Genomic DNA, 112341 nt, shown 5'->3' with positions numbered 1-112341 from the left:
TTGGGTTGCGTTAAACGTGGTTAATGAGCGGCTGACACCAGCAGCTAGCCGCAACATTCCCTAACAAATCCTAAAGATACGTTGCCTCAGCGAACGCTGCGATAAACGCAACGGCAACACCCGTTAAGGTTGTGTGAAGCTGGTCTCACCAACTTGAATGGGACAGTTCAAAATGAGCTACATGCCGAATGTGATCGCCTTCCGCCCCCGGTCCGCCACGGAATCGCTGCGCCGTCCCCGCATCCTGATCCGCGCCGCGCGCGAAGGTCAGTCGGGCTGGCGCCGGGACCGCGACCTCAGGCGCCTGTTGCGGCTTGACCACACGCCCGCGCCGGGCGCCGCCCTGCCCCGCCTGCGCGCCGAGGAAGCCTTGCAGAATGATGCTCGGCTGCAACGGGCTGCCGATTACGACATGCACCGCCATGTCCTGCTGATGATCGCCATCCTGGCCGAGATGCGGGCGGCGGTCGCGGACGCCCCCGTTCCCGTGCGGGCGGGGGCGCGCATCGGCGCCGCGATGCTGGCGCAGGTGGGACTGGCGATCAGCGCCCCCGGAACAGCGAGCCCAGCACACCCCTGACGATCGCCTGGCCGGATTTCGTGCCAAGCTGCCGAGCGAGGCTTTTGCCGAAAGCCTCGACCATCGTGTCGCTGCGGGATGACCGGCCGCGCTCGGGCCGCGCCTCGTCCCGCGGCTGGTATCGCCGGGCGTTGCGGTATTCGCCGCGCGTCATGTCGAACAGGTCGTCGGTGTCCTTGGCCCTGGCCGTCACCTTTGCCGCCTCTTCTGCACGGCGGGACAGCAGTTCATGGGCCGACTCTCGGTCCATGCTGCGGCCATATTTCAGCGCCATGGGTGACGCGTTCATCACCTGCGCGCGCTCGGCGTCGCTTGCGGGGCCGATGCGGCTGAAGGGCGGGCGGATCAGCGTGCGCTGCACCATGCCCGGCACGCCCTTGGCTTCCAGAAGCGAGGTCACGGCCTCGCCCGTGCCGACATGCTGGATCGCGTCGGCAGTGTCGAAATCGGGATTGGCGCGATAGTTGTCGGCCGCCATCCGCAGCGCCTTCTGGTCCTTGGCAGTGAAGGCGCGCAGCGCGTGCTGGATGCGGTTGCCAAGCTGGCCCAGGACGCCTTCGGGAATGTCGGCCGGGTTCTGGCTGATGAACCAGAGGCTGACCCCCTTGGACCGGATCAGCCGCGCGACCTGTTCCACCTTCTCGACCAAGGCCTTTGGCGCGCCGTCGAACAGCAGATGCGCCTCGTCGAAAAAGAAGGCGACGCGCGGGCGGTCGGGGTCGCCCACCTCGGGCAGTTGCTCGAACAGTTCGGACAGCAGCCACAGAAGAAAGGTCGCGTAGAGCCGGGGCGATTGCATCAGCTTGTCGGCTGCCAGGATGTTGATCATCCCCCTGCCCGAAGCGTCCTGCCGGATGATGTCCGACAGTTCCAACGCCGGTTCGCCGAACAGGCTGTCGCCGCCCTGGTTTTCCAGCACCAGCAGCGCCCGCTGGATCGCGCCCACGCTGGCCGCGCTGACATTTCCGTAGCGCAGCGACAGATCGGCCGCATTCTGGCCCACCCAGACCAGCATCGCCTGCAGATCCTTCAGATCCAGCAGGGCAAGGCCTTCCTCGTCCGCGACCCGGAAGGCGATGTTCATCACCCCTTCCTGCGCATCTGTCAGGTCCAGCAGCCGCGACAGCAATAGCGGCCCCATCTCGGCGGGGGTGGTGCGGACCGGATGGCCCTTCTGGCCCCTGACGTCCCAGAAGGTGACCGGGAAGGCCTGGTAGTCCAGCGAAAGGCCGATCTGCCCTGCCCGCTCGGAGAACGGCTTGTGCAGCGGCCCCTCGGCCCCGCCTGGCTGCGACAGGCCCGCAAGATCGCCCTTCACATCGGCCAGGAAGACCGGCACCCCGGCCAGCGACAGGCTTTCCGCCAGGGTCTGCAAGGTGACCGTCTTGCCGGTTCCGGTGGCACCGGCGATCAGGCCGTGCCGGTTGGCGTATTTCAGAAGCAGCGATTGCGGGCTGCCATAGGCGGGACCGCCGCCGCCCAGGAAGATCGTGTTCGCCCCGTCGTCCACAACGCCCGCCATGCCGCCCCCTGCCCCTGTTGCGCGCCGACCCGTTGCGGCGTCCGCACCAACAATACAATGTTAAGTCCTTCATGCCAGTATGGGATCCGTTCGGCATCATGGTCGTCGATGCGCGAACCTTCCTCCCTGTTGAAACTGCCGCGCCTTCGGGCGCGGTTCTTTTTTGTGACAAGCCTATCCATCTGGACAGTTGACGGATCACGGGGCCGCAACTAGCGTGCAGATCAATGATGACCGGCCAGTCCGGCAGGGAGAGGTTCGGCGTCGGGGTCGTGGTTCGTTCCACGACCCTTTGAAATTCCCGCTGGCCCGTGTGACACAGGCGTTTCAGCCCTGCGACAGGCAGAAGCCCGCCGGTCGCATCCGGGGTCAAGCCATGGTGAACGCAGCCTTTCCGATGCGGCCTGACAAACGAAATCGGACATGCTACGCCCGCTCAACGCATTGAGCAAAGGGACGAAACAACCATGCCAATCAAACCCTCGCAGGCCCTTCTGGCGGCGCTTGTCCTTATCGCGGCCCCGGCCTTCGCGCAGGACAGCACGCCCCCCGCAACCGAAACCCCGGCTGAGGCACCGGCAGCAGCACCGGCAGCGGAAGCACCCGCCGCCGAAACTCCGGCAGCCCCGGCAGCGGATGCGGCACCCGCCGGCGCGCCTGCCGCCCCCGCCGAGGGTGCAGCCGCTGGCGCTGCGCCTGCCGCTGGCGCTGCGCCTGCCGCTGGCGCAGCCCCTGCCGCTGGCGCTGCGCCTGCCGCCAACGGCGAACCGCAGGTCGGGCAGTATTACGTCAAGGAAACGCACCAGGACTGGACCACCCGCTGCCTCAGGGCCGACCAGGGCAAGGATCCGTGCGAGCTGTACCAGCTGCTCGAAGACAGCGAAGGCAATTCGGTGGCCGAGATGACGCTGATCCCGCTGCGCAACAGCGAGGAGATCGCCGCGGGGGCGACGCTGGTGGCGCCGCTGGAAACCGACCTGGTGCAGGGCCTGGGTTTCGCCGTGGGAACCGCCGAGCCGCGCGGCTATCCCTTCAACTTCTGCGCGCCCGTGGGCTGCGTATCCCGCATGGGCTTCACCCAGGCGGAACTGGACGGGCTGAAGCGCGGCGCAAACGCGACCGTGACGCTGCTGCCCTTTGGCGGCGACCGCGAAAACCCCGTGCGCCTGACGCTGTCGCTGGCGGGCTTCACCGCCGCCTTTGACGCCCTGACCGCCTATGCCGCGGAACCCGCGCCAGCAGCGGAGGCGCCCGCCGATGCACCGGCTGCAGAGGCCCCTGCCGAGGCGCCGGCGAACTGATCCTTCGACCACGATCATGAACCGCGCCCCCTTCGGGCGCGGTTTTTCCATGCGTCACACGCGCCGCAACGCGATCACGGCGTTCAGCCCGCCAAAGGCGAAGGCATTGGACAGCACTGCATCGACCCGCGCATCGCGCGCCTCGTTCGGCACCACGTCCAGGGCGCATTCCGGATCCGCTTCCTGATAGCCGATCGTCGGCGCGATCACCCCGTCGCGCAGCGCCATGATGCAGGCAAGCAGTTCCACCGCGCCGGTGCCGCCGATGATGTGGCCGTGCATCGCCTTGGTCGACGACATCATCAGCCGGTCGGCGTGGTGCCCGAAGGCATGGGCAACGGCGGCGCATTCGGTCTTGTCGTTGGCCGCCGTGCCGGTGCCGTGGGCGTTGATATAGCCCACGTCCTCGGGGTTCAGGCCGGCATCCTGCAAGGTCGCGGTGATCGCGCGTTCAGCCCCCTGGGCCGAGGGCATGACGATGTCCTGCGCGTCCGAGGACATGGCAAAGCCCACCACCTCGGCCAGGATGTCGGCACCGCGGGCATGGGCGTGTTCGTAATCCTCGAAGACGAAGACGCCCGCGCCCTCGCCCTGGACCATGCCGTTGCGGTTGGCCGAGAACGGGCGGCAGGCGTCCTTGGACATGACGCGCAAGCCTTCCCAGGCCTTGACGCCGCCAAAGCACAGCATCGCCTCGGACCCGCCGGTCAGCATGACCTGCGCGCCGCCCGACCGGATCATCTGGAAGGCCAGGCCCATCGCGTGGTTGGAACTGGCGCAGGCGGTGGCAACCGTGAAGGCAGGGCCGCGCAGCCCAAACTCCATGCTGACATGGCTGGCGGCGGCATTGTTCATCAGCTTCGGCACGACGAAGGGATGGACGCGGTTCTTCCCTTCCTCGTAGACGGTGCGGTAATTCTCGTCCCAGGTGTTCAGCCCGCCGCCCGCCGTGCCCAGCACGACCCCGGACCGCAGGCCAAGCGCGCCCTGGAAATCCAGCCCCGCCTGCGCGACGGCCTGCTTGGCGGCCAGCAGCGCGAACTGGGTGAACTTGTCGTAAAGCAGGATTTGCTGGCGGTTGAAGTAATCCTCGGCCTGCCATGGATGGACCTGCGCGCCGATCTGGATCGACAGCCGCTCGACATCGCGGAACTCCAGCGGGCCGATCCCGCAGCGGCCCTCGCGAAAGGCGGCAAGGGTCGTGGGCACGTCATGGCCCAGGGCGTTGATGGTGCCTGCCCCGGTGATGACGACCCGCCGCAGCCCGTCCGGTCGGGTGGGACTGGGGCGCGACACTGCGGCGGGGACGTCCGCCTTCTTTCCCGTCTTCTTCGGACTCATGCGGCCTTCTGCGCCACCAGCCGTTCGACCGCGGCCATGATCGTGCCCATGTTCGAGATGTCGAAGTCAGACTTGTCCGGTTCATTGGCGTTGAACGGGATCGAGATGTCGAATTCCTCCTCGATGGCGAAGATCGATTCGACCAGGCCAAGGCTGTCGATGCCCAAGTCCTGAGGGGTGGAATGGTCGGTGATCTGGTCGGGTTCCAGCATGGCCTGTTCGGCGATGATGGCCCGGATGCGGTTCCTGATCTGGTCGGTCATGAAGCCTCCTGCCTTAGCCCTTGTCCAACAATCGTGTAACGGTTTCCTGAAGCCGCGCCAGTTGCTCGGCATGGCGCGGCAGGCGGCGGACGGCCTTCTGGATTTCCATCTGGGTTTCCATCTTGACCGCCGGGTTGCCCAGGACCACGCGGCCCGCCGGAACGCGGGTGAAGATCTTGCTTGCCCCGCCCGCGATCACGTCGTCGCCCACGTCGATATTGTCGTTCACGCCGACCTTGCCGGCCAGAACAACGCGGTTGCCGATCCGCGCCGACCCCGCGACGCCCACCTGCGAACACAGCAGGCAATCGTCGCCCACGGTGACGTTGTGGCCCAGCATCACAAGGTTGTCGATCTTGGTGCCGTTGCCGACGCGGGTTGCGCGGATCGTGCCGCGGTCGATGGTGGCATTGGCGCCGATTTCCACGTCATCGCCGATCTCGACCCCGCCCAGGGAATGGATGCGGGTCCAGTGCTGCTGCTTGATCCCCGCGCGCGTGCCCAGGGTGCGGCGGATCTCCTCGATCCCCGATTCCTCGGGAGTAACGAAGGAAAAGCCGTCGCCGCCGATGACCGCGTTCGACTGCACGACCAGCCGGTCGCCCGCGGTCACGCCATGCGCGATCCGCACGCCCGCGTTCAACAGCACGTCGTTCCCCAAGCGCGATCCGCGACCGATCGAAACATGTGGGCCGATCCGGGCGCCGCGGCCGATCCGCACATCCGCGCCGATCACCACGAAAGGCCCGATCGCGGCACCCTCCCCGATCTGCGCCGAGGGATCGATGACCGCTGTCGGATGGATGCCGGGGGCGATGTCGGGACCTGGATCGAAGGCGCGCGTCAGGCCCGCCATCAGCAGGCGCGGGCGCGGCGCGAAGATCGCGGCCTTCAGGCCATAGGCCTCGGGGTCCATGCCCTCGGCCAGGATCGCAATGCTGCCGGGCTTCAGCGCATCCGCATATTTCGGCGCCATGGCCATGGCGATGACCCCGCCCTCGGGACCGACCGGGCCGGTGGCCTGGGGTTCGGACGCGCCCGTGACGGGCAGGTCCAGATCCCCCCAGGCCTTCGCCTCGAGCGCCTGCGCCAATTGTCCGATGGTGATAGCCATGATCGCCCCCTTGTCGGAAAGGGGCTTAGACTTTTCGAGCCTATGAATCCAGCCCGGCCTTCTGGATCGCGTCATACAAGGGCGCGTCGCGGCCATAGACATCCTCGAACCGGCGGATGGTGCCATCGGCATCGGGAAAGGCCGTGAAATAGACCAGGTGAACCGGAACCGCCGGCGTCAGCTTCAGCCAGACCTCGTCGTCGCGGGACAGGGCGCGCTGGAACATGGCCTGCGGATCAGGGGTCTGCCGGGACAGCAGCGCATGGGCCAGATCGAACGGATCGCCGATGCGGATGCAGCCGTGGGAATAGGCGCGCGACGCCCGCTGGAACAGGTGCTTCGTGGGCGTGTCGTGCAGATAGATGTTCCAGGGGTTCGGGAAGATGAACTTTACCAGCCCCAAGGCATTGTCGTCACTGGGTTTCTGCCGCATCCGATAGGGGAAGTTCGCTGCCGTGTAGCGCCCGAAGTCGATCCGGTCGCGGGCGACCACCCGGCCGTTGCCGTCCACCACGTCCAGGTGGGACACGGCGTTGCGGTTGGCCTGCAGCTTGGGCAGGTATTCCTTGACCGTGATCGACCGGGGCACGTTCCACCGCGGGTTCACCACCACATGTTCCATCTGGTCCGAGAATTCGGGCGTCTGGCGGTCGTGGTCGGTGCTGCCGACAACGGTGCGGGTGCGGAAGGTCTCGGCCCCGTTCTCCATGATGCGGGCGGTATATTCGGGGATGTTCACCCAGACGTGACGGCTGTCCAGATCCTCGGACCCCATCCACCGCATCCGCTCAAGCGCCACGACGATCGCGCGATTGCGCCCGTCCTGCGGCACATCCCCGTTCAGATGCGCAATGGTCTTGGGCCCCGCCACCCCGTCCGAGGGAAGGCCCACCGCCGCCTGATAGCGCGCCACCGCATCGGCCAGGGCGGCGTCGTAGACCTGCGGATCGCTGGCCGGCGCGGCAAAGCCCGCAGCCTCCAGTCGCGCTCGGATGGGGACGATGCCCGCACCGCGGGCGCCCGGCCGCCACAGCGCCTCGGGGGCACGGGGCAGATCGGCGGGGATGGCCAAGGCCTGGCCGCCGGTCAGGGCCCGTTGCAGGGCCAGATAGGCCGGATGGCGCGGTTGCAGGTCCAGCAGGAACTGGCGCGGGTCGGGGGATTGGACAAAGTCCCGGATCAGCCGGTCGATGGGCGGGCGCTTCACCTCTCGCTTGATGAGGGGGTCGACGGAACCCGGACGAATCATCCCGCCCGTCATGTCGCGCATGTACCGGACAAGGACACGCGCCTGCGCGACCTCGGACCTCGCATCCGCGGCATCGGCGGGTCGCGCATCCAGGGCATAGCGGCTTGCGGGAATGCCGTGCTGGGGCGCGGTGGCCGTGGCGTCGATCAAGGCGCTGCGCAATTTCACGGCATTCTCGCCGGTGAAGATCGGCCGCAAGCCGTTCGCCCCGTAATAGGCTGCAAGCTCGGGCAGGCCGGCTGCGGCTTCTGCCAGGGCCAGTTCCTCGGGGCTGAAATCCAGCCGTGGTGCCACGGCAACACCCAAGGCCGGGGCCAGTCCAAGCCGAGGCTGCGCAACCGCCGATTGTCCGCCCAAGATCAACGTAATAGCCGCGATGACTGTCCAGCCGCGCATTCCAGTTCCTTCCAACGTCTGCCCCGGATTCTGCCAGTTTGCCGGGTCCGGCACCAGCAATTGCAGGCAGGGAAACGGGCACCTGGGCCGGATGGTTGCAGCCGCGCCACAGCCACGAGACCGATCGGCCACAGCGACTAAGTATCGGCAGAATTTCGCCTAATTTCCGCCGATACTGGGCTGGGCGGCAGGAATCTCTTTCCCGACCGCACGGGCTTTTGACATATTGTTAGGCAACCGGGGATAACCTCGGTGGCGTCGCACGGGATGCGGCGGAAAAAAGACGAAGCGGGACAGGCGATCTGACATGACATTCGACCTTCTTTCACGTCGCGGCATCCTGGGTGTGTTCGCGGCTACAACCGTGGCGGCAGCACCCGTAATGGGCAACGCCTTCGGACTGTTGCGCGGCGCGGGCGACATGCGCCGCATCCGCATGTATTCGGGCCGCACCGGCGAAAGCCTGGACACGGTCTATTGGGTGGATGGCAAGTACATCCGCGAAGCCCTGAACGAGATCAACATCTTCATGCGCGACTGGCGCTCGGGCGAGGCGATCGGGATCGACCCGCGCACGGTTGACGTGGCCGCTGCCTCGCACCGGTTGCTGCAGACCAATGAACCCTACATGATGCTGTCGGGCTATCGCTCGCCGCGCACCAACGCGATGCTGCGCCGCAGTTCCGGCGGGGTCGCGCGCAACTCGCTGCACATGGTGGGCAAGGCGGCAGACCTGCGGCTGAAGTCGCGTTCCGTGGGCCAGATGTACAATGCCGCGATGTCCTGCCGTGCAGGCGGCGTCGGCAAGTATTCCCGGTCGAACTTCGTCCACATGGATTGCGGGCCGATCCGCACCTGGGGCGCCTGACGCGCCCCGCGCCGCTTTCAGACCGCTTGCCTGCAACGTCGCTCGCCCTGGCGCGCGGCGTTTTTTCATGGGCCACTGTTTCGAATCAGGCGGATGGGCAATGCGCCTTGACGGCGACGCATGATTGCTGACACCCTTTCGTGACAATAAACGACAATCAGAAAGCGCAAGATGCCGCAGATGACGCGCCGTTACCGGACCGCGAAGAAGATCCAGGCGACGGCAATCCAGCTGGCGGTCCGCGATGGCCTGCCCAATGTCACGACCGAGGCGATCGCCAAGGAAGCGGGGATCAGCACGCGCACCTTCTTCAACTATTACCCCTACAAGGAAGCCGCGATGATGGGGCCCGCCCCCGATTATCCGGCCGACGCGGCCGAGGAATTCGTGACCGGCCGCGGCACCCTGATCGAGGATCTGGACCGTCTGATCACCGCCCATCTGGCCCGGTTCCTGGACGAACGCGAGCTGTTGGGGCACATCCTGCACCTGTCCACGCAGGATCCCAAGCTGGGCGCGTTGCGCAACTCGACCATCCTGTCGCGGCGGGCGCAGATGCGCGAATTGCTGCGCCGCCGTTGTCCCGACACGAAGCCCGCGCAGATCGAGATCCTGGCCGCCGCCATCGTCGCCGCGACGAATGCCGCAACCAAGGACTGGGCCAGCGGCGAGGTCGAGGACTTCATCGCCGCCGCACGCGAGAACCTGGCCCTGATCCAGTCGGCGGCGGGGATGCTGACCGAACCCTGCTAGACGCTCAGCATCTTGCGGTAAAGGTTGTCCAGGAAGGGCCCCGCCTCGGCAAGGGGGTCATGGCTTGGCCCAAGGACAGCCCGCACCTGTACGTCGAAATCGGCATAATGCTGGGTCAGCGCCCAGATGGAAAAGATCAGGTGGCGCGGCTCGACCGAGGCCAGGCGGCCTTCGTCCATCCAGCCCTGCAGAATCGCCGCCGCCCCGTCCACCACCTCGCGCAGGCCGCCGCCCAGGATCTCGGTCAGGTGGGGCGCGCCTTGCAGGATCTCGTGGGCGAAAAGCCTGCTTTCGCGCGGGAAGCGGCGCGACATCTCCAGCTTGGCCTGGACATAGGCCAGCACCTCGGCCAGGGGCTCGCCCCGCGGGTTGATGCGCAACATCGGCGCAAGCCACATGTCCAGAAGGGTCGTCAGCAGCGTCCGGTGGATCTCGTCCTTGGAGGCGAAGTAGTAAAGGACGTTGGGCTTCGACAGTCCAGCTGCCTCGGCGATCTGGTCGATGGTGGCGCCCCGGAAGCCATTGGCCGAAAAGACCGTCAGCGCGCCCTTCAGGATCAGCTCGCGGTTCTTCTGCTGGATGCGGGACAAGGGCGGTTCGGTGTGATCTGCCATTCCAGCCTCGGTCCGATGGTGCAATTTCGGGCAGCGCCCCGGCGGTTCCGCGAACAGGCGTCTGAACGCTTGACTGAACCATGCCCCGTGGTAGCGTGATCCTGACCATTTGGTCAATAATGGAAGGGTTTTTAGGCCTTTTCCCACAGGGCCAGACCCATCAAGCCGACCTCGCGCCAGAACGGGGCGGCCCGACAGGAAGGACGACAGATGACCGACGCCAGCGGGCTGGTTCCGGCTGCCAACATGAAGATCGACGGCGAAAGGCTGTGGGACAGCCTGATGCAAATGGCCCTTGTCGGGCCGGGCATCGCCGGCGGCAACAACCGCCAGACCCTGACGGATGCCGACGCCGAGGGCCGCGCCCTGTTCCGCCGGTGGTGCGAGGATGCGGGCATGACCATGGGCCTCGACCGCATGGGCAACATGTTCATGCGCCACGAAGGGGCCGAGCCGGAGCTTGATCCGGTCTATATCGGCAGCCATCTGGACACCCAGCCGACGGGCGGCAGGTTCGACGGCGTGCTGGGCGTGCTGGCGGGGCTGGAGGTGATCCGGTCCATCCGCGACATGGGCATCGTGACGCGCCGCCCCATCGTCGTGACCAACTGGACGAACGAGGAAGGTGCCCGCTTTGCCCCCGCCATGCTGGCGTCCGGCGTCTTTGCGGGTGTGTTGACCGAGGATTATGCCAACAGCCGCACCGACGCCGAGGGCAAGCGCTTCGGCGACGAACTGGACCGCATCGGCTGGCGGGGGGACGAGGTTCCGGGGGAACGCCGCATCCATGCGATGTTCGAATACCATATCGAACAGGGCCCGATCCTGGAGGCCGAGGGCAAGCAGATCGGCGTGGTGACGCATGGCCAGGGCCTGTGGTGGCTGCAAGTCACGCTGACCGGCAAGGATGCCCATACCGGATCGACGCCGATGTCAATGCGAGTGAACGCGGGCCTTGGCATGGCGCGCATCATCGAGGCCGTGCATCGCATCGCGATGGACCACCAGCCCGATGCCGTGGGCGCGGTGGGCCAGGCCAATGTCTGGCCGAACAGCCGCAACGTGATTCCCGGCCGCGCGGTCTTCACCGTCGATTTCCGCTCGCCCGACCTCGACAAGCTGAACGCGATGCGCGCCCGGCTGGAAGAGGAGGCACCGCAGATCGCCGCCCAACTGGGTCTGGGGATCGAGATCGAGCCGGTCGGCCACTTCGACCCGGTGACCTTCGATCCGGCCCTTGTCGGCAAGGTCCGGGATGCCGCCGAACGGCTGGGCTACAGCCACATGAACATCGTCTCGGGCGCGGGCCACGACGCGTGCTGGATCGCGAAGGTGGCGCCCACGGTGATGATCATGTGCCCCTGCGTGGACGGGCTGTCCCATAACGAGGCCGAGGAGATCACCCCGGAATGGGCAAGCGCCGGGGCGGATGTGCTGCTGCACGCGGTGCTGGATGCGGCAGAGGTTGTCCGCTGACGCAGACGAAGCCGGGGGCTTTGCCCCCCGGACCCCCGCAGGATATTTTCGTGAAGAAGAAGGAGCCAGTCGATGAGCACGGTTATTCGCGGGGGAACGGTCGTCACGGCTGATCTCAGCTACAAGGCCGATGTGCTGGTAGAGGGGGGCCGGATCGCGGCCATCGGCCAGGGCCTGACCGGCGACAGGGTATTGGACGCCACCGGCTGCTATGTGATGCCGGGCGGGATCGACCCGCATACGCATCTCGAGATGCCCTTCATGGGCACCTATTCCGCCGATGACTTCGACAGCGGCACGCGGGCGGCGTTGGCGGGCGGGACAACGATGGTGGTGGATTTCGCCCTGCCCTCGCCCGGCCAGGGGCTGCTGGACGCGTTGCAGATGTGGGACAACAAGTCGGGCCGCGCGCATTGCGATTACAGCTTCCACATGGCGGTGACCTGGTGGGACCAGCAGGTGTTTGACGAGATGCAGGCCGTGGTGGATCGCGGCATCACCAGCTTCAAGCATTTCATGGCCTACAAGGGTGCGCTGATGGTGAACGACGACGAGTTGTTCGCCAGTTTCCGCCGGGTCGGCGATCTGGGCGGCATTGCGATGGTTCATGCCGAGAACGGCGACGTGGTGGCCGAGCTTTCGGCCCGCCTGCTGGCCGAGGGCAACACCGGCCCCGAGGCCCACGCCTATTCCCGCCCCCCGCAGGTCGAAGGCGAGGCCACCAACCGCGCCATCATGGTGGCCGACATGGCGGGCGTGCCGCTGTATGTGGTCCACGTGTCCTGCGAGGACAGCCACGAGGCAATCCGCCGCGCCCGCGCCCAGGGCAAGCGCGTCTGGGGCGAGCCGCTGATCCAGCACCTGACGCTGGACGAAGGCGAATATTTCAACGCGGACTGGGATCATGCGGCCCGCCGCGTCATGTCGCCGCCCTTCCGCAACAAGCTGCACCAGGACAGCCTGTGGGCGGGGCTGCAATCGGGGTCTCTGTCGGTCGTGGCGACGGATCATTGCGCCTTCACCACGGCACAGAAGCGGACCGGCATCGGCGACTTCACCAAGATCCCGAACGGCACAGGGGGGCTTGAGGATCGGATGCCGATGCTGTGGACCCACGGGGTCGGCACGGGCCGCCTGACGCCGAACGAGTTCGTGGCCGTCACCTCGACCAACATCGCCAAGATCCTGGGAATGTATCCTCGCAAGGGCGCGGTCCTGGTCGGCAGCGACGCCGATCTGGTAGTCTGGGACCCCGAGGCCGAGAAGACCATCGCGGCGGACAGCCAGCAATCGGCCATCGACTATAACGTCTTCGAGGGGCAGCGCGTGAAGGGCCTGCCGCGTTATGTCCTGACGCGCGGGCATGTGGCGGTGGACGGCGGCAGGCTGACCAGCCGCGAAGGCCATGGCGAGTTCGTGCCCCGAGAGCCGCGCGGCACGGTGAACCGCGCGCTGTCGGCCTGGAAGGAACTGACCGCGCCACGCCCGGTGGAACGGTCGGGCATTCCGGCGAGCGGGGTGTGAGTTGACCGCAATTCAGGCCCGCGACGTCTCCCTCACCTTTCCCACCGCCGACGGCCCGGTCCATGCGCTGAAGGACGTATCCCTTGTCATCAACCAGGGCGATTTCGTCAGCTTCATCGGGCCGTCCGGCTGCGGCAAGACCACCTTCCTGCGGGCCATCGCCGCGTTGGAGACACCGACGGCCGGGACGCTGGAAGTCGCGGGCATGACGCCGGATCAGGCGCGGCGGCAGCGGGCCTATGGCTATGTCTTCCAGGCGCCGGGGCTTTATCCCTGGCGGACCATCGCCGGAAACATCAGCCTGCCGCTGGAGATCATGGGCTTTCCCCGCGCCGACCGACAACAACGGATCGCCCGCGTGCTGGACCTGGTGGACCTGGCGGGCTTCGGCGGCAAGTACCCCTGGCAATTGTCGGGCGGGATGCAGCAGCGCGCCAGCATCGCCCGCGCCCTGGCCTTCGACGCCGACATCCTGCTGATGGACGAGCCCTTCGGCGCCCTTGACGAGATCGTGCGCGACCGCCTGAACGAGGCGCTGCTGGATCTGTGGAAGAAGACCGGCAAGACCATCGGTTTCGTCACCCACTCGATCCCCGAGGCGGTGTATCTCTCCACCAAAATCGTCGTCATGTCGCCGCGTCCGGGGCGGATCACGCGCATCATCGACAGCCCCCTGCCCCGCGACCGCCCGCTGGAGATCCGCGACACGCCGGAATTCATCGCCCTGGCGCAACAGGTGCGCGATGGCCTGCGCGAAGGGCACAGCTATGACTGAGGCCACAGCCTCGCCGGGGTCCACTGTCCTGGGCCGCGGGCTTGGGCGCGCCTTGCCCATCCTGACGGTGCTGCTGGCAATCATCGCGATCTGGTATCTGGCCGCCATCTGGATGAACGCCACTTGGGTTCGCGATCAGGCGGCGCGGGCCGACACGGTGCTGACGACAGGCGACCTGATCCGCCAGACGCTGACCCTGGAACGTCCGGTCCTGCCTGCGCCACATCAGGTAGCGGCAGGTTTGTGGGAAGGCATCGCAGGCCAGAAGATCACCTCGAAGCGCAGCCTGGTCTGGCATGGCTGGGTCACGCTGTCGGCGACGCTGGCGGGCTTTGCCATCGGCACGGCGGCGGGGGTCCTGCTGGCGGTAGGCATCGTCCACAACCGCGCGATGGACCAGTCGGTGATGCCCTGGGCCGTCGCCAGCCAGACGGTGCCGATCCTGGCCATCGCGCCCATGGTGATCGTGGTCTTTGCCAGCATGGGCGTGACCGGGCTTCTGCCCAAGGCGATGATCGCAGCCTGGCTGTCCTTCTTTCCGGTGCTGGTCGGCATGGTCAAGGGTCTGCGCACGCCCGACGCGATGCAGCTTGACCTGATGCACAGTTGGAACGCATCGCGCGCCCAGCAGTTTTGGCGCCTGCGGCTGCCCAGCTCGCTGCCCTACCTGTTCGCCAGCCTCAAGGTCGCCATTGCCGCAGCCCTGGTCGGCACGATTGTCGGAGAGCTTCCTGCCGGCGCGACCTCGGGCCTGGGGGCGCGGCTGCTGTCGGGCAGCTATTACGGGCAGACGGTGCAGATCTGGGCTGCGCTGTTCGCCGCCGCGATCCTGGCCGCCGTGCTGGTCATGCTGATCGGCGCGCTGGAACGGCTGACCCTGCGGCGCATGGGGCTTGCACGATGAGCGCGCTGCCCGTCATCGCGGTCTGGATCGGGGCGATCGGCCTCAACACCTGGCTGTCGCGCTTCGACACCCGCGCGACCCGGCTGGCGGTGGCGCTGATCTTCGGCGCCACGATCCTGATCCTGTGGGAAATGGCGGTCCGCATCTATGCCGTCCCGCCCGTGATCCTGCCCGCGCCCAGCCAGATCGGCGCCAGCTTCTCCGCCAATGCCGCGATCCTCTGGACCGATTTCGTGCAGACCATCGTCAAGGGCGCGTTGACCGGCTGGCTGATCGGCGCCCTTGCTGCCGTTCTGACCGCCATCGCCATCGACCGCAGCCCCTTCCTGCAACGCGGGCTGCTGCCCATCGGCAATTTCGTCGCAGCCCTGCCCATCGTCGGCATCGCGCCGATCCTGGTGATGTGGTTCGGCTTCGACTGGCAGTCGAAGGCCGCCGTGGTCGTGGTGATGGTGTTCTTCCCGATCCTGGTGAACATGGTGGCGGGCCTTGCGGCGACCGAACCGATGCAGCGCGACCTGATGGCGACCTGGGCCGCGCCCTACGGGGCCAGCCTGTGGAAGCTGCGCCTGCCCGCCGCCATGCCCTTCCTGTTCAACGGGCTGAAGATCACCACCACCCTGGCGCTGATCGGCGCCATCGTGGCCGAGTTCTTCGGCAGCCCGACCAAGGGCATGGGCTTTCGCATCTCGACCGCAGTGGGGCGGCTGGATCTGCCGCTGGTCTGGGCGGAAATCCTTGTGGCGGCCATCGCGGGATCGCTGTTCTATGGCATCGTGGCGCTGATCGAAAAGAAGGTGACGTTCTGGCACCCGTCGCAGCGTCCTCAACGGGGTTGAAGACCCCAACACAGGAGAGGGAAGATGAAGACATTGATGCTGGGCGCCGGACTTGCCCTGGCGGCGGGCGGCGCGGGCGCGCAGGAACTGACCCTGCAATTGAAATGGGTCACCCAGGCGCAGTTCGCGGGCTATTACGTCGCCAAGGACAAGGGCTTCTATGAAGAGGAGGGCCTGGACGTCACCATCCTGCCCGGCGGCCCGGATATCGCGCCGACCCAGGTGCTGGCAGGCGGCGGCGCGGATGTGATCGTCGAATGGATGCCCGCAGCCCTTGCCGCCCGCGAAAAGGGCCTGCCGCTGGTCAATATCGCGCAGCCCTTTAAGGCGTCCGGGATGATGCTGACCTGCCTCAAGGAAAGCGGCATCACCGATCCCAAAACCGACTTCAAGGGCAAGACCCTGGGCGTCTGGTTCTCCGGCAACGAATATCCCTTCCTGTCCTGGATGAGCCAGCTTGGCCTGTCGACAGAAGGCGGACCGGACGGCGTGACGGTCCTGAAGCAGGGCTTCAACGTCGATCCGCTGCTGCAAAAGCAGGCCGCCTGCATCAGCACCATGACCTATAACGAATACGGGCAGGTCCTGGATGCCGGCATCGCGCCCGAGGATCTGGTGACCTTCAAATACGAGGACCAGGGCGTCGCCACGCTGGAAGACGGCCTCTATGTCCTGGAAAGCACATTGCAGGACGACGCCAAGGTCACTGACCTGGTGAAATTCGTCCGCGCCAGCATGAAGGGCTGGAAATACGCCGAGGAACATCCCGAGGAAGCTGCCCAGATCGTGCTGGACAACGACGAGACCGGCGCCCAGACCCTGGACCATCAGGTCCGCATGGTCACCGAGATCGGCAAGCTGACCGCAGGCACCGACGGCACCCTGGACGAGGCCGATTATCAGCGCACCGTGGACACGCTGATGGCCGGGGGTTCCGATCCGGTGATCTCGAAGGCGCCGGAAGGTGCGTTCAACCACATCATCACAGACCGCGCCTTCGACTGATCCATCTTCTGTGCCGAAATATCCTTTGGAGGAACCCCGGAACGGGATGGGGGGCAGACAGCCCCCCTTCTTCGTCACCCCTTGCGGCACAGCGTCCCGCAGGCGATAGCACCACGGATGAGCACGCCGACCGCCAGACACAGCACCCTCGACGACACGCAAGGCATCGCCTTCGGCAGCTTCATGGCGGCCGTCAGCGTGGTGCTGCTGACGCATCTGGGCTTTGTCACGGGGCAGACGGCGGGGCTGGCGATCCTTATATCCTATGCCACCGGCTGGTCCTTCGGACCGGTGTTCTTTGCCGTGAACCTGCCCTTCTACTGGCTGGGATGGAAGCGCTTCGGCCCGACCTTTGTCGCCAAAAGCTTCATGGCCGTGGCCATCGTCTCGGCGCTGGCGGTGGTCCTGCCGGCCCATCTGCATTTCGGCCAGATCCATCCCGCCGTGGGTGCAGTCCTCGCCGGCTGCCTGACGGGGGCCGGGATGATCGCGCTGTTCCGTCACGGCGCATCGCTGGGCGGCATCGGGATCGTCGGCCTTTATGTCCAGGACGCAACCGGTTTCCGTGCGGGCTGGGTGCAACTGGCCTTTGACGCGGTGCTGTTCGCGGTCGCCCTGGCCCTGCGCGATCCCGCAACCGTGGGGTGGAGCTTCCTCGGCGCGGTGATCCTGAACCTGACCATCGCGCTCAACCACCGCAGGGACCGCTATATCGCCTGAGGGAAAAGGGGCGGTCGCCCGCCCCTTCCCGGCCCGTTGCCGTGCAGTTACCGGGCGGTCTCGCGAACCACCTCTCCCTGGGGGTCGAACTCAAGCGTCACCGCCTCGCCCTGCGGATTGGTGGCTTCCAGCATCAGGCGGGGTCCGTCGGCGCGCAAGAAGCCGAAATTGCCGTAGCCGGCCTGCGTCAGGCGCTGATTAAGCGCGACCGCGTCGAAATCGGCCGGGACGGGCGCCGGCCCGCGCGCGTCGCCCGCTGGGCCCTGGGCCTGCGGGCCACCCATCGGTCGCTCGGCCGGACCGTCGGCGCGTCCGGCATGGTCCCTGTGACCGTGGTCGCGATGAGGCGGGCCACGGCGGTCGCCACGCGGGCCGTCCTCGCTGCCGAAGCGCAGAACGCGTCCATCGGCGTCAAACTCGGCACGCATGTCACGGCCATTGGCATCCTCGCCCTCGACCTTGACGCGGCCATTGCGGTTCTCGATCTCGTCGATGCGGTCGAACTGGCCGATCACCTCGTTGTTACGCACGGCCTGGGGCAGCAGCGCGTTGACAAGGTCGGCGGGCACGGCGGCGTCATCGACCTCGACGCCGATCAGGGCGTTCTGGCGGTCGAACTTGACCTCGATCTCGGCGCCGGTGGGCTGGCGGCCCTTGACCTCCAGATGCTCGGGGCGCTGCTTGACTTCGGTGATCGATCCGAACAGCGACATGACCTGGTTTCCTTTCACGGCCGCGGGCACCAGGGCGTCGATCAAACCTTGCGGCAGGACGCCGTCATCGGCCTCGACCTCGACCAGGTTGCCGGCCATGTCCACCTTCGCCTCGATGTCGACGCCATCTGCGGTGCGGCCCTCGATCTCGCGCATTCCGTCGCGCTTTGTCTCGATCTCGAGGTTGTTCAGGTTCAGCCCCGCGATCGGCGCGGGCAGTTCGGCCGGCGCGGCGGTCTGGGCCAGCGCGCCTGTGCCGATGCCCGCAACAAGCGCCAGCACGGCGGCCGAAGTTGAAAATCTGCAAATGGCCATAATCGTTCCTTTCTATTTCCCGGGCGGCAACCCGCCCCGACGAATCACGTTCTATCGAAACCACACCGAATGAATGGCCAATGGTCCGTTTGGTTTCCATTTGGCTTTCGCCCGCTATGCTGCTGCCATGATCCTGCTTCGCGCCCTTGCCCTTGCCTGCCTGACCTGCGCCCCCGCGCAGGCCCAGGACGTCGCGCCCGAGATGATCGAGCAATTCCGCCCCCTGCCCTTGCACGAGGTCGCGGCGGCCGTGTCGGACCGCTATGCCGGGCGGCTGCTGGCGGCCGACACCCGCGCGCCCCATCCGCACGAACGGGATCTGGGGGCCGAGCTGGTTTATCAGTTCCGGCTGATGACCCCGCAGCAGAACCTTCTGGACATCCGCATAGACGCGCGCACGGGACGGTTCCTGTCGGTGTCCGGCCGGGGCCAGCTTGCCGCCCGCCAGGCGGCGCAGCAGTAGGAAGGACACCATGCGCGCCCTGATCGTCGAGGATGATCCCGTCCTGTCCGCTCAACTGGCCGCCGCCATGCAGGATGCAGGCTTTGTCAGCGACTGCGCGGCGGATGGCAGGCAGGGCGAGTTCCTGGGTTCGACGGAATCCTATGACGTGGTGATCCTTGACCTGGGCCTGCCGGGCATGGCGGGGATCGAGGTTCTGACCCGCTGGCGCGATACGGGGGTGACGACGCCCGTCCTGATCCTGACCGCGCGCGGCGACTGGACCGACAAGGTGGCGGGCTTCCGCGCGGGTGCCGACGACTATGCCGTCAAGCCCTTCCGCCTGGACGAGGTGGTGTTGCGCTGCCAGACCCTCATCCGCCGCGCCGCCGGCCATGCGCGCCCCGTGATCCGCGCAGGCGTCCTGTCCCTGGACAGCCAGCTTGGCGTCATCACCCGCGACGGCCTGGCGCTGAAGCTGACCGCGTTCGAGCAGCGCATTCTGGCATATCTGATCCATCACCAGAACCGGATCGTCAGCCGCACGGAACTGTCGGACCACCTCTATGACACCGACACCGACCGCGACTTCAAGTCAATCGAGGTGGTGATCGGCCGGCTGCGCCGGAAGGTCGGAGAGGGCGTGATCGAGACCCGCCGGGGCGAGGGTTACCTGCTGCGGGCAGCGGGATGACCGGCTCGATTCGCGGGCGGCTGCTGCTGCTGGCGGCAGTCTGGCTGGGCGCTGCCCTGCTGGCGGCCTTTCTGTTCATCTCGTCTCTGCTGGAAGATTTCGTGACGGACCGCTTCGATGCCGAGGCGGCGGCGATCGCGGACGGGCTGATCGCCTCGGTCGAGACCGATGATGGCGGCCGGATCGAACTGGACGACGCCCCGACGGATCCTCGTTTCGGCCTGCCCTTCAGCGGATGGTATTGGCAGGTCGAGGCGGATGACAGCGTGATCGCCCGGTCGGCATCGCTGCTGGACGGGTCGCTGCAGGGGCCGGTCGGCAATATCACGGGCGGGCGCGGGGTTGGCGCGGACGGTGCGGCCCTGCGCGTGTTGCGCCGTCAGGCCACCCTGCCCGACAGCAATTCGCGGATTGCGGTCACCGTCACCGCACCGCGCGGCCAGATCGACGACAGCCTGCGCCAGATCAGCCGCCCGCTGGGCCTTGCCCTGGCGGTGCTGGGGATCGTGCTTGCGGGGGCCAGCGTGGTGCAGGTGACGGCGGGCCTTGGCAGCCTCGACCGGCTGCGCCGCGATCTGGCCCGGGTGCGGGCGGGAACCAGGGACCGCCTTGCCCGGCCCGATGTCAGCGAACTGCGCCCGCTGACGGCCGAGATCAACGCAGCCCTTGACCAGAACGCCGATCTTCTGGCCCGATCCCGCCAGCATCTTGGCAACCTTGCCCATTCGCTGAAGACGCCCCTGGCGGCGCTGGCGAATGAATTGCCCCCCCACCATCACGGCCAGACCCTGATCACCCGCATGGACCGGCTGATCGGCTGGCACCTGCGCCGCGCACGATCCGCCGGACCCCGCGTGCTGGGCCAGCGGACGCTGGTGCGCCCGGTCATCGACGACATACTGATGGTGCTGCGATGGCCCTTGAGGGACAAGGGCATGGAGGCCGGCATCGACTGCCCACCCGACGCAGGCTTCGCGGGCGAGCGGCAGGATCTTGAAGAGATGATCGGCAACCTGTCCGACAATGCCGTCAAATGGGGCCACAGCAGGCTGGCGATCCGCGTGACCCAGACCGACCGCCTGATCATCCGCATCGAGGATGACGGCCCGGGCATGGCCGAAACCGACGCCCCCCGCGCGCTGATCCGGGGCGGGCGCCTGGACGAACACGGAGCCTCGGGGTCGGGGCTGGGGCTTGCCATCGTCGCCGATCTTGCCGCCCTGCATGGGGGCGAATTGCGGCTGGAACGGTCTGCCCTGGGCGGTCTTGCCGCGATCCTGGACCTGCCTGCCTGAAAGTTCCGCAAAGGCCTGCGTCCCAACTTTTACCATTTGATAAAAAAACGGACCTGTGCCAGCCTGATTCTTACCAACAGGAGAGAGCCAGGAGACGCAAATGTCCCAAGCCAGGCTGGTGGCCGGAGTTGTTCCCGGTCGCCTCACCCCGCATGAACTGGCGGCCAACTTCGCCGATGTCGCGCCGCCCCTGACCCGGCACGAGGCGCGCGTCGCGGCCGACCGCTGCTATTTCTGCCACGATGCGCCCTGCATCACCGCCTGCCCGACCAGCATCGACATCCCGCTGTTCATCCGCCAGATCGCGACGGGCACGCCCGACGCGGCGGCGATGACGATCTTTCACGCCAATATCCTGGGCGGCATGTGCGCCCGGGTCTGCCCTACGGAAAACCTGTGCGAAGGCGCCTGCGTGCGCATGGATGCCGAGGGCGACCCGGTCGAGATCGGCGCGTTGCAGCGATACGCGACCGACGGGCTGATGGCGCAGGAAGGCCATCCCTTCCGCCGCGCAGCCCCCACGGGCAAGCGCATCGCGGTCGTGGGCGCGGGTCCCGCCGGCCTTGCTTGCGCGCACAGACTTGCCGCCAAGGGCCATGACGTCACGATCTTCGAGGCGCGGCCCAAGCCTGGCGGGCTGAACGAATACGGCATCGCCAGCTACAAGGCCGTCGGCGGCTTTGCCCAGGCAGAGGTGGACTGGATCCTGGGCATAGGCGGGATCGAACTGCGCCACGACCAGCGTCTGGGGCAGGAAATCACGCTGGAGATGCTGCGGGCAGAATATGACGCGGTCTTCCTGGGCATGGGCCTGGGCGGAGTGAACGCCCTGCGGGCCGAGGGCGAGGAACGCCGCAACGTCCTGGACGCGGTCAGCTTCATCCGCGACCTGCGCCAGGCAGCCGACCTGACCACCCTGCCCATCGGCCGCGACGTGGTGGTGATCGGCGGCGGCATGACGGCGGTGGACGCCGCCGTGCAGGCCCGTCTGCTGGGGGCGGACAACGTCACGATCGTCTATCGCCGCGACCAGTCGCAGATGGGCGCCAGCCGCCACGAACAGGACCACGCCACCGCCAGCGGCGTCCGCATCATCTGCAACGCCGCGCCCGTCAAGGTCCATGGCAACGGCACCGTGGTCGAGGTCGAGTTCGCCTATACCGCGGTCGATCCCGATGGCGGGCTGCACCTGACCGACGACCGCTTCCGCCTGAAGGCCGACCAGTTGTTCCGCGCCATCGGCCAGCGGCTGGACGGCGTGCCGCAGGAGCTGGCACTGGACGGCGGCAAGATCGGCGTCGCAGGCCCCGGCCGCACCAGCATCCCCGGCGTCTGGGCGGGCGGCGACTGCGCGGCAGGCGGCGACGACCTGACCGTCACCGCCGTGGCCCAGGGCCGCGACGCCGCCGAAGACATCGACGCCCACCTGACCGGACGCCCGGTCGAGATTCCCGGCTGAGGAGATCCATCATGGCCGACCTGCGCAGCAATTTCATCGGAATCAAGTCGCCCAACCCGTTCTGGCTGGCCTCTGCCCCGCCCACAGACAAGGAATACAACGTCCGCCGCGCCTTCCAGGCCGGCTGGGGCGGCGTGGTGTGGAAGACCCTGGGTGCCGAAGGCCCGCCCGTCGTCAACGTGAACGGTCCCCGGTATGGCGTGATCCACGGTCCGGACCGCCGCGTCCTGGGGATCAACAACATCGAACTGATCACCGACCGCCCGCTGGAGGTGAACCTGCGAGAGATCAAGTCGGTCAAGCGCGACTATCCCGACCGCGCCCTGGTGATTTCGCTGATGGTGCCCTGCGACGAGCAATCCTGGCGCGACATCCTGGCCCGGATCGAGGATACGGGCGCCGACGGCGTGGAACTGAACTTCGGCTGCCCGCACGGGATGTCCGAACGCGGCATGGGCAGCGCCGTGGGCCAAGTGCCCGAATACATCGAGATGGTGACGCGGTGGGTCAAGCAATACTCGCGCATGCCCTGCATCGTGAAGCTGACGCCCAACATCACCGATGTCCGCAAACCGGCCGAGGCCGCAATGCGCGGCGGCGCCGATGCCGTCAGCCTGATCAACACCATCAACAGCATCACAAGTGTCGATCTGGACCTGTTCGCCCCCGAACCCACCATCGACGGCAAAGGCGCGCATGGCGGTTACTGCGGGCCCGCCGTCAAGCCCATCGCCCTGAACATGGTGGCCGAGATCGCGCGCAACCCCGCCACATACGGCTTGCCCATCAGCGGCATCGGCGGGGTGACGACCTGGCGCGACGCGGCCGAATTCATGGCCCTTGGCGCGGGCACGGTGCAAGTCTGCACCGCGGCCATGACCTATGGCTTCAAGGTGGTGCAGGAGATGATCTCGGGCCTGCGCGACTATCTGGACAGCCATGACATGGCGATGTCGGATCTGATCGGGCGGGCGGTGCCGAACGTCACCGACTGGAACCAGTTGAACCTGAACTATGTCACCAAGGCCCGGATCGACCAGGACCTGTGCATCAAGTGCGGCCGCTGCTATGCCGCCTGCGAAGATACCAGCCACCAGGCCATCGCCATGAAGCCCGGCCGCGTCTTCGAGGTGATCGAGGAGGAATGCGTCGCCTGCAACCTGTGCCTGGACGTCTGCCCGGTCGAGAACTGCATCGACATGCGCGAACTGGCCGTGGGCGAGATGGACCTGCGCACCGGCATCCGCCGCGGCACCTATGCCAACTGGACCACGCATCCGAACAACCCGATGGCGGTGAAGGCGGCGGAATGAAGGCGGTGGTCGGGGCGAGAAGATTCGAACTTCCGGCCTACGGTACCCAAAACCGTCGCGCTACCAGGCTGCGCTACGCCCCGACGCGATCCGTTTAGCGGATCACGTCGCCGGTGGAAAGCCCTAGCGGCAGGGCAGTTCGGCCAAATCCTGATCCAGCGCGGGATGCGCCATGGCCTGACCGACGGCCAGCCCGAAATGGCCGGCCTCGCCCCCCGCGATCTCAAGGATCATCCGGCGTTCGGGTGATGGATCTCCGACAGCCGCGCCTGGAATCGGAGTCTCGTCCAGAGGGACGGCGTTGCGGTGGATGTGGCGGATCACCCCGGCTTCGTCCATGAAGATCAGGTCCAGCGGGATGAAGGTGTTGCGCATCCAGAAGCTGACCGCGCGGGGTTCGTCATAGATGAACAGCATCCCGTCGCCCCGTGGCAGGGACTTGCGGAACATCAGTCCCTGGGCGCGTTCGGCCTCGTCATCAGCCAGTTCGACCTGGAACGAGACGGGGCCGCCATCGGTCTGGAAAGTCGCCCGGTCGGGGGCGCAGGCGACATCGGCGGCACCGGGAAACGCCGCCAGGACGGACAGGAAAAAGGCCGCTGGCGCGACCTTATTCGGCCACATGCGCCATGAAGTCCTTGATGTCCTGCACCTGGTCTCCAAGGTGGTCTGCCGCCAGGCTGCTGCCCCCCTGTTCGGTGCCGCGATCCCAGCTGGTCACCTGGGCCGCCATGAGGCCGCGCGGGCCTTCGACGACGCGGATGCCGATCGCCTCGCCGATGGAGAGGTCGGCAAAGCCGGAATGGCGCAGCACCTCGACATGCAGGAAGACATCGTCGGGATGGCCGAAGATGTTGGCGAAGCCAAAGCCCTTGGCCTTGTCGAACCACTTCACGCGGGCGGGACGCAGGGGCAGCGCCTCGAGATGCTCGATCACGCCGTTGTCCAGATCCGCGATGGGCGCCGAGCCGTCCGAAATGGGCGGTTCGATCGACACCACCTCGGTTGCCTGCAGGCCACGCTGGGTCGGCTGCATCCAGACCGTCACGCGCGACTGGTCAGCGACCGAACTGCGTCCGAAATTCCTGAGCACGTTGGCGTGCAGCAAAATGTCCGCGCCGCCTTCCTCGTTCAGGATGAAGCCATAGCCCTTGGTCGGGTCAAACCACTTGACCAGGCCAGATACCAGCTTCAGTCCCTTCTCATCCGTCATCTTTCCACCACATGCGCTCAGCGCGTCTTGTCCTGCCCCGAATTCAACCAAACCAACCGTTCAATTTGTGCCTGCAAGCGGCGGTCGTTCACGGAAGACAAGCGCGAAACCCGCGCCTATCATTCATGGTCAGCCACCAAGGCCCGTTCGTCAAGCCCTAGGGTGACAGCCGCTGTACAATCCACGCACCAGAGGCCTCTTTGTCCCAGCGAAAGCGGTCATGCAACCGGAAAGCGCCGTCAGCCCAGAACTCGATCTGCCTTGGGGTGATTCTGAACCCACCCCAGAAGGGCGGCCTTGGCGGGTTTGTGCCGTGGCGCAGGCCTTGGCGGGCAGCTTCGGCCAGCAGCGCGGCGCGGCTTTCCAGCGGGCGGGACTGCTGCGAGGCCCAGGCCCCGATCCGGCTTTGCAGGGCGCGGCTGTTGTAATAGGCGTCGGCCTGCGGTCCCTCGACCCGCGTGACATCGCCGCGCACGCGGATCTGGCGGCGCAGGGACTTCCAGTGCATCACGAAGGCCGCCTTGCCCGTGGCCGCGATCTGCCGGCCCTTCGCGCTGTCGTAATTGGTGTAGAAGACGAAGCCGCCGCCGGCGCCCTGCCCCTCGATCTCCTTGAGAAGAACCATGCGCGCGTCGGGCAGGCCGTCCTCGTCGACCGTGGCAAGGGCGATCGCGTTGGGATCGTTCGGCTCGGTCCGTTCCGCCTCGGACAGCCAGCGTCGCGCGATGTCGAAGGGGTCGTCGCCCGCAAACAATCCGTCTCGATCAGCCATGGTGCTTTCCTTGCGCTTGATGCTAGCAACCCTTTGGCCTAAGCACCTTTTACAAAGGGTTGAAAGCGCGAGAGGCAGCACATGTCAAGCGAGCAGAAGCAGGGATTGATGGCTGGCAAGCGCGGCCTCATCATGGGTTTGGCGAACGACAAGTCGATCGCCTGGGGCATCGCCCGCGCCGTGGCAAACGAAGGTGCCGAACTTGCCTTCTCGTATCAGGGCGAGGCGCTGAAGAAGCGGGTCGATCCGCTGGCCGCGCAGCTTGGCTCATCACTGGTCCTGCCCTGCGATGTCAGCGACGAGGCATCCATCGAGAAACTGTTTCAATCGCTTCAACAGGAATGGGGCAATCTAGATTTCGTGGTCCATGCCATCGGCTTTTCAGACAAGGACCAGCTGCGCGGCCGCTATGCCGACACGACGCGCGACAATTTCCTGATGACGATGGACATCTCGGTCTATTCGTTCACGGCGGTGGCGCGGCACGCTTCGGCGATGATGCCGAACGGCGGCAGCCTGCTGACGCTGACCTATTACGGCGCGGAACGGGTGATGCCCCATTACAACGTGATGGGCGTGGCGAAGGCCGCGCTTGAAGCCAGCGTGCGCTATCTGGCGGAGGATCTGGGCAAGGACCGGATCCGCGTCAATGCGATCAGCGCCGGCCCGATCAAGACCCTGGCCGCCAGCGGCATCGGCGATTTCCGCTATATCATGAAGTGGAACGAGTTGAACTCGCCCCTGCGCCGCAACGTCACGACCGAGGACGTCGGCAACTCTGCCCTGTATCTGCTGTCCCATCTTGGCGCAGGCGTCACGGGCGAGACGCATCACGTAGATGCGGGCTATCACGTCGTGGGAATGAAGGCCGTGGACGCGCCAGACATCGCGACGGTGAAGAAGGACTGATTGCCCCGCCATGACGATCACGGCCGATCAGATTGCCTTGTTCGTCGGCACCCTGTCCCTGGCGATCCTGTCGCCCGGACCGGGCGTCATTGCCGTCAGCCAAAGCGCCTTCGCCCTGGGACGCAGGCGCGCCCTGCCCTATGGATGGGGGCTGGCTGTCGGCGCGTCGATCTGGTGCATCTTCGCGCTGCTGGGACTGACCGTCATCTTCCGCGCAATGCCCTGGACTTATGTGGCGCTGAAGATCCTGGGGGGCGCCTATCTGGTCTGGATCGCCTGGAAGATCTGGAAACACGCCCCCGACCCCCTGCCCGACCCGGCCGAGAGCAGCCGCGGGATGGGCTTTCTGGCCGGGATGATCCTGAACCTGTCCAATCCCAAGCCTGCCTTGTTCTATTCGGCGGTGCTGCTGTCGATCTTTCCCGTGCTGATGACCGCGGGCGACAAGCTGGTGATTTACGCTACGGCAGTTTCCGTCGAACTGGCATTTTATACCGCCCTTGCGTCGCTGATGGCTTTGCCTTGGCTGCGGCGTAGGTATTATGCCGCCAAATTCTGGATCGACCGCGCGGCGGGCCTGGCGATCGGCCTTCTGGGCCTGTCGCTGATCCTGCGCCACTGAAAGAGGGACTGCCATGATCGACCGCCTGCCCCACGAGAAAGGGTTCCACGTCAGCTGGGATCAATTGCACCGCGACGCCCGCGCGCTTGCCTGGCGGTTGGACGGGTCGGACTGGCGCGCCGTCGTGGCAGTGACGCGGGGCGGGCTGGTCCCCGCGATGATCGTGGCGCGCGAACTGGACATCCGTACCATCGATTCGATCTCGATCCGGTCCTACAAGGGCGTCGGCGCCGAGGCGGGCCAGGGCCAGCTCGAGGTTCTGAACAGGCCGGACCCCGCCCTGATGGGCGACGGAGAGGGTATCCTGGTGATCGACGACCTGGTCGATTCCGGCCGGACGCTGGAATTGATCCGCGAGATGTATCCGAAGGCCCACTTCGGCACCGTCTATGCCAAGCCCAAGGGCAAGCCGATGGTCCAGACCTATGTGACCGAGGTCAGCCAGGACACCTGGATCTTCTTTCCCTGGGACATGGCGCTGCAATACGTCCAGCCCTATCGCGGCGAGGACTAGGGCCGCAAAGGCCGATTTTAGGCTTGCCGCCGGAACCAGCGGGCCAATCGGGCATTATTTCCTCAATCGCGCATCGCAAGTTATGCGCGGCATATCAGGAGGAAAGACATGCGCAAGTTGATGTTGAGCACCGCCGTCGTCATGCCGTTGATCATGGGTCAGGCTTTCGCGCAGGACGCAGCGACCACGCCTGCCCCCGCCGATCCTGCGACCGACACCACGACCACGATGGGCACCGAAACCGCGCCTGCGGCCGACGCGCCGATGGAAGCCGATGCCGAGGCGGCGGCCGAGGGTGCCGCCGAAGCCGAGGTCGCTGCCAGCGGCAAGGTCGAGCAAGAGCAGGCCGCGAACGAGTTGCGGATCGACTGGATCACCGACGCGACCGTCACATCGCCCGACGGCAACTCGATCGGCGAGATCAACGACGTGATCATCGACGGTGACGCCGGGACCGTGAAGGCGGCCGTGATCGGCGTCGGCGGTTTCCTGGGCATCGGCGAAAAGCAGATCGCGGTTCCGTGGGACCAGCTGACGATCAACTATGATGCCCAGCAGATCACCAGCGACCTGACCCAGGAAGAGGCCGAGGCTGCACCGGAATATGTGTTCCGTGACCAGGAAGCGGCCCCCGATGCGGCCGGCGGTGATGCGGCTGGCGGCGGCATGGCCACCGACAGCACCACGATGACCACCACGCCGGACGCTGCGGCCACCACGACCGACCCGGCGATGACCGGGACCACCGCGACCGAGCCGATGGCGCCAAGCGCCGCACCCGCCGATGGCGCGGCAATGCCTGCCGATGGCACGATGCCGGCCGATGGGGCCGCCACCGAAGGCTCCGCCCCGGCGACCAACTGATCCCCCTGTCGCACCACGACATGATCGGCCCCCTTTCGGGGGCCGTTTCATCTTGGGTCAGTTGCCGCGCACGAAGCGGGCCGCACCTTCGGCCGCGCGCTGAAGGGCGCGGCTTTTGTTCACGGTTTCGGTGAACTCTGATTCCGGGTCGCTGTCATAGACCACCCCGCCCCCCGCCTGGATATACAGCGCACCGTCCTTCAGCACGCCCGTGCGCAGCGCGATGCACATGTCCATCTCGCCATTGGCGGCGAAATATCCGACCGCACCGCCATAGACGCCGCGCTTTTCCGGCTCCAGTTCGTCGATGATCTCCATCGCGCGGACCTTTGGGGCGCCGGACACGGTGCCCGCAGGCAGGCCTGCCAGCAGCGCGGACAGCGCATCCTCGCCCTCGCGCAACTCACCCACCACGTTCGACACGATATGCATGACGTGGCTGTATCGTTCGATGACGAACTGTTCCGTGGGCTTCACCGTGCCGGGCTTCGCCACCCGGCCCACGTCGTTGCGGCCCAGGTCCAGCAGCATCAGGTGTTCGGCTAGTTCCTTCTGGTCGCCCAGCAGATCGGCCTCGAGCGCGCGGTCCTCGGCCTCGTCCGCGCCGCGGGGGCGGGTGCCGGCGATGGGGCGGATCGTCACTTCTCCGTCGCGCAGGCGCACCAGGATCTCGGGGCTGGCACCGACGATCTGGAAGCCGCCCAGGTTCAGGAAGAACATGAAGGGCGACGGATTGGTCCGGCGCAGGCTGCGGTAAAGCGCAAGCGGCGGCAGCGGGAAATCCATCCGCCAGCGTTGACTGGGGACCACCTGGAAGATGTCGCCCGCGCGGATGTAGTCCTTGGCCTTTTCGACCGCCGCCAGATAATCGGGCTTGGAGAAGTTCGAAACCGGCTCTCCGATCCGGGCGTCGTGACCCAGGGCGCGCGGTTCGGACGGCTGGCGGTCCAGCGACCGCAGCGCGTCCATCACGCGTTCCGCAGCCTGTGCATAGGCTGCGCGGGCATTGTCCGATCCGTCGTGCCAGGCGGGGGCGCACAGCGTCACCTCTCCCTTCACGCCGTCCAGCACCGCCACGACCGAGGGTCGCATCAGCATCGCGTCAGGCAGGTCCAGCGGGTCGGGGTTCACGTCCGGCAGGTGTTCGACCAGCCGGATCATGTCATAGCCCAGGTATCCGAACAGGCCCGCCGCGACCGGGGGCACGCCATCGGGCATGGTCTCGATCCGGCTTTCGGCAATCAGCGCCCGCAGGCTGTCAAGCGCAGGCCGGTCGTCGGGCTGGAAGTCGTCCGAAAAGCGCGCATGGCGATTGATGCGGGCCTTGCCGTTGCGGCAGTCCCAGATCAGGTCGGGCTTCATGCCGACGATGGAGTATCGCCCCCGCACCTCGCCGCCCGTGACCGATTCCAGCATAAAGGACATGGGCGCCGCTTCCGCCAGCTTCAGCATCAGGCTGACCGGCGTGTCCAGGTCCGCGGCCAGCCGGATGGTGACAAGCTGGTTCTGCCCTGCGTTCCACGCCGCCTCGAAGGCGGCAAAGTCGGGTGTCAGTTCCATCACTGGACCTGCGCGTTGATGGCGTTGATCGCGGACTGGTCCAGGCTGATCCCCGCCTCGCGCTGCACGGCGCGGGCGTAATAGTCGAAGAGGTCGGACTGCAGCGACTGCTCCAGCCGGTCGCCCACCGCGTCGGTGATGCGCTGCGCATCCTCGCCTGCGAGGTCGGCCTGATCAACCGCGTCAAGGCGCAGCAGGATCACCCTGTTATCGGCATCCACGATCTCGATCTCGCCGGGTTCGGCCATGGCGAAGGCGCGGGCGACAGCGTCCGCCGGGGCATTCTCGATCCAGCCGTCGCGGGTGATATCCTTCACCTCGGTCCATTCCGGCGCGGGCTGGCCCTCGGCGGCCTCGGTGGTGAGGCGCTGTTCGGCGGCAAGGGCCAGAAGCTGGCGATGCGTTTCGGCACGGCGCCAATCGGCCTCGACTTCGTCGCGGACCTCCTCGAAGGGGCGCAGCGTCGGGGGCACGATCTCGTCCAGCCGCAGGGCGAAGACGCCGCCGTCATCCAGGCTGGCCAGTTCCGGAAAATCGGCTTCCGTGGCCTCGGCTGCGCGGTCGCGGAACGCCTGGTAGCCGGCGATGCTGCCTTCCTCGGGCGTGGCGCCTGCGGACCATTCGATGGTGCCAAGCTGCAACTCGGTTTCCTCGGCCACCTGTTCCAGCGTGGCCCCGCCTGCCAGCAGATCCTCGTATTCGGCCATGCGGTCCTCGATGGTGCGGGCCGCACGGTCCAAGGCGGCTTCGGCCCGAAGATCCTGCTGGGCTTCCTCGAAGGGGATGTTCACGGGATCCAGAATGGCGTGGACCGAGAAGAGCGCGGGTCCAAGATCGGTCTGCAGGGGGCCGACGACGCCCGGCTGTTCAAGCCCGAACACGGCCTCGCCCGCCGCGCCCAGGTCGGCCTGGGCGACCTCGCCCAGTTCGGCGTCCTCGGGCTGAAGCCCGCGCTGGATGACAAAGGACTCAAAGGGCGCGGTCCCGGCGTCGATCTGCGCCTTCGCGGCCTCGGCCTCCTCGGCAGAGGGGAAGACGAGGCGGCTGACCAGGCGACGCTCGGGCCGCTGGTATTCGTCGATATTGGCGTCATAGGCGGCGCGCAGGGCGGCCTCGTCCAGTTGAACCTCGGGGGCCAGGATTTCCGGGGTCAGCCAGACATAGGTGATCTTGCGCAATTCCGGCGCGGTGAAGCGGTCGGCATTGGCGCTGTGCCAGGCCTTCAGCGTCTCCTCGTCCGGTTCGGCAACTGGCGCGGGCAGCATGTCGGCAGTCAGTTCGCGCCAGGACACGTCGCGGCGTTCAAGGATCCACTTCGCCGTGGTCTCGACAGCCGCTTCGGGGGCGCTGACGCCACCCGCCACGGCCCGCTGGATCAGAAGGCGGGCTTCGTCGGTGCGGACCTCGCGCTCGAACTCGGCCTCGGACAGGTTCTCGCGGCGCAGCACCTCGGCATAGGCGGCGCGGTCGAAGCTGCCGGTCGGGCCGCGGAAGGCAGGCGCCTCCAGGATGGTCTGGCGCACCTTCTCGTCGCCGACGGCCACGCCGATGCGGCGGGCCTGTTCCTCAAGCGCGGCGGCGGTCACCAGCTGCGACTGCACGGCCTGCGGCAGGCCCATCGCCTGGGCCTGCGCCATGCTCATCGGCTGGCCGGTCTGCTGCTGATAGGCGTTCATCTGGTTGCGAAGCGCGCGGGCATAGTCGTCGGCGGTGATCGTCGTGTCGCCCACCGACCCGATCGAGGTCGAGCCGCCCGAAAAGCTGGTCACGCCGAAGCCGCCCAAGCCCAGGACCATCAGGCCCATCAGCACCCAGACGATCGTCGATTTTCCATGTGTCCGCAGGTTCTTCATGGCCCGGTGCTTCCCCTTCTCGTGTCGGCCTTGTCTTTAGGACGCGCGCGGCCTTGCCACAAGCCTGTCAACCCGAAAGCCCTGCCAGCCTCTCGGCCAGTTGAGCGATCCGTGGGGCGTCGACATTGGCAAAGGCGATGCGCAGGTGGCGCGCGCCGTCGGGATCGTCAGGCGGCATGAACATGGTGCCGGGCAGCGCCAGCACGCCGATGGTTGCAACCATCCGCCGCGCCAGGCTGGCCGAGGATTCGGCCAGCGGATGCTGCACCCAGGCGAAATAGGCGCCCGCGCTTTTCACCCGCCAGCCCGGCAGGCCCGACAGCGCCGCCACCGTCGCGTCGCGCCGGGCCAGCACCTCGGCCCGTTCGCCTGCCAGCCAGTCGCGCAAATTGCCCATGCCCCACAGCGCGCCGATCTGGCCCAGCTGGGACGGGCAGATCGCCACGGTGTCCAGGAACTTCTCGACCTGCGCCATCCGCGCGGTCGAGGCGATCAGCACCCCCACCCGATGCCCGGTCAGCCGATAGGCCTTGGAGAAGCTGTAAAGCTGGATCACCGTGCGGTCCCAGTCGGGCCGCGCCAGCAGGTCGTGCGGCGCCCCTGCCCGGCTGTCGAAATCGCGATAGGTTTCGTCCAGGATCAGCGCGATGCCGCGTTCCTGCGCCAGGTCGAAGAAGCGGCCCACAAGGCCGGCTGGGTATTCCGCGCCCGAGGGGTTGTTGGGCGTCACCAGCACGATCGCCCGCGTCCGGGGGCCGATCAGGGCAGCCGCACGGTCCGGATCGGGCAGCAGCCCCTCGCCGCAGGGCAAGGGCACCGCCGCGATGCCCTGCATGTCCAGCCACATCTTGTGGTTGAAGTACCAGGGCGTGGGCAGGATGACCTGATCCCCGGCCCGCGCCAGCGTCGTGATCGTTGCGCAGAAGGCCTGGTTGCAGCCCTGGGTGATGGCCACCTGCCCCGGATCGACTGTTCCGCCATAGCTGCGGGAAAACTCGGCCGCCACCGCCGCGCGAAGGTCGGGATTGCCCAGCACCGGGCCATAAAGATGCGCTTCCGGCCGGTCCATCGCCGCATCGGCCATTGCCCGGCGCAGGGCGACGGGAGGAGGCTCGACCGGGGCGGCCTGGCTGACATTGATCAGCGGGCGATCCGCCGGAAAGGTCACGCCCGCCAGCCAGCGGCGCGCCTCCATCACCGGGGGCGCAAAGGTCGCCGCAAGGGCGGGGTTCAGGGTCAGGCCTTCAGTCACGCGACAGTCCTTGCAAATCCGACAGGTCGGGGGGCAGCGAAAGATCCAGCACCGGCGCGGGCAGGCCCGGCGCGGAAGGGGTGCCGGGCAGATCCAGCGGCATCAACGGCGCGGCGTCCGGGCCTTCCGCGGCGGCGCGACCCGGCAGCAGGGGAAGGCCGGGGCGGGCCAGCGTCGCGGGACGGTCAAGCTGCGGCGCATCCTCGCCCGCGGTCGGGGTCCCTTGGACCGGGCCATCCTGGTCGCCGGCTGGCTGCGGGCGCGGATCGGGCATGGTGATCGCCACCGGCGCGGGTTCCGAGGTGGGGGCCATGACCGCAGGCGCCTCGGCCACGGCCGGGCGATCCGAGGCAAGCGGCGCGGGCAGGCTGGGCGCGAGATCGCCGCCGCGCCCGAACTCGGACCCCACGGGCAGATCGACCGCACCGGCGACAGGGGCATCGGCGGGCGGGGGGTCGGCCACCGGCGCATCGGCTTGCGGTGTCCCGGCGGGCGCGGGCGCCGCAACCGCTTCCTCTGCTTCACCGGACTGCGGCACAGGGCTGGCCTCTGGGACCTCGGCAGTCGCGGGGGTGTCGGGGGCGACTGGCAGAACAGTGGCCTGCGCGGGCTGCGCCCCTGCCTCGGCATCCGGCTGCGGCAGGGGCACGGCCAGCGACAGGGCCGCAAGGGCGGCGACGCCGACCAGCCCGCCATGCAGAAAACCCGTCCAGAAACCGCGTGCCATCTGTCCCTTCTTGCCCGTGCCGGTCTTGACCCCCCGGCGCGCTTTGCCCCATCTATAGCGGACCCATCCGGGCGGGGAAACCGCCACCATATCAGGGCGCATACCATGATCCTTCTGATCGACAACTATGACAGCTTCACCTGGAACCTCGTGCATTATCTGGCCGAGGCCGGGGCCGAGGTCGTCGTGCGCCGCAACGATGCCCTGACGGTCGAGGAAGCCCTGGAAATGGCGCCCGAAGGCATCGTGATCTCGCCCGGGCCCTGCGATCCGGCGCAGGCGGGCATCTGCCTTGACCTGATCCGCGCCGCCGCCGACCGGGCCGTTCCGCTGTTCGGCGTCTGCCTGGGCCACCAGGCCATTGGCGAGGCCTTCGGGGGAAAGGTCGTGCGCGCCAACCGGATCATGCATGGCAAGACCGACGCGATCACCCATGACGGCACCGGCGTCTTCGCAGACCTGCCCTCGCCCCTGACCGCGACGCGTTATCATTCGCTGACGGTCCAGCCCGAAAGCCTGCCCAACTGCCTGCGCGTCACCGCCACCTCGGACGACGGCACGATCATGGGCCTGATCCACGAAGCCCTGCCGGTCGAAGGGGTGCAGTTCCACCCCGAATCCATCGCGTCCGAATACGGGCACGAGATGATCCGCACCTTCCTTGCCCGCTGCACCCCCCGGAAAGCCGCGGCATGAGCGGGACCGACATCCGCCCGCTGATCGGGATCGCCGCCACCCGCCCCCTGACCGGAACCGAGGCCGAGGCCGCCTTTTCCGCGCTCTTCGACGGCGCGGCGACCCCTGCCCAGATCGGCGGGCTGCTGATGGCCCTGCGCGTGCGCGGCGAGACGGTGGACGAGATCGCCGCCGCCGCCCGCGCCATGCGCCAGCGGATGCACCGCATCACCGCCCCTGCAGGCGCGATCGACATCGTGGGCACCGGCGGGGACGGCAAGGGCACGCTGAACATCTCGACCGCGACGGCCTTTGTGGTGGCGGGCGCGGGCGTGCCGGTCGCAAAGCACGGCAACCGCAACCTGTCGTCGAAATCGGGCGCGGCGGATGCGCTGACCGCGATGAGGATCAATGTGCTGGGCGGGCCTGCCGTGGCGCAGGAGGCGGTGGCCCGGGCGGGCATCTGCTTCATGATGGCGACGATGCACCATCCGGCCATGCGCCATGTCGGCCCGCCACGCGCGGAACTGGGCACAAGAACCGTCTTCAACCTGCTGGGACCGTTGACGAATCCGGCATCGGTCCGGCGGCAGCTGACGGGCGCCTTCAGCGCCGACTGGATCCGCCCCATGGCCGAGGTCCTGCGCGACTTGGGCAGCGAGGCTGCCTGGCTGGTCCACGGCGCCGATGGCACCGACGAGATCAGCATCGCCGGCGAAACCCATGTCGCCGCGCTGAGGGATGGCGAGATCACCGAGTTCACCGTGACCCCCGAGGATGCGGGCCTGCCCCGCCACCCCTTCGAGGCGATCATCGGCGGCGAGCCGCATGAAAACGCCGCGGCCTTTCGCGCGCTGCTGAGCGGCGAACGCGGCGCCTATCGCGACGCGGTGCTGCTGAACGCGGCGGCCGCGCTGCTGATCGCCGGAAAGGCGGGCGACCTGCGCGAGGGGGCCGTCATGGCCGCAGAATCCGTCGACAGCGGGGCGGCCATGGACCGCCTGACCCGCTTGGCGCAGGTCACCGGGGCGCCCGAGGCATGAAGCCGCCCAAGGCCTGGGACCACCTGCCCTTCTTCCGGCAGGACTGGCCCGCGATCCGCGACCGGCTGAAAGGCCTGGATGACTGGCTGCCCGGCCCCGCCCTGGTCTTTGCCGCGCTCGAGGCAACGCCGCCGGAAAGGGTGCGGGTCGTGATCCTGGGCCAGGATCCCTATCCAACGCCGGGCCACGCGAACGGGCTGGCCTTTTCGGTCGCGCCCGAGGTGGCCCTGCCCCGGTCGCTGAAGAACATCTTCACGGAACTGCGCGACGACATCGGCGCGGCCCCGGCTACGGGCGATCTGTCGGGTTGGGCGCATCAGGGCGTGCTGCTGCTGAATACATCCCTGTCTGTGCCGCCGGGGGATGCAGGGCGGCACGCTTCCTGGGGCTGGGACCGGCTGGCGCGCGATGCCGTGACTGATGCACAGAAGCACGGGCCGCTGGCCTTCCTGCTGTGGGGGGCGCATGCGCAGAAGGCGGTGGCAGGACTGCCGCGCGCCGAGGATCTGGTGATCGCGACGGCGCATCCCTCGCCGCTGTCGGCGCGGCGGGGGTTCTTTGGCAGCAAGCCATTTTCACGGATCAATGAATGGCTGGAACAGCAAGGGCGGCAACCAGTGGATTGGGCAGCCTGAAACCTGCTTTGCGTCCGTTGGGTGCGTGCTTGCACGCACCGGAACCGGCCTCAACAACGGTGCGTGCAAGCACGCACCCTACGCCTCTTCGTCCTGGTCCGGGGCGTTCAGCGCTGCAAAACCCGCCTTCTGCCGGTCAGTCCACAGAAGATGAAGCGTCACGCCATTCTCGCCCGACTCCTCGCGCTCGACCACACCCGCCTCGTGCAGCCAGGCCCGGCGCCGCCCGTCCGAGAAGGGCAGCGTCACCGTGGCAGATGTCTTCGGCTCGTCCAGGGCTGCGGAGAGATGCGCGTCGATGGCGGCGATCAGGTCGTCCAGGCCCTCTCCCGACAGGGCGCTGACGGCCTGGATGCCTTCTGTGCGCGCATCGGTGCGGCGCAGGGCGGCGCGGGTGTCGGCGGACAGCGCGTCGATCTTGTTCCAGACCTCGATCAGGGCGACGTCCTCATCCACGCCCAGGCTTTCCAGGATCTCGGCCACGTCGGCGGCCTGTTCCTCGGTCTCGGGGTGGCTGATGTCGCGGACGTGCAGGATCAGGTCGGCTTCCAGCACCTCTTCCAATGTGGCGCGGAAGGCTGCGACCAGTTCGGTGGGCAGGTCGCTGATGAAGCCGACGGTGTCCGACAGGATGATCTTGCGTCCCTGTCCACCGCCCGCAGCACCCTTGGCACCCGGCAGGTGGATCGCCCGCATCGTCGGGTCCAGCGTGGCGAACAGCATGTCCTTGGCCAGAACCTCGGCCCCGGTCAGGCGGTTGAACAACGTCGATTTCCCGGCGTTCGTGTAACCCACAAGCGCGACGATGGGATAGGGCACCTTGGCGCGGGCGGCGCGGTGCAGGGTGCGGGTCTTGACCACACGTTCAAGCTGGCGGCGCAGGCGCGTCATCTGTTCGTCGATGGCGCGGCGGTCAGCCTCGATCTGGGTTTCCCCCGGGCCGCCCACGAAGCCAAGCCCGCCCCGCTGCCGTTCCAGGTGGGTCCAGGCGCGCACCAACCGCGTGCGCTGATAGGACAGCGCGGCCAGTTCCACCTGAAGCACGCCTTCGCGGGTCCGGGCGCGGTCGGCGAAGATTTCCAGGATCAACCCCGTCCGGTCCAGAAGCTTGACGCCCCAATCCTTTTCCAGGTTGCGCTGCTGCACGGGGCTAACAGGGCCGTCCACCAGCACCAGATCGACCTCTCCCTCGGTCAGGCGCTCGCCGATCTCGGCCAGCTTGCCCTTGCCGAACAGGCGACCCGCATCAGGCTTGCGCAGGCGCGCAACCTCGTCGCCCACGATCTCGATCCCCGGCAGCGCATGGGCCAGGGCCACCGCCTCGGCCAGGGCATGTTCGGGCTCGCGCCGCTGGGTGCGGCTGGCCAGATCCGGATGGATCACATAGGCGCGGGTGGGTCTTGCTTCGGTTTCCGTAAGTTCTGCCAATCAATCCTCGCCTTCGTACAGCGAAATGGGCTGACCCGGCATGATCGTGCTGATGGCGTGCTTGTAAACCAGTTGGGACTGGCCGTCGCGGCGAAGAAGAACGCAGAAATTGTCGAACCAGGTAATGACGCCCTGCAACTTGACACCGTTGATCAGGAAGATCGTGACGGGCACCTTCGCCTTGCGGACATGGTTGAGAAACGCGTCCTGCAGGTTCTGCTTGTCGCCAGCCATTCTTATTTCCGTTTTCGAACTGTCCCTGTGGTTTTTACATCTAAGCCGTTGACCGACCGCTTGCAAGCAGGTCGGACACGAAACCGTTACGGCCTAACGGCGCCAGAACTGGGGCGAGAACAGCGCCAGAACAGCCAGCGTTTCCATCCGCCCCACGATCATCGCCCCCGCCAGCACCGCCTTGGTGAAGACGGGCAACCCCGACCACCCTTCCCAGGGCGCCGAGGCGATGCCCGCCGTGCCTTCGAATGCAGGCGTCAGCGGGATGGCCGCGGCCAGGGGGCCGGTGTTGGTCAGCGCGGCGATCGACAGGATCGTGGCTGTCTCGATCTCGATCCGCTGGATCGACACAAGCGCCACCACGACGGCAATGGATGTCGCGAACAGCATGAAGAAGATGAAGGCCAGGTAAGCCCCCTCGCGGCGCAGGCGCCGGGCGATCTGGCCGCCGCCCGCGACGGAATTGGGATGCACGATCCGCTCCATCTCCCGCTGGCCGTGGCGGGCCAGCGCATAGACGCGCAGCAGCTTGACCCCGCCCGCCGTGGTCGCGACCCCGCCCCCCATCATCGCCAGCCCCGCCAGGATCAGGCCGGGCGAGGTCAGCCCCGACCAGGCCCGCGCGCCCTGCCAGTCGATCGAGGTCCAGCCGGTCGTGGTCAGATAGCTGAGGCCGTTGAACAGCCCGCCCCAGAAGGCCGCAAGCCCGCTTTCCAGGTCATACACCATCTCGGACGTTCCGGCGGGTGCCTGCGTCGCATCGATCGCGCCCAGGAAATGGCGCGTGAACAGGGACAGCGCGACCAGCGAGACGAAGGCGCAGGCCATCTTCAGCTCGGGATCGTCGGCCAGGCGATCGCTGGCCCGCAACTCGCCCCCGCCTGGCCAGAAGCGGCGGGACAGCGCCGGGATCAGGAACAGGAACACGGCCATTTCCCCCGGCAGCCCCGAACTGCCGCCGACGGGGCCAAGGACCGGAGAAATGCCACTGGTGGACAGCGTGCCCATCGACCGGCACAGCGCGATCAGCGCCGGATCCCCCAGCAGAAGCAGGATCAGCCACAGGGCAAGCGTCAGCCCCGCATAGACAGGAAACACCGCCACCGCCGACCGCATCAGCCGGTAATGCGGATGGGTCAGGACGGTCCGGAAGGCCGGGCCGGACAGATGCGGGTTGCGGTCCAGCGGATCGGCCGAGCGGGGCAGCCGTTCGTGATATTCCCGCCGCCCATAGGGCTGGGCCATGATCTCGAACCCGCCGATATGCAGGGGCGCCAGGATCGCGGTCGCGGCGACCAGGATGAACAGCCCGCCCATCCAGCCCGCCATCGCCCGCCACAGATGCAGGGGCATCGGCAGCAGATCGGCCGAGTAGAGCGAGGCCCCGGTCGTCGTCAGGGCCGAGGTCATTTCCCACCAGGCATGGAACAGGCCGGTGTCGGGCATGGCCTCGGCAAAGGGCAGCGCCATGACCAGGGGCATTCCGGCATAGACGGCCAGCATGGTCAGCAGCGCGTCGCGCGGCCGGGCCTGGCGCGGGTTGGCTGCCGTGGCAAGGCCGATCAGCCCCGCCACAACCAGCACCAGAAGGCCCGAATACAGGAAGATCCGCGCCAGTTCGTCATTGTTGGTGACCGAGGCATAGGCCGCGGGAACCATCATCGACAGCCCGGTCAGGGCGGCGACAAGAACGAACAGCGGCAGGCGCAGAAGGCCGGTCATCGCGCGTCAGAAGAAGTCGATCGAGACCTGCAGAAGCCGCTCGACCTCTGGCACGTCCTTGGTCAGGGCGAACATCAGGATCACGTCGCCTTCCTCGATCCGCGTGTCGGGGACGGGCTTCACGATCCGGTCACCCTTCTGCACGGCGCCGATCAGCACGCCTTCCGGAAACTCGATATCGCGGATCGTGCGTCCCGAGATGGGCGAGGTGGACAGCGCCTGCGCCTCGATCACCTCGGCCTCGGCGTCGCCGATGGAATAGATGTCGCGCACCCGACCGTGGCGGATATGGCGCAGGATCGTGGACACGGTGGTGGCGCGCGGGTTGATATAGGCGTCGATGTCCAGCACCTCCATCAGGGGCACCATCGTCGGGTCGTTGATCAGCGCGATGGCCAGCTTGGCCCCGGCCTGCTTGGCGCGCACGGATGCCAGGATGTTCGTCTTGTCGTCGTCCGTCACGGCCAGGACCGCGTCGGCACTGGGCACCGCCGCTTCCTCCAGCAGTTCGGCGGACAAGCCGTCGCCGTTCAGCACGATGGTGCGTTCAAGACGGTCGGCCGCGAACTCGGCGCGGCTGCGGTCGCGTTCGATCAGCTTGGCGCGGATGCGATCGGGGCGGGCTTCAAGTGCCTGGGCCACGGCAAGGCCCACGTTGCCCGCGCCGATGATGGCAATGCGTTCCTGCTTCAAGGGCGGCTTGCCGAAGATTTCCAGCGTGCGGCCCACATCCTCGCGGTAGCTGAAGACATAGATCTGGTCATGCGCGAACAACTGGTCGCCCGGTTCCGGCGCGAAAAGCCGCCCCTGGCGGCGCACGCCCACGACGATGGCGCGCAGGGTCGAGAACAGTTCGCTCAACTGGCGCAGGGGCGTGTTCAGCGCCGGGCAGTCCTCCTCCAGCACGATGCCCAGAAGCTGCACCTTGCCGCCCATGAAGGTTTCGACGTCAAAGGTGGACGGCGCGGACAGCCGTTGCAGGGCGGCATTCGCGACTTCTCGTTCGGGGCTGATGACCACGTCGATGGGCAGGTGCGACGTGGTGTAGAGATCGGAATAGATCGCATCCAGATATGCGTTGCTGCGCAGCCGGGCGATCTTGCGCGGCACCTGGAAGATCGAATGGGCCACCTGGCAGGTGACCATGTTCACCTCGTCCGAATGGGTGGCGGCGATGATCAGGTCGGCATCGCGCGCGCCCGCTTGGTCCAGCACGTCAGGGTGGCTGGCAAAGCCCGTGACGCCCTGCACGTCCAGGGCGTCGGTCGCGCGGCGGATCAGTTCGGCATTGTTGTCGATGACGGTGACATCGTTGCGTTCGCCCGACAGGTGCCGGGCGATCTGCCAGCCGACCTGGCCCGCGCCGCAGATGATGATCTTCATGCCCGTTCCCCTGCTGCCCGCAGATTGCGCGTCACGCCCTGCCTATGACGACGGGACGCATCGCGCAACTGCCCGCGATGGGCCGGGGCCGCGGTGGTCACTTGCCCATCAGGAACTCGTCCTCGGCCCGCATCCCGCCGACCACGCCCAAGGATTTCAGCTTGCGATGCAGGGCGCTGCGCTCCATCCCCACGAATTGCGCGGTGCGGCTGATATTGCCGCCGAAGCGGTTGATCTGGGCCACCAGGTATTCGCGTTCGAACATCTCGCGCGCTTCGCGCAGGGCCATGGCTGTGATCTGCGGTCCCAGGGACAGGGCGTCGCTGTTGTCGGGTGTGGCCCCCTGCGGCTCAAGCTCGGCCGGCTGGATCGGGCCGCTGCTTTCGGCAAGGATCAGCACCCGCTCGATGACGTTGCGCAGCTGGCGGATGTTGCCGGGCCACCGCATGGATTGCAGCGCGGCAATCGTTTCCTCGGGCAGTTCGCGCGGGTGCAGGCCCTGGGTCCGGTGAAACTGGTCGATGAAATGGCGGCCCAGCAGGGCGATGTCGTCGCGCCGTTCGATCAGCGAGGGCACCGCCACCGGCACCACGTTCAGCCGGTCGTAAAGCTCTTGCCGGAACCGGCCGGCCGCGATCTCTGCCGGCAGGTCGCGGTTGGTCGAGGAGATGACCCGCAAATCCACCCGCACCCGGTCCGCGCCCCCTGCCCGCACGAACTGCTGTTCGGTCAGCACGCGCAGGATCTTGGGCTGGGTGCCCATCGGCATGTCGCCCACCTCGTCGAAGTAGATCACCCCGCCATGGGCCTGTTCCAGAAGCCCCGGCTCGATCCCGCGTTCGGGCGTTTCGCGGCCGAACAGGACTTCCTCCATCCGCTCGGGCTCGATGGTGGCGCAGGGGACGGTGACGAAGGGCGCCGATGCACGGGGGCTGTGGGCATGGATATAGCGGGCGGCCATCTCCTTGCCGGTCCCCGGTTCGCCCGCCAGCATCACGCGCCCGTTGGACTTCGCCACCTTGTCCAGGTTGTCGCGCAGCCGCTTGAAGGCGACCGAATGGCCCAGCATCTCGGTCGCGCGATCGGATCCCCGCCGCAGGGTGCTGTTCTCGCGGCGCAGGCGGCTGGTTTCCATGGCGCGGTTCACCACCACCATCAGCTGGTCGATGTTGAACGGCTTCTCGATGAAGTCATAGGCGCCCTGCTTGATCGCCGCGACCGCGATCTCGATGTTGCCATGGCCCGAGATGATGATGACCGGCACATCGGGGTTGTTGCGCTTGACCTGCTTGAGGATGTCGATCCCGTCCATCCGGCTGTCCTTCAGCCAGATGTCCAGGACCATCAGCGAAGGCGGGCGTTCGTTCAGCGCCGCCAGCGCCTCGTCCGAGTTCGCGGCAAGGCGCGTCTCGAACCCCTCGTCCTTCAGGATATCCGCGACCAGTTCGCGGATATCGCGTTCGTCGTCAACGATCAGGATATCGCTCATATCGGTGCTGCCTCATCTTCTTTTGTTTTGGTCTTGCGTTGCGCGCCGCGCACGGGATGGCGTTCCCGCGGCAGGCGGATCTCGGCCAGGGCGCCCTGCCCGCCGGGGCCGTCCGACAGCGACAGGCTGCCGCCATGCTCCTCGACGATCTTCTTGACGATGGGCAGGCCCAGGCCCGTGCCGCTGGCCTTCATGGTCACGTAGGGCTCGAACAGGCGCGACCGGTCGGCGGGCAGGCCGGGACCGTTGTCGGCGATCTGGATCGTGACCGCGTCATGATCCGCCCGCAGCGTCACGGCGACCCTGGGATGCCACCCGGGGGGCGGGTTTTCGGCACGTTCGTCAACGGCTTCGCCCGCGTTCTTCACCAGGTTCGTGAAGGCCTGCCGCAGCATCCCGGCGTCGCAGTCGACGATCACTGGACCGTCGGGAATGTCGGTTGCAAGGGCGCCTTTAAGCGCGTCCTGCTGCAACAGCGCGACCTCTCGCAGCAGGGCGGCAAGGTCGGTTTCGGCCCGGTCGGGTTCGGGCATCCGGGCAAATCGGCTGAATTCGTCCACGATGCGGCGCAGGTCGCCAGTCTGGCGGATGATCACGTCAGTATACTGGTCCAAGGAGGCCTTGTCCTCGGGCGTGGCCAGCTTGCCGAACTTGCGGCGCAGGCGTTCGGCGGACAGCTGGATTGGTGTCAGTGGGTTCTTGATCTCGTGCGCGACACGGCGGGCGACGTCGCCCCAGGCGGCCATGCGCTGCGCGGTGACAAGCTCGGTCACGTCGTCGAAGGCCACCACATAGCCTTCCAGGTCGCCGTCGGTGCCGCGCCGGACCGCCATGCGCACCAGCAGGCTTTCGACGCGACCCTCACGCATCAGCCGCACCTCGTCCTGCACGGTTTCCGCGACCGAGGACGACAGCCGGTCGAACAGCGCGGCAAATTCCGGCACCGCCTCGAACAGCAGCGCGTCGATGTCGCGCTTGGGGTCCAGCCCCAGCAGGCGGCTGGCGGATCGGTTGACGAAATCTATTTCCCCCGCCGCGTCCAGGCCGATGACGCCTGACGTGACCGATGACAGGACATTGTCGAACAGGCGCCGCTGTTCGTCGCTGACGCGGTAGCTGTCGACCAATTCCTCGCGCTGCGCCTTCAACTGGCGGGTCATGCGGTTGAAGGACTGGCCCAGGGTCTGGATCTCGTCCCCCGTGTCGGGTTCGGGCACCTGCACATCCAGATCGCCGTGGCCCACCTGCTCGCTGGCCTGCGCCAGAAGCCCGATGGGCCGCGACAGGCGCGAGGCGAACCACAGCCCCAGCAGCACCGCGGCCGCGACCAGCAGCAGCGCGAAGGCCAGATAGACCAGCGAAAACTCGAACAGCACCTGGCTGCGGGTTTGTTCAAGCTGGCGATAGCTGCCGACGGTCGCGCGCGTATCGTCCACCAGCCCCAGAAGGTCGCCGTCCACGTCGCGCGTGACGTAAAGATAGCGGTCGGCCAGCGGCGGCAGGGCCACAAGAGCGCGGAACTCGTTGTTCTGCCAATCCTGGATCAGCACCACGCCTTCGGCCTGGGCGCGGTCCAGATCGCCGCTGGAGGGGGCCTCGTACCAGAACAGGTAGGACCGTTCGCCCCTGGCGCGGATCTCTCCGTTCCCGTTGATGATATAAGCTTCGCGCAGGCCCCGCTGGATCAGCGCCTGTCCCTGCCCCAGCAGCAGGCGCAACTCGCCGTCCTCGATCAGGGGGTTGGCGCGGCCCGCCTGGGTCAGGACGCTGGCAAGGGCCAGCGCATCCTCGGTCAGGTCGCTGCGATGTTCTTCCTGATAAGCCTCGGCGGCGGCCTGGGACGTGGTCACGACCTGCTGCACCCGCCCCGAGAACCAGCCCTCCAGCCCGATATTGACCAGGAAGCCCGCGAACAGCGCCACAAGCACCGTGGGCACAAGGGCCAGACCGGCAAAGACCAGCACCAGACGCGCATGAAGCCGGGATCCGGCAGCGGTCTTTCGGCGTGCCGTGATCAGCCGGGCCATGCGCAGCACGATGATTCCGATCAGCAGGATCAGATAGGCCAGATCCAGCAGCAGGATCAGCCGCAGCATCCGGCTTTCGGCGCCCTGCGCCAGCGGCCCGAGGACGGTCGTCGTCGCGATGGCCAGCAGGACGCCCACCAGCAGAACGCCAGCGGCCATGGCGCCGCGCCAATGACGCGGCAGTCCGACCTTAGCGAGCATTTCCCAGCTCAACCCTGAAGCGGCACCTGCCATTGCCCCCGCCTGCCGTCTGACGCGGCTTTCTGTTGCAGCGCCGATACGCTGGCGCCGCCCCCTGTGGCGGTTTTACATCAGTTTGCGGCGCCGTGTCACCTCGATATTCAGTTCGGTCAGCTTCTTGCGCAGGGTATTGCGGTTTATTCCCAACAGGTCGGCGCATCTCAGCTGGTTGCCCCCTGTGGCGTCCAGGGCCACCTGCAGCAGGGGCCGCTCGATTTCTCGCAGGATGCGGTCGTAAAGGCCCGGCGGAGGCAGGCTGTCGCCATGCAGGTCGAAATAGCGTTGCAGATGCGCCTCGACCGAATCCGACAAGGGGCCGTTGCCGCTGCCCAGGGAAAAACCGGGCGCAGGGCTGTCCGTCTGGACGGGCGCGACCGGCATGGCGACGGCCACGGGGGTCACACGGGCGCTGCCCTGCTGGCTCAGCGCCTCGCGCATCTCGGGCGCGGTGATGGCCGATCCGCTGGCGATCAGGGCCAGGCGGCGCATCATGTTCTCAAGCTCGCGGACGTTGCCGGGAAAGGCGTGGGCCCGCAAAAGGCCGGCCGCGTCATCGCCCAGCGTCCGGTCGGGCAGGCCCTGCGTCGCCGCGCGGGCCAACAGGTGATTGGCCAGGGGCAGGATGTCGTCCACGCGCGCGCGCAGCGGCGGCACCGTGACCGTCACCCCCGCAAGCCGGTAATACAGGTCCGACCGCAGCCGCCCCGCCGCCACGTCGGCCTGGGGATCGGGACCGGTGGTCGCCACGATGCGCGGGGCCATCGCCCGGTCCGGGCCGCTTTCCAGCGATTCGATCAGCCCGATCAGCCGGGCCTGGGCGGCGGGATCGAAGCCTGCCGGGTTTTCGATGATGATCGTGCCGCTGCGGGCCTTGTCGGCGGCGCGGGTGATCGCCTCCTCGGTCGCGTCGGCCGAGGTCAGGATCGCAAGCCCCTGGTCGCGCCGGTCAGACAGGTCGTGGAAGGACCGCGCGATGGTGGTCTTGCCCACGCCCGGCTCGCCCGCGATCAGCACGGGAAGGTCGGCGTTGAGGATGCGCGCGACCATGCGGAACAGCGCCTGCATCGCGGGGGCGTGGCCGATCAGCGGCATGGCCGGATCGGCGGCCGGACGCGGGGCCAGGGCTTCCGGGATGGGGTCCGACTTGCGGGGCCGGCGCGACAGGGCCTGGTTGGCCTTGGACATCAGGTCAGGCAGGTCGAAGGGCTTGGGCAGATATTCGAAGGCATCTGCCTCGGTCGCGCGGATCGCGGTGACGATGGTGTTCTGGGCCGAGATCACGATCACCGGCAGGTCGGGCCGCACCTCGCGGATGGCGGGGATCCGGTCGATGCCGTTGCCGTCGGGCATCATCACGTCGGTGATGACCAGATCGCCCCGGCCTTCCTCGACCCATTTCGACAGTTGCGCCAGGCTGCCCGTGGCATGGACCCGGCAGCCGGCGCGGGTCAGCGCCTGTGTCAGCACCGTCCGGATGGTGCGGTCGTCGTCGGCGATCAGAACGGTTCCGTCCATGGCGCGGGTCCTTATGCCTTGGGCAATGAAATGCGAAAAACGGTGCGGCCGGGGCGCGAATCCACGCGGATCAACGCGCCGTGGTCGGTGATGATCTTGCTGACAAGCGCCAGCCCCAGCCCGGTGCCGTTCTCGCGTCCCGACACGAATGGCTCGAACACCTGGTCGGCAATGGCGGGGGGCAGTCCGGGGCCGTTGTCCTCGATCTCGATCTGCAGGGGCAGCGGACGGCCGGTCGGGTCGGTGTCGTCGGGCGGCAGGCGCAGGGTATGGTCATAAAAGCTGCGCAGCCGGATCACCGGGCGCGCGGTATCCTTCAGCGCCTGCGCGGCATTGCGGACCAGGTTCAGGCAGACCTGGGTCAACTGGTCCGCATCCGCAAGCGCATCAGGCAGCGAGGGGTCGTATTCCGCCGCGATCGCGATCTTCTGGGCAAAACCCACGGCGGCCGAGCGACGCACCTTTTCCAGCACGTCATGGACGTTGATCGCCCGCAGGTTCGGGGCCGAGGTGTCGCCGAAGCGTTCCACCTGTTCCAGCAGCGACACGATGCGCCGGGATTCGCTGACGATCATTTCGGCCATCTCGCGATCCTCGCGGGATGCATTCATGCCGATCAGCTGCGCCGCGCCGCGAATGCCCGCCAGGGGGTTCTTGATCTCGTGCGCCAGCATCTCGGCCATGCCAATGGCGCTGCGGGCGGCGGTGCGGACCGCGCGGCTTTGCGATTGCAGCGCGCCTTCGTCCTGCGGGACCAGCAGCAGCGAGACCGCGCCGCCGATCGCCTCGGCCGGGCCGGCATGGACCGCGGCGTGGCGGTCCTGGTGGCCACCGGCGCGGTCGCCGATCTCGAAGCAGACATTGGGCTGATACAGCGCCTCGTCCCCGCGCAGCACACGGCGGATCAGCGGCGTCAGCGGGGGCTGGATGCGCAGCCGGGTCCGCATCTCGTCCCCGTCAAGCTGGCGCCCCAGGGTCGAGTTGCGCGACATGTTCAGCCAAACCTCGGCCGCGTCGTTCATCGCGGCGACCCGGCCCTGGTCGTCCAGCACAAGGGCCGGCAAGGGCAGCGTATCCCAGCCCGGCCCCGGCTGCACCTGGTCGAAGCCAGCCGGGCCTGGGCGCGTCATGCAGCCACCCGAGCATCGCCGAAGGCTTGCCGGATCAGCGCCAGCGTCGCCGCCGGGCTGTCGGCGCGCAGCATCTGGTCGCGCAAGGGCGCGCCGTTCGCGTCCGCATACCAGCCCAGGTGCTTGCGCGCCACGCGCAGGCCCAGGTCGGTGCCATAGAAGTCCAGGATATCCTCGTAATGTTCCGCCACCGCATCGGCCAGGGCATCCCCACGCGGCAGGTCGGGCGCGGGGCTGCCCACCAGGTCATGCGCGATCTGCGCCAGCCGCCAGGGCGCGCCCTGCGCGCCCCGCCCCACCATCACCGCATCCGCGCCCGAAGCCGCAAGCGCCGCACGGGCCGAGGCCGCGTCCACCACATCGCCATTGGCGACCAGCGGCGGGCGGCCCGGCAGGTTCGCCACCGCGCGGATGCGCGACCAATCCGCCTGTCCCTTGTAGAACTGCGCCCGCGTGCGGCCATGCACGGTCAGCATCCGGACGCCCGCGTCGGACGCCCGCCGCGCCAGGTCCGGCGCGTTCAGGCAATCGTCGTCCCAGCCCAGCCGCATCTTCAGCGTGACCGGCACGGACACGGCACCCACGACCGCATCCACCAGCGTCAGCGCATGGTCCAGGTCGCGCATCAGCGCCGCGCCGGACAGCCCGCCCGTGACCTTCTTGGCCGGGCAGCCCATGTTGATGTCGATGATCCGCGCGCCCATCCCTTCGACGATGCGGGCGGTTTCGGCCATCGCGCCGGCCTCGCGCCCCGCGATCTGCACGCTGACGGGCAGCGCGCCCTCGGTCAGGGCCTTGGCGCGGACGGCGGCGCGGGTGGACGGGCGGGGCGTCACCATCTCGGTCGAGGCGACCATCTCGCTGACCATCAGGCCCGCGCCGTATCGCGCAACGGCGCGGCGAAACGGCAGATCGGTGATTCCCGCCATCGGTGCAAGAAACACCGGCGGGCCAAGCCGCGTGTCGCCAAGAATGATAGGGTCGCCCAGTTGCATATCCTGTTCCTTCGCCCTGCCTGCCGCGGCCCGCAAGATCGCGTCACGGACACCCGGTGCCGCTTTTTCGACCATCTGCCAGAATGCCTAATTTGCGGGCATCATGCCCATGCCGTAAGCATAGCCTGAGCGGCACCGATGTCGCTAACATCCTGCCCAACTGTCGCAATCGGAATGGTCTTCAGCCGGTCAGATGCTTAGATGAGGGTCAAAATGCAAGGGGGACGCATGTTCCTGTCGGTTTTCGACCTGTTCAAGGTGGGCGTCGGCCCGTCGTCGTCCCATACGATGGGGCCCATGGTCGCGGGGGCGCGGTTCCTGGACGAATTGCGCCAGCAGCCCTTCCGGGCCCATGGGCTGCGTGCCAGCCTGCACGGCAGCCTTGCCTTTACCGGCAAGGGCCATGCGACCGACCGCGCGACCATCCTGGGCCTGGCGGGCTTTGTCCCCGCGACACTGGACATGGAGGCTGCGGAAGCCGCGCTTGCCCGCAACCGCGACAGCAAGCTGCTGTCGCCGGAAGGCTTGGGCGACCTGGCCTTCGACCCCGACCGCGACCTGCGCTTCGACTATGACAATCCCCTGCCCGGCCATGCCAACGGCATGACACTGTCGGCCACCGACGCGCAGGGCGACGTGATCTTCCACCGCATCTATTATTCCATCGGCGGCGGCTTCGTGCTGACGGATGGGGAATTGGCGAGCAAGGGCAACGACCAGCGCAGCGACAATGCGCCCGCCGTGCCCTATCCCTTTGCAAGCGCGGCCGAGATGCTGGAGATGGCCCGGTCATCCGGCAAGTCCATCGCCCGGATGAAGCACGACAACGAACGCGTCTATCGCTCGGACGCCGAGATCCGCCAGGGGCTGATGCGGATCTGGCAGGTGATGCGCGACTGCATGGACCGGGGGCTGACCACCGACGGCATCCTGCCCGGCGGGCTGTCGGTCAAGCGCCGCGCCAAGGCCATCCACGAAAAGCTGCTGGCCGAACGCGGCATGAACCTGACCGCGCCCCATGTCATCAACGACTGGATGTCCACCTATGCCATGGCCGTGAACGAGGAAAACGCGGCAGGCGGTCAGGTCGTCACCGCGCCCACCAACGGCGCGGCGGGAACGGTGCCCGCCGTGATCCGCTATTGGCTGGACCACGTTCCCGGCGCGTCGGAAAGGGACATCCCTGAATTCCTCCTGACCGCTGCGGCCATCGGCGGCCTGGTCAAGCACAATGCCTCCATCTCGGGCGCCGAGGCCGGGTGCCAGGCCGAGGTCGGCAGCGCATCCGCGATGGCGGCTGCGGGGCTGGCCGCCGTGCTGGGCGGGACGCCCGAACAGGTGGAAAACGCGGCGGAAATCGCTTTGGAACATCACCTGGGCATGACCTGCGACCCGGTGCGCGGCTTGGTTCAGGTGCCCTGCATCGAGCGCAACGGCCTGGGCGCGATCAAGGCCGTCAGCGCGGCCAGCCTGTCGCTCCGCGGCGATGGTACCCATTTCGTGCCCCTGGACGCCGCGATCGAGACGATGCGCCAGACCGGCCGCGACATGTCGGACAAGTATAAGGAAACATCGCTGGGGGGGCTGGCGGTCAACGTGCCGAATTGTTGATCGGGCCAGGCGGCGGGCTGTCGCCGCAGCCGGGCCTTGTCTGCTTGTGCGCGCGCCCGGCGGTTGCTAACGCTGGCGTGACAGTGATCCCAAAGAAGGCTGACCGATGACACCGCGTCTTGCACTCATCGCGCTGATGACCCTGCCGCTTGCCGCCTGCGAAGGCGTCAATCTTCCCACCATCGGCGGCGCCGAGCCCGAGGTTCAGGGCCACCAGGGTCCTCCGGGCGTGTCGCCGCTGGAGCAGCCGATCGAAACCGGGGCCGAGGCGCGGCCTGTGTCCACGGCCGAGGCAGCCACCTACAACACCGCGGCCTTCAGCGCGCGCGGCAACGAGCCCTTCTGGGCCGTCGACGTCGCCGGCAGCACCGCGATCTACAAGACCCCGGACAACCAGAACGGCCGCCCGATCCGCGTGAACCGCCTGAACTTCGCGCAGGGCGTCGAATATGTGGGCGTGCATTCCGGCCGTCCCTTCGTGCTGAACATCCGCGCCGCCGCCTGCCAGGATAGCATGTCGGGCGACAGGTTCCCCTTCACCGCGCGCCTGACCGTGTCGGGCCGGACCGAGGCCGGTTGCGCGGGCCCCGCCGCGGCCGAGGTGGCCCAGGCCGTCGCCGCGACCCGCGCCCCGGCCCCGGCAGCGCCGCGTACAGCCCCGGTCGCCAGCCGTCCCGCCGCCGCACGCCCTGCGCCGGCCCCTGCGGCCACGCCAGCCGCGACCGAGGCCGAACCGGCAGAAACGCCGGCAGCGACCCCCGCGCAAACGCCCGCAGCCACCCCGGCGCCGGCCGCGCCTGCGCCTGCGCCTGCGCCTGCGCCTGCGCCTGCGGCGGCGACCCCGGCGGCACCCGCGGCCACCGCTCCGGCGTCCGAGGGCACGGCAAACCTGCCCCCCGCCCCCGAGGCGGATGCAGCGCCCGCAGACCCGGCACCGGCCGCGACCACCGCGCCGCGCCTGCCCGCTGCCCCTGCCGCGACCCCGGAAGCGCCCGCCGGCGAACCGGCTGCCACCCCGCCCGCGGAATGACGGCCTGACCGTCCTGCGGCATCCATGACGCATCTGGCCCGCCATGATGCGCCGACGGGATGCCAGCAGGGCGGTTTGCCCTTATGATCCGGTCCATGTTGAACGAGGACAAGCCGATGCGCCGATCCCCCATCCTGAGACGCCTGCTGGCGACGACCCTGCCCGCCGCAATGGTGCTGGGATCGGTCAGCACAACCGCCATCGCCGAGCCGATGTACGGCCGCACCATGTCCACCTATGGCCTGCCCGGCGGCATCGACACGCCCACGGCCGAAACGCTGCCAGACGGCACGCTGGGGGCGACGGTTTCCTGGTCGGACTACGGGCGGCGGTCCAGCGTCCTGTTCCAGGCGCTGCCGGGACTGACCACGGTCTTGCGCTATTCGCGGGTCGAGGGGATCAACGACGGGCGCGGCGACGACTATATCTCGGACCGTTCGCTGGACCTGCGCTATCAGGTGCTGGACGAACAGGGCTGGCGCCCCGCCGTCGCGATAGGCTTGCAGGACTTCCTGGGCACTGGCGTCTATTCGGGCGAATACATCGTCGCGACCAAGTCGGTCACCCCGGCCATCCGCGTCTCGGCGGGCCTGGGCTGGGGCGTTCTGGCGGGCAAGTCGCGCACGATCGATTCAGGCGACGAAGGTGGCACGCCGAATGTCGATGACTGGTTCCGCGGCGGCGCACGACCCTTTGCATCGGTCAGCTGGCAGGTCAACGACCGCCTCAGCCTGGTGGCCGAATATTCCAACAACGACTATGTCACCAGATACAGCGACGGCCAGGTGGCCCAGCAGGGCAACGAGCCCGGCAACGGCCTGAACTTGGGCGCCTATTACAGCTTTGGCGACAGCTACCAGGTCGGCCTTTATTCCATCGGCGGAGAAACCTTCGGCGCGCAGTTCTCGGTCGCGCTGAACCCGCGCCAGGCGCCCTATCCGTCAGGGCTGGAAAAGGCGCCCGCCCCGGTCCGGCCGCGCCCCGCGCCCCAGGCCGATCCCGACGGATGGTCGGGTGTCTGGTCGCAGGATCCGACGGCGCAGCCCGCGATCCAGACCGCGCTTGGCGATGCGATGGCCAAGGAAGGCCAGATCCTGGAAAGCATGGCTCTTGGCCCCAACCGGGCCGAGGTCCGCCTGCGCAACCAGCGTTACATCAACCAGGCCGAGGCGATCGGGCGCACCGCGCGCCTGATGACCCGCGCCCTGCCCCCCTCGGTCGAGACCTTCGTCATCACCTCGACCGCGGACGGGGTGCCGACGTCCTCCGTCACCGTGCGGCGGTCCGACATCGAGCGGCTGGAGAATACCGAGGCCGGGCAGATCGCCGCCGCCTCGGCCCTGTCCGATGCCCCGGCGGGTGCACCGGGTCTGGTGCGCAGCGAAGGCGTCTATCCCCGCTTCCGCTGGGCCATCAAGCCTTATCTGGACCTGGGGATCTTCAGCGCCGAGGATGGCCTGACCCACGAGGTCGGCGCCGAAGCCCGCGCAAGCTACGAGATCATGCCCGGCCTGATCCTGACCGGCGCCCTGCGCCAGCGGGCCTTTGGCGACATCTATCAGCGTGGCCCGGGCAAGGGCCGCAACGACGGCAGCTTCTACGGTGTCGATGAATACCTGAACAACCCCGAGCTTGAGACGACACCCGAAGGCGTGCCGCGGGTGCGTTCGGACACGCGGATGTACACGGGCAACAAAAGCCCGGTGATCCCGGAACTGACGCTGGCCTGGTATGCCAAGCCCACGCCGACCGTCTATACCCGCGTGACCGCCGGCCTGCTGGAACGCGCCTATGGCGGCGTCTCGACCGAGGTTCTTTGGAAGCCCGCGAATTCCCCGCTGGCCTTCGGCGCCGAGGTGAACCGGGTCCGCAAGCGCGACTTCGACCAGTTGTTCGATTTCCGCGACTACGAGGTCACGATGGGCCATGTCTCGGCCTATTACGAATTCACGCAGGGCTTTACCGCTCAGCTTGACGTGGGCAAGTACCTGGCGGGCGACAAGGGCGCGACGCTGACGCTGACCCGCGAATTCGCGAACGGCTGGCGGATCGGGGCCTATGCGACCAAGACGGATCTCTCGGCCGAGGAGTTCGGCGAGGGCAGCTTCGACAAGGGCGTGACCCTGTCGATCCCGCTGGGCTGGGCCTCGGGCCAGCCGTCGCGGGAACGGGTGCAGACCACGCTTCGGTCGCTGTCGCGCGACGGCGGCGCGCAGTTGAACGTGAACGGGCGCCTGTATGACCGCGTCAGGGACAGCCATTCCGTCAAACTCTATGAAGGCTGGGGGAGGTTCTGGCGATGAACGGCGCGTTGAAGATCACGCTGGCGGCGTCGCTGCTGGGCACGCTGGCAGCCTGCGGCAATGACCAGGACACGGGTGTCTTTGGCGTCCTGTCGCAGACGGCCGGGCAGGTCATGGCCGACCGCCGTGCCCCCGACCAGCCCGCCGCCCCGCCGAAATCGGCGCAGGACGCCGCGGCCGAGGCGCTGCGCGTCAACCTGGGCCCGCTGATCCAGGCGGGGTTCGAAAGCCTGGGCCGCACGCAGGTCATGGCGATGACGGGACAGAACGGCGCCATGCGCACCTACATGACGCCGGCCGAGGAGGCGCTGATCCTGCGCGGCGGGATGCTGGTGGGCACGCGTGGCCTGGGCAACGACCTGTCGGTGGCCGAGCCCGCGACCGAGGGGCTGATCCGCGCCGGCGCCGCTGGCACCGGCACCCGGATCATGCGCTATTTCGCGGGCGACGGGATCGAACGGCCGTTGCAGTTCACCTGCACCGTCGGTGCAGGCCCCGCCCCCGGCGTGACTGTGGAGAACTGCGAAGGCCACGGCACCACCTTCCAGAACAGCTACATGGTCCAGGGCGGGCAGATCGCGGTATCGCGCCAATGGATCGGGCCGGCCCTGGGATACGTCACCATCCAGACGCTGCGCCCCTGACGAAGGAACGGCCCCGCGAGGGGCCGTTTCTCATGCGGCGGCCAGGTAGTCCCGGATAGCCGCGCGCACGCCCTGGTCCTGCACGATCTTCAGCCTGCGGGCGAAGGCCTGCCGAAAGCGCGGGTTCGCGGCCAGGGGCCCGAAGACGGCTTCATTCGCCAGGAAGGCCAGCGGGTCGCGGCGCGACGCGAGGGCATAGTCGCGCAGGGCATCGCTGTTGTCGTCATTGGGGGCGATCGCATGGCCGGCCTCGTCCGTCCTTTCGCAATAGCGGCACCAGAAGGCCACCTCTTGCGCCAAACCCTCGATGTCGCGGTCGTCCTTCAGCGCGTCGGCCAGGGTCGGCAGGATGAACTTGGGCTGCCGGTTCGACCCGTCCAGGCACAGGCGCGGGATCGTGTCCCCCACCTCGGGGTTGGCAAAGCGGCTGACGATCAGGTCAAGGTAGTCGTCATAGCTAACGCCGGGGATGGGCTGCAGCGTCGGGATGATCTCTCGCATCTCCAACGCACGCAGCCAGTCCGCGACTTGCGGGTCGGCCATGGCGTCATGGACGAAATGGTGCCCCAGCAGCGCGGACGGATAGGCAATGGCCGCGTGCCCGCCGTTGAGGATCCGCAGCTTCATCAGCTCGTGGCGGCTGACATCGCTGACAAATTCAGCGCCGACCTTTTCCAGCGGCGGGCGGCCCTGGGGAAAGTGATCCTCGAGCACCCATTGGCGGAACGGCTCGCAGACGACAGGGGCGGCATCGATGATGCCGAAGCGGTCGCGGACAAGCGTGCGTTCGCGGTCGGATGTGGCGGGCGTGATGCAGTCGACCATCGAGTTCGGAAAGGCCACCTTGCGCCGGACCCAGTCGGCCAGCGACGGGTCCGACAGTTGCGCCAGTTCCGCGACGGTCCGGGCGCAGACATGGCCGTTTTCCGGAAGGTTGTCGCAGGACAGCACGGTGAAGGGCTCAAGCCCCCCGTCCCGCCGCTGCCGCAGCGCCGCCAGGATCATGCCGAAGACCGTGCGCGGCGCGTCCGGATGGGCCGCGTCATGGGCGATGTCGGGATGCGCGGCGTCAAAGCCATTGGTCTTGGCATCGACGTAATAGCCGCCCTCGGTGATGGTCAGCGACACGATGCGGATCGACCGATCGGCCATCGCCGCGATCACCGCCTGCGGATCGACCGGCACGAAATCGACCATCGACCCGATCACGCGGGCATTCAGCCCGTCCGGGTCCAGTTCGACAACCGTGGTCAGCCAGTCCTGCGCGGCCAGCCGGTCGCGCATCGCGGCATCGCCCTGCCGCACGCCTGCGCCGATCAGCGCCCAGTCATGGCCCTCGCCCGCCTCGAAAAGCTGGTCCAGATACCAGGCCATATGCGCGCGGTGAAAGTTTCCGACGCCGACATGGACGATCCCGGGGCGCAGCGCGGCGCGGTCATAGCCGGGGCGGCCCACTGCGTCCGGCAGGTGATCAAGGGCGGATGCGTTCAGTGAAACGGCCATGGCCGGAACCTTTCTTCTGGGGGACAAGCCTCAGCTCATCCAGTTGCCGCCATCGACGTTGTAGGTCTGGGCGACGATGTAGTCGGCATCACGCGAGGCGAGAAAGATCGCCATGCCGGTCAGGTCGGCGGCGGTGCCCATGCGGCCAAAGGGGACGGCGGCGCCCACTTCGCGTTTTTTCTGGCCGGGGGCCTTGTTCTCGTATTTCGCGAAGAAGGCGTCCACGCCGTCCCAGTGTTCCCCGTCCACCACGCCGGGCGCGATGGCGTTGACGTTGATGCCGTGTTCGATCAGGTTCAGTCCCGCCGATTGCGTCAGGCTGATGACGGCGGCCTTGCTGGCGCAATAGACCGCCACCAAGGCCTCGCCCCGCCGCCCCGCCTGGGACGCCATGTTGATGATCTTGCCGCCCTGCCCGCGCGCGATCATGCCGCGCGCCACGGCCTGCATCATGAACAGCGGGCCCGAGACGTTGACCGCGAAGATGCGGTCGTAATCGGCGCGGGTGATTTCCACAATGGGGGCCGCCGTGAACAAGGCGGCGTTGTTCACCAGGATGTCGATGCCGCCGAATGCGCCTTCGACCTCGGCCACGCAGGCGTCGATGCTGGCCTGGTCGGTGACGTCCAGGCGCACGGCGATGGCGCCTTCGCCAAGACCGTCTGCCGCCGTCCGCGCTGCGTCGATGTTGATGTCGCAGATCGCCACGCGGGCGCCTTCGCCCAGATAGGCGCGGGCGAATTCCAATCCGATCCCCCGTGCGGCGCCCGTGATCAGCGCGCGCTTGCCGTCCAACCGTCGCATCAGATGCGGTCTCCGTTCTTGTCGAAGCGATGGATTTTCCCCTCGTACGGGGTCAGCCAGACGGTGTCGCCGTGGTGAAGATCGACCTCGCCGGTGGACCGCACGGTGATGGTTTCGGCCAGGCCGGTGTCCTCGACATAGAAGAAGCTGTCCGATCCCAGGTGTTCGCTGACGCCGACGCGCCCCTTCCACTTTCCTTCGGTGGCCGAGATGCGGATATGTTCCGGCCGGACGCCAATGGTCTGCGCGCCGTATTCGGCCGCCGCCGCACCCCCGAACAGGTTCATGCGCGGACTGCCGATGAAGCCTGCCACGAAGACATTGCGGGGGCTGTGATACAGATCCAGCGGCGACCCGACCTGCTCGATCCGGCCCGCCTGCAGCACCACGATCTTGTCGGCCATGGTCATGGCCTCGACCTGGTCGTGGGTGACATAGATCATCGTGGTCTTCAGCCGGTTGTGCAGTTCGCTGATTTCAAGCCGCATCCCCACCCGCAGCGCGGCGTCCAGGTTCGACAGCGGCTCGTCGAACAGGAAGGCGGCCGGTTCGCGCACGATGGCGCGGCCGATGGCCACGCGCTGGCGCTGGCCGCCCGAAAGCTGGCCGGGGCGGCGGTCGAGGTAGTTGGTCAGGTTCAGCGCCTTTGCCGCCGCCTCGATCCGGCGTTCCTGTTCGGCCTTGGGCACGCCCGCCATCTTCATCGGAAAGGCGATGTTCTTTCGGACCGACATATGCGGGTAAAGCGCATAGGACTGGAACACCATCGCCAGCCCGCGCTTGGCCGGGGACGCTTCTGTCGCATCCGCCCCGTCGATCAGGATGCGCCCGTCGCTCACATCCTCCAGCCCCGCGATCAGGCGCAGCAGCGTCGACTTGCCGCAGCCCGAGGGACCCACGAAGACCACGAATTCGCCGTCGTCGATGGTCAGGTCCAGGGGCGGGATCACCTCGACCTCGCCGAACCGCTTGGCCACGCCCTGCAGGGTTATCTGTCCCATGAATGTTCCCCTTATTTCACGGCGCCGAAGGTCAGGCCCCGGACCAGTTGTTTCTGGCTGAACCAGCCCAGGACCAGGATCGGCGCGATCGCCATGACGGATGCCGCCGACAGCTTCGCCCAGAACAGCCCCTGCGGGCTGGAGAAGCTGGCGATGAAGGCCGACAGCGGCGCGGCATTGGTGGTGGTCAACTGGATGGTCCAGAAGGCCTCGTTCCAGGCCAGGATGATGTTCAGAAGCAGCGTCGAGGCGATGCCCGGGATCGCCATGGGCGTCAGCACATACAGGATCTCGTCGCGCAGGCTGGCGCCGTCCATCCGCGCGGCTTCCAGGATCTCTCCGGGGATTTCGCGGAAATAGGTGTACAGCATCCAGACCACGATCGGCAGGTTGATCAGCATCAGCAGGACCGTCAGCCCGATCCGCGTGTCCATCAGCCCCGTGCGCAGGAAGATCAGGTAGATTGGCACCAGCACGGCCACGGCGGGCATCATCTTGGTGGACAGCATCCACATCAGGATGTCCTTGGTCCGCTTCGTGGGCGAGAAGGCCATGGCCCAGGCTGCCGGGATCGCAACGATCAGCGCCAGCAACGTGGACCCCACCGCCAGGATCACCGAATTGGTGAAGGGCCGCCAGTAGTTGTTCTGGCTTTGCACCGTCTGGAAGCTTTCCAGCGTGAAGGACGGGATCAGGTCGAAGCCCGCGATGGCCTCCTGTTCCGTCTTCAGGCTGGTGATGATCGTGTAGAGGATCGGAAAGAAGATCAGCAGCGCCACGAACCAGGCGGCGACGGTCCAGCCGATGCGGGCGTTGCGGGATGTTGCGCGTGCCATGTGTTGCCCCTCAGTCCAGGTTCTTGCCGACGGCGCGCATCAGGAAGATGGCGATCAGGTTGGCCAGGATCACGGCGATGATGCCCCCCGCCGCCGCGCCGCCGATGTCGAAGTTCAGCCGGGCCGCGCGATAGATCAGGAAGGTCAGGTTGGTGGACGCAAAGCCGGGACCGCCGTTGGTCGTCACCAGGATTTCCGCATAGATGCCCAGCAGGAAGATGGTCTGGATCAGGATCACCACGGTGATCGCCCGGGCCATGTGCGGCAGCACCAGATAAAGGAACCGCGCATAGGCAGGCGCGCCGTCCATCTCGGCCGCTTCCATCTGTTCGGTGTCCAGCGATTGCAGGGATGTCAGCAGGATCAGCGTGGCGAAGGGCAGCCATTGCCAGGCCACGATCAGGGTGATCGAGAACAGTGGATACTGCGCGAACCAGTCCACGGGGCTGGCGCCAAAGAATTGCGCCACGTCCGCCAGCACGCCGTATGACGGGTGCATGATCATGTTCTTCCAGATCAGCGCGGCGACCGGCGGCATCACGAAGAAGGGGCTGATGACCAGGATCCGAACGATCCCCTGTCCCCAGATTGGCTTGTCGATCAGCAAGGCGATCGCGATGCCGCCGACGACCGTGATGAACAGCACCCCCAGCACCAGGGCCAGCGTGTTCCAGATCGCCTCGACGAAGGCGGGATCGGTGTAGAAATACTGGTAATTGAACCACCCCGCCCAACTGGTCATGCCGGGGTTCAGCAGGTTGTAGTTCAGGAAGGAATAATACAGCGTCATGCACAGCGGCACGATCATCCAGATCAGCAGAAGGATGATCGCGGGCGCCCGCATCAGCCGGGCAAGCCCTTGGGTCTGGCGTGTGGCCATGGCGGAAAGCTCCCTTGTCGGCCGGGCATGTGCGCCCCGAAGGGGCACCGCCCGGAGGAGGGCCGGACGGTGCCTGACAGGTGACGGTGGAACTCGTTACTTGATGTAACCGGCGCGGGTCATCTCGCGCGTGGTATTGGCCTGGGCGGCTGCAAGGGCGTCTTCAGCCGACATCTGCCCGGCAAGCGCCGCCGAGAACTGCTGGCCGACCGCCGTGCCGATGCCCTGGAACTCGGGGATCGCGACGAACTGGCCGCCCGTGTAGGGGATGTCCTGCACGGATGCCTTTTGCGTGTCCGCCGCATTGATCGCCGTCAGCGTCATCGCGGCAAAGGGCGCCTCGGCCTGATAGTCGGCATTCTCGTAAAGCGAGGTCCGCGTGCCCGGAGGTGCGGCGCGCCAGCCCTCTTTTTCGGCCACCAGCTCGGTATAACCCTTTGAGGTCGCCCAGGCGATAAAGGTCTTGGCCGCGTCCTGCGCGTCCGAGGATGCCGGGATGGCCAGGCTCCAGGCCCAAAGCCAGTTGCCGTGGTTGTCCACGCCTTCCTTGTTGGGGAACTGGGCAAAGCCCACGCTGTCTGCCACGGTCGAATCCTCGGGGTCGGTCACGAAGCTGGCGGCGACGGTGGCGTCGATCCAGATGCCGCACTTGCCCTGCTGGAACAGCGACAGGTTCTCGTTGAAGCCGTTGGACGACGCTCCGGGCGGGCCGTATTCGTTCATCATCGTCAGGTAGTCGGTCAGCGTGGCCTTCCACTCCTCGCTGTCGAACTGGGGCTGCCAGTCGGTGTCGAACCAGCGTGCGCCATAGCTGTTGGCCATCGCGGTCAGGAAGGCCATGTTCTCTCCCCAGCCGGGCTTTCCGCGCAGGCAGATGCCGTATTGCTCGGCCGACTTGTCCGTCATCGCCTGGGCGGCATTCATGATGTCGGTCCAGGTCGGTTCCTCGGGGATCGTCACGCCCGCGGCTTCGGCCAGGTCGGTGCGATACATCACCATCGCCGATTCGGCGTAGAAGGGCGCGGCGTAAAGCTGGCCGTCGACCGACAGCGCGTCGCGGACCGCCGGGATCAGGTCGTCGGCATCGTAGTCCGCGCCCAGGTCCAGCGGCACCAGCCAGTTCTGCTTGGCCCAGATCGGAACCTCGTAGGTGCCGATCGTCAGGATGTCGTATTGGCCGCCCTGAGTGGCGATGTCGGTCGTCACGCGTTCGCGCAGGATGTTTTCCTCGAGCGTGACCCACTCGACGTTGATGCCCGGATTGGCGGCGGTGAATTCGTTGGTCAGGCCCTGCATCCGGATCATGTCGCCGTTGTTCACGGTCGCGATCGTGAGGGTGACGTTGTCCTGCGCTGCCGCGATGCCGGCAGATGCGCACAAGGCCGTCGCGCCCATCAAGGCGCGGAAAGTGATGGTCATGCTATCCTCCCCATGTCGTTTGGGCATTTGCCAAACCGACGGGCAAATATTCACAAAGGCCGCAGATTCTGTCAATCGCCAAAATTGCATGGCGAAACCGCCGCCTGATGGCGGGGGATCAAAGACAAGATGTCCCGGGATCAGTCGGCCAGCAGCCGTTCCGCTGTCGCCTCGGAGGTGACAAGCCCGTTCACCAGCCGGCCCACAAGCGCCGCCCTGATGGCGGGCACCTTTGCCTCACCTGTCGCGACGGCAATCACCGGGCGCTGCGAGGCGCGCGGCAGCGGGGCCGAGGCGACGCGGGCGTTGAAGGCGCAGTCGATGACCTGGCCGCCGCGGTCGTAAACCCAACTGGTGATCTCACCCACCGCGCCCAGGGCGGCCAGTTCGTCCATCTCGGCCCTGCTGACGAAACCGTCCACGAACAGGGGCGCGCTGCGGTCCATCTGGCCGATGCCGACCAGCGACAGATCGGCCTGCTTGGACAGGCGGATGGTGTTGCGCACGGCATCCTGGCCGCGCATCGCCGCCAGTTCGGCCGGATCGCGCGCCAGCACCGGCAGGGGATAGGGGTAATGCGGCGCCCCGATCCGTTCGGCCAGGCTGATCGTGGCGTTATAGGGCGAGGCCGAGCCGTCCTGCATCATGTTTCCCAGCCGGGACACCACCACGTGCTGCGGGCAGGCCATGCGTGGCAGTTGTTCCACCGTGGCTTTCAGCGCCCGGCCTGTGCCCAGGCTGACAACCCGCCGTTCGGGCGATTTCAGCACCCGTTCCAGTTCCACCGCGGCGGCGATCGCAATGCCGGTCAGCAGGTCGGGGGCATCGGGGTCCGATGGCACGACCTCGCAGGATGCCAGCCCGAAACGATCCGCCAAGGCCTCGGCCAGATCCATGCAGCGCGCGATGGGATGATCGACGCGCACCTTGATCAGCTTCTCGCTGACCGCCATCGCGACCAGGCGCTGCGCGGATTGGCGGCTGACGCCCAGCTTGCGCGCGATCTCGTCCTGGGTGTTGCCTGCGACATAATAAAGCCAGCCGGCCCGCGCCGCATCGTCCAGGCGCACCGCCTCGGGGCTGAATCTGCCGGCGTTCACGGGGTCGACGCTCCTTCCTGTAGGCTTGCCAACAGTTGGGAGAATTCGTCCCAATTGTCAAAGGACCGCAGGCCCGGCGGCAAGGCCATCGGCTCGGCCCCGCGCAGATGGGCGCCGCCGGCGTAATGCAGGACCGCCATTCCGGCGGCAAGACCTGCGGCAATGCCGGGGGCGCTGTCCTCGACCACAAGTGTCCCTTCCGGTGCCGCGCCCATGCGTTGGGCGGCAAACAGGAACAGGTCGGGCGCGGGCTTGCCGCGGCTGACCTGACTGGCGGTGAAGACGCGGCCTGCGAACCGTCCGGCCAGGCCCAGGACCTCCAGCGTATGCGCGACCCGCTGCGGGCTGGAGGATGTGGCGATGCAGGCCGGAATCCGCAGGCCGTCCAGGATCGCCCGGACCCCGGGCGTCGGAAGCAGTTCCGTGGTAAAGCGGTCCAGCAGGCGCGCGCGGTAATCTGCCTCGAAGCTGTCGGGCAAGGGGCGGCCATGCGCCTGGCGAATCGTCTGCGCGACGGTGGGAAAGCTGCGGCCCAGGAAGTCGCGGCGCACGTCTGCGGGCGTCACGGCAATGCCCAGGGCCGCCAACTGGTCGATCAGCACGGATGCCGACAGGACCTCGCTGTCGGCGATCACGCCGTCGCAATCGAAGATGATCAGTCCGATGCCCATCGCCCTGCCCCCTGCGACGCCCCCCTGCGACGCCCCCTGCGACAGGGCTTGCGATAGCACAAGCAGCGGGCCGCGCGAACCCCGTGCAACGGGCCGTCAATTGTGTCACGAATGCCCTGCCCCAACCGATGGATCCCATGCGCGCCGTCCTGATCACCCCGCCCCTTCACAGCCACCTGCGCGCCTTCGAGGCGCTGGCCCAGGAACTGACGCGACGCGGGCACGAGGCGATCTTCGTGACCGAACCGGGCATCGTCCTGCAGGGCGGCGCGGCCCAGGTCACCCTGCCCGGCCCCGCTGCCCGCCCCCAGCCCCGCCGCCTGCTGCCCGAGATCCTGGCAGGCGCGCGCCGCACCGACCGGCTGTACCGTGACGGCCTGTCGGTGATCCGCAACCTGGCCCCTGACCTGCTGCTGGGCGACCAGATGGAGCCTGCCTCGGGCCTTCTGGCGCGGGCGGCGGGCGTGCCGCTGGTTTCGGTCGCCTGCGCGGTGCCGATGGATCCTGAACCCGGCATCCCCCTGCCCTTCCTGGGCTGGCCTCATGATCCCACCGCCGATGGCCTGCGCCGCAATCTGGGGGGCGAACGGGTGGCCGACCTGCTGATGACGCCGCAAACGCGGGTGATCCGCCGCTGGGCGCAGGCTTGGGCCTTGGGCGATCTTGGGCGGCTGCAGGACTGCCTGTCGCCTGACCTGGCGCTGTCGCAGATGGCGCCGGGGTTCGATTATCCGCGCCCGGCAAACGGGGGCCACATCGCGGCTGTCGGACCCTTCCGCAAGGGGCAGGTGGCACAGGATTTCCCCGACGACATCCGTCCCGATCCGCAGCGGCCCTTTGTCTATGCCTCGCTGGGGACGTTGCAGGGGCATCGCGCGCGGCTGCTTGCGCGCATCGCGCGGGCCTGTCGGCAGGCGGGGGCGCAGGTCCTGGTGTCGCACGCGGGATCGCTGACCGAGGATCAAGCCAGCGCCATTCCCGCCGACTGGGTGCGATCCTTCGTGCCCCAGCAGGCGGTGCTTGAACGCGCGGATCTGTGCGTGACCCATGCGGGGCTGAACACGACGCTGGAATGCCTTGCCGCGGGGGTGCCGATGCTGGCCATTCCGCTGACGCATGACCAGCCGGGGGTGGCCGCGCGGATCGAACGGTGCGGCGCAGGGCTGCGGCTGCAGCCCTGGCAGCGCGGCACAGGGCGGATCGCGCAAGCGGTGCGCGACCTGCTGTCCGATCCCGCCTTCAGGCAAGCGGCAGCCCGGTTCGCGGCCCAATCCCCGGGATGGCAGGGGGCGGCAGGCGCGATCGACCGGGTCGAGGCGATGATCAGGACGTCAGCACGCGCCAGAGCCCGATGACATAGCCGTCGCCCACCCACAGGGTCAACAGCAGCTCCACCGCGACGGCGATGGCCGCAACGACCCAGCCCGCAAGGGGCAGCGCCAAGGCCGCTCCGAAAACCGCGGCGGCCGTGTCGCTGAAGGAATTGACGATGCTGTCGCCGTGATAGGCCAGCGGATCGCCCGAGGAATAGCCGAACATGTCGATGGTGACGGGCAGGTTCTCGGCGATTTCCCAGACAGTGCCGCTGACGACGACCGCCGCCATGATGGTCCACAGCGGCCAGTCGGGCCGCTTCCAGAAAACCAGCTTGGCCAGCACCGCGCCAAAGACCAGGTGCAACAGGCTGTAGGGGTCCAGCACCGTCTGCGAATTCAGGCCCGCCTGGTCCGGCATGGCCCAGATCTGCCCGCAATCGCAGTTCAGCGGCCGCCCGAGGATCAGCAGCATCACCAGCTTGCCCAGCAGCGCCAGCACGATCAGTGCGACGGCTTGTCGCCCCCTGCCGTAAGGCCGCGGCAATTTGCTTGCATCCAGCGTCAGACTGGCGGATCGTTCGTCCGAAATCAGCGGGGCCGGGCGGTTTTCATCTGTCATCTCCTCCAAGGTAAAGACGCAGCCCGCCAAGACAAGGGGCCACAAGATACAAAAGGTTAGGACGAATCAGACGGGCCGGATCGTGGTCGCGGGGGCGGGACTTGCAGGCTCGCTGGCGGCGTTGCGGCTGGCGGGCGCGGCGGATGTGGTGCTGATCGACCAGCGTCCCGAACCCCTGGCCGGCCACACCTGGTCCTTCCATTCGGGCGATGTTGATTCGGCGCAGCGTGCCTGGCTGCAACCGGCCCTGCGCTGCCAGTGGGACGGGCAGGACGTGCGCTTCCCGGGTTATGGCCGCCAGCTTCGGTCGGGCTATGCCTCGATCGATGCGGACAGCCTGGGCGCGGCCTTGTCCGGCGTGGCGGGGGTGACGCGGATCACCGGGCGGGTCGCATCGGTCGACGCAGGGGGCGTGACGCTGGCAGATGGGCAGCGGATCGAGGGCGACCTTGCCGTCGACGCGCGCGGCTTTTCGCCCCATCCGTCCATCGAGGTGCGTTTCCAGAAGTTCCTGGGCCAGGAGATCCTGCTGGAAGCGCCCCACGGGCTGACGCACCCGGTCATCATGGACGCAACCGTCCCGCAGATGGACGGCTATCGCTTCTTCTACCTGCTGCCCTTTGACGACCGCCGCCTGCTGGTCGAGGCCACCTATTACTCCGACGGCGCCAGTCTTTCGTCCGCCGACCAACGCGCGGGCATCGCAGAATATGCGGCGGGCCAAGGCTGGCGCATCGCCACTGTCGAGCGCGAGGAGAACGGCGTCCTTCCGATTGCCCTGCGCTTTGACGCGGACGCCTTCTGGCGGGGCATCCCCGCCGACCTTCCGACCATCGGGCTGCGCGCGATGCGCTTTCACGCGCTGACGGGATACAGCCTGCCGCACGCGGTCCGCAGCGCCGACCTGATCGCCCGGCACTGGCGCCAGGGCGCACAGGTCCTGGCCGGGGCGCTGCGCGGCGATTCGCTGGCCGACGCCAAGGCGCAGGGCTTCTATCGCCTGCTGTCGCGGATGCTGTTCGAGGCTGCCGCCCCCGACGAACGGCGCCACGTGATGGAACGCTTTTATCGCCTGCCCGAGCCGCTGATCGAGCGGTTCTATGCCGGGCAAAGCACATGGGCCGACAAGGCCCGCATCCTGACGGGCCGACCGCCCGTCCCGGTCGGGCGCGCGCTGCGCTGCCTGCCCGAAACCTTCAAGGTGAAGCCTGCATGAAACACTCTCCCGGCAAGACGGCCGCCGTCATTGGCGCGGGCCTAGGCGGCCTTGCGCTTGCCATCCGCCTGCAAAGCGCGGGCATCGCGACCACGGTCTTCGAAAAGCGCGACAAGCCCGGCGGGCGGGCCTATGTCTATCACGACGCGGGCTTCACCTTCGATGCCGGGCCGACGGTCATCACCGATCCCGACTGCCTGAAGAAGCTGTGGCGGCTGTCGGGCCGCGACATTTCCGAACACGTGACCCTGCTGCCGGTGGAGCCCTTCTATCGCCTGTGCTGGGAAGACGGGACAGTCTTCGACTATGCCGACGACCAGCCCTCGATCGAGCGCCAGATCCACGCGATCAACCCCCCCGATGTCGAGGGGTATCGCCGCTTCCTGGCCTATTCCCGCGACGTCTATCGCGAGGGCTATGAAAAGCTGGGCACCGTGCCCTTCCTGCATTTCTCGGACATGATCCGCGCCGCGCCGCAGCTGGCCCGCCTTCAGGCCTGGCGGTCCGTGCATTCGATGGTGGCGCGCCACATCAAGGACGAACACCTGCGCCAGGCGTTCAGCTTCCACACGCTGCTGGTGGGCGGCAACCCGTTCACGACCTCGTCCATCTATGCCCTGATCCATGCGCTGGAACGCCAGGGCGGCGTCTGGTTCGCCAAGGGCGGCACGGGCGCCCTTGTCGCGGGCATGGTGCAACTGTTCCAGGACCTGGGCGGCACCCTCCACCTAGACAGCCCCGTCGACCGGATCGAGACCGAGGGCAACCGCGCCACCGCCGTCCATGCGCGCGGCCAGCGCCATCCCTTCGACATGGTCGCCAGCAATGCCGACGTGGTCCACACCTATCGCAACCTTCTGCGCGACCCCAAGGGCGACAAGCTGGCCCGCAAGCGCCATTCCATGTCGCTGTTCGTGATCTATTTCGGGCTGCGCGGCCTGCGCCCCGAGTTGCGGCACCACATGGTCCTGTTCGGCCCCCGCTATCGCGAGTTGATCGGAGAGATCTTCGGGGGCAAGCAACTGGCCGATGACTTCTCGCTTTACCTGCACGCGCCGTCGGTGACAGATCCCGGCCTCGCCCCGGAAGGGTGCAGCGCCTATTACGTCCTGGCCCCGGTGCCGCATCTGGGCACTGTTGACATGGATTGGGACAAGGCGGCCGAGGCCTATCGCGACCGCATCCTGGATTATCTGGAAGAACGCTATATCCCTAACTTGCGCCGCGACCTTGTGACGGTGCGCCACTTCACGCCGCAGGACTTCAAGACGGAACTGAACGCGCATCTGGGATCGGCCTTTTCCATCGAGCCGATCCTGACCCAAAGCGCCTGGTTCCGCCCCCACAACCGCGACGAGCGGCTGGAGAACATGTATATCGTCGGCGCGGGCACCCATCCCGGCGCCGGCATTCCCGGCGTCGTCGGATCGGCCGAGGCCACGGCGTCGCTGATGATCGGGGAACGGGCATGAGCGACGCGACCCTGGACCAGGCGCGGCAATCCATCGCCGTGGGGTCGAAAAGCTTCGCCATGGCGTCCAAGTTCCTGCCCGCCGGGATGCACGAGGATTGCGTGATGCTTTACGCCTGGTGCCGCCACGCCGACGACGTGATCGACGGGCAGGAGGCGGGCTTTGCGGCCACGGCCCAGGGCGATCCTGCGGCCCGGCTGACGGAACTGCGCGACCTGACGCATCGGGCGCTGCGGGGCGATGCGGCCGCGCCGGTCTATGCCGGGCTGGCCCGCGTCGTGGCAGCCCGCGACATCCCGCACCGCCATGTCGATGAGCTGCTGGACGGCTTCGCGATGGACGTGAACGGACAGGTTTATCACACGATGGGCGACCTGCTGGAATACTGCTATCGCGTGGCGGGGGTCGTCGGCGTGATGATGGCCCGGATCATGGGCGTCCGGGACGAGGCTGTCCTGGATCGCGCCAGCGACCTGGGCCTTGCCTTCCAACTGACCAACATCGCTCGGGACGTCATCGATGACGCGCGGATCGGGCGAACCTATCTGCCGCGCGATCTGCTGCGGGCCGAGGGGATCGAGGCTGTGGACCCCGACGACCTGTCCCAACGCCCTGCCTTGCACCGCGTCGCGCTGCGCCTGCTGGACGATGCCGAGATCTATTATCGCAGCGCGGACGTGGGCATTGCCGCCCTGCCCCGCCGCCCGGCCCTGGCCATCGCTGCCGCCCGCAACATCTATCGCCAGATCGGCGTCAAGCTGCGGGCGCAGGGACCGGATGCCTGGAACGGGCGGCTGTCCACGACCAAGGGCGAAAAGCTGCGGCTGGCGGCCAAGGCGGTCGGGTCAACCGTTCTGGCCCCGCGCCGCCGGACAGACCCGGTCAGCCGCGACGGGCTTTACATCCGCCCCTAGGCGCGGGTTCTGGCCCGCGCCCTGCGGGGGCAACTACCTCGCGGCACTGGCCGCCTGCGCCTGCGGCACGCGGTCCAGCATCGGAGTGAAGATCGCGTCGATCATGCAGCGGAACGGCTCGGGCGACAGGCCCGCGCCCACAAGCGCCGCATCGGCCGAGGCCAGCAGCCCGCGGCACCGGCGCAGCGCCTCCTCGGCCCCATAGACTGCCAGATAGGTTTCCTTGCCAACGTCCTTGCGGCAGTCCTTGCCGGTGGCGGCGCTGTCGGACAGCATGTCGATCAGGTCGTCGGCGATCTGGAAGGCCTGGCCCAGGTCCTCGCCGAAGCGGCGCAGCAGGCTGCGTTCGGCATCGGGGCGTCCGCCGAGGATCGCCCCCGCCTCGACCGCGGCGCATAGCAGGGCGCCCGTCTTCAGCGCATTGATCCGAGTGATGCGGTCCAGCGGGCCGTCGTCGACGCCGTCCCTGTCGGAGAAGCCGTGCAGGTCCAGTTCCTGCCCCGCGACCAGTCCCTGCCATCCCATCACCCCCGACAGGATCGACACAAGCGCGCCACGCTGCCCGTCGGCCAGCCCAGCCACGCCATTGGCGATCGAGATCGCATGGTTCAGCAGCCCGATCGCGGTCAGGATCGCCGTCGCCTCGCCAAAGCGGGCATGGGTCGTGGGCCTTCCGCGCCGCAGCATGGCATTGTCCATCGACGGCAGGTCGTCCACGATCAGGGATGCCGTGTGCACCATTTCCAGGGCAACGGCCATGTCCAGAACCGCGTCGCGGTCTGCGGCATCGCCTGCCACAAGATGCAGCAGATAGGGCCGCAGCCGCTTGCCGCTGCCCATCGCGTCGCTTGCGGCGTCGATCAGGCGGGCGGGCGCGGGGGAAAGCTGGGACAGGTGATGGGTGATGCGCGCGTCAAGCTGGCGGACAAAGCTCTCCTGCATGTCGAAATGTGTGGGCGCGGCCTTCGCCTTGTCTATTGCCTGCTGGTGCATGAGACTGTCCTTCAGAACGGGCGTTGTGCAAGCAGGCACAGTGCGAAATGACAAGGGCTGACAGGCATGACCCACCCCGATCCGTCGCTTTGGAAAGACAATGACTCTGGTCTCACACTCACCTCGCGGAAAGAACAACATCTGGATGTCGTGCTTGCCGGAAAGGCAGGCGCAACCGTAACGACCGGGCTCGAGGCAGTCCTGTTCGAACATGTCGCCCTGCCCGAAGTTTCGTGGCACGAGGTGGATTTGTCCACCAGATTTCTTGGCTGCCGCATTGACGCCCCCGTGATGATCGGATCGATGACCGGCGGGCCGCGGCGGGCCGGGGCGATCAACCGCACCTTGGCCCAGGTCTGCCAGCAGTTGCGCCTGCCCCTGGCGGTCGGATCGCAGCGCGTCGTGATCGAGGGGGGCGAGGCCGCGGGCCTTGACGGAAGCCTGCGCCGCCTTGCCCCCGACATCCCGATCCTGGCCAATTTCGGCGCCGCGCAACTGAACCGCGGCTTTGGCCGGGACGAGGCGATGCGCGCCGTCGAGGCGATTGGCGCATCGGCGCTGATCCTGCACCTGAACCCCCTGCAAGAGGCCGTGCAGCCCGAAGGCGACCGCGACTGGCGCGGCCTTGCCGCCAAGATCGGCGCCTTGGCGCGCGACCTGCCCGTGCCCGTTGTCGTGAAAGAAGTGGGCGCAGGACTGTCTGGCCCCGTCGTCGCAAGGCTTGCGGCCGAAGGGGTGGGCGTCTTCGACGTGGCCGGGTCCGGCGGCACCGACTGGGCCAAGGTCGAGGCCGCGCGCGCCCCCGACCCCGCCGCGGCCCGTGTCGCTGCCTGTTTCGCGGGCTGGGGCATCCCCACCGCCGAGGCCATACGCGGCGCAAGACAGGCCGCGCCCGATGCCACGATCATCGGATCGGGCGGCATCGTCGATGGGCTGGACGCCGCCCGCGCGATCCGGTTGGGGGCCGATGTGGTGTCGCTGGCGGGGGCGGTGCTTGCCTCGGCCATCGACGGGCCGGAGGCGTTGCTGGGCCAGTTGGACATCGTGCTGCGGCAGTTGCGGACTGCCTGCTTTTGCACGGGCAGCGCGGATTTGTCCGCGCTGCGGCAGGCGCGCCTGCGGCAGCCGGCATGAAAACGGCGCCCCAGGGGGCGCCGTTTCCCTTTCCGTTCTCGACTGCGTCAGAGCGTCCGGTCGTCCCGGTTGCGATGCGCCGCGTCCAGGGTGTCGCGCTCGTCGTCGATCTCGACCTCGGTCCGACGCACGGTGTCCGACACGGTTTCCCGATGCGTCTCGCTGGTCTTGCGCATGCCGATTTCCTCGACCACGCGGGCTTCCTTCTGGACCACCGCTTCCTCGCGATATTCCTCGGCTTCCAGCGTGCGGTCCTGGAAGGCGGCCTCGGCGCCGGTCACGGCGCGGTCCACCGGACGGCGTTCGATCTCGACGCGGTCCTCGCGCAGGTCGACGCTTTCGCTGACGGGTTCCTCGACGGTATAGGCGCGAACGCGGACCCGGCCGTGGCTGTTGTCGCGCTTGCCGATGCGGATGCGTTCCTCGACCACCGGAATGGTCTCGTCGTCCGAGCGTTGGTCCAGACGGCCAGTTTCAGCGCCGTATTCCATCTGCGTGTCGAGGTTGCCGGTCCGCGCCGCGGTCGACGACCCCCCGGTCATGGAAGCGCTGCCGCCCGCGGCCGCATAGCTGCTGGACTCGTAGCCGTCCCAGCCCTCGGAACGCCAGGTTTCCGCGCGTTCGTCCAGATCGACGCTGCCTTCGTCGTCCAGGATATCCAGGGCGATGTCGTGATGCGCGGCACCCAGGCCCGTCACCGTGACCAGATAGCCGCCGCGGGACAGGCCCTCGGCATAAGTATAGCGATCCTCGTCCGGGAAGAAGAAATCGCCAAGGCTGTCCCAGAAACCCTTGTCCTCGTCCGTGCGGGTCGCTGAAGGCGTGTCCGAGCCGCCCGACACCATGCGGATATGCGCCATCGGGATCCCGGCCTGCACCAGCCGATCGACCGCGCGCTGCGCATCGTCGTGGCTGTCGAACATCGCCGACAGCGACGCATTGCCGGTGGTACCCAGTTGCTGTGCGCTGCTGGCGCCGACTTCGTTGTCATAGGTCATCTTGATCGTCCTTGCTGCTGGTTTGGTTGGGGTCAAGAGTTTCGGGGAAACGCTCGACCCGGACGGATTGGCGGCGGGTCTGTGCCGGTATTTCGACGCTGTCCCGCCGGGTGATGCGGCGAATGTGGATTTCCTCGCGAAGATAAAGTTCGCGCGTCACGACCAACCTTTCCTCGACCACGGGGATGATGGTCAGGTCGCCTTCGGTGGTCATGTCGGGCACGCCGTCGATGCGGCGATCGACCGGCACCCGGACCACCTCGACCTCTTCTCGGGTCAGTTCTGCGGGAAGCAGATGGTCGATGGTTTCTGTCTGGGTGGCGATCCGGACCCGTCCGGTCAGCACCCTCTGCTTGGTTACGGATAGCTGTTCCTCGACCAGAGGCAGCATATCGGTTCTCGGATCGTCGGGCATTGCTCCCCCCGTGGTTGATCGTCCCCGCCGATCAGGTTGAAAGACAACCGATCCGGCTGTCCTGCGTTCGTTCACAAACCCGCGATCATGTAAGGCGGCGGCAAGCTGGGCGGAAAACGGCAGATCCGGCCACGACCCTGCCGCGGAATAGAAAATGCGGCCCGGATTCTCGGGCCGCCATGACAGGTGCTTGCAGGAAAGATCAGGCCGCTTTTTCGGTCGCGGCCGCGTTGATGACCGAATCCGCCAAGCCGGTCAGCTTTTCGTCCGTGGCGCTTTCTTCGTTCAGCGTTTCATCCAGCAGGGCGACCGCCTCCGTCATGCCCAGAACCTGCGCCCAGGCCTTCAGCGTGCCATAGCGGCTGATCTCGTAATGCTCGACCGCCTGGGCCGCCGCCAGCAGACCCGCGTCAAGCGCCGGGCTGCCCTTGAACTCGTCCATGATCTCTTCGCCCTCGGCAATGATGCCCTCGATGGCGTCGCAGGTCTTGCCGCGCGGGCGCTTGCCGATCAGTTCGAAGACCTGGGTCAGACGCTCGATCTGGCCCTGGGTTTCCTGTTCATGCATCTCGAACGCGGCCTTCAGTTCCTCGTGCTGGGCAGCACGGGCCATCTTGCGCAGCGCCGTCGTGATCTTGCGCTCGGCATAGTAGATGTCCTTAAGGGTTTCGTGGAACAGCGTGTCAAGTGTTTGTTCAGCCATGGAAAACTCCTCGGGTTTAACCGCCTTGGGCCAAGTTTGGCCGGCCGGGCGTTGCCTTCACAACCGTCCCGCGCCGCGACCGTTCCCCATTGTCGGGACCGAGTTGACATTTATTAACCCCAGGCCCTACCTGCCACGCAGGCGGCTTTCGAACAGCAGCCCGTCCTCGTCCAGGATGGGATGGGCGACCGAGGCGACATGGGCGTTGATCCGCTTGAGGTCGCGCAGGATGTCCAGGTGCAGGGACGACGTGTCGCGGCTGGCTGCCAGCCCCTCGCGCAGGCGGAACAGGTGGCGCTGCGCGGACTGCCGTTCCAGATTGCGAATGTCGACCTTCAGCTCCATCAACCGCCGGGCCATGTCCAGGTCGCGGGTCATGAAGACCGTCTGCGCCATGCGCAGGTTTTCCTGGGTCATCACGAACATCCGGTCCAGTTCGGCGAAGCCCGGTTCGGAAAAGCGCAGGCCCAGGCCGATCTTCTTGCGGACCTCGGGGGATAACCCCTTGTCGATGATGTCGCCCACATGTTCCAGGTTGATGACGTAATCCAGGATGGTGATCGCGCGGCGGCGTTCATCCTCGGTCGCCTGGCTGCCAAGGCGCGACAGATAGGTCTTCACCTCTTGCTGGCGGCGGTCCACCCGCTGCTCCAGTTCCGCAACCTCGGCCAGGGGGGCCGGGTCGCTTTGCTGGAAGGCCAGCCGGGTCTGCGCCAGCATCCGTTCGACCGTGTCGCCGATGGCCAGGACTTCGCGGGATGCGCCGGTGAGGGCCAGGATCGGTGTCTGCAACGCCGCTTCGTCCAGCCAGCGGGGCGCAGGTTCGGCCTGGTCTTCCTCGGTGGCGACGAAGCGTTCGAGGATGCGGGCGATCATTCCCGCAAAGGGCCAGATCGCAAGCGCGACAGCCAGGTTGAAGGCAAGATGCGCCTCGACTGCAAGGCCGGTCCAGGGCAAGGGCGCCTGCTGCAGCAGGCCGCCGATCTGGCCGGCGAAAGGCAGCGCGGCAAGGCAGCCGAGCGCCCGGATCACAAGATTGCCCACGGCGACGCGGCGCGCGTTCGCGCCAAGGCCTGCCGTCAGCATGACGGGCACCACGGCCCCGCCCAGGTTCGCGCCCAGAACCAGCACCACCGTCAGCCCCGCCGGCAAGCCCAGCGACAGGACCAGCAGCACCGCCGCCAGCGAGGACGAACAGGCGAATGCCAGGGCCGCGGACATCAGCAGCGCCACGGGCCAGGCCTGGTCCAGCATGGGCAGGAATGCGGCCAGCAAGGGCGACGTGCGCAGGGGCATCGCGGCATGGTCCAGCAGGGACAGCGACAGCAGCATCAGCCCGACACCGATCAGCGCCCGCCCCGTTCCCGTCCAAACCGGCTTGCGCTGCTTGGACAGGGCATAGCCCGCCAGAAGCAGCCCCGGCGTCACCGCCGCGACCCCGGCCGACACGATCCACGCCGTCAGCGCGGTGCCGACATTGGCCCCCAGCAGGACGATCTGCGCCATTCGCGCCCGGATCATGCCCCGGTCCACGAAGGAGGCGGTCAGCAAGGCGGTGGCGGTCGAGGATTGCAGGCCCAGGGTGGCGGCAAGTCCGGCCAGGAAGGCTCCCGGCCCCGTGCGGGTGCCGATGCCCAGGGCCATGCGCAGCCGGATGCCGAACCCTTCGGTCACGCCGTCGCGCACCAGGTTCAGGCCGAACAGCAGCAAGGCCACGGCACCGGCCAGTTGCAGGATGATCATCAGCGACGCCATGCCACCACCTTTCCCGACAAGGGAAGCACGCCCTTATGCCTTTGCCAATCGCCGACGTGACCAAAAGTTTCCACGGCACGTCAATTGGTTCTCGGCAGATCATCAGACCGTCGGATAGGGCAGCCAAGCTTTCCGCCTTGCCCTGTTACGCGACAAGGCAAGGCCGCGCCCACCTGTGCCCCGCGATAACCCAATGTCTGGAATTGTCGCTTCCCTTTGCGGGATGCGCTTCAGCTTCACTATGGCGCAGGAATAGGTTTTAACACGGGCGGGGCAGCCGGAAGGGGGGAAGGATCATGCTTCAATTCCAACGGCGCCGCCGAAGCCCGGCACATGGTCGCCCTCAGGCGACAACGCGCCTGGTAACGCGACAGGCCTTCGTCTCAAATCCATCAGGTCAGTGTCGTGGCCATCGTTTTGTCCTGGTTCTTGGCACCCGAGATATCCCGAGATGTCTGCAACATCTGGATCAACAGGGTGCCACCGCTGCTGCGGGCGCCCCTTCAAGCAATTCTCGGCGGGCGGGTCTGTCGCCGCGCATTTCTAGTCGTAAGGTCTCTTCATGCCGAAGCTCGTCTATATCCTGAACGGTCCGAACCTGAACCTGCTGGGCAAGCGCCAGCCCGATATCTACGGGTCCGAAACGCTGGACGATGTCGAAGGCGACTGCGCGGCGCTGGCAGCCGAACTGGGCGTGGAAACGCGGTTCCTGCAATCGAACACGGAAGGCCAGATCATCGACTGGATCCACCAGGCACGAGAGGATGGCGCAGGCATCGTCATCAACCCCGCCGCCTATACCCATACCTCGGTTGCGATCCTGGACGCGCTGAACGCCTTTGACGGCCCGGTGATCGAGGTCCATATCTCGAACGTCCACAAGCGCGAGGGCTTTCGCCATCATTCCTATGTCAGCCTGCGCGCCGACGGGGTGATCGCGGGCTGCGGGACCGAAGGCTATCGCCTTGCGCTGCGCCGGATCGTGTCCCTCCTGGACTGAGCACGATCAAAGGCCAGGAAGCCCCAGTGGAAGCTGTAGTTCCTGCGCCTCGTCCACCGACTCGAGCGACGACAGGGTGACACCCAGCAGGCGCACGCCTTTCTCGACCGGGAACAGCGGCTGCATCAGGCCGACCGCGATGGCGCGCAAATCCTCGGCGCCCCCGACGGGGCCGGCCAGCGTCCGGCTGCGGGTGATCTGCTGGAAGTCGGCGTATTTCACCTTCAGCGTCACGGTTCGGCCGGTCAGCCCTTTCCCCTCGCAGGCACGCCACACCTTCTGGGCCAGGGGCACAATCTCACGGCAGGCGGCGTCGAGATCGAAGATGTCGCGGTCGAACGTATCCTCGGCCCCCACGGACTTTCGGATGCGGTGGGGCTCGACCGGGCGATGGTCGATGCCGCGGGCGATGCGGAAATACCAGTCGCCCGACTTGCCGAAATGCTGGCGCAGGAACTCGACCGGCTTGTCGCGCAGGTCGGCGCCGGTAGCGATGCCCAGACGCTGCATCTTGGCCGCGGTGGCGGGGCCGATGCCGTGGAACTTGCCGACCGCAAGCTCGGCCACGAAGGACGGGCCACGGGCGGGCGTGATGACCGCCTGCCCGTTCGGCTTGTTCAGGTCGCTGGCCAGCTTTGCCAGGAACTTGTTGTAGGAAATCCCGGCCGATGCGTTCAGCCCCGTCACCTGCCGGATCCTGTCGCGGATCATCAGCGCGATATCGGTGGCGATGGGGATCCCCCGCTTGTTCTGCGTCACGTCCAGATAAGCCTCGTCCAGCGACAGCGGCTCGATCAGGTCGGTATGTTCGGCAAAGACTTCCCGGATCTGCTGGGATACGGCGCGATACACTTCGAAGCGCGGCTTGACGAAGATCAGGTCGGGGCAGCGCCGTTTCGCGGTCACGGACGGCATGGCGGACCGGACGCCGAAGACCCGCGCCTCATAGCTGGCGGCGGCGACGACGCCCCGCGCGGCTGACCCGCCGACGGCCACCGGCTTGCCGCGAAGGTCGGGATTGTCGCGCTGTTCGACCGAAGCATAGAAGGCATCCATGTCCACATGGATGATCTTGCGGATCACCCGTTGCGCGTCTTCCCCCACCTGATCCGCGCCTTCCATCCGCGTCCCGTCCTGTCGCCGCCCTTCCTTGGGTTTACCGAAAGCTGGACCGGAAACAAAGGCGGAACATGATTGCCCGGCGACATGCCACCCATCCCGCCCGGCCGGCCAAGGGCCTGAACGAACAAATGTTTGCCCAGGCGCTGCTTCGGAAACTTCCGCCCACTCGCGCGGTTTTCCGACCCGGACCGAAAGCAAGGAGAGCCGGATGAACATGCAAGATGCCACCAAGGTCAGCGAAGGCCTGGCCTATGGCCCGCCCGGCGAACGGACCATCCACCTTTGCATCGACATGCAGCGCCTTTTCGACAAGGGCTCGGACTGGGAAGTGGACTGGTTGCGGCGCGTGCTGCCGAACATCTGCAATCTGGTCGAAAGGATCCCCGACCGCACGATCTTCACGCGCTTCATCACCCCCGAAACCCTGGAGGATGCGCCGGGGGCATGGCGGCGTTATTACCAGAAATGGCCGCAGATGCTGCGCCGGACCCTTGAGCCGGACCTGCTGCGCCTTCTGCCCGAACTCGAGATCCACCTGCCGCCGGCGCGGCTTTTCGACAAGCCCGTCTATTCACCCTGGATGGATGGCCGCCTGCACGGGATGCTGCAACAGGATCGGATCGACACGGTCGTGATGACCGGCGGCGAGACCGATGTCTGCCTGCTGGCGGCCATCATGGGCGCCGTCGATCTGGGCTACCGCGTCATCGTGGTATCGGATGCCGTCTGCTCTTCGACGGACGACACCCATGATGCCGCGATGGAAATGTATGCCAAGCGCTTCGGCCAGCAGATCGAGATGGTCGAGACAGAAGCCCTGATCGCCGCCCTGTCCTAGCGCGGGCGGCATTCCAGGCTGTCGACGATCTTTCTGAAGGTCTCGGCAATGGCAAGCTCGGTTTCCAAGCCCTCGACGATCACGGCGCCGGGGTCTTCCTGCCCGTCGCGCATGACCTGCCTTTCGATCAGCCAGTCGCAGATCGGCTGGCGGGCCTCGGGGGACAGCAGGTCGGGCAAGGCCGCGACCAGCTTTCGGTAGGCGATCAGTTCGGCATCCTCGGCCATGGTTGCCTCAGTAGTTTCCGGGGGGATCACTTGCGGGAAAGGATTCGTCCGCGGTTTCGTCCACGCGATCCCAGTCGCGCGGGGGTGCGGACATCTCGCGCCGTCCGGCAGACCGGACATAACGGCCGCCGGACCCGCCCGTCGTGCTGCAGGCCCGGGCGACCAGCCCGCCCACCAGCAGAAAGCCGCCCGCCGCTATCAGAATGTCGCTGTTGCGCATGTCATTGCTCCGTCTTGGTTCGGGATCAAACGAAGCCGCGGCGGCAGTTGTTCCGCGCCGGCCGTGCCCCTTTCATCGGCTGATAAACAGCAAGGCGGAAACCCTATGGCGTTCCGGCGGTTCAGGAAGGGCGGGTTCTCCGCAACACCGACCACCCTTCAGACCGCGAGGCCGCAAGATGCGTGATTATCCCAAGCCCCCGTTTCCGAAACAGCAGCAGGAACTGCCCGGCAGCTTTCAGAAGATGGACCCCAAGCCCGACCACGGCGAGGAAAGCTGGCGCGGCGCGGGCCGGCTGGAGGGGATGAAAGCGATCATCACCGGCGGCGACAGCGGCATCGGCCGGGCCGTGGCCATCGCCTTTGCCCGCGAAGGCGCGGATGTGGCGCTGTCCTATCTGGACGAAACCGACGACGCCCAGTCCACCGCGCAACTGGTCCGCGATGCGGGGCGGGAATGCCTGACCTTTCCGGGCGATCTTTCGGATCCCGAACATTGCCGCAGGATCATCGCCGAGACCGCGCAGACGTTCGGAAAGATCGACATCCTGGTCAACAACGCCGCCCACCAGCTGACTTTCGACAAGATCGAGGACATCCCGGACGAGGAATGGCGCTATACCTTCGCCACCAACATCGATGCGATGTTCTATCTGACCAAGGCGGCGGTGCCGCATATGGGACCGGGCAGCTCGATCATCAACACGGCCTCGATCAATTCGGACAATCCCAGCCCCAACCTGCTGGCCTATGCCACCACCAAGGGCGCGATCCAGAACTTTACCATGGGCCTGGCGCAGATGCTGGCCGAACGTGGGATCCGCGCCAATGCCGTGGCCCCCGGCCCGGTCTGGACGCCGCTGATCCCCGCCAGCATGGATGCCGAGAAGGTGTCGAACTTCGGCGCGAACTATCCGATCGGCCGGCCCGCGCAGCCAGTTGAACTGGCCTCGGCCTATGTGATGCTGGCCGAACCGATGTCCAGCTATGTTTCGGGCACCACCATCGCCGTCACCGGCGGCAAGCCGATGATGTGAGGACACAGAATATGGTGCATGACTGGGGCGGACGCTGGTCCGACGAGGGCTGGACGCTGGGCACCTGGGCGCCCAGGGCGTCAGAGGTGGCCCTGATCCTGAACGGACAGGCGCAGCCGATGACGCGCAATGCCGACGGCTTCTGGACGGCGACCGCCCCGGCCCGGCCCGGCGACACCTATCTGCTGCGCGTGGACGGGCAGGAAATCCCCGACCCGGCAAGCCGGTTGCAGTCGGGTGATGTCCACGCGCCCTCGGTCGTGGTGGCGCCTGCCGATGATCGCCCGCAGGCGGGCTGGAGGGGCCGCGACTGGTCCGAGGCCGTGATCTATGAAATGCACCTGGGCACCTTCACGCCGCAGGGGACGCTGGGGGCCGCTGCCGAAAAGCTGGCGGACCTGGCCGACCTGGGCGTCACGGCGGTGGAACTGATGCCCCTGGGCCAATGGCAGGGGGATCGGGGCTGGGGCTATGACGGCGTGTTGCCCTATGCCCTGCACCCGAGCTATGGCACGCCCGACGACCTGCGGCGCTTCGTCGATCAGGCCCATTCGCTGGGGATCATGGTGATCCTGGATTTGGTGATGAACCATTTCGGCCCCGAAGGCGCCTATCTGCACCACGCCGCACCGCCCTTCTTCGACGAGGCCCGCCACACCCCCTGGGGTGCCGCCATCGACTTTTCCCAGCCTGCCGTGCGGGAATACTGGATCCAATGTGCCGAATACTGGATCGGCGAATACCGCATGGACGGGCTGCGGCTGGACGCGGTCCACCAGATCAGCGGGCCGGGCGCGAACGACTTCATGACGACCTTTGCGGGGCGCATCCGGGCCGTGGACAAAAGCCGCGCCATCCACCTGATCGTCGAGGACGAGCGCAACGAACGCTTCCTGCGCGAGAACGGCTATGATGCAAGCTGGAACGACGACTTCCACCACGCCGTCCATGTCCAGTTGACCGGCGAATCCGACAGCTATTACGCCAGCTTTGCGCATGATCCCTTTGGCGACCTGTGCCTGGCGCTTGAACGCGGCCATATCGAGGAAGGCCAGCCCCGCCCCGGCCGCGACGAACCGCGCGGCGAACCTTGCGGCGATCTGCCGCCAACGGGCTTCGTCAACTCGACCCAGACCCATGACCAGGTGGGCAACCGCGCCCTTGGCGAAAGGCTGCTGTCGCTTGCCGACCCGCAGGGGGTCAAGGTGGCCTATGCGCTGCTGCTGACGGCCCCCTATGTGCCCATGATCTTCATGGGCGAGGAACGGGGTGCGACCACGCCCTTCCTGTTCTTTGCCGACTTCGAAGGCGATCTGGCCAAGGCCGTGCGCGAAGGCCGCGCGGCCGAGTTCGCGGGCATCGCCAGCCTTGGATCGAAGGTGCCCGATCCGCTGTCCCCCGATACCTTCGCCCGCTCCAAGCTGGATTGGAGCGCGGGCGCCAATGCCGCCGAATGGCTGGACCTGACCGCCCGTGCCCTGGCCTTCCGCCGCGACGCCGTCGTGCCGCTGCTGAAAAGCGGCCGCAGCCGGCCTGCCCATGTCGCGCGCCACGGCGCGGCCTCGGCCCATGCGACGTGGTTCTTCAACGCCGGCACGCTGGACCTGCGCCTGTCCCTGGGCCAGGCCGACGAGGGGCTTCAGCCCCTGGGCGGTGCCGGATTCTCGCTTGGCCGCATCGGCCAAGACCCCTTTGCCATCTCTGTCAGCGCAAGGCTCTCATGACCAACATCCCCACCGCCACCTACCGGATCCAGATGCGCGACGGCGTCGATTTCGAACGGGTGACGCAGTTGCTGCCCTATCTGTCGGACCTGGGCGTCTCGCATCTCTACCTGTCGCCGATCTTTCTGGCGACCACGGGTTCGACCCACGGCTACGACATCACCGATCCCACCCGGATCGACCCCGCGCTTGGCGGCCGGGACGGGTTCGACCGGCTGGCCGCGGCCGCCCGCGAACGGGGGCTTGGGATCATCCTGGACATCGTGCCGAACCACACGGCCTTCACCCTGGAAAACCCCTGGCTGCTGGATGTCCTGAAGCAGGGCCAGGCCAGCCGCTATGCCCGGCACTTCGACATCGACTGGGCCGCCGGTCCGCTGGTCCTGCCCTTCCTGCCCGAACCGTTCGAGAAGATGCTGTCCGACGGCGCCTTCCGCGTGGCCGACGGGATGTGGCATTTCGGGGACGTCGCCGTTCCCCTGGCCGAGGACAGCCCCGTCACCAGCGACCTGCGCGCCCTGCACGACAACCAGCACTGGAGGCTGGTGCATTACGCGCTTGAACGGGACGGCATCACCCACCGGCGGTTCTTCAACGTCACAAGCCTGATCGGCATGCGGGTCGAGGACCGGGCCGTCTTCGAAGACACCCACAGCCTGATCTTCGATCTTGTTCGCCAAGGGCAGGTCCAGGGCCTGCGCGTGGACCATATCGACGGGCTGGCCGATCCCGCCACCTACCTTCGGTGGCTGAACGAGGCGCTGCCCGACACGCCTGTCTGGGTGGAAAAGATCCTTGTGGGTGATGAAGCCCTGCCGCCGGAATGGCCCACCGTCGGGACCACCGGATACGAGGCGGCGCGGCTGATCGCCCAGCTTCTGACCGACGCGGCGGGGATCGACAGGCTGGACGGTTTCTGGCGCGAGGCCACCGGCATCTCGACCGAGTTCCGCGAGGAACTGCGTCAGGCCAAGCTGGATGTCCTGGACAATGAACTGGCCGCCGAACGCCGCCAGCTTGGCGACCTGGCCGCGCTTGCGGCCCAAGGCTCTGCCCTGGCCGAGCCGGGCCCAGAATCGCTGCGCGAGGCCGTCACCGCCCTGCTGGTGGCGACCCCCCGCTATCGCACCTATGTCACCGACAGCGCCAGCCCCGAGGACCAGAAGCTTCTGCACGCCATTGCCGAGGATGCGGCACAGGGGCTGCGTGACCGCGCCGTCCTTGATCTGCTGGCCGACCTGATGGCCAATCCCGAAAGCGATGCGGCCCGCGCCTTTGTGCGGCGCTTCCAGCAGGTTTCCGGCGCGCTTCTGGCCAAGGCCCAGGAAGATACCGCAGGGTTCCGCTGGACCCGCTATCTGCCCGCTAACGAGGTGGGCGCAGAACCCGACGAACCCGCCGTGAGTGCCGATCACGCCAATGCATTCCTGGCCGCGCGCCGTGCGTCGGACATGACGCTGGTCTCGACCCACGACACCAAGCGGTCGGGCGATTCCCGGATGCGTCTGGTCGCGATCAGCCACCTGCCCGACGATTTCCATGCCTTGTTTCAGGACGCGGCTGCCTTGCCTTCCGCCCAAGACCTGGAGCCTCGGTGGCAATGGTATGTCGTGCAGGCGGCCCTGGCGGTCTGGGACGGTCAGGCCGAAAACACCACGGACCGGGTCAGCCAGCACATCGAAAAGGCGATGCGAGAGGCCAAGCTGACCAGCTTCTGGACCAATCCCGACGAGGCCGCCGAGAACGCGGCCAAGACCTTCGCCCGCGAGCTGATGCAGCAATGGCAGGCCAGGAACCCCCTGGCCCTTCAGGCGCTGATCCACCGGGGGCAGGCCCTGTCCTTTGCCCAGCTGGCCATCCAGATGCTGATGCCGGGCTTTCCCGACATTTATCGCGGCGACGAAAACGGGCTGCTGGCGCTGACCGACCCTGACAACCGTCTGCCCGTGGACTGGGACGCCCTTGCGGCGCAGGGCGATGATCCCGATGCCAAGCTGCACTGGACGCGGCAACTGCTGGCGCTGCGGCGGGACCAGGCAGATTTTCTGGAAGGTGCAGACGCGCAGGTGCAGGTCGAGGATGATGGCGCCGCCCTGCGCCTGATCCGCAGCCGACAGGACCGGACCATGACGGTCGAGTTTGCCCCTGGTGGGGCGCATGTGCCGGATGCCTTCTTGGCCCGTGCCTTTTTCGACGGCAGCATGGTCAGCGTCCGGACCCGGAACAGCCGCTGATCGGGTTAACAAATGATATCCACTGGAACAATCACGCGTTGTTTCAGTTTGGAAAGCGAGTCGCCCATTGGGCTGCTTGATTTCCAACCAAAGGATAGCGCCGGTGTCAGCTTTGCAGTCCCATCTTGTCTCGAAAACCCGTTCGGACCTGAATGTTGCCACCATCCTGCTGGCGGGCGGCAAGGGCACCCGCCTGCATGAACTGACCGCCGCCGAAAGCAAGCCCGCCGTGCATTTCGCGGGTCGCAACCGGATCGTCGATTTCGCGATGGCCAACATCGTCAGGTCGGGTCTCGACCGGCTTGTGGTCGCCACGCAATTCGCCCCTGCCACCCTGCACGACCACTTGCCGGCACGCTGGGATGGGCATTTCGCATCGGGTGCGATGATCCTGAAGGACGGGCGCGACACCTATCTTGGAACCGCCGATGCGGTGCGCCACAACTGGGCGCAGGTCGAGGGCTGGGGGTCGGATCAGGTCTTGGTCGTGGCGGCGGACCATATCTATGACATGGACTATGCCCCGCTGATCGCGGCCCACAAGGCCTCGGGCGCGGCAGTCACCGTGGCCGTCGATGTGGTGCCCGTCACTGCCGCCAGCGGCTTTGGCGTCATGCAGACCGACACAAGCGGCCGCATTCTTTCCTTCCTGGAAAAGCCCGCCCATCCGCCGGCCATTCCGGGCGATCCCGACCACGCGATGGTGTCGATGGGCATCTATGTCTTCGAGGCCGACTGGCTGCGCGATGCGCTGTTCGGCCGCGACATCGCCTCGCTGGACTTCGGGCACGAGGTCATTCCCGCCGCCGTGGCGCAGGGGCTGGCCATGTCCTATCGCCTGCCGGCGGGTCCGTCGGGCCACACCTACTGGCGCGATGTCGGCACCCTGGAATCGCTGCGGCTGTCGCACCTGGACTTCGTGGGCCAGCAGCCGGCCCGCCTGCCCCGCGCCTCCACGCTGTCGGAATGGTATCTGGGCCGCGGCAGCGTGGCGATGCCCGGCGCGCTTGTCCCGGCCTCGGCCCGGCTGACGCGCTGCCTGGTGGCGCCGGGAACAAAGGTGCCGGCCGGGCTGGTCGTGGGCGAGGATCCGGACGAAGACGACCTGTGGTTCCGCCGCGACAGGGGCACCGTGCTGATCACCCAGGCCATGCTTGACCGGCGAGAGGCCGTGCGCGTGCCCGTGTCGCTGCACGTTGCGACGCGCCCCGTGCTGCAGTCCCGCGATGTCGCCTGAGGTGCAATCGAATATGCGCGACATCAAAGACGCTCCGGCCTTCGATCTTTCCGTCACCCGCCCCGATATCCTCGGCGCCGAATTTCTGGGCGAAGGCACGAACTTCGCCCTGTTTTCCGACCACGCCACAAAGGTCGAGCTGTGCCTGTTCGACGAAACCGGCCAGAAAGAGCTTCACCGGCTTGAGCTGCCCGACATGGAGGGCGGCATCTGGTTCGGCTATCTGCCGGGGATCGAGCCGGGCCAGGTTTATGGCTATCGCGTGCATGGCCCCTATGAGCCGGAACAGGGCCACCGCTTCAATCCGAACAAGCTGCTGCTGGATCCTTACGCCCGCGAATTGCGGGGCCAGATCCAGTGGGACGACGCCCTGCACGGCTACACGATCGGCGAGGACGACCTCAGCTTCGATACCCGCGACAGCGCGCCCTTCATGCCCAAGGCGGTGGTGGTCGATGCGAAGTTCGACTGGGATACGGACCGCGCGATCCGCACGCCCTGGCAGAACAGCATGATCTACGAGGCCCATGTGAAGGGCCTCACCCAGCTTCACCCGGGCGTGCCCGAAGCCGACCGCGGCACCTTCCGGGCCCTGGGCAGCGACGCGGTGATCGAACATCTGCAGCGCATCGGCGTCACGACGCTGGAACTGCTGCCGATCCACGCCTTTGCCAACGATCGCTACCTGGTCGAAAAGGGCCTGTCGAACTACTGGGGTTATTCGACCCTGTCCTTTTTCGCGCCTCATGCGCCCTACCTCAAGTCGGGCCAGATCCGGGAAGTGAAGGAGGCCATCCGCAAGCTGCACAAGGCCGGGATCGAGGTGATCCTGGATGTGGTCTTCAACCACACGGCCGAGGGCAACGAACTGGGCCAGACCCTGTCCTTCCGGGGCATCGACAACGCATCCTATTACCTGCTGTCGCCGGACAACCCCCGGCACGCCTTTGATACCACCGGCACCGGCAATACCCTGAACGTCGCCCATCCCATGGTGCTGCGGATGGTCATGGATTCCCTGCGCTACTGGGTCGAGGCGATGCATGTCGACGGCTTCCGCTTCGACCTAGCCTCGACGCTCGGCCGGGAATCCCAGGGCTTCGAACGCGACGGGTCGTTCTTCAATGCCATCCGGCAGGATCCGGTGCTGTCGGGCGTCAAGCTGATCGCCGAACCCTGGGACATCGGCGAGGGCGGCTATCAGGTGGGCGGATACCGCTGGCCCTTCCGCGAATGGAACGACAAGTTCCGCGACGACACCCGCGCCTTCTGGCGCCGCGATCCGGGCCTACTGCCAGCAATGGCGGAACGCCTGTCGGGATCACCGGTGCAGTTCAACCACAGCCACCGGCCAGCGACCTCGAGCGTGAACTTCGTCGCGGCCCATGACGGCTTCACCTTGTGGGACACCGTCAGCTTCAACGACAAGCACAACGACGCCAATGGCGAGGACAACCGAGACGGCCACGACCACAACCTGTCCGACAACATGGGGGCCGAGGGCGCGACCGAGGACGAGGGCATCATCGCCGCCCGCATCCGCCGGGTCCGCGCCATGCTGGCGACCGTGATGCTGAGCCATGGTGTCCCCATGATCCTTGCGGGCGACGACTTCGGCAACACCCAGGACGGCAACAACAACGCCTATTGCCAGGACAACGCAATCAGCTGGCTGGAATGGAACAAGGCCCGCGACGAGGTGCTGAACGCGGTCCAGGCCCTTGCGGCCTTCCGCCACGAGGTGCCGCTGTCGCAATCGCGCTTTGGCGCCGCGCCGGACGACGCCCAGGACCGGCAGCCGGTTTTCCATTGGCTGCACCCGCGCGGCGGGGCGATGGAAGAAGGCGATTGGCAGGACGCGGAACTGCGCTGCTTCGCCTTGCACCAGATCTCGCCCGACGGGACGGAACTGCTGGTGCTTGTCAACGCGGGCGATGATGCAGAGTTTGCCCTGCCCGAGGGGGAGTGGACCCTTCGCATCGACACCTCGGCCGACGAGGTCGCGCAGGACAGCGCGGTCAGCGGAACCGTTGCCGTCGGCTGGCAAACGGTCATGGCCTTCCTGCGCAACGGCCCGCAAGCGGCGTAATCCAACAAAGGAGGATGTAAATGGATCAGGACCATCAGGAACGCATCAGGCAACGCGCCCACGAAATCTGGGAAAGCGAAGGCCGCCCCGAAGGCCGCGATTCGGATCACTGGAACCAGGCCGAACAGGAACTTCGCGACCAGTCGGGCAGCGGAGACATGTCAGGCGACGGAATGCAGGCGGGCGACAACGCCCAGGCAACGAACCAGGCCATGCCGGACGTGGCCGAGGCGATGGCACCCAAGGCTGCCAAGAAACCCCGCAAACCCGCCGCGCCCAGGGCCAAGTCCGCTAAATCAGACAAGGCCGCAAAGGGCGAATCGACGCCCTATCTGAACGACGGGCCGTGACGCCGGGGGATCACTCCTCGACCTGCAGCGCCTTTTCAAGCTGGGGCAGGAAGCGGTTGGTGTAATCCTCTCTCACCAGTGGGCCTGCAAAGCGATAAAGGATCCGGCCCTCGCCATCGATGATGAAGGTCTCGGGCGGGGCCGTGACGCCCCAGTCGATCGCGGTCCGGCCCTTGGGATCGGTTGCAATGGCCGCGAAGGGATCGCCATCCTCGGTCAGGAAGGCCAGGGCATTGGCATCGGTGTCACGCAGATCGACGCCATAGACCGGCATCTGCGCTGCAAGTTCCGTCAGCGTCGGATGCTCGGCCCGGCAGGGCGGGCACCAGCTTGCCCAGAAGTTCACCAGTTTCACCCCCGGCTGGCGCAGCATCTCGTCCGTCAGTTGGGTCTTCCCGGGCAGCGTCGTCTGCGGGACTGCCGGCGCCTCGCGGCCAACCATGGCCGAGGGAAGCGCCGTCGGATCGTCGCGGTTCATTCCCCACAGGAACATCCCCGCCAGGGCGGCAAAGACCACGGGTGGCAACACGACAAGCGGAGAAATCCTAGCCACGGCTTTCCTGCCTTTCCAGGGCATGGCGGGCACGGGCATTGGCGGCCAGCGTCTCCCAGATCAACCCGCCCAGCAGGGCCAGCGACAGGCCATAGGCGCCGATCACGGCGCCCGCATACTTTCCAAGCTCGATCATGCGCGCATTTCCCTTGCTTGCAGCGCGGCCAGCCGCCGCCTGCGGATTTCGGTGCGGGTGCGGATCAACAGCAGCGACAGGAACAACAGGCCGAAGCCCAGCATCGTCAGATACAGCGGGTATCGGTAAACCGCGCTCATCCGCTCGCCCGACTGGACTGAAAGGCTGGCGCCCTGGTGCAGCCCCTGGTTCCAGAAGAAGACGGCATAGCGCGACAGAAGCGCAAAGACCGATCCGACAAGGCACAGGACCGCGGTCAGGTCGGCGGCGCTGTCGGGATCCTCGATCGCGGACCACAGGGCGATATAGCCGATATAGAACAGGAACAGGATCAGGAAGCTGGTCAGGCGCGGATCCCATTCCCACCAGGTGCCCCACATCGGCTGGCCCCAGACCGCGCCGGTGATCAGGCCGATCAGCGTCATCACCGCGCCGATGGGGGCGGCGGCCTTGGCGGCAAGCGCGCTGACATGGTGGCGGCGGATCAGCCAGATCAGCGATGCCACCAACATCATCACCCAGATGTTGATCGCCATCATGGCGGCAGGGACGTGCAGGAAGACGATCTTGACCGTCGATCCCTGCCGGAAATCATCGGGCGTCAGGAAGCCCCAGACCAGCCCCGTGACGGTGCAGACCGCCGCGCCTGCCACCACCCATGGCAGGATCGCGCCGGATGTGCGCATGAACTTGACGGGGTTGGCATATTCCCAGATCGACATGACTGTTCCCTAGCGTCCGCGGGCTTGCCGCTCAAGCCGCTTCACCGCAGATTGACCCGCAGCGCGGCGGCTGCGGCAAAAGGTATCACGGCAAGCGTGCCCGCCGTGATCCCGGCCAGGAACAGCAGCGGAGTCGCGGTCGCGCCGCCTTCCTGCCCGCGCCGGATCATCTCGGTCCCGAAGATCAGGGTGGGGATGTAAAGCGGCAGCACCAGCAGCGACAACAAAAGCCCTCCGCGCCGCAGGCCCACGGTAATGGCCGCCCCGAAGGCGCCCAGCATCGACAGCGCGGGCGTCCCCAGCAGCAGCGAAACCAGCAACGGCGGGATCGCCTGGCCGGGCAGGTGCAGCAGGATGCCGAACAAGGGGGCGACCAGGATCAGCGGCAGGCCTGTGGTGATCCAGTGGGCCAACGCCTTGACCGCCACCGCCCCTTCCAGCGGCAGCGGCGATGTCGCCAGCAGGTCCAGGCTGCCATCCTCGTGATCCAGGGCAAAGATGCGGTCCAGCGACAACAGGCAGGCCAGCAGCGCGCCCAGCCACAGGATGCCGGGCGCGATGGGTTGCAGCGCGGCAGTGTCGGGGCCGACGCCAAAGGGGACAAGCGCGCAAAGGATCAGGAAGAAGGCCACGCCCAGACCAAAGCCGCCGCCCGCGCGGACGGCAAGGGTCAGGTCGCGCCGCAGCAGGGCGATCATGCGAAGGCTTCGATGAAGCCCGCGGGCTGGGCATCAGAGGACGGTTTGGCCCGGAACGGCGTCAGGTCCAGCACCCGCGCATCCAGCCCCAGGTCGATATGGGTGGCGATCAGCGCCGCGCCGCCTCGCGCCAGATGCCCGCGCACCATGTCGGCAAACCGCGCGACCGAGGCCGCATCCAGCGACACGGTCGGTTCGTCCAGCACCCACAGCGGACGCCGCGCGACCAGCAGCCGCGCCAGACCCAGCCGACGCTTCTGGCCCGCCGACAGCGCCGCCGCAGGCCGGTCCGACAGGGACGCGAGACCCATTGCCGCCATCGCGCCCGCGACATCGCCGCCGCCGAAGACCTGCGCCCAGAAGGCCAGGTTCTCGGCCACGCTCAGCGCGCCCTTCAGCCCGTCGGCATGGGCTGCATAGGCAACCGCGTCGTCATCCATCTTGATCCGGCCCGCGACCGGGGGCTGCAGCCCGGCGACCGTGCGCAACAGCGTCGTCTTGCCGATGCCGTTCGGGCCGCGCAGGATCAGCGCCTGGCCCGCGTCCAGGGTGAAGCTTACCCCCTCGACCGTCCGCAGCCCGCCGCGCGCAACGCACAGGCCTTGGACGGAGAGCAGGCTCACAGCGGCAGCAGGGCGCAGGCGACCCGCCGCCCTTCCGCGACCGTCACGTTGTAGCTGCGCGCGGCCGTGGGCGAGGACATGGATTCTACGGCGATCCCGACCTCGCGCAGGGCCGCCACCAGATCGGCCGGGGCATGGGCAACATCCGCGCCCATGCCCAGAAACAGGACATCGATCCGTCCCCCCAGGGCCAGCAGCGCCGCGCGGTCGTCAAGGCCGCCCCAGGCATCCGCTTCGCCTGCGGTGACCAGAACCGCGCCCTGCATCACCGTCCTGCCAATGCGGAAGAAGCCGGGGCCATAGCCCTCGACCGCAAGGGCCCCGCCGAAATCGCTGGGGGTCAGCTTCATCAGGGACGTTCCGCATTTTCAAAGGGCGAGGCGGCCAGCTTCGGATCCTTCTTGGACCAGTCCCGCTTCACGCCCAGCCACAGCACGATGTTCTTTGCGACATAGATCGTGGAATAGCAGCCGACGACCACCCCGAACAGCATCGCGATCACGAAGTCCCGGATCACGTCGCCGCCGAAGATCAGCATCGCCGTGAGGGCAATCCCGGTCGTCACCGCCGTCATGATGGTCCGCGACAGGGTCTCGTTCGTGGTCAGGTTCATCAGCTCGATCAGCGGTCGCGTCTTGTATTTCATCAGGTTTTCCCGCAGCCGGTCAAAGACGACGACCGTGTCGTTGCAGGAAAAGCCCAACGTCGTCAGCAGCGCCGCGATGGTCGTCAGGTCGAACTTCAGCTGGAACAGAGAAAACAGCCCTACCGTCAGCAGCACGTCATGGATCAGCGACACCACGGCCCCGATCGAGAACTGCCATTCGAAGCGCAGCCAGATATAGGCCATGATGCCCAGGCAGGCCGCGCCCACCGCATAGAAGGCGGTCTTGATCAATTCGCCGGACACCTTCGGCCCGACAGATTCCACGGATGCGAAGGTGATCTGCGGATCGACCTCGTGCAGCGCAGCCTCGATCCGGTTCAACTCGTCCGGGCTGACCGATCCGGTCTCGTCCGTGGTGCCGATGCGGATCATGGCCACGTGGCGATCGGCACCGAAGCTGGGGTCGAAGACCTCGGTGATGGCAAGGTCGCTGAAGCCCAGGTCGTTCAGGGCATCCCGGTAATCACCCACCTCGAAGGCGGTGGGGCTTTCGGTGCGGATGGTGGTGCCGCCCTTGAAGTCGATACCGAAGTTCAGCCCCATCGTGAAGATCAGGATAACAGACGCCACCATCGCCGCCATCGACGCCCCGAAGGTCAGGAACTGCCAGCGGAAGAAATCGATCCGGGTATTGTCGGGGACAAGTTTCAGACGGAATGCCATATCGGTCCCCTTACAGGATCAGTTCTTTGGGCTTGCGCCATTCCAGCCACCACACGATCATCAGCCGTGTCAGGAAGATCGCGGTGAAGACCGAGGTGACAAGCCCGATGGTCAGCGTGACGGCAAAGCCCTTGACCGGGCCGGAACCCAGGAAGAACATCACCGCCGCCGCGATGAAGGACGTGACGTTGGCGTCGATGATCGCGCTCATCGCCTCGTCAAAGCCGTCGCTGATGGCCTTGGCGACGCGCTTGCCTGCCCGCAATTCCTCGCGGATGCGTTCATAGATGATGACGTTGGCGTCCACCGCCGTGCCCACGGTCAGCACGATCCCGGCGATGCCAGGCAGGGTCAAGGTGGCCCCCATGATCGACATGATCGACAGGATCAGGATCACGTTCAGGATCACGGAAATCGACGCGAAGGCCCCGAACAGGCCATAGCTGGCGATCATGTAGGCCACGACCGCAGCCGTCGCGATCACGGACGACAGGCGTCCCGCGTCGATGCTGTCCTGTCCCAGTTCGGGGCCGATGGTACGTTCTTCCAGGAAATCCAGTTGCGCCGGCAGCGCGCCTGCGCGCAGCAGCACGGCCAGCCGGTTCGCTTCCTCGAAGCCCATCGAGCCCGAAATCTGCCCCGTTCCGCCCGGAATGGCCGAGCGGATCACGGGCGCCGAGATCACCTGGTTGTCCAGGACGATCGCGAAGGGCTGGCCGATATTGGCGGCCGTATAGGCGCCGAACTTGCGCGCGCCGGTCGGGTTGAAGCTGAAATCGACGGCGGGCTGGCCGTTCGGGTCGGTTCCCGGCACGGCATTGGTCAGTTCCTCGCCGGTGACGACAGGGCTTTCTTCCAGCGTGTAGTAGATGCCGTCCTGGTCGGCGGACGGCAGGACCACCTGCCCCACGCCCGGCCGCGCATCGGGATTGGTGCCGGTGCCGACAACGGAATTGAAGGTCAGCTTGGCGGTGGTGCCGATCAGCGCCTTCAATTCCTCGGCCGAGCCGATGCCCGGCACCTGGATCAGGATGCGGTCGGCGCCCTGGCGGACGATGGTCGGTTCGCGGGTTCCGACCTCATCGACGCGGCGGCGGATGATCTCGACGCTTTGCTGGACGGTGCGGTCGTCGGTCACGGCCTTTTCGGCGTCCGACAACTGGATGGTGATGGTGTTGCCCTGCTGCTGGATCGCCAGGCTTTGCTGGCCCGCGCCGGTCAGGGTGGCGACCGGGGTCGAAAAACCGCGCACGATTTCCGTCGCGCGGGCGATCTGATCGGCGTTCTCGACCTCGATCTTCAGCGTGCCTTCGGGCGACGGCAGGCGGCGGATCGCGCCAAGCGTGGCGCGTTCGTCGGCAAGCGCACGGCGCAGTTCGGGCCACAGGGCGTCCATGCGGGCCTTGTAGACCTCGGCCACGCGGACCTCGCCCAGCAGATGCGCCCCGCCCCGCAGGTCAAGGCCAAGCGCCACGACCGACGAAGGCAGCCACGACGGCCAGCCATCGCGCGCGGCGGCCAGTTCGGGCGTCTCGACACCGGTGCGCTCGATCTCGGCCACGGCGTCGTTATGGCTTTCGACCCGCTGGTAGAAGAGGTTGGGCACGGCAAAGCCTATGCCCAGGACGCAAAGCCCGACGATCAGGATGCGTTTCCAACGGTCGATCTGAAGCATCTTGCCGAAGCCCTTGATTGTTGTTGTTCTGGTGGCGTCAGGCGTTTGCCGCGACAGGCTCGGACTTGTTCAGAACCTGCGAAACGGTCGAACGGATCACGCGGACCTTGACGCCGGTCGCGATCTCGACCTCCAGCTCGTCGTCGCGGACCGAAGACACCTTGCCGATGATCCCGCCCGAGGTGACGACGTGATCGCCCTTCTTCAGCGCCGAGACCATCTCGCGGTGCTGCTTCATCCGCTTCTGCTGCGGGCGGATCATCAGGAAATACATGATCGCGAAGATCAGGATCAGCGGGATGAACTGCGCAAAGGCTGCAGTAGGGCCTGCACCGCCTGCGGCGGCCTGGGCATAGGCGGGTGTGACGAACATGGATTATCCCTTTTCGGCTGACACGGCGGTCTGACCCCGCCCGAATTGGCGCGCAACCTATCGCCGCCGCCCCGGCTTGGCAAGAAAGGCCGGGAAGGCTTCGGGTCTAGAACAGGATCGTGAACGTCACCGCGCCACGGGCTGCGCGCGTTCGACCAGCCGGGCCAGGAAGCTGGCCCCGATGGGCGAGATCGCATCGTTGAAATCATAGGCCGGGTGGTGGACGCTGGCCGTGTCGCCCTGCCCGATGAACAGATAGCAGCCGGGCCGTTCGTTCAGCATGTAGCTGAAATCCTCGGCCCCCATCTCGCGCCCCGCATCTCCCGAGATGTTGTCATGGCCCACGATCTCCTGCGCCACCTGCACCGCGAAGGCGGTCTGGCCGGGATCGTTGACCGTGGCGGGATAGCCCTCGATATAGGCGAGGCGGATCGAGACGTCATAGGCGGCCGCCTGCCCGTCGCAAATCTGCGCCATCCGGCGGCGGACCATCTCGCGGACATGGGGGGCGAAGGTGCGCACGGTGCCGCAGATATAGGCCGTGTCGGGCACGATATTGTCGGCGCTGCCGGTGTGGATCTGCGTGACCGACAGTGCCAGGTCGTCCAGCGCATAATGGTTGCGGCTGGAGATCGTCTGGATCGCGTTCACCACGGCCACGGCCGCGACGATGGGATCGGCGGTCAGGTGCGGCATCGCCCCGTGCCCGCCACGGCCCTGGACATGGATCTCGAATGTATCGACGGCGGCCATGATCGGGCCGGGTGTGGTGTTCATCATGCCCACGGGCAGGCCGGGGCTGTTGTGCATGGCAAAGACGCGGGTGATGCCAAAGCGGTCCATCATGCCGTCCTGGACCATCGCCTCGCCCCCGCCGCCGTTTTCCTCGGCCGGCTGGAAGATCAGCGCGACGCGGCCCGTGAAATTGCGCGTTTCCGCAAGGTATCGCGCGGCGCCCAGCAGCATCGTGGTATGGCCGTCATGGCCGCAGGCGTGCATCCGGCCCGGCACGGTGGATGCGTAATCCAGGCCCGTCGCCTCGTCCATCGGCAGGGCGTCCATGTCGGCGCGCAGGCCGATGGTGGGGCCCGGCCCTTGCCCCTCGATGATGCCGACGATGCCGGAATTGCCGATGCCGTCATGGATTTCGTCCACGCCGAAGTCGCGCAGGCGTTCCGCCACGAAGGCGGCGGTGCCGAAGCAGTCGAAGCCCAGTTCGGGATGCTGGTGCAGATGCCGCCGCCATTGGGTCATGTCATCCGAAAATTCGGCGATGCGGTTCAGGACAGGCATGTGGACTAAGCACCTTGGCTGTGGCAATGGCCCATCAGGACAGAAGCGAAGGGAAATCGCAATGACCGAACCGATCCGCCGCGATCCCAAGTCCGAGATCGCCCGACTGGTCGATATCATGGCCCAGTTGCGCAACCCCCAGACGGGCTGCCCCTGGGACATCGAGCAGGATTTCGCATCGATCGCGCCCTATACGATCGAGGAAGCCCACGAGGTCGCCGACGCCATCGAGCGGCAGGCCTGGGACGAGCTTCCGGGCGAGTTGGGCGACCTGCTGCTGCAGGTGGTGTTCCACGCGCAGATGGCGGATGAAAAGGGCATGTTCGATTTCGCCGATTGCGCGGCGGCGATCTCCGACAAGTTGGTCTTCCGCCATCCCCATGTCTTCGGCGACGAATCCCGCGACAAGTCTGCCGCCCAGCAGGTCAAGGATTGGGAAGCCATCAAGGCCGTCGAGCGCGCCGGCAAGGCCGAGCGCGGCACGCTGGACGGCGTGGCCTTGGGCCTGCCGGCCCTGACCCGCGCAATCAAGTTGCAGAACCGCGCGGCCCGCGTGGGGTTCGACTGGCCCGGCCCTGCCCAGGTGCTGGACAAGATCGCCGAGGAAACTGCCGAACTGGTCGAGGCCCGCGACAGCCTTGGACCCGACGCGCTTGAGGAAGAGTTCGGCGACCTGCTGTTCGTCATGGCGAACCTGGCGCGGCATCTTGAGATCGACCCGGAACAGGCATTGCGCCGCGCCAACAGCAAGTTCACCCGCCGCTTCCGCGCCATCGAGGCCGCGCTAGCCGCCGAGGGCCGCCGCCCGGAGGACAGCGACCTGGCCGAGATGGACCGGCTGTGGGATCAGGCCAAGGCGGCCGAAAGGGCGGCGGAGTAAGGGGCTTCGCCCCTCGGCCCAACGGGCCTCACCCCAGGATATTTGGATGAAGAAGAAGTCTCACGCCGCCAGTTGCGTGACCTGGCGCAGGGCGGCGTCATAAACCTCGATCCCGCCTTTGGACGCGCCTTCGGACAGGGTGCGTTTCCATCCGCGCGCGCCGGCCATTCCGTGGAACAGGCCCAGCATGTGGCGCGTGATCTGATGCAGCCGTCCACCTGCGGCAAGGTGGGACAGGATATAGGGGCGCATGGCCTGCGCCACTTGATCAGGCGCCTCGAAGGGCGGTCGGTCGCCCCAGAGGCGGTCGGCGCCGCCCAGGATGTCCCAGGGCTGGTGATAGGCCGCGCGCCCGACCATGACCCCGTCCATGACCTGCAGGTGGTCGCGCACCGCGTCCATGTCGGCAATGCCGCCGTTGATCGACAGGTGCAGGTCGGGGAAGTCCTGCTTCATCCGGTGGACCAGCGGATAGTCCAGAGGCGGAATGTCGCGGTTTTCCCTAGGGCTGAGGCCCTGAAGCCAGGCCTTGCGGGCATGGATCGTCACGCGGCGGATGCCGGCGGCGCGCATCCTGTCCAGGAAGTCAGGCAAGACCTGCTCGGGCATCTGGTCATCGACGCCGATGCGGCATTTGACGGTGACTTCGACCGGACTGGCTGCGATCATGCGCCCTACGCATTCGGCCACAAGATCCGGGGTCTTCATCAGCACGGCGCCGAAACAGCCCGACTGCACGCGGTCGCTGGGACAGCCGACATTCAGGTTGATCTCGTCATAGCCCCAATCGGCTGCGATCCGGGTAGCGGCTTCCAGTTCCGCGGGGTCGGATCCGCCCAGCTGCAGGGCGACGGGATGATCGGCGGCATCATAGTCTAGCAGCCGGTGACGGTCGCCGTGGATGATCGCAGGGGCGGTCACCATTTCGGTGTAAAGCAGCGCGCGGCGGGTCATCAGGCGGTGGAAGACGCGGCAATGCCGGTCGGTCCAGTCCATCATCGGGGCAATACTAAGCCTAGCAGAGTGACAAACCGCAGATCTTATTACCTTTTCTTCCATTACGACTACCCACAAGAGCCCTAATTTCGTGTATGATCTTGCATGTTTTTGCGTATGACTACAGCATGTATGACGTAATAGTCATACTTTCACGATGGAGTCATACGCATGGCAACGATAGCCGAACGCAAGCGCAAGAACGGCAACATAAGCTACATGGTCCAGATCATCAAACGCGGTTATGGGTTCAAGGAGTCCCGGACGTTCGACAGTCGGCGCGTTGCCGAGGCATGGGCCAGAAAGCGCGAGCGCGAGATACAAGAAGACATTGACGCGGGACGCCCCATCACTTCCCAGAAGATAGCGCAGAAGACCCTTGGGGATGCCATTGACCTGTATATCGCAGAAAGCCATCAGCAGATCGGCAAGACCAAGACGCAGGTTCTGCGAACAATCCAAAAGGACTACGGCCCCGATATCGCGAACGTCCGGTGCGACCTGATCACGTCCAAGACCATCGTAGACTTCGCCAAGAAGCTGCACGACCGCGACGGGGTGACTTCGGCCTCTACCGTCCTGAACTACCTGTCTCACCTGTCTTCCATCTTTGCCATCGCCAGACCGGCGTGGAACCTGCCGCTCGACGAAAAGGCGATGAAGGATGCCATGACCGTCTGCAAAAAGATGGGTTACACGAAAAAATCAAAGTCTCGGACTCGCAGACCATCAATTGATGAAGTCAACCGATTGATGGAATACTTTCTCGAAAAGCGGATTGCCCGCCCCAATCAAAACCCAATGCACAAGATCATTGCTTTCGCGCTATTTTCGACAAGGCGCCAAGAAGAAATCACTCGCTTACACTGGGCAGACTATGACCCAAAGCACAAACGCATTCTTGTTCGAGATATGAAGCATCCGGGCGAAAAGATCGGCAATGATGTGTTTGTAGATTTGCCTGATCCTTGCTGCGCCATCATCGATACCATGCCGAGGACTGGGACATACATCTTCCCTTACGGCGTTGATGCTATCTCTGCAGCATTCACTCGCGCATGCAAATTTCTAGAAATCACCGATTTGCATTTCCACGACCTTCGGCATGAGGGCATCAGCCGACTGATGGAAATGGGTTATTCCATTCCTCATGCAGCGAAGGTTTCCGGTCACAAGTCTTGGCAGTCACTGCAGCGGTATTCCCATATAAACAAGACGGGCGATAAATGGGAAGGATGGGAATGGATTAAAAAGCTGAAAGATACTAATCTAGATCGCAAGCGCCTAGAAAATTCGAAAACAAATCAAAATGAGAAATAAATTCGCTATCTTAAATTCAAAAACAATGATTTAACTTCAATTTAGTGAATATTTTGGTGCAGGAATAATATAAATTAACTTCTAAATTAGAATTTCTGCGGTGGAAAATCAATAAAGCACTCTCTTGCCATAAATGGCCTTTTTTGGCACCCCGCGAGCAGCCGACACAACGGATGGATCATTGCCGAATGCTTCTTGGAATCCGCACCTTTTTACTTACCGAAGCCAGTTCTCCAAATGCCCCTTTTGGCACATATTCCGCATGACCTCTATCAAGCAGGTGACTAGTGGGAAAACCGGCGAAGCCAGCATGTTTTTCGATAATAAATCGACAAACATCAGACTGGTCCGTTGCTACGTAGTAAAACAGAAGAAGGAGTTCACGAGTAGACAATTGAGAGATAAGAAACCGAACATACAACTTCCCCTCATCGTTTGGAGCCGACGAGGTAAAATCTAGAACAGCCTCGATCTGACGGAAGTAGTGGCTAAGGTCTTGCTCATTTTCTTTTAAAAACGAATCCACCGTCCAATCTAGGATCTCTTTATCACTGCACTTTGAAGAATGCTTCTTGACCTTGTCCTTGTATTTATCACTTAATCTAGTGTAGAAAACCGCGAAGCAATCTCGCCCAGTAATGGGCGGCCGCCCATCTCTTGGAATAAGATCTATTTGACTCACTGAATTATTCAAAGAGGCAACAAGGTTGAAAAATGTGGTCTCGAAAGTCTGCTTCTCTAGTATAGTTTTCTGTCCGGTTTGAGCGTCTGCGGTCCTTTCAAACTGCTTTCTTGCCTCACTTAATTCTCGCTGCTGCAGGGTTATCGTTATAAGGAGTCCCATAAACGTAAGGAACGTGAGTATTGGGTTAAGAACGCCACCAAAGAAGTCTCCCCATTCTCCAAACCCCGACTTACCAAGTGAGAATAAGTTAACAATGAACACAAGAACAGCGAACAGAAACGCTGCGCGAAACAGAAAATACAAACGCCCAGATTCTTCACCTTGGGAAAAATTAATAAATCTCTCGAATTTAATAAGGAATTTTTCGTCAAGCTGTGCGAAGAACATCGGGATACGCTTAGCTGAATCCCATGCGTTGAAAAAATTGATTTTCATTTTCATACTCACAAGTCAATCAAACGATAAACTCATATACTTACGACATAATCAGCAAGGTGCTTCCAAATAAGGACCGTCAGGGGCTTCTATCTATCTTACTAGATGATAGCTGCTGGAAACGCCAGATTCTTTGGTGTGCTAAATTTACCTATACGCGCGCTCGCCCCGGCACTCTGTCTGACTTCAGGATGTTGTAGACACTCGCACGGCTAATACCAAGGCGTCGCGCGATGTCGGATGCACCTACACCAGCGGCTCGAAGTTCCGTGACTTGCGCCACCTTCCGAAGAGCGGTTGGCGCGCGACCCTTGTATTTGCCTTCGGCCTTGGCTTTGGCAATCCCTTCTCGCTGCCGCTCCAACATGATCTCTCGTTCAAATTCTGCGACGCCGCCTAGGATGTTTAGCATAAGCTTTCCAGTGGGGGTCTTAGTATCTATCCCCATCCCGAGGATGTTGAGGGCTGCCCCCTTTGTAGTAATCCGTTTCAGTAGTTCGTGCATGTGGGGGACAGACCGCGCTAGGCGGTCGAGTTTGGTCACGACGAGGGTGTCCCCCTCTCGAAGAAAGTCTAGAGCCGCGGCTAGTTGCTCCCGCTTAACCACATCAACTGACGAGATTTGCTCTCGGAAGATTTTCTCGCAACCTGCGGATAGAAGTTCACGTTCTTGGGCTTCAATGCCCGCTAGTTGGTCAAGAGTAGAGGTGCGGGCGTAACCTACGAGCAAGAACTGGCCTCATTTGTCTAGCACGATTCTTAGACTATAGTAGACCTTTGTCTAATAATTGGAAATCCATTCTATTTGGACGCAAATGGCCGTCCTGGTAGATGTTCAACATGGGCACGCCACAAATAGACAAGGGAGGCCATCAAGCAACTAGTAGCCGCCCCAGGACACGTAGAAACTGCAGCAACTCAGCTTCAAAGCGCAGCCGCAGGCCTGAGACCCAGGGATATTGGACACCGACATAAGTAGCAACGTGTCGGCTTGGTCTGAGCGGGATGTTGGATCTTGAGACCGATCTGCGTTACCTGCTACCACGAAGGAACCTCATCGCGACGGAAGAGCGACAAGCACAGAAAACGCGAAATACCCGGCAGAGTGAACGCTCTGACAACATCTACTCGTGAAGCTCGCAACGAGGACACGACTGCTGAGTATAACCTGATGGAAGCTATAAAACTGCATGTAGGTCCACTACCCAGTGGCTACAGCGGGACGGGCTACTTTCTAGAGCCTTACGGACAGCCCATTTTTCTTGAGGATCACAACATCTTCGTCTGCGACTTGTCTGTCGCTGTTCCGAAAGACATGGGAACATTTTGGATATACGTTGAGGAAACGAAAAAGCCCGGCAACGTTTGCGGAATGTTCACATTCGGAGTCGCTCAATCATGTATAACAAGCGATACAAGCGAGGTTTTGCCGTGCCATAGGCGGAAGGGGATCGCCACTGCAGTGTATCGCTTCGTTCAAAACACTCTAGAGATGGAAGTTCGACCAAGCAGTCTGCTTAGCCCTGATGCTGAAGCGTTTTGGAGATCATTGAGCAAAACGCTAAAAGCGAATAAGGACGAATAGTTATAGCTTACGCAGCACTAAATTATGCCTCCTATGACGCTTTAGGCATCACACAAAACAGAGCAGTGCAAGGAACGGAGCATATTACTGTGACTTCGTGATCGGCAAGGCGCGAGCCACTACAACGATGACCTCTGCAAGGCAGTGGAAGGCTCACTGCATAAAGCTCGCCTCCCCTACCTTCCAAAGCTTTGACAGTTTCTTTTTGTGTTAGATCAAGAGCGGCTATCCGCAGCTTGATGCACATCGAAAGACTAACTAAAACTCAGCACTTCTTCCGTCATTTTCTTTTCCAGATCCTTTGGCAAGCGACATGCCTCCGTCACGTAGGATATCGCTGCGCTTATGAATTGCGCAAGCCGATCATTCTGCTTAAAGCGTGCTCGCAATGCCTGATCGAAGTTAATGTCGACGCGGGCAACTTGGCGAATCGACAACTCTCGGCATGACAAAGCACATTCAAAGATGTCATCAGGGGCCGAAATCACTAGGCCAGCAAATCCCACTAAACGCTTCCACGCTGGAAATTCCTGAAGTTCAGCCGCAGCTTCTGCTACTATTCCAGATCGAATAGCATTTTCAAAGAGCGCTTGCCGGATTGAAAATGACTCGTGCCCTCCCCAGACATAGAAACGCAACGCATCTTCAAACTGTTCACGCTTCATATTAGGATTATAGATCCTACGTATATCACGGCCCATCCTCGACCAGAGAATGAACATATACGATATCACATCAAAAACGATGGAGACATGTTCTGCCTTTGCCGGATCGATGTTACCCCGTTCTTTTCTCGTCGCAACTAAAATTTTCCGGAAAGTTTGCTCTGGCCTAGTCGAAAGTGGCGCAACATTTCTACACAAATCGAAAAGTTCTTTTGACCAGCCTGCCTTATCGAAAGCATCATAAACCAGATTCCAGCGATCTATCGATGACTGATAGCAGGTATCAGAATCAAAATCCTGGGCTTTAGTTCTACCAAGTTCCTCAAAAGACTTCTCGTCGTGAAGATCAACGTTAATCTTAAGCGCGGAGATACGATGATTGAACAGTGCGGGTTTTCCCAGAATAACAAACGCGCCGTCCGTGCCGGTGTAACTTACCAGACCGGAGGCCCAGAAGGCCCTAGCGATTGCACTAAGCTTGCTGCTGCTTTTGCAATCAAAAACTATTCTTCTTAAGTTTCCATCAGTGACGTTCTCAATCCCCAAGACGTCAATATCCGTGAGAACCTCCGGAGCACTTGTGAGGTCTGATGCTGAATTCACCACGACCTCAAGGCAGGGCAGATAATTTTGCGCAAGGCAATACCGCAGCGCAATCTGCTTCTGGTGCCGATCCTTATCAAACTTTCCCATTATTCAAACTTCATAATAAGTTGGGTATATTCTTCGACAGCTTGCGGATCGGAAATGTCGCGCTCTCTTTTCTTAAGTTCAGCAGCAGCAACTAAAGACTGTATATATGTTTCGTCCTTAGAAAGCGCTATTTTAGCCTCCTGGTTAAACTCCATATTGGCGACCTCGCCCGTTTGCAAGACGTCGATTGCAAGATCAATTGCTGCTTCGTTTTCGGGAGTCTTGTGCAAGTGAAGCTGCCAACGGCCTGAGGAAACCTCTTGTAGATAAGCTACTCGAAGAACAACTAGGTTGCGATACTGAGAGTCCGCCTCTGAGTTCGATTTCAGAAAACCTACGTCCCGGAGCTTCCTTAGAATGGCCAACGGATACTTAATTTTATACTGATCTGCAAGCAGTTGGCCTTTCCTTACTGCCGAGACTAGAGCCATCGCTCTCTCATATATTTCTCTATTTGCACCGTTCAATCGAGCCGAGCCAGGCTTAGGCGTAAAGACAAAAGACTCACTTCTAGAGCCAAAATTGATGGTGGGCGGCTTGATGATTCCTTCGCTTGTCAGCTTTATTAGAAGATCTCTTTCAGTGGGCGAGATTGAACTGGAGCCGATACGTCCCGATGAGATTGCTAGTGATAAAGGCCAGCCTTGATTGTCCTTCACCTTCTGTAGCACAGACGTCAGCGCTGGCGCCCCTACGGCGGCAACAGTGTCGGCGAGGCCATCTAGATTATCCGAGTAGTAGAAAGGGCTTAGCAGGATGCTTTTTCCGCGTGCCTTTTGTTCAGATAGCATACCCGCCTGAGAACCAAATTGAATGCATCTTCGAAGGACGTTCGGATCGATTCCGCTCTTCGCCTCGAAAGAATGCTTGTTTTGCGGAGACTGACGCAAAGCCTGCAAAATTCGCAGTGTCGCTTGCTCATGTTCGTTCATTCTGAGTTCAGTTTTTGAAAATTCCCCTAAACCCTCGTAAACGTCGTCGAAAATAGGGATATTCGGAATGACCTTCTCTATGGTTCGTCCTGAAGACACCAAACGAATGAACTCGATTTCTTCCAGAATTTGGAGAACCTGAGGGAGCGCCCGAGAAGAGACAGACATGAAGTGGTCTGAAACTTTCCTAAGGACTTCGTATTCAATCGCCCCTAGGCCTTTGATGTGCACTGCAAGGGTTGCTGCCATTCCCAGGAGGGGCAGATTGTCGTATTCGGTTATGTTAAACCCGCCCAATCCTGAATGAAGGTCATAAGCGTATTCAGCCGTTTCCTTAGTCATATCAGCGCCTTGTATCAACCTAGCGGTGATCTATCCGCATTTGTGCAGCTAAGTCAAACAGGACGTAGTAGTGGTGGAGCAAATGAGGTTCAGAAAGCTGCAGGATGGTTTATCCCAGTCATTTCGACGGATGTGGCAGCGGGTTGGTGAAGGCGACCGCCTCAGCCTGACTTCAGGTGGTGCGGCTGCTGATCCAGAGACCGGCTGCGGCTAGCGCTGACCAAGGAGCGCGATGCACGTTCCGAGGCCTTGTTTCGGGCAGCGGTGAAAGCCGGTGACATTCAGTTCCGGTTGCGACTGGACGGGAACAACTGGCAGATGCCCGACCACATGCTGACCTCTGAAGCAGCGAACTCTTACCACCTGACAGGCAGCGACGGTGGCGCTCTGAAGCGCAGCCTGTTTTCACCGGTCTTCCGAGACGAGTTGAACGGCCAGGAACAGAATGTGGCCGTGCACCTTGACGGGGATGGCACCGTAAAATGGTGGCACCGAAATGTGGCGAAAGCTGGATACGGCATGGGCCTGCAAGGATGGAAACGCGGGCGCATCTATCCCGACTTCATCTTTGCCACACGCGGCGACGAGGGCGCGGGGCGGATCGTGGTCTTAGAAACGAAGGGGGATCATTTGCAAAACCCAGATACTGACTACAAGCGCGGCGTGATGGACTTCCTGAGCAACAGTTTTTCCTGGGATCAGACCGTGCCAGCGGGGCAGCTTCAGATTGCTATGACCAACGAGACGGTGGAGTGTGCCTTAGTATTGATGGAAGACATTCAAGCTGTTTTACCAAAACTGATAACGTCATGAACGATAGAGCGCGATCCATCTTGCCCTACGTCCATGGCAACTGCTCTCGGATAGCCATCCGAGCACTAGTTACAAAGTCGCGCTCGCCATTATCCATGGCAGAATAGAACTTCGCTACACTACACACCAAAGTTGTCATTTCAGACCGGCCCTCAAGCCCGGCAAGATGCCTACCTTCCCGAAGCCCAGCTTCAAGTGTGTCCAAGCGGGCTTTGATCTTATCTCTGATACTCAATCTTTTTTCGCCTCCGGATCAAAGTTTCGGCTTGATGCCTTGCTTCTGCATCATTTCCGTTATGAAACGTGAATGCTCACCAAGGGGCTGGGACCATTTCTCATTTGGATCATAGCCGACAATACTAATAAGCTGCCCGCGTTCAGGACTTTCCAATCGCATAGAGGCCAGGATATCTAACGCTTCTGATCTGGAAATATTCTTTTTCATCCTCAACTCAATTCGATTCCGCACCACTTTTTTTATCAAATAATTGAGCCTGCCGCAACACCACCAGTCTAATTTTTAAGATGACAGGGATATAACGGCAGGAAGCTTTGCGAATTTTAGTTCGGCCCGAGGCGTGACAGCTTCGGCAAGGTCTTAAGTGGTGACTACCTCGTCTATGCTAACAGTTTCGAATTTCGCTGGGCAAAATGGGTAACGTTACAGGATGTTGGAATCGGGCGGCGCGGAACATCGTTGGTCATCAGCATGGGTTCATCCGCGACAAGGAAGCTGTAGACGCGGCCAGACGGGTGAGAGACGCCCTTATCCTGACTCCATACATGACAAGCAACGACTGGCACGACAAAGCCTCATTCGGCAAGGGCGATGTCTTCGTTAGTCATCCCCAACGTTTGCTGGCATGACCGTCAGCGTTCCCGGCCTCCAAGGCACATTTCCTTCGATTTAAGGGCCATTTTTAGCCCGTTTAGGGTCCTACCCCTGCCCGGAACGATACGGCCCGTCAGCGGCCTTCCTAGAGCCTGTGCGGGGCTGTGTAGTCAGAACGTTACCGACAGTCGTTCGGCACCGGCAAGACAGCGCGGAACGGCACATATGATGTGAGGAGGAACGCCGAGCCAAACGGAATACGGAATTATCAGGAAAGAAGATTTCTCAATCGCCTTCGCCGATGATCTGCAAACGATGCGAAATGATCATGAGACAGTGAGGTTAGACGCGGCAGCGGATAACCGAACCCATAGAGGTTTTCAATCTTTGAAGTTTCTAGTCGAAACCTGATAAAGGACTATAAGAGAATGGGCCAGCGGACCGCAGCGCGGGCCGATGCCCTTCCGACGAGCCTTGGCGAGGAAGGAAGGACCCTGATCCGTCACCCGATGAGAATCCTTCATCAGGAAGTCATTTAGGCCGAAGGCCGTCAACCCTGACCTGATAGAGAATTTCAGTTTAGGGCCAGAGGCCCGTCTACCTTCATCCCATGAGAACCCATACATCCAATTTCATGAATTAAAAAGTATAGGGCGTGTTGACAAAAGGGATTCACCGGGCGCGGTGATCGTGATTCAAGCTGGTATCTGCAATGGAGACCAGCGTGGCACGAAACCTGATGTCGAACGACGAGTGGGCGTTCTTTGAACGCTTCATCCTGGCTGTCCGTTCTCCGAACGGCCGCAAGCCCACGAACCATCGGCTTGTTCTGGATGGGATTTTCTGGATCGCCCGAACGGGGTCGCCCTGGCGCGACCTGCCGGAAGAGTTCGGCAAATGGTCGTCTGTCTATCGGCAGTTCCGGCGCTGGACGTTGGCGGGGCTGTGGGAACAGATCCTGGAGGCGCTGAACGAGAGCCGGATCGTGCCGGATGCGCTGCAGATGATCGACAGCACCGTGGTTCGCGCTCATCATCAGGCAGCGGGCGCAAAAGGGGGACTCCGCGCCAAGGTTTCGGCCGCTCGCGAGGTGGCTTCACGACCAAGATCCATCTGCGGGTCAATGCGGCAGGCCTGCCCATGAGAACCGAGATCACGGCCGGGCAGACATCGGACTACCTCGGCTTCGATCTGGTCATGCCTGACAACCTGCCCGAGCCAAGCGTTCTGCTCGCAGACCGCGGCTACGACTCCGACAACATCCGCAAGACCATGGAGGTGCGCGACGTGGTGCCGGTCATCCCCATGCGCAAAACCCGGAAGCTACGGGTCGCCGTTGACCGCAGGCTCTACCGCCTGCGCAATCTCGTTGAGCGGTGCTTCAACAAGCTCAAGAATGCCCGTCGCGTCGCCACCCGCTACGACAAGACCGCCGAAAGCTTCCTGGGCTTCATCGACATCACGTCGATCCGCCTCTGGCTCCGCCATTTGTCAACATGACCTAGTGTCAGTTGATAAATCTACATTATACGTTTTTAATGAATCATTAAGAGTCACTATACTTCTTAATTGTCTTATCGATCCAGATTCGTTGCTCAACATTCCTATGATCGTTCCGTCATCAAGGCTACGGTTTGCCGCCTTCATGCCTCATGAAGCTTGCTGTTCAATAAACCTTATGCTATAAGGAAGCGTAGTCGGTTTTACCGATTCGTTGCCATGTTCGCTCTTTGCGTTTTACGCATGGCAGCAATTCCCAAACATCAAAGCTTATCGGGTCATTTCGGCCCATTTTTGGCGTTTGGTAAATCCGGTATAAACTAACTACATTATTCAATCCTTTCGGATGATGAATATTTGGGACCGCCGTAGGGACAGGAAGTCATGAGCCTGCCCCGAAAGCACTACTGGCCCAACCTTTCAGCGCCGCAGGGAGACGACCCCAAAATTTAAATCGTCACATTGGAAGGAAACCAGATGACACAAGGATTCCGTTTTTGCTCATGCGGCACAAGGCTAGACTATCACCCAAAAAAGGGTGGAGGAAGACCGCCAAAATACTGTCCGCCATGCAAAATCGCACATGACAAGCAAACCGATGCTGAAAACGTTCGCATCGCAGCCGAAATCCTGGAACACATAACAAAGCGGTTTAAGGAAAAGTTTTCAGTCGTTGGCACTCCCCATGCACAGATGTTTCTTGCCACCCTGTTTGAAGAAATTCGCCATGACCCGGAAGCGGTTAGTGTTCATTTTCGCCGCGCCCTTACCAACCCCTCCAAAAAGGAAAAGAAAACTAGTCATACGCTGGCTTCCTATCTTGGAGCGTTCTCAAGGGTTCATCGTGGCATGTGGTTGAGCCAAATCTTCATAAAGAAAGAGAAGACGAGGATTAAGCACAAGACGATGAACGAAGCCGAACGCATTGCCCGTGCTAAAAGCGATGTTGGTGATGATTTCCTTCACTATAGTCCAATGGCCTATCTTCTGGAAGGTTACGAACTACCCAGGATGAAATCGAAGAAAACTGCCAAAGCAGATGGCAAGCCGCAAGTCCAAGAGACTGTCGCCACTGCCGAAGTCATCCCCTTCCCCGAGCCGTCCAAGCCCCTTTCGCTGACAGAAGCAATTCTTGACCATGTTCGGAATGGATACAGCAAAGCCCTTTCTTCCCTTTCTGGCATTTCAAGAAAGGACATTGAATGGATACACTTTGGATGCTGACCGGGCGCTATCAGGGTCTTCCCCTGATCCCGGTGGAACGTGTGGTGGAAGACTTCTTCCCCCATCTGAACCGAACGAACTTCTTGCGGAAGGTTGCTGACGGTCACATCGCCCTGCCCTTGGTGAACGTGGAAGCTTCGCAGAAGTCAGCCAAGGCGATTCACCTGACCGACTTGGCTTCCTATCTGGACGCCAGACATGCCGCAGCACTGCGCGAGCGCGAACATTTCCACAGCTGATTCGCGCAATCTAGCGACTGACAAAAGGAACGTATGACTAAAGTGTATGATTCGAGACCTGCGGAATAGTCTAGAAAATTGTATTATCTAGACTATTCTATTTGTCGGTCCAGTCCATCATCGGGGCGACGGACAAGGTGGCGGCGTCTGTGACAGGAGTGTTCAACATCTGGCCGACGCAACGGAAGGGGAAATGGTGGGTGATAACGGATTTGAACCGCTGACATCTTCGATGTGAACGAAGCGCTCTACCGCTGAGCTAATCACCCGTGGGCGCAGCATCTAGCAGGGGGAAAAACGGATCGCAAGGGCGAATCGACGGGATTCAGTCGGCGGATTGCTGGATACTGGAAGGGCGGCGGCGCAGGCGCAGGGTGATGATCTCTCCGCCCCGCTGGTCGCGTTCAAGGTTGACCCGCGCGCGGCCCAAGGGCGGCACGGCCAGGGTTTCGCCTGCGGACAAGGCCTTTCCCAGTTGCGCCAGCGTCGCCTCGATGATGGGGCGGGCGTCGGCCTTCTTGGCGCCGCTTGCCGCGACGACCCTGTCCACGAAATCCTTCTTCTGCAGGACATGCGCAGCCTGGGGATTGCGAGGAACCGCGTCAGGATCCTTGCCGGGGGGGGAAACACGTTTAATCATCACATACTCCACCACAACGGGAAACACGGGTTCAGCGTGGAACTAGTTTGACCCAAGGTCAACATTAATCGTGAATACGACGGCCGCTTGCGAAAAAGGCGCCCAGTCAGGGCGCCTTCAAAGCTTCAGTAATCGCCCTTGCGCGGCTTTCCGCCTTTTCGGGGCGCGGCGAACTTGGCGCCGCGGTCGCGGGCGCCCGCAGGCTTGGGCGCACCGGAACGCGACCCGCCGGGCTTGTCGAAGGCCGGACGGCTGGGCTTGGCGCCCTTGGCCGCGCGATCCTCGGGGGTCCAGCGGGCCTTGCGGGGCTTGGCGGCGGCCGTTTCCGCATCGTCCGTGCGGGCGGGCTTTTGCCAATCCCCCTCGGGCTTGCGACGGGCGGGACGAGTGTCGGTTGCGCGCGGTGCGGGCCGGTCCAGGTTCGGCTCGCCTTCAAGCCGGCGCATCATCAGGTCAGGCTCAAGCTCCATCGCCTTGCCGAAATTGCCGGCCTGGGCCACGGCGATCTGGACGAAGGTCTCGTGCTCGCGGACGCGGATCGCGCCGATCGCGTCGCGGTTGATGCCGCCGCCGTCGCAGATCTTGGGCAGCAGCCAGCGGGCCTCGGCCCGGCCGCTATGGCCCACCGAAAGCGAGAACCACACCGCCTCGCCAAAAGGCGGGCGTTCACGGGCGGCAGCAGGGGCGCGATCGGTCAGGACCGTCAGCTCCTCGGGCGCGGGGCGGCCTTCGCGCCACATGCGGATGAAGGCCTGGGCCAGCCGGTCCGGGCCGAACCGGTCCAACAGGGTGCGGGCCATGTCCGCGTCGTCCTCGGACCCGTCGCGCAGGGCCGGGTGGTCCAGCATCCGGGTGTCGTCCTGGGCGCGAACCTCGTCGGCCGAAGGCGCGGGACCCCATTCGGCCTCGACCCGGGCGCGCTTCAGAAGCATCTGCGCCTTGCGGATCTCGGAGGGCATCACGATCAGGGCCGAGACGCCCTTGGCCCCTGCCCGTCCCGTCCGGCCCGAGCGGTGCAGCAGCGTTTCCGAATTGGTGGGCAGGTCGGCATGGATCACCAGTTCCAGCCCCGGCAGGTCGATGCCGCGCGCCGCCACGTCGGTTGCCACGCAAACCTGTGCCCGGCCGTCGCGCAGCGCCTGCAGCGCATGGGTGCGCTCCTGCTGGCTCAACTCGCCCGACAGCGCCACAGCCTTGAAGCCCCGGTTGCCCATGCGGGCCAGAAGGTGGTTCACGTTGGCGCGGGTCTTGCAGAAGATGATCGCGGTGCGCGCCTCGTGCAGGCGCAGGATGTTGAAGATCGCGGGTTCGCGGTCGCGGGCGGCGACGTTGAAGGCGCGGTATTCGATGTCGCCGTGCTGGCGCGATTCGCCCTGCGCCATGATGCGCTTGGCGTCACGCTGGAAGGTGCCGGCAAGCTGTTCGATCGCGGGGGGCACGGTGGCCGAGAACATCAGCGTCCGGCGGTCTTCGGGCGCGGATTGCAGGATGAATTCCAGATCCTCGCGGAAGCCGAGGTCCAGCATCTCGTCCGCCTCGTCCAGGACGGCCACGCGCAGGCCGGACAGGTCCAGCGACCCGCGTTCGATATGATCACGAAGGCGGCCGGGGGTGCCCACGACGATATGGGCGCCGCGTTCCAGGGCACGGCGTTCGCTGCGGTAATCCATGCCGCCCACGCAGGTGGCGATGCGGGCGCCGGCCTGGGCATAGAGCCAGGTCAGTTCGGCCGCGACCTGCAGCGCCAGTTCGCGCGTCGGCGCGATGGCCAGGCCCAGCGGCACATCCGTGTCGGGCAGGATGTCGCCGTCCAGAAGCTGCGGCGCGATGGCCAGGCCGAAGGCCACGGTCTTGCCGGACCCGGTCTGGGCCGAGACCAGCATGTCGCGGCCTTCCGCGTCGCTTTCCAGGACCGCCTGCTGAACCGAGGTAAGGCTGGCATAGCCCTTGGCCGCCAGAGCCGCGGCCAGGGGCGCGGCTATCGTCTTGTCTGTCATGTCATCGCCAGAATGGGGGGTGCGGACACCCGTGAAGGCACCGCGATCCTTGCGACAGACATCTCCCTTGGTCCGCCGCCCCGGAAATGCGAAGCCGAAGGGGCGTCCATAAGGGATCAGACACGGGAAGTCAAAGGAATAAGGGCCTCAGCCCATGCCGAGCGCCTGCTTGTACATTTCCAGGATCGCCTCCTCCTCGGCGATGTCGTCGCGGTCGCGCTTGCGCAGGGCGACGATCTTCTTCATCACCTTGGTGTCATAGCCCCGCGCCTTGGCTTCGGCCATGACTTCCTTCTGACGCTCGGCGATGTCCTTCTTCTCGGCCTCGAGCTGTTCGAACTGCTCGATGAACTGGCGCAACTCGTCTGCGGCGACGCTGTAGGCCTGGTCGTCCTTCATCGGGGTCTTCCTTCCGTTTGATCCTGCCCGTCCTTTGCGGCATCTGTTAGGCGGTCTTGCCGCAACGCGCAATCGCCGCTAGGCCACGGGCCGAAACATTGGCAAGGATGGTCCGATGACGGTTTTCGACTGGCTGATCTGGGGGGGCGCCGCGCTGACCCTGGCGGGGGTCGCGGCGCTGATCTGGTGCATCGCGACGGTGGCCCGCGCCCGCAGCGCCGGGCTGGACGACGCGGCGCTGCGCGAACGGATGCGCAGGGTCGTGGCGGTGAACATGGCCGCCCTTGGCGCATCGATGATCGGGCTGATGGCGGTGATTGCCGGGATCATGCTGGCCTGATGCGCGCGCTTGTCCAACGGGTCACCGAAGCCTCGGTCGAGGTCGAGGGCGCAGTGATCGGCCGCACCGGGCCGGGGCTTCTGGTGCTGGTCTGCGCGATGGCGGGCGACGACGAGGCCGCGGCCGACAAGCTGGCCGCGCGGGTGGCCAAGCTGCGCATCTTCCGCGACGACCAGGACCGGATGAACCGGTCGCTGCTGGACATGGGCGGCGGCGCCCTGGTTGTCAGCCAGTTCACCCTGGCGGCCGACACCCGCACCGGCAACCGCCCCGGCTTTTCGTCAGCCGCAGCGCCCGAGGATGGGCGGCGGCTTTACGAACATTTCGCAGACAGCCTTGCCGCGCAGGGGATCCCGGTCCAGACCGGCAGCTTCGGCGCGGACATGAAGGTAAGGCTGACGAATGACGGGCCGGTGACGATCTGGCTGGACACGGCCGACCGTGCCTAGAGGATGAAGTCGCTCGCGCCAAGGCGCGTCGCGTCATCCACCCAGATTTCGAAATCGGCGGTCTTGTTGCCGTTCACGTCGCCTTGGACCAGAACGCCGTCGGCCTGCTTGACATACCAGACCGAATGCGCGGCGGCCTTGGTGCCGGCAAAGGCAAAGGCCTGGTTTCCGCCCCGCCCAGAATGAGCGTCGATGCCCGACAGGTCGATGTCGTCCTGACCCGCCCGGAACTGCAGGATCGTGTCGCGCTGCGACCCGCGAACGCTGTCGCCCGTGCCGCGGAAGACGAAGACATCCCGCGCGGTGTCCAGACCGGCCAGCATCCGGTCCTGGCCCGCGCCGCCTTCCAGCGTGTCTGCCCCGCCGCCGCCTTCCAGCCGGTCCTTGCCGGTGCCGCCCCGCAACCAGTCCTGCCCGTCGCCAGCCACAAGCCTGTCGATGCCGGACGCTCCGTCCAGCACGTCATTGCCCGTCCCGCCGATCAGCGTGTCATTGCCGCCATGCCCGAACATCCGGTCATGGCCCGCCCATCCCTCGAACCGGTCGTCAAAGGCGCTGAGGTTGACGGTATCGTTCCCGGCCATCATCGAGGCGAGCACAGCGCGGTCGTCGGCAGCTCCGGGTGTCAGCCCGGCACCATAGAGCCTTGCCGCAGAGACGGACACATCCTGGGCAATCCAGATCATGTCACCGTCATAGATTTCTTCCGTTATCGCGGTCACGGTTCCGCGAACCACCGCGCCCCAAGGGTTGAAGCCAAAGCCGCTTCCCATGACCGAAAGAAGCAGGTCGGTTGGCCAGTCCCAGCCGTTGATCGAATAGACGTCTTGATACGTCCGGCCTTCATACCAAATGTCGATGTCTTCATAGAAGAAATCTTCAAAAAAATGGCGCGAATAGAAGTTGAGATCGAGCATCTGGCTGTCGATCCCGTAATACGCCTTGACGGTAGCCATGGCCCGCACTCCTGAAAAACGTAAACTGGAACAAAATCAAAGCCGCTTTGTCTGCACATCTTGCCATTGGCGGGAAAGCCTTGCCACAGCCATTGTTAAACATCGTTAACAAGATGCAGGCCTGCCGGTGCGACTTGACTTTCACGTCAAACCGCCCCATGTGGGTCCAGCCGATGCCTGCTGCCGCGTGAGCAGCCGCGTTTTTCGCCCAGGGTCCGGCAATCATTCCAGTTTCCCATTCACGCGGGGAGGCTTGCGGGCATCCTCGTATCGCGCCTGCATCCCTGCTGAACGCCGCGTATCGTCGCGGCCATTGCCTTGCGTCCGATACGGGGGACGGGGCACGAGAGTTTTTTATGGAACCGACCAATAGCCGCCGCCCGTCCCGCGGCCAGAAACCCCGGCCGCGCAACCTGCCCAATTTCGACGCGAACGAAGGCCGCAGGGCGCCTGCCCGTGATCCGCTGCCCACAGGTCCCTTTGCCGACATGGGCATCGACCACCGCATCAACGCCAACGTGGCCGCGATGGGGCTGACGAAGCCCACGCCGATCCAGGACGAGGCCATTCCGGCGGTCGTCAAGGGCCGCGACGTGCTGGGTCTGGCCCAGACCGGCACCGGCAAGACGGCGGCCTTCGGCCTGCCGATGCTGACCCGGCTGATCAACTTCGGCAAGAAGCCCGATCCCAAGACCTGCCGCGCCCTGATCCTGGCGCCGACCCGAGAACTGGCGACGCAGATCGCCACCAATATCGACGCCTATGCCGAGGGGACGCCGATCCGCAGCTTCCGCGTCGTGGGCGGCGCGTCCATCAACGTGCAGACGGAACGGCTGTCGCGCGGCGTCGATGTGCTGATCGCCACGCCGGGGCGCCTGATGGACCTGATCGAGCGGCGCGCGATCAGCCTTGAGGCCACCACCTATCTGGTGCTGGACGAGGCCGACCAGATGCTGGACATCGGCTTCATCCATGCGCTGCGCAAGATCGCGCGGATGCTTCCCAAGGAACGCCAGACGCTGCTGTTTTCCGCCACCATGCCCAAGCTGATGGAGGAACTGGCCGACACCTATCTGACCGATCCGGTCCGCGTCGCGGTGAACCCTCCGGGCCAGGCGGCCAAGAAGATCGAGCAGGGCGTGCATTTCGTGACGCAGGGCGACAAGGCGACGCTGCTGGCGGAATACCTGTCCAAGCATCCGGGCGAGCTGGCGATGGTCTTTGGCCGCACCAAGCATGGATCGGAAAAGCTGGCCAAGCTGCTGGAGAAGTGGGGCTTCGCGGTCGCCGCGATCCACGGCAACAAGTCGCAGGGCCAGCGGGAA

At 65.2% G+C, this 112341-nt stretch carries 110 protein-coding genes and 2 tRNA genes (1 of these 112 only partly in view); 50 read left to right on the top strand and 62 right to left on the bottom strand.

What is annotated here, in order from left to right; translation table 11 throughout:
- Positions 1–181 precede the first annotated feature (181 nt).
- Positions 182–580 (top strand): DUF6477 family protein, encoded by a 399-nt coding sequence (locus FIU66_RS04775; RefSeq protein ID WP_201281086.1) that lies wholly within the window; start codon positions 182–184, stop codon positions 578–580.
- Here FIU66_RS04775 and FIU66_RS04770 read toward each other — a convergent pair.
- Positions 543–2102, bottom strand: a complete 1560-nt coding sequence (locus FIU66_RS04770; RefSeq protein ID WP_167621637.1) for a helicase HerA-like domain-containing protein — start codon at positions 2100–2102, stop codon at positions 543–545. The two genes, FIU66_RS04775 and FIU66_RS04770, sit on opposite strands and share 38 nt — an antisense overlap.
- A gap of 17 nt (positions 2103–2119) precedes the next feature.
- On the opposite strand from FIU66_RS04770, the gene FIU66_RS04765 reads away from it, so the two are divergent.
- Positions 2120–2296 (top strand): hypothetical protein, encoded by a 177-nt coding sequence (locus FIU66_RS04765; protein WP_167621636.1) that lies wholly within the window; start codon positions 2120–2122, stop codon positions 2294–2296.
- A gap of 273 nt (positions 2297–2569) precedes the next feature.
- Positions 2570–3403 carry an invasion associated locus B family protein gene (locus FIU66_RS04760; protein ID WP_167621635.1) on the top strand — a complete coding sequence of 278 codons (834 nt, stop codon included), beginning with the start codon at positions 2570–2572 and terminating at the stop codon, positions 3401–3403.
- A 54-nt stretch (positions 3404–3457) separates the two neighbouring features.
- Here FIU66_RS04760 and FIU66_RS04755 read toward each other — a convergent pair whose 3' ends face one another.
- The 4 genes from FIU66_RS04755 to FIU66_RS04740 all read right to left on the bottom strand — a co-directional run bounded on the left by FIU66_RS04755 (position 3458) and on the right by FIU66_RS04740 (position 7766).
- The gene (locus FIU66_RS04755; protein WP_167623391.1) at positions 3458–4666 is read right to left on the bottom strand and encodes a beta-ketoacyl synthase; all 1209 of its coding nucleotides are present in this window, start codon (positions 4664–4666) and stop codon (positions 3458–3460) included.
- Positions 4667–4740: 74 nt separating this feature from the next.
- The gene (locus FIU66_RS04750; RefSeq protein WP_167621634.1) at positions 4741–5007 is read right to left on the bottom strand and encodes an acyl carrier protein; all 267 of its coding nucleotides are present in this window, start codon (positions 5005–5007) and stop codon (positions 4741–4743) included.
- Between the two features lie 13 nt (positions 5008–5020).
- Entirely contained in the window at positions 5021–6121 is a 1101-nt protein-coding gene (gene lpxD / locus FIU66_RS04745) for a UDP-3-O-(3-hydroxymyristoyl)glucosamine N-acyltransferase (protein WP_167621633.1), read from the bottom strand.
- A 40-nt stretch (positions 6122–6161) separates the two neighbouring features.
- Positions 6162–7766, bottom strand: a complete 1605-nt coding sequence (locus FIU66_RS04740) for a murein L,D-transpeptidase (RefSeq protein WP_240544742.1) — start codon at positions 7764–7766, stop codon at positions 6162–6164.
- 307 nt (positions 7767–8073) lie between these two features.
- Between FIU66_RS04740 and FIU66_RS04735 the strand changes: the two genes are divergently transcribed.
- Both FIU66_RS04735 and FIU66_RS04730 read left to right on the top strand, forming a co-directional pair.
- Positions 8074–8634 carry a DUF882 domain-containing protein gene (locus FIU66_RS04735; protein WP_167621632.1) on the top strand — a complete coding sequence of 187 codons (561 nt, stop codon included), beginning with the start codon at positions 8074–8076 and terminating at the stop codon, positions 8632–8634.
- A gap of 180 nt (positions 8635–8814) precedes the next feature.
- Positions 8815–9387: a TetR/AcrR family transcriptional regulator gene (locus tag FIU66_RS04730; protein ID WP_167621631.1), complete on the top strand. Its 573-nt coding sequence runs from the start codon at positions 8815–8817 to the stop codon at positions 9385–9387.
- On the opposite strand, the gene FIU66_RS04725 is transcribed toward FIU66_RS04730, so the two are convergent.
- Positions 9384–10001 (bottom strand): TetR family transcriptional regulator C-terminal domain-containing protein, encoded by a 618-nt coding sequence (locus FIU66_RS04725; RefSeq protein WP_167621630.1) that lies wholly within the window; start codon positions 9999–10001, stop codon positions 9384–9386. The genes FIU66_RS04730 and FIU66_RS04725 overlap by 4 nt on opposite strands.
- Positions 10002–10211: 210 nt before the next feature.
- On the opposite strand from FIU66_RS04725, the gene FIU66_RS04720 reads away from it, so the two are divergent.
- The 7 genes from FIU66_RS04720 (at position 10212) to FIU66_RS04690 (ending at position 17244) form a co-directional block, all read left to right on the top strand.
- On the top strand, positions 10212–11477 hold the full coding sequence (locus FIU66_RS04720) for a Zn-dependent hydrolase (protein ID WP_167621629.1): 1266 nt from the start codon (positions 10212–10214) through the stop codon (positions 11475–11477).
- Between the two features lie 72 nt (positions 11478–11549).
- Positions 11550–13001: a dihydropyrimidinase gene (gene hydA, locus FIU66_RS04715; RefSeq protein ID WP_167621628.1), complete on the top strand. Its 1452-nt coding sequence runs from the start codon at positions 11550–11552 to the stop codon at positions 12999–13001.
- A 1-nt stretch (position 13002) separates the two neighbouring features.
- Positions 13003–13776 carry an ABC transporter ATP-binding protein gene (locus FIU66_RS04710; RefSeq protein ID WP_167621627.1) on the top strand — a complete coding sequence of 258 codons (774 nt, stop codon included), beginning with the start codon at positions 13003–13005 and terminating at the stop codon, positions 13774–13776.
- Positions 13769–14680 carry an ABC transporter permease gene (locus FIU66_RS04705; RefSeq protein WP_167621626.1) on the top strand — a complete coding sequence of 304 codons (912 nt, stop codon included), beginning with the start codon at positions 13769–13771 and terminating at the stop codon, positions 14678–14680. Before FIU66_RS04710 ends, FIU66_RS04705 begins: the two co-directional genes overlap by 8 nt.
- Positions 14677–15519: an ABC transporter permease gene (locus FIU66_RS04700; RefSeq protein ID WP_167621625.1), complete on the top strand. Its 843-nt coding sequence runs from the start codon at positions 14677–14679 to the stop codon at positions 15517–15519. The genes FIU66_RS04705 and FIU66_RS04700 overlap by 4 nt, the downstream gene beginning before the upstream one ends.
- A 24-nt stretch (positions 15520–15543) precedes the next feature.
- On the top strand, positions 15544–16524 hold the full coding sequence (locus FIU66_RS04695; protein ID WP_167621624.1) for an ABC transporter substrate-binding protein: 981 nt from the start codon (positions 15544–15546) through the stop codon (positions 16522–16524).
- Positions 16525–16641: 117 nt separating this feature from the next.
- Positions 16642–17244: a YitT family protein gene (locus FIU66_RS04690; protein WP_167621623.1), complete on the top strand. Its 603-nt coding sequence runs from the start codon at positions 16642–16644 to the stop codon at positions 17242–17244.
- A gap of 47 nt (positions 17245–17291) precedes the next feature.
- Here the strand turns inward: FIU66_RS04690 and FIU66_RS04685 are convergent, their stop codons facing one another.
- Positions 17292–18272, bottom strand: a complete 981-nt coding sequence (locus FIU66_RS04685; protein WP_167621622.1) for a hypothetical protein — start codon at positions 18270–18272, stop codon at positions 17292–17294.
- A 127-nt stretch (positions 18273–18399) separates the two neighbouring features.
- Between FIU66_RS04685 and FIU66_RS04680 the strand changes: the two genes are divergently transcribed.
- The 5 genes from FIU66_RS04680 to preA all read left to right on the top strand — a co-directional run bounded on the left by FIU66_RS04680 (position 18400) and on the right by preA (position 23475).
- Positions 18400–18735 (top strand): PepSY domain-containing protein, encoded by a 336-nt coding sequence (locus FIU66_RS04680; RefSeq protein WP_167621621.1) that lies wholly within the window; start codon positions 18400–18402, stop codon positions 18733–18735.
- A gap of 10 nt (positions 18736–18745) precedes the next feature.
- Positions 18746–19408 (top strand): response regulator transcription factor, encoded by a 663-nt coding sequence (locus FIU66_RS04675; protein WP_167621620.1) that lies wholly within the window; start codon positions 18746–18748, stop codon positions 19406–19408.
- A complete protein-coding gene (locus tag FIU66_RS04670; RefSeq protein WP_167621619.1) occupies positions 19405–20703 on the top strand; it encodes a HAMP domain-containing sensor histidine kinase in 1299 nt (432 codons plus the stop codon). The genes FIU66_RS04675 and FIU66_RS04670 overlap by 4 nt, the downstream gene beginning before the upstream one ends.
- 100 nt (positions 20704–20803) lie before the next feature.
- The gene (locus tag FIU66_RS04665) at positions 20804–22162 is read left to right on the top strand and encodes an NAD(P)-dependent oxidoreductase (RefSeq protein ID WP_167621618.1); all 1359 of its coding nucleotides are present in this window, start codon (positions 20804–20806) and stop codon (positions 22160–22162) included.
- An 11-nt stretch (positions 22163–22173) separates the two neighbouring features.
- Entirely contained in the window at positions 22174–23475 is a 1302-nt protein-coding gene (preA, locus tag FIU66_RS04660) for an NAD-dependent dihydropyrimidine dehydrogenase subunit PreA (RefSeq protein ID WP_167621617.1), read from the top strand.
- A 6-nt stretch (positions 23476–23481) separates the two neighbouring features.
- Here preA and FIU66_RS04655 read toward each other — a convergent pair.
- The 4 genes from FIU66_RS04655 to pdxH form a co-directional block, all read right to left on the bottom strand.
- A tRNA-Pro gene (locus FIU66_RS04655) sits at positions 23482–23558 on the bottom strand.
- 40 nt (positions 23559–23598) lie between these two features.
- On the bottom strand, positions 23599–24099 hold the full coding sequence (locus FIU66_RS04650; RefSeq protein WP_167621616.1) for a DUF192 domain-containing protein: 501 nt from the start codon (positions 24097–24099) through the stop codon (positions 23599–23601).
- The gene (locus FIU66_RS04645) at positions 24086–24688 is read right to left on the bottom strand and encodes a cold-shock protein (RefSeq protein WP_167621615.1); all 603 of its coding nucleotides are present in this window, start codon (positions 24686–24688) and stop codon (positions 24086–24088) included. The genes FIU66_RS04650 and FIU66_RS04645 overlap by 14 nt, the downstream gene beginning before the upstream one ends.
- Before the next feature lie 157 nt (positions 24689–24845).
- Complete coding sequence (gene pdxH, locus FIU66_RS04640) at positions 24846–25481, bottom strand: pyridoxamine 5'-phosphate oxidase (protein WP_255432379.1); 636 nt, start codon at positions 25479–25481, stop codon at positions 24846–24848.
- 60 nt (positions 25482–25541) lie between these two features.
- Between pdxH and fabI the strand changes: the two genes are divergently transcribed.
- The 4 genes from fabI (at position 25542) to FIU66_RS04620 (ending at position 28369) form a co-directional block, all read left to right on the top strand.
- Positions 25542–26369, top strand: a complete 828-nt coding sequence (fabI, locus tag FIU66_RS04635) for an enoyl-ACP reductase FabI (RefSeq protein ID WP_167621613.1) — start codon at positions 25542–25544, stop codon at positions 26367–26369.
- A 10-nt stretch (positions 26370–26379) separates the two neighbouring features.
- Positions 26380–26991: a LysE family translocator gene (locus tag FIU66_RS04630; protein WP_240544741.1), complete on the top strand. Its 612-nt coding sequence runs from the start codon at positions 26380–26382 to the stop codon at positions 26989–26991.
- Positions 26992–27004: 13 nt separating this feature from the next.
- Positions 27005–27505, top strand: a complete 501-nt coding sequence (gene gpt, locus FIU66_RS04625) for a xanthine phosphoribosyltransferase (RefSeq protein ID WP_167621612.1) — start codon at positions 27005–27007, stop codon at positions 27503–27505.
- Positions 27506–27613: 108 nt separating this feature from the next.
- The gene (locus FIU66_RS04620; RefSeq protein ID WP_167621611.1) at positions 27614–28369 is read left to right on the top strand and encodes a PRC-barrel domain-containing protein; all 756 of its coding nucleotides are present in this window, start codon (positions 27614–27616) and stop codon (positions 28367–28369) included.
- A 57-nt stretch (positions 28370–28426) separates the two neighbouring features.
- On the opposite strand, the gene trpE is transcribed toward FIU66_RS04620, so the two are convergent.
- The 4 genes from trpE to FIU66_RS04600 all read right to left on the bottom strand — a co-directional run bounded on the left by trpE (position 28427) and on the right by FIU66_RS04600 (position 33761).
- Positions 28427–29929: an anthranilate synthase component I gene (gene trpE / locus FIU66_RS04615; protein WP_167621610.1), complete on the bottom strand. Its 1503-nt coding sequence runs from the start codon at positions 29927–29929 to the stop codon at positions 28427–28429.
- Entirely contained in the window at positions 29929–31782 is a 1854-nt protein-coding gene (locus FIU66_RS04610; RefSeq protein WP_240544740.1) for a peptidylprolyl isomerase, read from the bottom strand. Before FIU66_RS04610 ends, trpE begins: the two co-directional genes overlap by 1 nt.
- A gap of 67 nt (positions 31783–31849) precedes the next feature.
- Positions 31850–33034, bottom strand: a complete 1185-nt coding sequence (locus tag FIU66_RS04605; RefSeq protein WP_255432342.1) for an aminotransferase — start codon at positions 33032–33034, stop codon at positions 31850–31852.
- The gene (locus tag FIU66_RS04600; RefSeq protein WP_167621609.1) at positions 33027–33761 is read right to left on the bottom strand and encodes a hypothetical protein; all 735 of its coding nucleotides are present in this window, start codon (positions 33759–33761) and stop codon (positions 33027–33029) included. The genes FIU66_RS04605 and FIU66_RS04600 overlap by 8 nt, the downstream gene beginning before the upstream one ends.
- A gap of 105 nt (positions 33762–33866) precedes the next feature.
- On the opposite strand from FIU66_RS04600, the gene FIU66_RS04595 reads away from it, so the two are divergent.
- From FIU66_RS04595 to FIU66_RS04585, 3 genes are read left to right on the top strand one after another with little or no spacing between them, the layout of a single operon-like run.
- On the top strand, positions 33867–34457 hold the full coding sequence (locus FIU66_RS04595; protein ID WP_167621608.1) for an aminodeoxychorismate/anthranilate synthase component II: 591 nt from the start codon (positions 33867–33869) through the stop codon (positions 34455–34457).
- A complete protein-coding gene (gene trpD, locus FIU66_RS04590; RefSeq protein WP_167621607.1) occupies positions 34454–35479 on the top strand; it encodes an anthranilate phosphoribosyltransferase in 1026 nt (341 codons plus the stop codon). The genes FIU66_RS04595 and trpD overlap by 4 nt, the downstream gene beginning before the upstream one ends.
- Positions 35476–36114: a uracil-DNA glycosylase gene (locus FIU66_RS04585; protein WP_167621606.1), complete on the top strand. Its 639-nt coding sequence runs from the start codon at positions 35476–35478 to the stop codon at positions 36112–36114. The genes trpD and FIU66_RS04585 overlap by 4 nt, the downstream gene beginning before the upstream one ends.
- 78 nt (positions 36115–36192) lie before the next feature.
- On the opposite strand, the gene hflX is transcribed toward FIU66_RS04585, so the two are convergent.
- The 9 genes from hflX to dusB form a co-directional block, all read right to left on the bottom strand.
- A complete protein-coding gene (gene hflX / locus FIU66_RS04580) occupies positions 36193–37542 on the bottom strand; it encodes a GTPase HflX (protein WP_167621605.1) in 1350 nt (449 codons plus the stop codon).
- A complete protein-coding gene (gene hfq, locus FIU66_RS04575; protein WP_020949330.1) occupies positions 37543–37776 on the bottom strand; it encodes an RNA chaperone Hfq in 234 nt (77 codons plus the stop codon). It lies immediately after the preceding gene.
- A gap of 93 nt (positions 37777–37869) precedes the next feature.
- Positions 37870–39498 (bottom strand): TrkH family potassium uptake protein, encoded by a 1629-nt coding sequence (locus tag FIU66_RS04570; protein WP_167621604.1) that lies wholly within the window; start codon positions 39496–39498, stop codon positions 37870–37872.
- A 6-nt stretch (positions 39499–39504) separates the two neighbouring features.
- A complete protein-coding gene (gene trkA, locus FIU66_RS04565; protein ID WP_167621603.1) occupies positions 39505–40881 on the bottom strand; it encodes a Trk system potassium transporter TrkA in 1377 nt (458 codons plus the stop codon).
- Positions 40882–40978: 97 nt separating this feature from the next.
- Positions 40979–42370 (bottom strand): sigma-54 dependent transcriptional regulator, encoded by a 1392-nt coding sequence (locus tag FIU66_RS04560; RefSeq protein WP_167621602.1) that lies wholly within the window; start codon positions 42368–42370, stop codon positions 40979–40981.
- Positions 42367–44631, bottom strand: a complete 2265-nt coding sequence (locus tag FIU66_RS04555) for an ATP-binding protein (protein ID WP_167621601.1) — start codon at positions 44629–44631, stop codon at positions 42367–42369. The genes FIU66_RS04560 and FIU66_RS04555 overlap by 4 nt, the downstream gene beginning before the upstream one ends.
- Before the next feature lie 72 nt (positions 44632–44703).
- Complete coding sequence (locus FIU66_RS04550) at positions 44704–46152, bottom strand: sigma-54 dependent transcriptional regulator (RefSeq protein WP_167621600.1); 1449 nt, start codon at positions 46150–46152, stop codon at positions 44704–44706.
- An 11-nt stretch (positions 46153–46163) separates the two neighbouring features.
- Positions 46164–47282, bottom strand: a complete 1119-nt coding sequence (locus FIU66_RS04545) for a nitrogen regulation protein NR(II) (protein ID WP_167621599.1) — start codon at positions 47280–47282, stop codon at positions 46164–46166.
- On the bottom strand, positions 47279–48277 hold the full coding sequence (gene dusB, locus FIU66_RS04540) for a tRNA dihydrouridine synthase DusB (protein ID WP_167621598.1): 999 nt from the start codon (positions 48275–48277) through the stop codon (positions 47279–47281). Before dusB ends, FIU66_RS04545 begins: the two co-directional genes overlap by 4 nt.
- Positions 48278–48505: 228 nt before the next feature.
- Between dusB and FIU66_RS04535 the strand changes: the two genes are divergently transcribed.
- From FIU66_RS04535 to FIU66_RS04520, 4 genes are all read left to right on the top strand, one after another.
- A complete protein-coding gene (locus FIU66_RS04535) occupies positions 48506–49888 on the top strand; it encodes an L-serine ammonia-lyase (protein ID WP_167621597.1) in 1383 nt (460 codons plus the stop codon).
- Positions 49889–49994: 106 nt separating this feature from the next.
- Positions 49995–50918: a COG3650 family protein gene (locus tag FIU66_RS04530; protein ID WP_167620774.1), complete on the top strand. Its 924-nt coding sequence runs from the start codon at positions 49995–49997 to the stop codon at positions 50916–50918.
- A gap of 116 nt (positions 50919–51034) precedes the next feature.
- Complete coding sequence (locus FIU66_RS04525; RefSeq protein ID WP_167621596.1) at positions 51035–53221, top strand: YjbH domain-containing protein; 2187 nt, start codon at positions 51035–51037, stop codon at positions 53219–53221.
- A complete protein-coding gene (locus tag FIU66_RS04520; protein WP_167621595.1) occupies positions 53218–53865 on the top strand; it encodes a YjbF family lipoprotein in 648 nt (215 codons plus the stop codon). The genes FIU66_RS04525 and FIU66_RS04520 overlap by 4 nt, the downstream gene beginning before the upstream one ends.
- Before the next feature lie 30 nt (positions 53866–53895).
- Here the strand turns inward: FIU66_RS04520 and FIU66_RS04515 are convergent, their stop codons facing one another.
- The 8 genes from FIU66_RS04515 to FIU66_RS04480 form a co-directional block, all read right to left on the bottom strand.
- Entirely contained in the window at positions 53896–55368 is a 1473-nt protein-coding gene (locus FIU66_RS04515; protein WP_167621594.1) for a mannitol dehydrogenase family protein, read from the bottom strand.
- Between the two features lie 30 nt (positions 55369–55398).
- Positions 55399–56172 (bottom strand): L-iditol 2-dehydrogenase, encoded by a 774-nt coding sequence (locus FIU66_RS04510; protein WP_167621593.1) that lies wholly within the window; start codon positions 56170–56172, stop codon positions 55399–55401.
- Positions 56172–57173, bottom strand: coding sequence for an ABC transporter ATP-binding protein (locus tag FIU66_RS04505; RefSeq protein WP_167621592.1), 1002 nt, complete (start codon positions 57171–57173; stop codon positions 56172–56174). Before FIU66_RS04505 ends, FIU66_RS04510 begins: the two co-directional genes overlap by 1 nt.
- Positions 57174–57184: 11 nt before the next feature.
- The gene (locus FIU66_RS04500) at positions 57185–58009 is read right to left on the bottom strand and encodes a carbohydrate ABC transporter permease (RefSeq protein WP_167621591.1); all 825 of its coding nucleotides are present in this window, start codon (positions 58007–58009) and stop codon (positions 57185–57187) included.
- 10 nt (positions 58010–58019) lie between these two features.
- The gene (locus FIU66_RS04495; RefSeq protein ID WP_167621590.1) at positions 58020–58889 is read right to left on the bottom strand and encodes a carbohydrate ABC transporter permease; all 870 of its coding nucleotides are present in this window, start codon (positions 58887–58889) and stop codon (positions 58020–58022) included.
- Positions 58890–58985: 96 nt separating this feature from the next.
- Entirely contained in the window at positions 58986–60308 is a 1323-nt protein-coding gene (locus FIU66_RS04490; protein ID WP_167621589.1) for a sugar ABC transporter substrate-binding protein, read from the bottom strand.
- 140 nt (positions 60309–60448) lie between these two features.
- Positions 60449–61408 carry a sugar-binding transcriptional regulator gene (locus FIU66_RS04485; protein WP_167621588.1) on the bottom strand — a complete coding sequence of 320 codons (960 nt, stop codon included), beginning with the start codon at positions 61406–61408 and terminating at the stop codon, positions 60449–60451.
- Positions 61405–62079, bottom strand: coding sequence for an HAD family phosphatase (locus tag FIU66_RS04480; protein ID WP_167621587.1), 675 nt, complete (start codon positions 62077–62079; stop codon positions 61405–61407). The genes FIU66_RS04485 and FIU66_RS04480 overlap by 4 nt, the downstream gene beginning before the upstream one ends.
- A gap of 137 nt (positions 62080–62216) precedes the next feature.
- On the opposite strand from FIU66_RS04480, the gene FIU66_RS04475 reads away from it, so the two are divergent.
- On the top strand, positions 62217–63434 hold the full coding sequence (locus FIU66_RS04475) for a glycosyltransferase (protein ID WP_167621586.1): 1218 nt from the start codon (positions 62217–62219) through the stop codon (positions 63432–63434).
- On the opposite strand, the gene FIU66_RS04470 is transcribed toward FIU66_RS04475, so the two are convergent.
- On the bottom strand, positions 63403–64014 hold the full coding sequence (locus tag FIU66_RS04470; RefSeq protein WP_167621585.1) for a DUF2585 family protein: 612 nt from the start codon (positions 64012–64014) through the stop codon (positions 63403–63405). The genes FIU66_RS04475 and FIU66_RS04470 overlap by 32 nt on opposite strands.
- 82 nt (positions 64015–64096) lie before the next feature.
- Here FIU66_RS04470 and crtY point away from each other — a divergent pair, with 82 nt between their 5' ends.
- From crtY to FIU66_RS04455, 3 genes are read left to right on the top strand one after another with little or no spacing between them, the layout of a single operon-like run.
- A complete protein-coding gene (gene crtY, locus FIU66_RS04465; RefSeq protein WP_167621584.1) occupies positions 64097–65230 on the top strand; it encodes a lycopene beta-cyclase CrtY in 1134 nt (377 codons plus the stop codon).
- Positions 65227–66702 (top strand): phytoene desaturase, encoded by a 1476-nt coding sequence (locus FIU66_RS04460; protein WP_167621583.1) that lies wholly within the window; start codon positions 65227–65229, stop codon positions 66700–66702. Before crtY ends, FIU66_RS04460 begins: the two co-directional genes overlap by 4 nt.
- Entirely contained in the window at positions 66699–67616 is a 918-nt protein-coding gene (locus FIU66_RS04455) for a phytoene/squalene synthase family protein (RefSeq protein ID WP_167621582.1), read from the top strand. The genes FIU66_RS04460 and FIU66_RS04455 overlap by 4 nt, the downstream gene beginning before the upstream one ends.
- A gap of 33 nt (positions 67617–67649) precedes the next feature.
- Here the strand turns inward: FIU66_RS04455 and FIU66_RS04450 are convergent, their stop codons facing one another.
- Positions 67650–68609 carry a polyprenyl synthetase family protein gene (locus FIU66_RS04450; RefSeq protein ID WP_167621581.1) on the bottom strand — a complete coding sequence of 320 codons (960 nt, stop codon included), beginning with the start codon at positions 68607–68609 and terminating at the stop codon, positions 67650–67652.
- Between the two features lie 66 nt (positions 68610–68675).
- On the opposite strand from FIU66_RS04450, the gene fni reads away from it, so the two are divergent.
- Complete coding sequence (gene fni, locus FIU66_RS04445; protein WP_167621580.1) at positions 68676–69743, top strand: type 2 isopentenyl-diphosphate Delta-isomerase; 1068 nt, start codon at positions 68676–68678, stop codon at positions 69741–69743.
- Positions 69744–69790: 47 nt separating this feature from the next.
- Here fni and FIU66_RS04440 read toward each other — a convergent pair whose 3' ends face one another.
- From FIU66_RS04440 to FIU66_RS04425, 4 genes are all read right to left on the bottom strand, one after another.
- Positions 69791–70741 (bottom strand): YsnF/AvaK domain-containing protein, encoded by a 951-nt coding sequence (locus FIU66_RS04440; protein ID WP_167621579.1) that lies wholly within the window; start codon positions 70739–70741, stop codon positions 69791–69793.
- Complete coding sequence (locus FIU66_RS04435; RefSeq protein ID WP_210254094.1) at positions 70731–71132, bottom strand: YsnF/AvaK domain-containing protein; 402 nt, start codon at positions 71130–71132, stop codon at positions 70731–70733. The genes FIU66_RS04440 and FIU66_RS04435 overlap by 11 nt, the downstream gene beginning before the upstream one ends.
- 226 nt (positions 71133–71358) lie before the next feature.
- Positions 71359–71859: a ferritin-like domain-containing protein gene (locus FIU66_RS04430; RefSeq protein ID WP_167621577.1), complete on the bottom strand. Its 501-nt coding sequence runs from the start codon at positions 71857–71859 to the stop codon at positions 71359–71361.
- 126 nt (positions 71860–71985) lie between these two features.
- On the bottom strand, positions 71986–73614 hold the full coding sequence (locus FIU66_RS04425; RefSeq protein WP_167621576.1) for a Na/Pi cotransporter family protein: 1629 nt from the start codon (positions 73612–73614) through the stop codon (positions 71986–71988).
- A gap of 562 nt (positions 73615–74176) precedes the next feature.
- On the opposite strand from FIU66_RS04425, the gene aroQ reads away from it, so the two are divergent.
- A complete protein-coding gene (aroQ, locus tag FIU66_RS04420; protein WP_167621575.1) occupies positions 74177–74614 on the top strand; it encodes a type II 3-dehydroquinate dehydratase in 438 nt (145 codons plus the stop codon).
- Between the two features lie 6 nt (positions 74615–74620).
- Here the strand turns inward: aroQ and dinB are convergent, their stop codons facing one another.
- Positions 74621–75736 (bottom strand): DNA polymerase IV, encoded by a 1116-nt coding sequence (gene dinB, locus FIU66_RS04415; RefSeq protein WP_201281084.1) that lies wholly within the window; start codon positions 75734–75736, stop codon positions 74621–74623.
- A gap of 208 nt (positions 75737–75944) precedes the next feature.
- Here dinB and FIU66_RS04410 point away from each other — a divergent pair, with 208 nt between their 5' ends.
- Positions 75945–76574: a cysteine hydrolase family protein gene (locus tag FIU66_RS04410; RefSeq protein WP_240544738.1), complete on the top strand. Its 630-nt coding sequence runs from the start codon at positions 75945–75947 to the stop codon at positions 76572–76574.
- Here the strand turns inward: FIU66_RS04410 and FIU66_RS04405 are convergent.
- Entirely contained in the window at positions 76571–76801 is a 231-nt protein-coding gene (locus FIU66_RS04405; RefSeq protein WP_167621573.1) for a hypothetical protein, read from the bottom strand. The two genes, FIU66_RS04410 and FIU66_RS04405, sit on opposite strands and share 4 nt — an antisense overlap.
- A 7-nt stretch (positions 76802–76808) precedes the next feature.
- Complete coding sequence (locus tag FIU66_RS04400; protein WP_167620773.1) at positions 76809–77021, bottom strand: hypothetical protein; 213 nt, start codon at positions 77019–77021, stop codon at positions 76809–76811.
- A 178-nt stretch (positions 77022–77199) separates the two neighbouring features.
- Between FIU66_RS04400 and FIU66_RS04395 the strand changes: the two genes are divergently transcribed.
- The 6 genes from FIU66_RS04395 to FIU66_RS04370 all read left to right on the top strand — a co-directional run bounded on the left by FIU66_RS04395 (position 77200) and on the right by FIU66_RS04370 (position 85691).
- Positions 77200–78057 carry an SDR family oxidoreductase gene (locus FIU66_RS04395; protein ID WP_167621572.1) on the top strand — a complete coding sequence of 286 codons (858 nt, stop codon included), beginning with the start codon at positions 77200–77202 and terminating at the stop codon, positions 78055–78057.
- An 11-nt stretch (positions 78058–78068) separates the two neighbouring features.
- A complete protein-coding gene (gene treZ, locus FIU66_RS04390) occupies positions 78069–79781 on the top strand; it encodes a malto-oligosyltrehalose trehalohydrolase (protein WP_167621571.1) in 1713 nt (570 codons plus the stop codon).
- Positions 79778–82015 (top strand): malto-oligosyltrehalose synthase, encoded by a 2238-nt coding sequence (gene treY, locus FIU66_RS04385; RefSeq protein ID WP_167621570.1) that lies wholly within the window; start codon positions 79778–79780, stop codon positions 82013–82015. Before treZ ends, treY begins: the two co-directional genes overlap by 4 nt.
- Before the next feature lie 103 nt (positions 82016–82118).
- Positions 82119–83252 carry a sugar phosphate nucleotidyltransferase gene (locus FIU66_RS04380; protein WP_240544737.1) on the top strand — a complete coding sequence of 378 codons (1134 nt, stop codon included), beginning with the start codon at positions 82119–82121 and terminating at the stop codon, positions 83250–83252.
- A gap of 13 nt (positions 83253–83265) precedes the next feature.
- On the top strand, positions 83266–85341 hold the full coding sequence (gene glgX / locus FIU66_RS04375) for a glycogen debranching protein GlgX (RefSeq protein WP_167621569.1): 2076 nt from the start codon (positions 83266–83268) through the stop codon (positions 85339–85341).
- 20 nt (positions 85342–85361) lie between these two features.
- The gene (locus FIU66_RS04370; RefSeq protein WP_167621568.1) at positions 85362–85691 is read left to right on the top strand and encodes a DUF2934 domain-containing protein; all 330 of its coding nucleotides are present in this window, start codon (positions 85362–85364) and stop codon (positions 85689–85691) included.
- A gap of 10 nt (positions 85692–85701) precedes the next feature.
- On the opposite strand, the gene FIU66_RS04365 is transcribed toward FIU66_RS04370, so the two are convergent.
- The 10 genes from FIU66_RS04365 to FIU66_RS04320 form a co-directional block, all read right to left on the bottom strand.
- Positions 85702–86244, bottom strand: a complete 543-nt coding sequence (locus FIU66_RS04365) for a DsbE family thiol:disulfide interchange protein (RefSeq protein WP_240544736.1) — start codon at positions 86242–86244, stop codon at positions 85702–85704.
- Entirely contained in the window at positions 86237–86380 is a 144-nt protein-coding gene (gene ccmD / locus FIU66_RS04360; RefSeq protein WP_167621566.1) for a heme exporter protein CcmD, read from the bottom strand. The genes FIU66_RS04365 and ccmD overlap by 8 nt, the downstream gene beginning before the upstream one ends.
- Positions 86377–87102, bottom strand: coding sequence for a heme ABC transporter permease CcmC (gene ccmC, locus FIU66_RS04355; RefSeq protein ID WP_167621565.1), 726 nt, complete (start codon positions 87100–87102; stop codon positions 86377–86379). The genes ccmD and ccmC overlap by 4 nt, the downstream gene beginning before the upstream one ends.
- 41 nt (positions 87103–87143) lie before the next feature.
- Positions 87144–87800: a heme exporter protein CcmB gene (gene ccmB, locus FIU66_RS04350; protein ID WP_167621564.1), complete on the bottom strand. Its 657-nt coding sequence runs from the start codon at positions 87798–87800 to the stop codon at positions 87144–87146.
- Positions 87797–88423: a heme ABC exporter ATP-binding protein CcmA gene (gene ccmA / locus FIU66_RS04345; RefSeq protein WP_167621563.1), complete on the bottom strand. Its 627-nt coding sequence runs from the start codon at positions 88421–88423 to the stop codon at positions 87797–87799. The genes ccmB and ccmA overlap by 4 nt, the downstream gene beginning before the upstream one ends.
- Positions 88420–88773, bottom strand: coding sequence for an Mth938-like domain-containing protein (locus FIU66_RS04340; RefSeq protein WP_167621562.1), 354 nt, complete (start codon positions 88771–88773; stop codon positions 88420–88422). The genes ccmA and FIU66_RS04340 overlap by 4 nt, the downstream gene beginning before the upstream one ends.
- Positions 88773–89753: a protein translocase subunit SecF gene (secF, locus tag FIU66_RS04335; protein WP_167621561.1), complete on the bottom strand. Its 981-nt coding sequence runs from the start codon at positions 89751–89753 to the stop codon at positions 88773–88775. The genes FIU66_RS04340 and secF overlap by 1 nt, the downstream gene beginning before the upstream one ends.
- Positions 89754–89763: 10 nt before the next feature.
- Positions 89764–91428: a protein translocase subunit SecD gene (secD, locus tag FIU66_RS04330; RefSeq protein ID WP_167621560.1), complete on the bottom strand. Its 1665-nt coding sequence runs from the start codon at positions 91426–91428 to the stop codon at positions 89764–89766.
- 37 nt (positions 91429–91465) lie between these two features.
- Positions 91466–91801: a preprotein translocase subunit YajC gene (gene yajC / locus FIU66_RS04325; RefSeq protein WP_167621559.1), complete on the bottom strand. Its 336-nt coding sequence runs from the start codon at positions 91799–91801 to the stop codon at positions 91466–91468.
- 126 nt (positions 91802–91927) lie between these two features.
- Complete coding sequence (locus FIU66_RS04320) at positions 91928–93094, bottom strand: M20 aminoacylase family protein (protein WP_167621558.1); 1167 nt, start codon at positions 93092–93094, stop codon at positions 91928–91930.
- Between the two features lie 61 nt (positions 93095–93155).
- On the opposite strand from FIU66_RS04320, the gene mazG reads away from it, so the two are divergent.
- Positions 93156–93974: a nucleoside triphosphate pyrophosphohydrolase gene (gene mazG / locus FIU66_RS04315; protein ID WP_167621557.1), complete on the top strand. Its 819-nt coding sequence runs from the start codon at positions 93156–93158 to the stop codon at positions 93972–93974.
- 60 nt (positions 93975–94034) lie between these two features.
- On the opposite strand, the gene dusA is transcribed toward mazG, so the two are convergent.
- Positions 94035–95033 (bottom strand): tRNA dihydrouridine(20/20a) synthase DusA, encoded by a 999-nt coding sequence (gene dusA, locus FIU66_RS04310; RefSeq protein ID WP_167621556.1) that lies wholly within the window; start codon positions 95031–95033, stop codon positions 94035–94037.
- Between the two features lie 108 nt (positions 95034–95141).
- On the opposite strand from dusA, the gene FIU66_RS04305 reads away from it, so the two are divergent.
- Complete coding sequence (locus tag FIU66_RS04305) at positions 95142–96290, top strand: site-specific integrase (protein ID WP_167621555.1); 1149 nt, start codon at positions 95142–95144, stop codon at positions 96288–96290.
- Positions 96291–96468: 178 nt separating this feature from the next.
- Here the strand turns inward: FIU66_RS04305 and FIU66_RS04300 are convergent, their stop codons facing one another.
- The 4 genes from FIU66_RS04300 to FIU66_RS04285 all read right to left on the bottom strand — a co-directional run bounded on the left by FIU66_RS04300 (position 96469) and on the right by FIU66_RS04285 (position 101627).
- The gene (locus tag FIU66_RS04300; RefSeq protein ID WP_167621554.1) at positions 96469–97410 is read right to left on the bottom strand and encodes a putative phage abortive infection protein; all 942 of its coding nucleotides are present in this window, start codon (positions 97408–97410) and stop codon (positions 96469–96471) included.
- A gap of 151 nt (positions 97411–97561) precedes the next feature.
- Positions 97562–98140 (bottom strand): recombinase family protein, encoded by a 579-nt coding sequence (locus FIU66_RS04295; protein ID WP_167621553.1) that lies wholly within the window; start codon positions 98138–98140, stop codon positions 97562–97564.
- Between the two features lie 1109 nt (positions 98141–99249).
- Entirely contained in the window at positions 99250–100353 is a 1104-nt protein-coding gene (locus FIU66_RS04290) for a hypothetical protein (protein ID WP_167621552.1), read from the bottom strand.
- Entirely contained in the window at positions 100353–101627 is a 1275-nt protein-coding gene (locus FIU66_RS04285; RefSeq protein WP_167621551.1) for a hypothetical protein, read from the bottom strand. Before FIU66_RS04285 ends, FIU66_RS04290 begins: the two co-directional genes overlap by 1 nt.
- A gap of 318 nt (positions 101628–101945) precedes the next feature.
- Here FIU66_RS04285 and FIU66_RS04280 point away from each other — a divergent pair, with 318 nt between their 5' ends.
- On the top strand, positions 101946–102440 hold the full coding sequence (locus FIU66_RS04280; RefSeq protein WP_201281082.1) for a hypothetical protein: 495 nt from the start codon (positions 101946–101948) through the stop codon (positions 102438–102440).
- A 253-nt stretch (positions 102441–102693) separates the two neighbouring features.
- Here the strand turns inward: FIU66_RS04280 and FIU66_RS04275 are convergent, their stop codons facing one another.
- Positions 102694–102885: a hypothetical protein gene (locus FIU66_RS04275; protein WP_167621550.1), complete on the bottom strand. Its 192-nt coding sequence runs from the start codon at positions 102883–102885 to the stop codon at positions 102694–102696.
- A gap of 1099 nt (positions 102886–103984) precedes the next feature.
- Here FIU66_RS04275 and FIU66_RS04270 point away from each other — a divergent pair.
- The 3 genes from FIU66_RS04270 to FIU66_RS04260 all read left to right on the top strand — a co-directional run bounded on the left by FIU66_RS04270 (position 103985) and on the right by FIU66_RS04260 (position 106235).
- Positions 103985–104772, top strand: a protein-coding gene (locus FIU66_RS04270) for an IS5-like element ISPme2 family transposase (RefSeq protein ID WP_167621549.1) whose coding sequence is annotated in 2 segments (ribosomal slippage) — positions 103985–104321 and positions 104321–104772 — 789 coding nt in all. Because the reading frame shifts where the segments join, the coding sequence is not laid out codon by codon here.
- Between the two features lie 477 nt (positions 104773–105249).
- The gene (locus tag FIU66_RS04265) at positions 105250–105996 is read left to right on the top strand and encodes a hypothetical protein (protein WP_167621548.1); all 747 of its coding nucleotides are present in this window, start codon (positions 105250–105252) and stop codon (positions 105994–105996) included.
- Positions 105990–106235, top strand: coding sequence for a pyocin activator PrtN family protein (locus FIU66_RS04260; protein WP_240544734.1), 246 nt, complete (start codon positions 105990–105992; stop codon positions 106233–106235). The genes FIU66_RS04265 and FIU66_RS04260 overlap by 7 nt, the downstream gene beginning before the upstream one ends.
- Before the next feature lie 194 nt (positions 106236–106429).
- Here the strand turns inward: FIU66_RS04260 and FIU66_RS04255 are convergent.
- From FIU66_RS04255 to FIU66_RS04240, 4 genes are all read right to left on the bottom strand, one after another.
- Positions 106430–106504: transfer RNA gene (locus FIU66_RS04255), tRNA-Val, on the bottom strand.
- A 56-nt stretch (positions 106505–106560) separates the two neighbouring features.
- Positions 106561–106875, bottom strand: coding sequence for an HU family DNA-binding protein (locus FIU66_RS04250; protein ID WP_167621546.1), 315 nt, complete (start codon positions 106873–106875; stop codon positions 106561–106563).
- 125 nt (positions 106876–107000) lie between these two features.
- Positions 107001–108872 carry a DEAD/DEAH box helicase gene (locus FIU66_RS04245; protein ID WP_167621545.1) on the bottom strand — a complete coding sequence of 624 codons (1872 nt, stop codon included), beginning with the start codon at positions 108870–108872 and terminating at the stop codon, positions 107001–107003.
- Between the two features lie 147 nt (positions 108873–109019).
- Positions 109020–109271, bottom strand: coding sequence for a DUF2312 domain-containing protein (locus FIU66_RS04240; RefSeq protein WP_130990321.1), 252 nt, complete (start codon positions 109269–109271; stop codon positions 109020–109022).
- A gap of 115 nt (positions 109272–109386) precedes the next feature.
- On the opposite strand from FIU66_RS04240, the gene FIU66_RS04235 reads away from it, so the two are divergent.
- Complete coding sequence (locus tag FIU66_RS04235; RefSeq protein WP_167621544.1) at positions 109387–109611, top strand: hypothetical protein; 225 nt, start codon at positions 109387–109389, stop codon at positions 109609–109611.
- Entirely contained in the window at positions 109611–110060 is a 450-nt protein-coding gene (gene dtd, locus FIU66_RS04230; RefSeq protein ID WP_167621543.1) for a D-aminoacyl-tRNA deacylase, read from the top strand. The genes FIU66_RS04235 and dtd overlap by 1 nt, the downstream gene beginning before the upstream one ends.
- Here the strand turns inward: dtd and FIU66_RS04225 are convergent.
- Positions 110057–111016, bottom strand: a complete 960-nt coding sequence (locus tag FIU66_RS04225) for a calcium-binding protein (protein ID WP_167621542.1) — start codon at positions 111014–111016, stop codon at positions 110057–110059. The two genes, dtd and FIU66_RS04225, sit on opposite strands and share 4 nt — an antisense overlap.
- A 488-nt stretch (positions 111017–111504) precedes the next feature.
- Between FIU66_RS04225 and FIU66_RS04220 the strand changes: the two genes are divergently transcribed.
- On the top strand, positions 111505–112341 hold the 5' portion of the coding sequence (locus tag FIU66_RS04220; protein WP_240544770.1) for a DEAD/DEAH box helicase. 402 nt of this gene lie beyond the right edge of the window; the window shows 837 of its 1239 coding nt (coding positions 1–837); the start codon lies at positions 111505–111507; its stop codon lies off the right edge, out of view.

The organism is Paracoccus sp. AK26 (assembly GCF_011801365.1).
Classification (GTDB): domain Bacteria; phylum Pseudomonadota; class Alphaproteobacteria; order Rhodobacterales; family Rhodobacteraceae; genus Paracoccus; species Paracoccus aerius.
The sequence above is the reverse complement of the archived record's forward strand: the minus strand, read 5'-3'. Positions and strand labels throughout refer to the sequence as shown.

Bases quoted from the DNA above. Each gene is read 5' to 3' on its own strand.
- FIU66_RS04775 (WP_201281086.1), top strand. From the start codon at position 182: ATGCCGAATGTGATCGCCTTCCGCCCCCGGTCCGCCACGGAATCGCTG.
- FIU66_RS04770 (WP_167621637.1), bottom strand. From the start codon at position 2,102: ATGGCGGGCGTTGTGGACGACGGGGCGAACACGATCTTCCTGGGCGGC.
- FIU66_RS04760 (WP_167621635.1), top strand. From the start codon at position 2,570: ATGCCAATCAAACCCTCGCAGGCCCTTCTGGCGGCGCTTGTCCTTATC.
- FIU66_RS04750 (WP_167621634.1), bottom strand. From the start codon at position 5,007: ATGACCGACCAGATCAGGAACCGCATCCGGGCCATCATCGCCGAACAG.
- lpxD (WP_167621633.1), bottom strand. From the start codon at position 6,121: ATGGCTATCACCATCGGACAATTGGCGCAGGCGCTCGAGGCGAAGGCC.
- FIU66_RS04740 (WP_240544742.1), bottom strand. From the start codon at position 7,766: ATGCGCGGCTGGACAGTCATCGCGGCTATTACGTTGATCTTGGGCGGA.
- FIU66_RS04735 (WP_167621632.1), top strand. From the start codon at position 8,074: ATGACATTCGACCTTCTTTCACGTCGCGGCATCCTGGGTGTGTTCGCG.
- FIU66_RS04730 (WP_167621631.1), top strand. From the start codon at position 8,815: ATGACGCGCCGTTACCGGACCGCGAAGAAGATCCAGGCGACGGCAATC.
- FIU66_RS04725 (WP_167621630.1), bottom strand. From the start codon at position 10,001: ATGGCAGATCACACCGAACCGCCCTTGTCCCGCATCCAGCAGAAGAAC.
- FIU66_RS04720 (WP_167621629.1), top strand. From the start codon at position 10,212: ATGACCGACGCCAGCGGGCTGGTTCCGGCTGCCAACATGAAGATCGAC.
- hydA (WP_167621628.1), top strand. From the start codon at position 11,550: ATGAGCACGGTTATTCGCGGGGGAACGGTCGTCACGGCTGATCTCAGC.
- FIU66_RS04705 (WP_167621626.1), top strand. From the start codon at position 13,769: ATGACTGAGGCCACAGCCTCGCCGGGGTCCACTGTCCTGGGCCGCGGG.
- FIU66_RS04700 (WP_167621625.1), top strand. From the start codon at position 14,677: ATGAGCGCGCTGCCCGTCATCGCGGTCTGGATCGGGGCGATCGGCCTC.
- FIU66_RS04695 (WP_167621624.1), top strand. From the start codon at position 15,544: ATGAAGACATTGATGCTGGGCGCCGGACTTGCCCTGGCGGCGGGCGGC.
- FIU66_RS04690 (WP_167621623.1), top strand. From the start codon at position 16,642: ATGAGCACGCCGACCGCCAGACACAGCACCCTCGACGACACGCAAGGC.
- FIU66_RS04685 (WP_167621622.1), bottom strand. From the start codon at position 18,272: ATGGCCATTTGCAGATTTTCAACTTCGGCCGCCGTGCTGGCGCTTGTT.
- FIU66_RS04680 (WP_167621621.1), top strand. From the start codon at position 18,400: ATGATCCTGCTTCGCGCCCTTGCCCTTGCCTGCCTGACCTGCGCCCCC.
- FIU66_RS04675 (WP_167621620.1), top strand. From the start codon at position 18,746: ATGCGCGCCCTGATCGTCGAGGATGATCCCGTCCTGTCCGCTCAACTG.
- FIU66_RS04670 (WP_167621619.1), top strand. From the start codon at position 19,405: ATGACCGGCTCGATTCGCGGGCGGCTGCTGCTGCTGGCGGCAGTCTGG.
- FIU66_RS04665 (WP_167621618.1), top strand. From the start codon at position 20,804: ATGTCCCAAGCCAGGCTGGTGGCCGGAGTTGTTCCCGGTCGCCTCACC.
- preA (WP_167621617.1), top strand. From the start codon at position 22,174: ATGGCCGACCTGCGCAGCAATTTCATCGGAATCAAGTCGCCCAACCCG.
- FIU66_RS04650 (WP_167621616.1), bottom strand. From the start codon at position 24,099: ATGTGGCCGAATAAGGTCGCGCCAGCGGCCTTTTTCCTGTCCGTCCTG.
- FIU66_RS04645 (WP_167621615.1), bottom strand. From the start codon at position 24,688: ATGACGGATGAGAAGGGACTGAAGCTGGTATCTGGCCTGGTCAAGTGG.
- fabI (WP_167621613.1), top strand. From the start codon at position 25,542: ATGTCAAGCGAGCAGAAGCAGGGATTGATGGCTGGCAAGCGCGGCCTC.
- FIU66_RS04630 (WP_240544741.1), top strand. From the start codon at position 26,380: ATGACGATCACGGCCGATCAGATTGCCTTGTTCGTCGGCACCCTGTCC.
- gpt (WP_167621612.1), top strand. From the start codon at position 27,005: ATGATCGACCGCCTGCCCCACGAGAAAGGGTTCCACGTCAGCTGGGAT.
- FIU66_RS04620 (WP_167621611.1), top strand. From the start codon at position 27,614: ATGCGCAAGTTGATGTTGAGCACCGCCGTCGTCATGCCGTTGATCATG.
- trpE (WP_167621610.1), bottom strand. From the start codon at position 29,929: ATGGAACTGACACCCGACTTTGCCGCCTTCGAGGCGGCGTGGAACGCA.
- FIU66_RS04610 (WP_240544740.1), bottom strand. From the start codon at position 31,782: ATGAAGAACCTGCGGACACATGGAAAATCGACGATCGTCTGGGTGCTG.
- FIU66_RS04600 (WP_167621609.1), bottom strand. From the start codon at position 33,761: ATGGCACGCGGTTTCTGGACGGGTTTTCTGCATGGCGGGCTGGTCGGC.
- FIU66_RS04595 (WP_167621608.1), top strand. From the start codon at position 33,867: ATGATCCTTCTGATCGACAACTATGACAGCTTCACCTGGAACCTCGTG.
- trpD (WP_167621607.1), top strand. From the start codon at position 34,454: ATGAGCGGGACCGACATCCGCCCGCTGATCGGGATCGCCGCCACCCGC.
- FIU66_RS04585 (WP_167621606.1), top strand. From the start codon at position 35,476: ATGAAGCCGCCCAAGGCCTGGGACCACCTGCCCTTCTTCCGGCAGGAC.
- hfq (WP_020949330.1), bottom strand. From the start codon at position 37,776: ATGGCTGGCGACAAGCAGAACCTGCAGGACGCGTTTCTCAACCATGTC.
- FIU66_RS04570 (WP_167621604.1), bottom strand. From the start codon at position 39,498: ATGACCGGCCTTCTGCGCCTGCCGCTGTTCGTTCTTGTCGCCGCCCTG.
- trkA (WP_167621603.1), bottom strand. From the start codon at position 40,881: ATGAAGATCATCATCTGCGGCGCGGGCCAGGTCGGCTGGCAGATCGCC.
- FIU66_RS04560 (WP_167621602.1), bottom strand. From the start codon at position 42,370: ATGAGCGATATCCTGATCGTTGACGACGAACGCGATATCCGCGAACTG.
- FIU66_RS04555 (WP_167621601.1), bottom strand. From the start codon at position 44,631: ATGGCAGGTGCCGCTTCAGGGTTGAGCTGGGAAATGCTCGCTAAGGTC.
- FIU66_RS04550 (WP_167621600.1), bottom strand. From the start codon at position 46,152: ATGGACGGAACCGTTCTGATCGCCGACGACGACCGCACCATCCGGACG.
- FIU66_RS04545 (WP_167621599.1), bottom strand. From the start codon at position 47,282: ATGACGCGCCCAGGCCCGGCTGGCTTCGACCAGGTGCAGCCGGGGCCG.
- dusB (WP_167621598.1), bottom strand. From the start codon at position 48,277: ATGCAACTGGGCGACCCTATCATTCTTGGCGACACGCGGCTTGGCCCG.
- FIU66_RS04535 (WP_167621597.1), top strand. From the start codon at position 48,506: ATGTTCCTGTCGGTTTTCGACCTGTTCAAGGTGGGCGTCGGCCCGTCG.
- FIU66_RS04530 (WP_167620774.1), top strand. From the start codon at position 49,995: ATGACACCGCGTCTTGCACTCATCGCGCTGATGACCCTGCCGCTTGCC.
- FIU66_RS04525 (WP_167621596.1), top strand. From the start codon at position 51,035: ATGCGCCGATCCCCCATCCTGAGACGCCTGCTGGCGACGACCCTGCCC.
- FIU66_RS04520 (WP_167621595.1), top strand. From the start codon at position 53,218: ATGAACGGCGCGTTGAAGATCACGCTGGCGGCGTCGCTGCTGGGCACG.
- FIU66_RS04515 (WP_167621594.1), bottom strand. From the start codon at position 55,368: ATGGCCGTTTCACTGAACGCATCCGCCCTTGATCACCTGCCGGACGCA.
- FIU66_RS04510 (WP_167621593.1), bottom strand. From the start codon at position 56,172: ATGCGACGGTTGGACGGCAAGCGCGCGCTGATCACGGGCGCCGCACGG.
- FIU66_RS04505 (WP_167621592.1), bottom strand. From the start codon at position 57,173: ATGGGACAGATAACCCTGCAGGGCGTGGCCAAGCGGTTCGGCGAGGTC.
- FIU66_RS04500 (WP_167621591.1), bottom strand. From the start codon at position 58,009: ATGGCACGCGCAACATCCCGCAACGCCCGCATCGGCTGGACCGTCGCC.
- FIU66_RS04495 (WP_167621590.1), bottom strand. From the start codon at position 58,889: ATGGCCACACGCCAGACCCAAGGGCTTGCCCGGCTGATGCGGGCGCCC.
- FIU66_RS04490 (WP_167621589.1), bottom strand. From the start codon at position 60,308: ATGACCATCACTTTCCGCGCCTTGATGGGCGCGACGGCCTTGTGCGCA.
- FIU66_RS04480 (WP_167621587.1), bottom strand. From the start codon at position 62,079: ATGGGCATCGGACTGATCATCTTCGATTGCGACGGCGTGATCGCCGAC.
- FIU66_RS04475 (WP_167621586.1), top strand. From the start codon at position 62,217: ATGCGCGCCGTCCTGATCACCCCGCCCCTTCACAGCCACCTGCGCGCC.
- FIU66_RS04470 (WP_167621585.1), bottom strand. From the start codon at position 64,014: ATGACAGATGAAAACCGCCCGGCCCCGCTGATTTCGGACGAACGATCC.
- FIU66_RS04460 (WP_167621583.1), top strand. From the start codon at position 65,227: ATGAAACACTCTCCCGGCAAGACGGCCGCCGTCATTGGCGCGGGCCTA.
- FIU66_RS04455 (WP_167621582.1), top strand. From the start codon at position 66,699: ATGAGCGACGCGACCCTGGACCAGGCGCGGCAATCCATCGCCGTGGGG.
- FIU66_RS04450 (WP_167621581.1), bottom strand. From the start codon at position 68,609: ATGCACCAGCAGGCAATAGACAAGGCGAAGGCCGCGCCCACACATTTC.
- fni (WP_167621580.1), top strand. From the start codon at position 68,676: ATGACCCACCCCGATCCGTCGCTTTGGAAAGACAATGACTCTGGTCTC.
- FIU66_RS04440 (WP_167621579.1), bottom strand. From the start codon at position 70,741: ATGACCTATGACAACGAAGTCGGCGCCAGCAGCGCACAGCAACTGGGT.
- FIU66_RS04435 (WP_210254094.1), bottom strand. From the start codon at position 71,132: ATGCTGCCTCTGGTCGAGGAACAGCTATCCGTAACCAAGCAGAGGGTG.
- FIU66_RS04430 (WP_167621577.1), bottom strand. From the start codon at position 71,859: ATGGCTGAACAAACACTTGACACGCTGTTCCACGAAACCCTTAAGGAC.
- FIU66_RS04425 (WP_167621576.1), bottom strand. From the start codon at position 73,614: ATGGCGTCGCTGATGATCATCCTGCAACTGGCCGGTGCCGTGGCCTTG.
- aroQ (WP_167621575.1), top strand. From the start codon at position 74,177: ATGCCGAAGCTCGTCTATATCCTGAACGGTCCGAACCTGAACCTGCTG.
- dinB (WP_201281084.1), bottom strand. From the start codon at position 75,736: ATGGAAGGCGCGGATCAGGTGGGGGAAGACGCGCAACGGGTGATCCGC.
- FIU66_RS04410 (WP_240544738.1), top strand. From the start codon at position 75,945: ATGAACATGCAAGATGCCACCAAGGTCAGCGAAGGCCTGGCCTATGGC.
- FIU66_RS04405 (WP_167621573.1), bottom strand. From the start codon at position 76,801: ATGGCCGAGGATGCCGAACTGATCGCCTACCGAAAGCTGGTCGCGGCC.
- FIU66_RS04400 (WP_167620773.1), bottom strand. From the start codon at position 77,021: ATGCGCAACAGCGACATTCTGATAGCGGCGGGCGGCTTTCTGCTGGTG.
- FIU66_RS04395 (WP_167621572.1), top strand. From the start codon at position 77,200: ATGCGTGATTATCCCAAGCCCCCGTTTCCGAAACAGCAGCAGGAACTG.
- treZ (WP_167621571.1), top strand. From the start codon at position 78,069: ATGGTGCATGACTGGGGCGGACGCTGGTCCGACGAGGGCTGGACGCTG.
- treY (WP_167621570.1), top strand. From the start codon at position 79,778: ATGACCAACATCCCCACCGCCACCTACCGGATCCAGATGCGCGACGGC.
- glgX (WP_167621569.1), top strand. From the start codon at position 83,266: ATGCGCGACATCAAAGACGCTCCGGCCTTCGATCTTTCCGTCACCCGC.
- FIU66_RS04370 (WP_167621568.1), top strand. From the start codon at position 85,362: ATGGATCAGGACCATCAGGAACGCATCAGGCAACGCGCCCACGAAATC.
- ccmD (WP_167621566.1), bottom strand. From the start codon at position 86,380: ATGATCGAGCTTGGAAAGTATGCGGGCGCCGTGATCGGCGCCTATGGC.
- ccmC (WP_167621565.1), bottom strand. From the start codon at position 87,102: ATGTCGATCTGGGAATATGCCAACCCCGTCAAGTTCATGCGCACATCC.
- ccmB (WP_167621564.1), bottom strand. From the start codon at position 87,800: ATGATCGCCCTGCTGCGGCGCGACCTGACCCTTGCCGTCCGCGCGGGC.
- FIU66_RS04340 (WP_167621562.1), bottom strand. From the start codon at position 88,773: ATGAAGCTGACCCCCAGCGATTTCGGCGGGGCCCTTGCGGTCGAGGGC.
- secF (WP_167621561.1), bottom strand. From the start codon at position 89,753: ATGGCATTCCGTCTGAAACTTGTCCCCGACAATACCCGGATCGATTTC.
- secD (WP_167621560.1), bottom strand. From the start codon at position 91,428: ATGCTTCAGATCGACCGTTGGAAACGCATCCTGATCGTCGGGCTTTGC.
- yajC (WP_167621559.1), bottom strand. From the start codon at position 91,801: ATGTTCGTCACACCCGCCTATGCCCAGGCCGCCGCAGGCGGTGCAGGC.
- FIU66_RS04320 (WP_167621558.1), bottom strand. From the start codon at position 93,094: ATGCCTGTCCTGAACCGCATCGCCGAATTTTCGGATGACATGACCCAA.
- mazG (WP_167621557.1), top strand. From the start codon at position 93,156: ATGACCGAACCGATCCGCCGCGATCCCAAGTCCGAGATCGCCCGACTG.
- dusA (WP_167621556.1), bottom strand. From the start codon at position 95,033: ATGGAAGAAAAGGTAATAAGATCTGCGGTTTGTCACTCTGCTAGGCTT.
- FIU66_RS04305 (WP_167621555.1), top strand. From the start codon at position 95,142: ATGGCAACGATAGCCGAACGCAAGCGCAAGAACGGCAACATAAGCTAC.
- FIU66_RS04300 (WP_167621554.1), bottom strand. From the start codon at position 97,410: ATGAAAATCAATTTTTTCAACGCATGGGATTCAGCTAAGCGTATCCCG.
- FIU66_RS04290 (WP_167621552.1), bottom strand. From the start codon at position 100,353: ATGGGAAAGTTTGATAAGGATCGGCACCAGAAGCAGATTGCGCTGCGG.
- FIU66_RS04285 (WP_167621551.1), bottom strand. From the start codon at position 101,627: ATGACTAAGGAAACGGCTGAATACGCTTATGACCTTCATTCAGGATTG.
- FIU66_RS04280 (WP_201281082.1), top strand. From the start codon at position 101,946: ATGCCCGACCACATGCTGACCTCTGAAGCAGCGAACTCTTACCACCTG.
- FIU66_RS04275 (WP_167621550.1), bottom strand. From the start codon at position 102,885: ATGAAAAAGAATATTTCCAGATCAGAAGCGTTAGATATCCTGGCCTCT.
- FIU66_RS04265 (WP_167621548.1), top strand. From the start codon at position 105,250: ATGACACAAGGATTCCGTTTTTGCTCATGCGGCACAAGGCTAGACTAT.
- FIU66_RS04260 (WP_240544734.1), top strand. From the start codon at position 105,990: ATGCTGACCGGGCGCTATCAGGGTCTTCCCCTGATCCCGGTGGAACGT.
- FIU66_RS04250 (WP_167621546.1), bottom strand. From the start codon at position 106,875: ATGATTAAACGTGTTTCCCCCCCCGGCAAGGATCCTGACGCGGTTCCT.
- FIU66_RS04245 (WP_167621545.1), bottom strand. From the start codon at position 108,872: ATGACAGACAAGACGATAGCCGCGCCCCTGGCCGCGGCTCTGGCGGCC.
- FIU66_RS04240 (WP_130990321.1), bottom strand. From the start codon at position 109,271: ATGAAGGACGACCAGGCCTACAGCGTCGCCGCAGACGAGTTGCGCCAG.
- FIU66_RS04235 (WP_167621544.1), top strand. From the start codon at position 109,387: ATGACGGTTTTCGACTGGCTGATCTGGGGGGGCGCCGCGCTGACCCTG.
- dtd (WP_167621543.1), top strand. From the start codon at position 109,611: ATGCGCGCGCTTGTCCAACGGGTCACCGAAGCCTCGGTCGAGGTCGAG.
- FIU66_RS04225 (WP_167621542.1), bottom strand. From the start codon at position 111,016: ATGGCTACCGTCAAGGCGTATTACGGGATCGACAGCCAGATGCTCGAT.